The organism is Allobosea sp. 10L417, assembly GCF_056395485.1.
The window spans coordinates 556338-668752 of the sequence record NZ_JBFTJP010000001.1; the positions used below are offsets into that span (position 1 = coordinate 556338).

At 65.3% G+C, this 112415-nt stretch carries 108 protein-coding genes and 1 tRNA gene (2 of these 109 cut by a window edge); 49 read left to right on the forward strand and 60 right to left on the reverse strand.

Going from position 1 to position 112415, the window contains the following annotated elements; translation table 11 throughout:
- The 4 genes from AC1DE3_RS02865 to AC1DE3_RS02880 all read right to left on the reverse strand — a co-directional run.
- Positions 1-152: the 5' end (the start) of a neurotransmitter-gated ion-channel ligand-binding protein gene (locus AC1DE3_RS02865; RefSeq protein WP_476852052.1), read on the reverse strand. The gene continues 808 nt to the left of window position 1, outside the view; only the first 152 of its 960 coding nucleotides appear in the window; it begins with the start codon at positions 150-152; the stop codon falls past the left edge of the window.
- 105 nt (positions 153-257) lie between these two features.
- Positions 258-1223, reverse strand: a complete 966-nt coding sequence (locus tag AC1DE3_RS02870) for a cache domain-containing protein (RefSeq protein ID WP_476852053.1) — start codon at positions 1221-1223, stop codon at positions 258-260.
- Positions 1224-1240: 17 nt separating this feature from the next.
- Positions 1241-4318: a S8 family serine peptidase gene (locus AC1DE3_RS02875; protein WP_476778991.1), complete on the reverse strand. Its 3078-nt coding sequence runs from the start codon at positions 4316-4318 to the stop codon at positions 1241-1243.
- A 149-nt stretch (positions 4319-4467) separates the two neighbouring features.
- A complete protein-coding gene (locus tag AC1DE3_RS02880; protein ID WP_476852265.1) occupies positions 4468-4680 on the reverse strand; it encodes a hypothetical protein in 213 nt (70 codons plus the stop codon).
- Here AC1DE3_RS02880 and AC1DE3_RS02885 point away from each other — a divergent pair.
- Entirely contained in the window at positions 4612-5535 is a 924-nt protein-coding gene (locus tag AC1DE3_RS02885) for an AraC-like ligand-binding domain-containing protein (protein WP_476852258.1), read from the forward strand. The genes AC1DE3_RS02880 and AC1DE3_RS02885 overlap by 69 nt on opposite strands.
- A gap of 849 nt (positions 5536-6384) precedes the next feature.
- On the opposite strand, the gene AC1DE3_RS02890 is transcribed toward AC1DE3_RS02885, so the two are convergent.
- The 6 genes from AC1DE3_RS02890 to AC1DE3_RS02915 form a co-directional block, all read right to left on the reverse strand.
- Positions 6385-6460: transfer RNA gene (locus AC1DE3_RS02890), tRNA-Ile, on the reverse strand.
- 113 nt (positions 6461-6573) lie between these two features.
- Positions 6574-8982, reverse strand: a complete 2409-nt coding sequence (locus AC1DE3_RS02895) for a methyl-accepting chemotaxis protein (protein WP_476778989.1) — start codon at positions 8980-8982, stop codon at positions 6574-6576.
- Positions 8983-9295: 313 nt separating this feature from the next.
- Complete coding sequence (locus AC1DE3_RS02900; protein ID WP_441512146.1) at positions 9296-9706, reverse strand: acyl-CoA thioesterase; 411 nt, start codon at positions 9704-9706, stop codon at positions 9296-9298.
- 321 nt (positions 9707-10027) lie between these two features.
- Positions 10028-11263 (reverse strand): class I SAM-dependent methyltransferase, encoded by a 1236-nt coding sequence (locus tag AC1DE3_RS02905; RefSeq protein WP_476778988.1) that lies wholly within the window; start codon positions 11261-11263, stop codon positions 10028-10030.
- Positions 11260-12063, reverse strand: coding sequence for a DUF1365 domain-containing protein (locus tag AC1DE3_RS02910; protein ID WP_476852054.1), 804 nt, complete (start codon positions 12061-12063; stop codon positions 11260-11262). The genes AC1DE3_RS02905 and AC1DE3_RS02910 overlap by 4 nt, the downstream gene beginning before the upstream one ends.
- Positions 12060-13373 carry an NAD(P)/FAD-dependent oxidoreductase gene (locus tag AC1DE3_RS02915; protein ID WP_476778986.1) on the reverse strand — a complete coding sequence of 438 codons (1314 nt, stop codon included), beginning with the start codon at positions 13371-13373 and terminating at the stop codon, positions 12060-12062. Before AC1DE3_RS02915 ends, AC1DE3_RS02910 begins: the two co-directional genes overlap by 4 nt.
- 181 nt (positions 13374-13554) lie before the next feature.
- On the opposite strand from AC1DE3_RS02915, the gene AC1DE3_RS02920 reads away from it, so the two are divergent.
- The 6 genes from AC1DE3_RS02920 (at position 13555) to AC1DE3_RS02945 (ending at position 17676) form a co-directional block, all read left to right on the forward strand.
- The gene (locus tag AC1DE3_RS02920; RefSeq protein ID WP_476852055.1) at positions 13555-14148 is read left to right on the forward strand and encodes a hypothetical protein; all 594 of its coding nucleotides are present in this window, start codon (positions 13555-13557) and stop codon (positions 14146-14148) included.
- 29 nt (positions 14149-14177) lie between these two features.
- Complete coding sequence (locus AC1DE3_RS02925; protein WP_441512141.1) at positions 14178-14546, forward strand: DUF2147 domain-containing protein; 369 nt, start codon at positions 14178-14180, stop codon at positions 14544-14546.
- A 145-nt stretch (positions 14547-14691) separates the two neighbouring features.
- The gene (locus AC1DE3_RS02930) at positions 14692-15234 is read left to right on the forward strand and encodes a sigma-70 family RNA polymerase sigma factor (protein WP_476852056.1); all 543 of its coding nucleotides are present in this window, start codon (positions 14692-14694) and stop codon (positions 15232-15234) included.
- On the forward strand, positions 15231-15857 hold the full coding sequence (locus tag AC1DE3_RS02935; RefSeq protein WP_476778983.1) for a ChrR family anti-sigma-E factor: 627 nt from the start codon (positions 15231-15233) through the stop codon (positions 15855-15857). The genes AC1DE3_RS02930 and AC1DE3_RS02935 overlap by 4 nt, the downstream gene beginning before the upstream one ends.
- Positions 15854-16654, forward strand: a complete 801-nt coding sequence (locus AC1DE3_RS02940; RefSeq protein ID WP_476778982.1) for a DUF1295 domain-containing protein — start codon at positions 15854-15856, stop codon at positions 16652-16654. The genes AC1DE3_RS02935 and AC1DE3_RS02940 overlap by 4 nt, the downstream gene beginning before the upstream one ends.
- A complete protein-coding gene (locus tag AC1DE3_RS02945; protein ID WP_476778981.1) occupies positions 16654-17676 on the forward strand; it encodes an SAM-dependent methyltransferase in 1023 nt (340 codons plus the stop codon). The genes AC1DE3_RS02940 and AC1DE3_RS02945 overlap by 1 nt, the downstream gene beginning before the upstream one ends.
- 23 nt (positions 17677-17699) lie before the next feature.
- Here the strand turns inward: AC1DE3_RS02945 and AC1DE3_RS02950 are convergent, their stop codons facing one another.
- Positions 17700-18113, reverse strand: coding sequence for a DUF2177 family protein (locus AC1DE3_RS02950; RefSeq protein WP_441512136.1), 414 nt, complete (start codon positions 18111-18113; stop codon positions 17700-17702).
- A gap of 144 nt (positions 18114-18257) precedes the next feature.
- Here AC1DE3_RS02950 and AC1DE3_RS02955 point away from each other — a divergent pair, with 144 nt between their 5' ends.
- The gene (locus tag AC1DE3_RS02955; RefSeq protein WP_476852057.1) at positions 18258-19103 is read left to right on the forward strand and encodes an alpha/beta hydrolase; all 846 of its coding nucleotides are present in this window, start codon (positions 18258-18260) and stop codon (positions 19101-19103) included.
- 142 nt (positions 19104-19245) lie between these two features.
- On the opposite strand, the gene AC1DE3_RS02960 is transcribed toward AC1DE3_RS02955, so the two are convergent.
- Positions 19246-20493, reverse strand: coding sequence for an MFS transporter (locus tag AC1DE3_RS02960; RefSeq protein ID WP_476778979.1), 1248 nt, complete (start codon positions 20491-20493; stop codon positions 19246-19248).
- A 180-nt stretch (positions 20494-20673) separates the two neighbouring features.
- Between AC1DE3_RS02960 and AC1DE3_RS02965 the strand changes: the two genes are divergently transcribed.
- Positions 20674-21693, forward strand: coding sequence for a 2-dehydropantoate 2-reductase (locus tag AC1DE3_RS02965; protein ID WP_476778978.1), 1020 nt, complete (start codon positions 20674-20676; stop codon positions 21691-21693).
- Between the two features lie 38 nt (positions 21694-21731).
- Here AC1DE3_RS02965 and AC1DE3_RS02970 read toward each other — a convergent pair whose 3' ends face one another.
- On the reverse strand, positions 21732-22019 hold the full coding sequence (locus AC1DE3_RS02970; protein ID WP_441512132.1) for an HlyU family transcriptional regulator: 288 nt from the start codon (positions 22017-22019) through the stop codon (positions 21732-21734).
- Positions 22020-22224: 205 nt separating this feature from the next.
- Between AC1DE3_RS02970 and AC1DE3_RS02975 the strand changes: the two genes are divergently transcribed.
- Both AC1DE3_RS02975 and AC1DE3_RS02980 read left to right on the forward strand, forming a co-directional pair.
- A complete protein-coding gene (locus AC1DE3_RS02975) occupies positions 22225-22542 on the forward strand; it encodes a hypothetical protein (RefSeq protein ID WP_441512131.1) in 318 nt (105 codons plus the stop codon).
- 150 nt (positions 22543-22692) lie between these two features.
- A complete protein-coding gene (locus AC1DE3_RS02980) occupies positions 22693-22944 on the forward strand; it encodes a DUF2798 domain-containing protein (RefSeq protein WP_441512130.1) in 252 nt (83 codons plus the stop codon).
- Positions 22945-22950: 6 nt separating this feature from the next.
- Here the strand turns inward: AC1DE3_RS02980 and AC1DE3_RS02985 are convergent, their stop codons facing one another.
- The 4 genes from AC1DE3_RS02985 to AC1DE3_RS03000 all read right to left on the reverse strand — a co-directional run bounded on the left by AC1DE3_RS02985 (position 22951) and on the right by AC1DE3_RS03000 (position 25716).
- Positions 22951-23376, reverse strand: a complete 426-nt coding sequence (locus AC1DE3_RS02985) for a secondary thiamine-phosphate synthase enzyme YjbQ (RefSeq protein WP_476778977.1) — start codon at positions 23374-23376, stop codon at positions 22951-22953.
- Between the two features lie 7 nt (positions 23377-23383).
- A complete protein-coding gene (locus tag AC1DE3_RS02990) occupies positions 23384-23995 on the reverse strand; it encodes a LysE family translocator (RefSeq protein WP_476778976.1) in 612 nt (203 codons plus the stop codon).
- Positions 23996-24095: 100 nt separating this feature from the next.
- Complete coding sequence (locus AC1DE3_RS02995) at positions 24096-24623, reverse strand: T6SS effector amidase Tae4 family protein (RefSeq protein ID WP_441512127.1); 528 nt, start codon at positions 24621-24623, stop codon at positions 24096-24098.
- Positions 24624-25257: 634 nt separating this feature from the next.
- A complete protein-coding gene (locus AC1DE3_RS03000; RefSeq protein WP_476852058.1) occupies positions 25258-25716 on the reverse strand; it encodes a DUF6602 domain-containing protein in 459 nt (152 codons plus the stop codon).
- A gap of 1043 nt (positions 25717-26759) precedes the next feature.
- Here AC1DE3_RS03000 and AC1DE3_RS03005 point away from each other — a divergent pair.
- The 6 genes from AC1DE3_RS03005 (at position 26760) to AC1DE3_RS03030 (ending at position 37246) form a co-directional block, all read left to right on the forward strand.
- On the forward strand, positions 26760-29528 hold the full coding sequence (locus tag AC1DE3_RS03005; RefSeq protein ID WP_476852059.1) for a DNA-directed RNA polymerase: 2769 nt from the start codon (positions 26760-26762) through the stop codon (positions 29526-29528).
- A gap of 112 nt (positions 29529-29640) precedes the next feature.
- Complete coding sequence (locus tag AC1DE3_RS03010) at positions 29641-33273, forward strand: hypothetical protein (RefSeq protein ID WP_476852060.1); 3633 nt, start codon at positions 29641-29643, stop codon at positions 33271-33273.
- Positions 33274-33998: 725 nt separating this feature from the next.
- Complete coding sequence (locus AC1DE3_RS03015; RefSeq protein WP_476852061.1) at positions 33999-34700, forward strand: recombinase family protein; 702 nt, start codon at positions 33999-34001, stop codon at positions 34698-34700.
- A 367-nt stretch (positions 34701-35067) separates the two neighbouring features.
- The gene (locus AC1DE3_RS03020) at positions 35068-35703 is read left to right on the forward strand and encodes a hypothetical protein (protein WP_476852062.1); all 636 of its coding nucleotides are present in this window, start codon (positions 35068-35070) and stop codon (positions 35701-35703) included.
- A gap of 350 nt (positions 35704-36053) precedes the next feature.
- Entirely contained in the window at positions 36054-37076 is a 1023-nt protein-coding gene (locus tag AC1DE3_RS03025) for a tyrosine-type recombinase/integrase (protein WP_476852063.1), read from the forward strand.
- Positions 37073-37246, forward strand: a complete 174-nt coding sequence (locus AC1DE3_RS03030) for a hypothetical protein (protein WP_476852064.1) — start codon at positions 37073-37075, stop codon at positions 37244-37246. Before AC1DE3_RS03025 ends, AC1DE3_RS03030 begins: the two co-directional genes overlap by 4 nt.
- Positions 37247-37568: 322 nt before the next feature.
- On the opposite strand, the gene AC1DE3_RS03035 is transcribed toward AC1DE3_RS03030, so the two are convergent.
- The 5 genes from AC1DE3_RS03035 to AC1DE3_RS03055 all read right to left on the reverse strand — a co-directional run bounded on the left by AC1DE3_RS03035 (position 37569) and on the right by AC1DE3_RS03055 (position 44375).
- Positions 37569-37781 (reverse strand): hypothetical protein, encoded by a 213-nt coding sequence (locus AC1DE3_RS03035; protein ID WP_476778973.1) that lies wholly within the window; start codon positions 37779-37781, stop codon positions 37569-37571.
- A 4-nt stretch (positions 37782-37785) separates the two neighbouring features.
- Positions 37786-39483, reverse strand: a complete 1698-nt coding sequence (locus tag AC1DE3_RS03040) for a DUF6538 domain-containing protein (RefSeq protein ID WP_476852065.1) — start codon at positions 39481-39483, stop codon at positions 37786-37788.
- Between the two features lie 110 nt (positions 39484-39593).
- Positions 39594-41606 carry an RNA polymerase sigma factor RpoD gene (gene rpoD / locus AC1DE3_RS03045; protein ID WP_441512126.1) on the reverse strand — a complete coding sequence of 671 codons (2013 nt, stop codon included), beginning with the start codon at positions 41604-41606 and terminating at the stop codon, positions 39594-39596.
- Between the two features lie 198 nt (positions 41607-41804).
- Positions 41805-43694 carry a DNA primase gene (dnaG, locus tag AC1DE3_RS03050; RefSeq protein WP_476778970.1) on the reverse strand — a complete coding sequence of 630 codons (1890 nt, stop codon included), beginning with the start codon at positions 43692-43694 and terminating at the stop codon, positions 41805-41807.
- 219 nt (positions 43695-43913) lie between these two features.
- The gene (locus tag AC1DE3_RS03055) at positions 43914-44375 is read right to left on the reverse strand and encodes a GatB/YqeY domain-containing protein (RefSeq protein WP_476778969.1); all 462 of its coding nucleotides are present in this window, start codon (positions 44373-44375) and stop codon (positions 43914-43916) included.
- Between the two features lie 155 nt (positions 44376-44530).
- On the opposite strand from AC1DE3_RS03055, the gene carA reads away from it, so the two are divergent.
- The 4 genes from carA (at position 44531) to AC1DE3_RS03075 (ending at position 47562) form a co-directional block, all read left to right on the forward strand.
- On the forward strand, positions 44531-45739 hold the full coding sequence (carA, locus tag AC1DE3_RS03060) for a glutamine-hydrolyzing carbamoyl-phosphate synthase small subunit (RefSeq protein ID WP_476778968.1): 1209 nt from the start codon (positions 44531-44533) through the stop codon (positions 45737-45739).
- A gap of 27 nt (positions 45740-45766) precedes the next feature.
- On the forward strand, positions 45767-46096 hold the full coding sequence (locus AC1DE3_RS03065) for an NIPSNAP family protein (protein WP_476852066.1): 330 nt from the start codon (positions 45767-45769) through the stop codon (positions 46094-46096).
- 171 nt (positions 46097-46267) lie between these two features.
- The gene (locus tag AC1DE3_RS03070; RefSeq protein WP_476778966.1) at positions 46268-47086 is read left to right on the forward strand and encodes a prephenate dehydrogenase/arogenate dehydrogenase family protein; all 819 of its coding nucleotides are present in this window, start codon (positions 46268-46270) and stop codon (positions 47084-47086) included.
- A gap of 50 nt (positions 47087-47136) precedes the next feature.
- A complete protein-coding gene (locus AC1DE3_RS03075; RefSeq protein ID WP_476778965.1) occupies positions 47137-47562 on the forward strand; it encodes a group III truncated hemoglobin in 426 nt (141 codons plus the stop codon).
- A gap of 105 nt (positions 47563-47667) precedes the next feature.
- Here AC1DE3_RS03075 and AC1DE3_RS03080 read toward each other — a convergent pair whose 3' ends face one another.
- Positions 47668-48600, reverse strand: coding sequence for a LysR family transcriptional regulator (locus AC1DE3_RS03080; RefSeq protein WP_476852067.1), 933 nt, complete (start codon positions 48598-48600; stop codon positions 47668-47670).
- A gap of 91 nt (positions 48601-48691) precedes the next feature.
- Here AC1DE3_RS03080 and AC1DE3_RS03085 point away from each other — a divergent pair, with 91 nt between their 5' ends.
- Complete coding sequence (locus tag AC1DE3_RS03085; protein WP_441512118.1) at positions 48692-49600, forward strand: DMT family transporter; 909 nt, start codon at positions 48692-48694, stop codon at positions 49598-49600.
- A gap of 1 nt (position 49601) precedes the next feature.
- Here AC1DE3_RS03085 and AC1DE3_RS03090 read toward each other — a convergent pair whose 3' ends face one another.
- Positions 49602-50861 carry a class I SAM-dependent methyltransferase gene (locus AC1DE3_RS03090; RefSeq protein ID WP_476852068.1) on the reverse strand — a complete coding sequence of 420 codons (1260 nt, stop codon included), beginning with the start codon at positions 50859-50861 and terminating at the stop codon, positions 49602-49604.
- A 150-nt stretch (positions 50862-51011) separates the two neighbouring features.
- Between AC1DE3_RS03090 and AC1DE3_RS03095 the strand changes: the two genes are divergently transcribed.
- The 4 genes from AC1DE3_RS03095 (at position 51012) to AC1DE3_RS03110 (ending at position 54075) form a co-directional block, all read left to right on the forward strand.
- Positions 51012-51704, forward strand: a complete 693-nt coding sequence (locus AC1DE3_RS03095) for a class I SAM-dependent methyltransferase (protein ID WP_476778963.1) — start codon at positions 51012-51014, stop codon at positions 51702-51704.
- A 136-nt stretch (positions 51705-51840) separates the two neighbouring features.
- Positions 51841-52635 (forward strand): hypothetical protein, encoded by a 795-nt coding sequence (locus tag AC1DE3_RS03100; protein ID WP_476778962.1) that lies wholly within the window; start codon positions 51841-51843, stop codon positions 52633-52635.
- Between the two features lie 4 nt (positions 52636-52639).
- Entirely contained in the window at positions 52640-53110 is a 471-nt protein-coding gene (locus AC1DE3_RS03105) for a hypothetical protein (protein WP_476778961.1), read from the forward strand.
- 128 nt (positions 53111-53238) lie between these two features.
- On the forward strand, positions 53239-54075 hold the full coding sequence (locus tag AC1DE3_RS03110) for a peptidoglycan-binding domain-containing protein (protein ID WP_476778960.1): 837 nt from the start codon (positions 53239-53241) through the stop codon (positions 54073-54075).
- A gap of 31 nt (positions 54076-54106) precedes the next feature.
- Here the strand turns inward: AC1DE3_RS03110 and AC1DE3_RS03115 are convergent, their stop codons facing one another.
- From AC1DE3_RS03115 to AC1DE3_RS03130, 4 genes are all read right to left on the reverse strand, one after another.
- A complete protein-coding gene (locus tag AC1DE3_RS03115; protein ID WP_476778959.1) occupies positions 54107-54511 on the reverse strand; it encodes a GtrA family protein in 405 nt (134 codons plus the stop codon).
- A gap of 124 nt (positions 54512-54635) precedes the next feature.
- Positions 54636-55970: a hypothetical protein gene (locus AC1DE3_RS03120; protein ID WP_476778958.1), complete on the reverse strand. Its 1335-nt coding sequence runs from the start codon at positions 55968-55970 to the stop codon at positions 54636-54638.
- Between the two features lie 130 nt (positions 55971-56100).
- Complete coding sequence (locus AC1DE3_RS03125; RefSeq protein WP_441512110.1) at positions 56101-57162, reverse strand: class I SAM-dependent methyltransferase; 1062 nt, start codon at positions 57160-57162, stop codon at positions 56101-56103.
- A gap of 97 nt (positions 57163-57259) precedes the next feature.
- Positions 57260-57649 carry an ArsR/SmtB family transcription factor gene (locus AC1DE3_RS03130; protein WP_441512109.1) on the reverse strand — a complete coding sequence of 130 codons (390 nt, stop codon included), beginning with the start codon at positions 57647-57649 and terminating at the stop codon, positions 57260-57262.
- A 151-nt stretch (positions 57650-57800) separates the two neighbouring features.
- Here AC1DE3_RS03130 and AC1DE3_RS03135 point away from each other — a divergent pair, with 151 nt between their 5' ends.
- The 3 genes from AC1DE3_RS03135 (at position 57801) to greA (ending at position 63094) form a co-directional block, all read left to right on the forward strand.
- Entirely contained in the window at positions 57801-59027 is a 1227-nt protein-coding gene (locus AC1DE3_RS03135) for an MFS transporter (RefSeq protein ID WP_476778957.1), read from the forward strand.
- A 141-nt stretch (positions 59028-59168) separates the two neighbouring features.
- Positions 59169-62516, forward strand: coding sequence for a carbamoyl-phosphate synthase large subunit (gene carB / locus AC1DE3_RS03140; protein WP_476852069.1), 3348 nt, complete (start codon positions 59169-59171; stop codon positions 62514-62516).
- A 104-nt stretch (positions 62517-62620) separates the two neighbouring features.
- Complete coding sequence (greA, locus tag AC1DE3_RS03145; RefSeq protein WP_441512106.1) at positions 62621-63094, forward strand: transcription elongation factor GreA; 474 nt, start codon at positions 62621-62623, stop codon at positions 63092-63094.
- 120 nt (positions 63095-63214) lie between these two features.
- On the opposite strand, the gene AC1DE3_RS03150 is transcribed toward greA, so the two are convergent.
- Positions 63215-63826 carry a MarC family protein gene (locus AC1DE3_RS03150; protein ID WP_476778955.1) on the reverse strand — a complete coding sequence of 204 codons (612 nt, stop codon included), beginning with the start codon at positions 63824-63826 and terminating at the stop codon, positions 63215-63217.
- A gap of 178 nt (positions 63827-64004) precedes the next feature.
- Here AC1DE3_RS03150 and AC1DE3_RS03155 point away from each other — a divergent pair, with 178 nt between their 5' ends.
- Positions 64005-64502: a hypothetical protein gene (locus AC1DE3_RS03155; protein ID WP_476778954.1), complete on the forward strand. Its 498-nt coding sequence runs from the start codon at positions 64005-64007 to the stop codon at positions 64500-64502.
- Positions 64503-64763: 261 nt separating this feature from the next.
- Here the strand turns inward: AC1DE3_RS03155 and AC1DE3_RS03160 are convergent, their stop codons facing one another.
- Positions 64764-65228: an Lrp/AsnC family transcriptional regulator gene (locus AC1DE3_RS03160; RefSeq protein ID WP_476778953.1), complete on the reverse strand. Its 465-nt coding sequence runs from the start codon at positions 65226-65228 to the stop codon at positions 64764-64766.
- A 98-nt stretch (positions 65229-65326) separates the two neighbouring features.
- On the opposite strand from AC1DE3_RS03160, the gene AC1DE3_RS03165 reads away from it, so the two are divergent.
- The 3 genes from AC1DE3_RS03165 (at position 65327) to AC1DE3_RS03175 (ending at position 68533) form a co-directional block, all read left to right on the forward strand.
- Positions 65327-66316: a mitochondrial fission ELM1 family protein gene (locus AC1DE3_RS03165; RefSeq protein WP_476778952.1), complete on the forward strand. Its 990-nt coding sequence runs from the start codon at positions 65327-65329 to the stop codon at positions 66314-66316.
- 225 nt (positions 66317-66541) lie between these two features.
- Complete coding sequence (gene trxB, locus AC1DE3_RS03170) at positions 66542-67546, forward strand: thioredoxin-disulfide reductase (RefSeq protein ID WP_476852070.1); 1005 nt, start codon at positions 66542-66544, stop codon at positions 67544-67546.
- 477 nt (positions 67547-68023) lie between these two features.
- Positions 68024-68533 (forward strand): L,D-transpeptidase, encoded by a 510-nt coding sequence (locus AC1DE3_RS03175; protein ID WP_441512100.1) that lies wholly within the window; start codon positions 68024-68026, stop codon positions 68531-68533.
- 30 nt (positions 68534-68563) lie between these two features.
- Here AC1DE3_RS03175 and AC1DE3_RS03180 read toward each other — a convergent pair whose 3' ends face one another.
- From AC1DE3_RS03180 to AC1DE3_RS03205, 6 genes are all read right to left on the reverse strand, one after another.
- Complete coding sequence (locus tag AC1DE3_RS03180; RefSeq protein WP_476778950.1) at positions 68564-69244, reverse strand: hypothetical protein; 681 nt, start codon at positions 69242-69244, stop codon at positions 68564-68566.
- Positions 69245-69364: 120 nt separating this feature from the next.
- Positions 69365-69490 carry an ABC transporter gene (locus tag AC1DE3_RS03185; protein WP_441473303.1) on the reverse strand — a complete coding sequence of 42 codons (126 nt, stop codon included), beginning with the start codon at positions 69488-69490 and terminating at the stop codon, positions 69365-69367.
- A gap of 238 nt (positions 69491-69728) precedes the next feature.
- Positions 69729-70331 carry a protein-S-isoprenylcysteine O-methyltransferase gene (locus AC1DE3_RS03190; RefSeq protein WP_476778949.1) on the reverse strand — a complete coding sequence of 201 codons (603 nt, stop codon included), beginning with the start codon at positions 70329-70331 and terminating at the stop codon, positions 69729-69731.
- A complete protein-coding gene (locus AC1DE3_RS03195; protein ID WP_476778948.1) occupies positions 70328-71650 on the reverse strand; it encodes a hypothetical protein in 1323 nt (440 codons plus the stop codon). Before AC1DE3_RS03195 ends, AC1DE3_RS03190 begins: the two co-directional genes overlap by 4 nt.
- 125 nt (positions 71651-71775) lie before the next feature.
- Positions 71776-72540 (reverse strand): IclR family transcriptional regulator, encoded by a 765-nt coding sequence (locus AC1DE3_RS03200; protein WP_476778947.1) that lies wholly within the window; start codon positions 72538-72540, stop codon positions 71776-71778.
- A 408-nt stretch (positions 72541-72948) separates the two neighbouring features.
- A complete protein-coding gene (locus AC1DE3_RS03205) occupies positions 72949-73914 on the reverse strand; it encodes a helix-turn-helix domain-containing protein (protein ID WP_441512095.1) in 966 nt (321 codons plus the stop codon).
- 612 nt (positions 73915-74526) lie between these two features.
- On the opposite strand from AC1DE3_RS03205, the gene AC1DE3_RS03210 reads away from it, so the two are divergent.
- Positions 74527-75528, forward strand: a complete 1002-nt coding sequence (locus tag AC1DE3_RS03210) for an HAD family hydrolase (protein ID WP_476852071.1) — start codon at positions 74527-74529, stop codon at positions 75526-75528.
- An 88-nt stretch (positions 75529-75616) separates the two neighbouring features.
- Here AC1DE3_RS03210 and AC1DE3_RS03215 read toward each other — a convergent pair whose 3' ends face one another.
- The 6 genes from AC1DE3_RS03215 to AC1DE3_RS03240 all read right to left on the reverse strand — a co-directional run bounded on the left by AC1DE3_RS03215 (position 75617) and on the right by AC1DE3_RS03240 (position 81437).
- A complete protein-coding gene (locus AC1DE3_RS03215) occupies positions 75617-76636 on the reverse strand; it encodes an amidohydrolase family protein (RefSeq protein ID WP_476778946.1) in 1020 nt (339 codons plus the stop codon).
- Entirely contained in the window at positions 76633-77475 is an 843-nt protein-coding gene (locus AC1DE3_RS03220; RefSeq protein WP_476778945.1) for a citryl-CoA lyase, read from the reverse strand. Before AC1DE3_RS03220 ends, AC1DE3_RS03215 begins: the two co-directional genes overlap by 4 nt.
- On the reverse strand, positions 77472-78698 hold the full coding sequence (locus AC1DE3_RS03225; protein WP_476778944.1) for a CaiB/BaiF CoA transferase family protein: 1227 nt from the start codon (positions 78696-78698) through the stop codon (positions 77472-77474). The genes AC1DE3_RS03220 and AC1DE3_RS03225 overlap by 4 nt, the downstream gene beginning before the upstream one ends.
- Positions 78699-78721: 23 nt before the next feature.
- Positions 78722-79750 (reverse strand): ABC transporter substrate-binding protein, encoded by a 1029-nt coding sequence (locus AC1DE3_RS03230; protein ID WP_476778943.1) that lies wholly within the window; start codon positions 79748-79750, stop codon positions 78722-78724.
- Between the two features lie 42 nt (positions 79751-79792).
- Positions 79793-80557, reverse strand: coding sequence for an ABC transporter permease (locus AC1DE3_RS03235; protein ID WP_476779348.1), 765 nt, complete (start codon positions 80555-80557; stop codon positions 79793-79795).
- Positions 80558-80651: 94 nt separating this feature from the next.
- Complete coding sequence (locus tag AC1DE3_RS03240) at positions 80652-81437, reverse strand: ABC transporter ATP-binding protein (protein ID WP_441512089.1); 786 nt, start codon at positions 81435-81437, stop codon at positions 80652-80654.
- 173 nt (positions 81438-81610) lie between these two features.
- Here AC1DE3_RS03240 and AC1DE3_RS03245 point away from each other — a divergent pair, with 173 nt between their 5' ends.
- Together AC1DE3_RS03245 and AC1DE3_RS03250 are read left to right on the forward strand one after the other, a co-directional pair.
- Positions 81611-82309, forward strand: a complete 699-nt coding sequence (locus AC1DE3_RS03245; protein WP_476778942.1) for an IclR family transcriptional regulator — start codon at positions 81611-81613, stop codon at positions 82307-82309.
- Between the two features lie 332 nt (positions 82310-82641).
- Positions 82642-83532, forward strand: coding sequence for a LysR family transcriptional regulator (locus AC1DE3_RS03250; RefSeq protein ID WP_149133170.1), 891 nt, complete (start codon positions 82642-82644; stop codon positions 83530-83532).
- A 546-nt stretch (positions 83533-84078) separates the two neighbouring features.
- Here the strand turns inward: AC1DE3_RS03250 and AC1DE3_RS03255 are convergent.
- The 6 genes from AC1DE3_RS03255 to AC1DE3_RS03280 all read right to left on the reverse strand — a co-directional run bounded on the left by AC1DE3_RS03255 (position 84079) and on the right by AC1DE3_RS03280 (position 89429).
- Positions 84079-84630, reverse strand: coding sequence for an NADPH-dependent FMN reductase (locus AC1DE3_RS03255; protein ID WP_476778941.1), 552 nt, complete (start codon positions 84628-84630; stop codon positions 84079-84081).
- 135 nt (positions 84631-84765) lie between these two features.
- The gene (locus AC1DE3_RS03260) at positions 84766-85341 is read right to left on the reverse strand and encodes a methylated-DNA--[protein]-cysteine S-methyltransferase (protein ID WP_476778940.1); all 576 of its coding nucleotides are present in this window, start codon (positions 85339-85341) and stop codon (positions 84766-84768) included.
- Between the two features lie 82 nt (positions 85342-85423).
- Complete coding sequence (gene msrP, locus AC1DE3_RS03265; protein ID WP_441512085.1) at positions 85424-86380, reverse strand: protein-methionine-sulfoxide reductase catalytic subunit MsrP; 957 nt, start codon at positions 86378-86380, stop codon at positions 85424-85426.
- Positions 86381-86561: 181 nt separating this feature from the next.
- Complete coding sequence (gene leuB / locus AC1DE3_RS03270) at positions 86562-87671, reverse strand: 3-isopropylmalate dehydrogenase (RefSeq protein ID WP_476778939.1); 1110 nt, start codon at positions 87669-87671, stop codon at positions 86562-86564.
- Positions 87672-87781: 110 nt separating this feature from the next.
- Positions 87782-88171 (reverse strand): RidA family protein, encoded by a 390-nt coding sequence (locus tag AC1DE3_RS03275; RefSeq protein WP_476778938.1) that lies wholly within the window; start codon positions 88169-88171, stop codon positions 87782-87784.
- A gap of 73 nt (positions 88172-88244) precedes the next feature.
- Entirely contained in the window at positions 88245-89429 is a 1185-nt protein-coding gene (locus AC1DE3_RS03280) for a lytic murein transglycosylase (protein ID WP_476778937.1), read from the reverse strand.
- Between the two features lie 135 nt (positions 89430-89564).
- Here AC1DE3_RS03280 and AC1DE3_RS03285 point away from each other — a divergent pair, with 135 nt between their 5' ends.
- The 3 genes from AC1DE3_RS03285 to AC1DE3_RS03295 all read left to right on the forward strand — a co-directional run bounded on the left by AC1DE3_RS03285 (position 89565) and on the right by AC1DE3_RS03295 (position 90610).
- The gene (locus AC1DE3_RS03285; RefSeq protein ID WP_441512081.1) at positions 89565-89825 is read left to right on the forward strand and encodes a SemiSWEET family sugar transporter; all 261 of its coding nucleotides are present in this window, start codon (positions 89565-89567) and stop codon (positions 89823-89825) included.
- 73 nt (positions 89826-89898) lie between these two features.
- A complete protein-coding gene (locus AC1DE3_RS03290) occupies positions 89899-90255 on the forward strand; it encodes a DMT family protein (protein WP_476778936.1) in 357 nt (118 codons plus the stop codon).
- Positions 90256-90313: 58 nt separating this feature from the next.
- The gene (locus AC1DE3_RS03295) at positions 90314-90610 is read left to right on the forward strand and encodes a hypothetical protein (protein WP_441512079.1); all 297 of its coding nucleotides are present in this window, start codon (positions 90314-90316) and stop codon (positions 90608-90610) included.
- 21 nt (positions 90611-90631) lie between these two features.
- Here the strand turns inward: AC1DE3_RS03295 and AC1DE3_RS03300 are convergent, their stop codons facing one another.
- The 3 genes from AC1DE3_RS03300 to AC1DE3_RS03310 form a co-directional block, all read right to left on the reverse strand.
- Positions 90632-91765 (reverse strand): PQQ-dependent sugar dehydrogenase, encoded by a 1134-nt coding sequence (locus AC1DE3_RS03300; RefSeq protein ID WP_476852072.1) that lies wholly within the window; start codon positions 91763-91765, stop codon positions 90632-90634.
- A gap of 56 nt (positions 91766-91821) precedes the next feature.
- Complete coding sequence (locus tag AC1DE3_RS03305; protein ID WP_476852073.1) at positions 91822-93126, reverse strand: NAD(P)H-dependent oxidoreductase; 1305 nt, start codon at positions 93124-93126, stop codon at positions 91822-91824.
- Positions 93127-93236: 110 nt separating this feature from the next.
- A complete protein-coding gene (locus AC1DE3_RS03310) occupies positions 93237-94211 on the reverse strand; it encodes a Bug family tripartite tricarboxylate transporter substrate binding protein (RefSeq protein WP_476778934.1) in 975 nt (324 codons plus the stop codon).
- A 326-nt stretch (positions 94212-94537) separates the two neighbouring features.
- Here AC1DE3_RS03310 and AC1DE3_RS03315 point away from each other — a divergent pair, with 326 nt between their 5' ends.
- Complete coding sequence (locus AC1DE3_RS03315; protein WP_476778933.1) at positions 94538-95215, forward strand: hypothetical protein; 678 nt, start codon at positions 94538-94540, stop codon at positions 95213-95215.
- A 34-nt stretch (positions 95216-95249) separates the two neighbouring features.
- Here the strand turns inward: AC1DE3_RS03315 and AC1DE3_RS03320 are convergent, their stop codons facing one another.
- Positions 95250-95735, reverse strand: a complete 486-nt coding sequence (locus tag AC1DE3_RS03320) for a YaiI/YqxD family protein (protein ID WP_476778932.1) — start codon at positions 95733-95735, stop codon at positions 95250-95252.
- Between the two features lie 163 nt (positions 95736-95898).
- Here AC1DE3_RS03320 and AC1DE3_RS03325 point away from each other — a divergent pair, with 163 nt between their 5' ends.
- Together AC1DE3_RS03325 and AC1DE3_RS03330 are read left to right on the forward strand one after the other, a co-directional pair.
- Positions 95899-97101, forward strand: coding sequence for a pyridoxal phosphate-dependent aminotransferase (locus AC1DE3_RS03325; RefSeq protein WP_441469799.1), 1203 nt, complete (start codon positions 95899-95901; stop codon positions 97099-97101).
- 5 nt (positions 97102-97106) lie between these two features.
- Positions 97107-97529, forward strand: a complete 423-nt coding sequence (locus AC1DE3_RS03330) for a rhodanese-like domain-containing protein (RefSeq protein ID WP_476778931.1) — start codon at positions 97107-97109, stop codon at positions 97527-97529.
- A gap of 114 nt (positions 97530-97643) precedes the next feature.
- On the opposite strand, the gene trmD is transcribed toward AC1DE3_RS03330, so the two are convergent.
- From trmD to ffh, 5 genes are all read right to left on the reverse strand, one after another.
- Positions 97644-98339 carry a tRNA (guanosine(37)-N1)-methyltransferase TrmD gene (gene trmD, locus AC1DE3_RS03335; RefSeq protein WP_476778930.1) on the reverse strand — a complete coding sequence of 232 codons (696 nt, stop codon included), beginning with the start codon at positions 98337-98339 and terminating at the stop codon, positions 97644-97646.
- Positions 98340-98343: 4 nt separating this feature from the next.
- A complete protein-coding gene (locus AC1DE3_RS03340) occupies positions 98344-99015 on the reverse strand; it encodes an HAD family hydrolase (protein WP_476778929.1) in 672 nt (223 codons plus the stop codon).
- Entirely contained in the window at positions 99002-99523 is a 522-nt protein-coding gene (gene rimM / locus AC1DE3_RS03345) for a ribosome maturation factor RimM (protein ID WP_476778928.1), read from the reverse strand. The genes AC1DE3_RS03340 and rimM overlap by 14 nt, the downstream gene beginning before the upstream one ends.
- A gap of 99 nt (positions 99524-99622) precedes the next feature.
- Positions 99623-99991, reverse strand: coding sequence for a 30S ribosomal protein S16 (rpsP, locus tag AC1DE3_RS03350; RefSeq protein WP_441512070.1), 369 nt, complete (start codon positions 99989-99991; stop codon positions 99623-99625).
- Between the two features lie 49 nt (positions 99992-100040).
- The gene (gene ffh, locus AC1DE3_RS03355; RefSeq protein ID WP_476778927.1) at positions 100041-101615 is read right to left on the reverse strand and encodes a signal recognition particle protein; all 1575 of its coding nucleotides are present in this window, start codon (positions 101613-101615) and stop codon (positions 100041-100043) included.
- A gap of 378 nt (positions 101616-101993) precedes the next feature.
- Here ffh and AC1DE3_RS03360 point away from each other — a divergent pair, with 378 nt between their 5' ends.
- From AC1DE3_RS03360 to AC1DE3_RS03375, 4 genes are read left to right on the forward strand one after another with little or no spacing between them, the layout of a single operon-like run.
- Positions 101994-102575, forward strand: coding sequence for a CAP domain-containing protein (locus AC1DE3_RS03360; protein WP_476778926.1), 582 nt, complete (start codon positions 101994-101996; stop codon positions 102573-102575).
- A gap of 57 nt (positions 102576-102632) precedes the next feature.
- Positions 102633-103259, forward strand: coding sequence for a LysE family translocator (locus AC1DE3_RS03365; protein WP_441469808.1), 627 nt, complete (start codon positions 102633-102635; stop codon positions 103257-103259).
- Between the two features lie 8 nt (positions 103260-103267).
- Entirely contained in the window at positions 103268-103876 is a 609-nt protein-coding gene (locus AC1DE3_RS03370; RefSeq protein WP_476852074.1) for a class I SAM-dependent methyltransferase, read from the forward strand.
- Between the two features lie 33 nt (positions 103877-103909).
- The gene (locus AC1DE3_RS03375; RefSeq protein WP_476778925.1) at positions 103910-104968 is read left to right on the forward strand and encodes an MBL fold metallo-hydrolase; all 1059 of its coding nucleotides are present in this window, start codon (positions 103910-103912) and stop codon (positions 104966-104968) included.
- Between the two features lie 63 nt (positions 104969-105031).
- On the opposite strand, the gene AC1DE3_RS03380 is transcribed toward AC1DE3_RS03375, so the two are convergent.
- Positions 105032-105913, reverse strand: a complete 882-nt coding sequence (locus AC1DE3_RS03380) for a GyrI-like domain-containing protein (protein WP_476778924.1) — start codon at positions 105911-105913, stop codon at positions 105032-105034.
- Positions 105914-106053: 140 nt separating this feature from the next.
- Between AC1DE3_RS03380 and dapF the strand changes: the two genes are divergently transcribed.
- Together dapF and mtaB are read left to right on the forward strand one after the other, a co-directional pair.
- Entirely contained in the window at positions 106054-106938 is an 885-nt protein-coding gene (gene dapF / locus AC1DE3_RS03385) for a diaminopimelate epimerase (protein ID WP_476778923.1), read from the forward strand.
- A gap of 48 nt (positions 106939-106986) precedes the next feature.
- The gene (mtaB, locus tag AC1DE3_RS03390; RefSeq protein WP_476852075.1) at positions 106987-108309 is read left to right on the forward strand and encodes a tRNA (N(6)-L-threonylcarbamoyladenosine(37)-C(2))-methylthiotransferase MtaB; all 1323 of its coding nucleotides are present in this window, start codon (positions 106987-106989) and stop codon (positions 108307-108309) included.
- 262 nt (positions 108310-108571) lie between these two features.
- Here the strand turns inward: mtaB and AC1DE3_RS03395 are convergent, their stop codons facing one another.
- A complete protein-coding gene (locus AC1DE3_RS03395; RefSeq protein WP_476778921.1) occupies positions 108572-109681 on the reverse strand; it encodes a sulfite oxidase in 1110 nt (369 codons plus the stop codon).
- 103 nt (positions 109682-109784) lie between these two features.
- The gene (locus AC1DE3_RS03400; RefSeq protein ID WP_476778920.1) at positions 109785-111500 is read right to left on the reverse strand and encodes an AMP-binding protein; all 1716 of its coding nucleotides are present in this window, start codon (positions 111498-111500) and stop codon (positions 109785-109787) included.
- 404 nt (positions 111501-111904) lie between these two features.
- Here AC1DE3_RS03400 and AC1DE3_RS03405 point away from each other — a divergent pair, with 404 nt between their 5' ends.
- Positions 111905-112415: the 5' portion of a hypothetical protein gene (locus AC1DE3_RS03405; RefSeq protein WP_476778919.1), read on the forward strand. It continues 26 nt past the right edge of the window; the window shows 511 of its 537 coding nt (coding positions 1-511); it begins with the start codon at positions 111905-111907; its stop codon lies off the right edge, out of view.

Here is a 112415-nt window from a genome sequence, read left to right on the forward strand (position 1 = left end):
TCCCGGGCAAGGCCGCGCGCGACCGCATCGAAGGCCAGGCGCGGGTCCTGCCAGCGCTGGGTCAACTCGAGATGCAATCGCCCCTGCCCTGAGACTTCCTTGATCTCCAGGACGTTGAGCACGCGCAGCGCGATATGGACGCGTACCGGCAAGCCGAAGGCCTCCGGCAGCGTGGCCCTGCCGTTGCCCGTCCTTTCCTCGCCCCCCATGCGCCTTGAGCGAGGCCGAGGAGCATCAGGGGGAGGAGAGGCGGCCGATCATGAAACGGCCCGCCGCGGGCGCGACAATACGAGAAAGCCGACAAAGGCGAGTATCCCGCCGCAGAGGGCGATGACCCATAGTTCGGTGCTCAGGCGGCGCCAGTCGGACCGGGTTTCTTCCTTGAGCATCAGGACGGTTCCGACCAGCTTGCCGGAGAAGTCGACCAGTGGCTGGCTCATGAAGGCGTAGCTGCGCTCGCCTATCTGCCTGCGGCCGAACTCGATATCCCGTTGCGGCTGCGCTCCCCGGGAACGCAGCAGGTTCAGGAAAAGCTGATCGTCGGTCGATGCCATGACGCTGAGACCGCCGACCGAAGGCAGCTTCGGGTCGAGTGCGACGCCGGTGAGAGAGGCAGCAGCGACAACCCCAATCTCGCTGTTGGTCGCCGTCTTGACGAGCTCGATCAATGGCCGAAGGTCCAGCCCGACCTCCATCGTCCCGAAGAACTCCGAACCGCGCTGGACCAGTGCGACACCGCGGATGCCGATACCGGCGATGCCGATCTCGATTCCGGTCTGGGCGCGCCGCAACCGGTTTGCTGCGACGATCATGGCCCGGAAGGCGGATATGTCATCGCCATGCTGATCAGGGCGATGCATGCGCAGCAGGTAACGCAGCTCCTTGTCGTGATAGCCGAAGATCTGCACGTTCGCCTGCCGGCTGAGATACTGGTAGGTGTCCTCCGACAGGGCCCGCAACCGAGCGCGATCTTCGGCCGCGAGCGCGTCGCGAATCTCGGCATTGCGCGCGAAGGATTCGGCGAGCGAGAGCGAGAACCTGGCTGCTTGATCGAAGCTCGAGCCGAGCAAGGTGCCGACAAGCCGCATTTGTTCCTCGCGGTTGCGGGAGGCGACCTGTTCGACGCTGCGATGCTGGTGCCACAGCATCGCCCCGAGAATGCAGGCGAGGAGGAAGGCGGGCAGGCCGGCGCCCAGCAGGCGTCGTCCGAAGGGGGGCAGCATAGGCATCTCCGGTCGGCCTACCAGCGGGTCATCGCCTGGAAGGAGAAGCGATGGGTCGTGGCTCCCAGCCGCAGGTCGCCGTCATAGGAGCCGGCCACCTCGATCCGCGGGGTGACGAAGCCCGACAGGCTTGCGCCGATCACCGCTCCGTCGCGGGCTGCCTCCGGGCTTCGCGTCACGACACTCGCACCCAGCAGGCTCGCTTGCAGGACCGCGACGTTGTCAGCGAACTCATGAGACCAGTAGGCCTTGAGGTCGAGGCGCAGCTTCGCGTCGCCGGCCAGGGGCGTCGACAGCCGGGCGCCCGCCAGGGAACGCACGGAAGTCTGGCCTTGACCACGCAGGCTCAGCGCGAAAGCCCCGGCCTGCGTCTCGGTCAGGCCATCCTGTCGGGAATGAAGCAGGCTGATCCCGGTTTCAGGCGACAGATCGAGGCCCGCTACGGAGGCGAGGCGATATCCGGCGACGGCATTGCCGAAGAAGCCGTAGCTATCGCCCTCGCCATGTGCGGCCCGCTGGGCATTGCCGAGCTGGATCGTCCTGCGAACGTCTGTCTTGCCATAGTTGGCGCCGATCGAGCCGCGCAGGGTCAGGGCACCGAAATCGGCGCGGCCATAGGTCGCCAGGCTGTAGCTGTCGAGCGCGACGCGGCCGGCCGCATCGGCCTTCGGGTCTGCGCTCGAACGCGTGTATCCCAGGGCGGCGCCGATCGTTCCGGCCGGGAAGGCGGCGGTTTCCGCACCGATCATGGCGCCGGCGAGGCCGAAGCGCGAGCCCGTCCCGTTGACGTCTCCTCCCGTCCGCCCGAAACCGTAGAGGGCCTGCCCCCAGATCACGCCGTCCCTCGCCGGCTGCACTCGCCCGGGCTCGACCGAAGCGCTGCCAAGGCTGGCATAGCCCGCCGCTCCCAGCCCGGTGAGCTGGTCATATCGGGAGGACCAGCCGGCCGTCAGGCGCTGATCGAGAGCCGCGCTGACCGTGCGCTGGGCGTTCATCATCGCCATGCGGGCATCGGCGTAGCTCTGCCCTGACAGCGAGCTCAGCGCACCAGGCAGCGTGCCCGATGCGGCCGAGTAGAGCGCGTCGAATACCTCCTGCCGCGCGGCATCGGGGCGCGTCCCGGCGGCTGGCCGCACGGAATCGAGCGCCCTTGCGACGGAGAAGCCATTGCCGTTCAGGCCTGCGAGCGCGGCATAGGAGCCGGGTGTCACGACCAGCGACAGCCCGGTGGCGCCGTAGAGGGCGTCGAAGCGGGCATTGGCAGGCAAGCCATTGGCCGGCTGGTCCAGCCCGGTGAAGCTGCCGCTCAGGCCTCCCTCGGCCACCAGCACCCGGAAAGCGGTTCCGGACACGGGCGTAAAGCCGTTGCTCGCATCGCCGGCGATGCCGCGCAGCACGGGGGCGATCCGCCCATCCACGGTGACATGTCCCGAAACGGTCTGTGCGACGAGACGCGAATAGTTGCCTGCCCCGTTGCCCGTGCCGGTCCCGTCGATGTCGAGCACGAAGCGGTTGGTGACGCCGAAGCTCACCGGGCCCTTGACGAACAGCGTGCCGGGGGAGTTGCCCGGCATGACCGTGCCGGCGCTGAACAGGCCAGCCTCGATCGAGCCGGTGCCGCGCAAGGTGCCTTGCTGGCCGACGGTGACTGCGGAGGTAACGGAGCCATTCAGCGCCAGCGTTCCGGAGATGACAGCGGTGCCGCCGGCGTAGGTGTTGCGGCCGCTCAGTTCGAGCCGGCCTTCGCCCCGCTTGACCAGCCCGCCCGCGCCGGTGATGTCGTTGCCGAAAGTCGCCGAATAGCCCTTGGTGTCGACGTCGAAGGTCTGCACGAACTGGCCGGGGCCGCGCACCGCCTTGCCGACATTGAGCAGGCCCCAGCCATAGATCTCGGGCGAGCCTAGATCGGTCGCCGTGGTGAGGATGGACTGGACCACCTGCGGCGCGGTCATGAATGGAAACGCTTCGCGGACGAGGGCTGCTGCCCCTGCCACATGCGGAGCAGCCATCGAGGTTCCGCTGGATAGATTGTACGGCTCGGTCGGCGAGCTGCCATTGGCCGGGGTTACGGTCGAGACGATGTTGACGCCGGGCGCCGCAAGGCACCAGGCGGCGGCGATGCCGCAATAGTTGCTGAACGACGCTATCTTGCGATCGCGGTCCACCGCGACGACGGCGATCGTATAGGGCTGGAGATCCGAATAATTGAGGCTGCTCGAACTGATCTGGTCGCCATTGCCGTCGAGGAAGACATAGAGATTCTTGCCGGCATTCTCCGGCCGGATCGCGGGGTAGAAGGCCGCACCCGTCGGATTGCGCGCGATCACCGGCTGGTCCTCGCGCTCGTTGCCCGCGGCGAAGACCATGACCATGTCCGATGCGCCGGCCTGTCGAATGGCTGAGACTTCGGCAGAGGTGCCGTCGATATGGTAGGGCTGGATCGGGAAGACGACGTAGTCGGGGTTGGGGCTGCCGTCCGGCAGGGTCGGCGAGGGATAAGAAGGGCCGTAGCTGCCGTTCAGGACCTTGGCGCCGTGCTCGCTCGCATAGCGGATGGCGGCAGCGATATCCCCGCCGCCCGGAACGATCGCGCGCAAGGCCAGGATCTCCGCGTTATAGGCGACGCCCTGCATGCCGTTGCCGTCTCTCGCGGCGGCGATCGTGCCGGCCACGTGGGTTCCGTGTGAGAACCTATCCCGATCGAGGATATCGGCCGGGTCGGGCCGATCGAACCCGAAATTGCGGGATAGCGGCGAGAGTCTGCCGTCGAATTCGGGATGCGTGAGATCGATGCCGCTGTCGACCACCGCCACCAGCACGCCTTTTCCGCTGAGTCCAAGCGCATAGGCGTCGGCGGCGTTGATCTGCGCCAGGCCGTAATTGGCGTTGTATTCTGGCGTCGCGAAATACGCGGGCGCAGGGGTCATTGCGGCACGCGGGAGATTGCGGACGGGGCGGCCGAAAAAAGCGTCCGGCAGCGCAGGCAGATCCGATGCCGAAGCCGCCATCGGCATGAGAGCGGCGAGAAGCGACGCCGCGGTCGCGCAGAGGAAGGCGGAGCGAAGGACGGCGCGGTGCGCGGCGATGATCGGCATAGGCAAGGCTCGTCAACGTGGTCCAGCAGGCGTGGACCGGTCGTTCGGCGCGTAACATGGAACGAAAACCGGGGAGACGGTGGAGAGGCGACGCTGCGTCCCAATCATCCGGGGCGGCGTATCAGCGCTCTCTCGTCGGCCTCTTTACATTATCGCAGCTCTCTTTCGTCTAGAAAAACGTCGCGGATGCCTGGTAATGGGCGGTGCGGCGATGGGGGGCAGGCCGGGCGATGGGCAAGGAAGGCGATCACGCGCGCCAGCTTTTCGGGAGCTGGCGTGAGACCATTGCGCCGATCTTCGATGTCCGGCCGCTCGCGGGCGATTGGGATGCCGGTTTCCACGCCGAGCTCGATCGGCACCATCTGAGCACCGCGCTGGTCGGGCAGGTGGCGACGAGCGCCCAGCATTATGAACGCTCGGAAAGCCTGATCGGCGCGGTCGGCGTCGATCACCTGCTGATCCAGCGGTACGAGGCCGGTCATACGACGCTCGACCTGGATGGGGAGGAAATTCATGCCGGCCCGGGCGACGTCCTGGTTTTCGACCTGTCCCGTCCGGTCCGGTCTCATGCCACCGACATGCGGGCGGTCAGCCTCGTCCTGCCGCGCGGCCTGCTAGCACTCGACGCCGGCAGTCTGGACCGCGTGCATGGCACCGTTCTGTCCGGGACAAGCGCTCTCGGTTCGCTGGCGGGGGACCATCTGCGCAGCCTGCTGAAAGGGGCGCCCACACTGGAACCGACAGCAGCCCCGGACATCGCCAAGGCAAGCGCGCAACTGCTTTCGGCCTGCCTATCGCCTGTACTGAGGCGCGACAGAGATGCCCCTGCAACGCTGACGGCAAGCGTGGCGATGATCTGCCGCTTCATCGATCGCCGGATCGGCGATCCCGCTCTGGATGCCAGAATGCTCTGCAGTGCATTCGGCCTGTCGCGCTCGGCGCTTTACCGCCTCTTCGCCCCAATCGGCGGGGTCTCTAACTATATCCGCCAGCGCCGGCTGGCGCGAGCCCGTCTGGCGCTTAATGCTTCGACGCGCGGAAGGGGCGGCATCGGGAAAATCGCGCGCCAGTTCGGCTTTTCGAGCGACGATGCCTTCTCGCGCGCCTTCAAGGCTCAGTTCGGCATCGCGCCGCGCGACGTCGTGCATCTGCGCCTGTCGCCATCGCTCGAAGCGGGCGATGGCAGCCTGGCGAACTGGCTCCGGCACCTGGTCTGACTGTCGGGGTTCAGCTGCGCGCCCAATGTCCGGTTGTGGCGCAACGCACGAGCGGCGGATGCGGTACGGTTGGTCCCGGATGTGGCATCCCGATGGAGGATGCGTCATGCTCTTCAAAGCTCAGGAGACTCATCAGAATCCAGCCTGGAATACGGGGCGCATTATCGGCCCGAAGCCGCCACTAAAGCCGCGTCACATCCGGGCTATCAGGACACGGCTGCAGCACGAACGCCGTATGCGAGATTTGGCAATGTTCAATCTCGCGATCGACAGGAAGCTGCGCGGCTGCGGTCTTGTCCGGCTTCACGTGGCTATGTGGTGCTCGGCGCAACCGCGAGGCTGAGGACGTCGATCATCCAGCAGAAGACCGGCCGGCCGGTGCCATTCGAGTTGACGGCTCCGACCCGAGAGGCGCTGACAGCTCAGCTCAGGAGGCGACCAGCAGCAACTGGCGATTGGCTGTTTCCGAGCCGCGGCCGACCCGGCGATCACGTAACGACCCGGCAATACGGTCGCACGCTCGACGGCTGGGTCGCCTCGATCGGCCTCGATCCCGCGCTCTATGGAACGCACAGCTTTCGGCGAACGCAGCCTGACATCGCTAAGAACGGACGGTTCCACCTCATGGAAAACGGATCTGACCGTGTGGGCCAATGTCGGTCGCGGTACCCGCCGGCGCAGAATGGCCGCTTCCTGGCAGGGACCGAATGTCTGATTGTGGCGCTCATCGATGCAACCGACGGGCGCTACACCGCATCGTCAGCCTCCGCATGTTGCTATCGCCAGACCGCCCTGAGTTGCAGAAGCCACGCCGCTGGGCACGGTCCGGTTCGCAATTCTGATCGGAAATGGTGGGCCGGGCCGGACTCGAACCGGCACCGGCGCTGTTATGAGCAGCGAGCTCTAACCATTGAGCTACCGGCCCGTCACTCGCCTAGCACCGTGCGAGGCCGGCAAGCAAGGCGATAGCGGCCACATCGAAAAGGAAAAGGCCCTGCGCAGCTGCGCAGGGCCTTCGTCTTCTCGGCGTGCCGTTGTTCAGGCCGCGGTCGCCATGGCCGGCTTGTCGTGATGCCCGGCGGCATGGCCTTCGCGGAAGGTGAAGCGGGCGATGTGCTCGGTCAGCGCGCGCGTCTGCTCGTCCGTCAGCGCCAGTGCCGCGTTGGTCTCTTCGACGAGGGCCGCGTTCTGATGCGCCATCGTGCCGATGCCGTCGATCTCGGTGTTGATGGCCGAGACGTCGTTGGCCTGGTTGCGCGCAGTCTGCGAGATGCCGTTCATCAGCCCGGTCAACTCGTTCACCGACGAGACGATCGCACCGAACATGGCGGATGTCTCCTCGACGAGGCCGACGCCGACCTTGACGTCCCCATGCGCGGCCTCGACCAGCTTCTTGACGTCGTTCGAGGCATCAGCCGAGCGCTTGGCGAGGCTGCGCACCTCGGTCGCGACCACCGCGAAGCCCTTGCCGGCATCGCCGGCGCGCGCCGCCTCGACCGCCGCGTTGAGCGCGAGCAGGTTGGTCTGGAAGGCGATCTCGTCGATCATCGCGATGACCTCGGAGATCTTGCTCGAGGACTGGCGGATGCGCTGCATCGCTTCGAGCGCGGAGGCGACGACCTTCTCGCCCTGCTGGGCGCGCTGCTCAGCGCCCTCGGCCATGCCCGTGGCCTGGGCCGCCTCGCTCGCGGTCTTCTTGACGGTGCCCGCGAAGGCGCCGAGCTGGTTGGTGGCCATCGAGACGGCGTTGCTCTCCTCGCTGGTGCGCTCGGCGAGGTCGGTGACGCCGTCGAGGATCTCGCTGGTGGCGCTGCGCACGGCCGAAACCGTCTCGGCCAGCCGCGCCAGCGTGCTCTCGAACTCGTCGGCCAGCGCATTAGTGCCGTCCTTGAGCTCGGCAAAGGCACCCTGATAGAGCCCCTCGATACGGGCCGAGAGATGACCGGCCGAGAGTTCCGCCAGGACGTCGCAGGTCTCGGACAAGCCGGCCTGCACCGTCTCAAGCAGCGTGTTGACCGAGCCGGCGAGCGCATTGAGCTCGGCATCGGCGAACTGGGCCGCGACACGCTGGCTGAAGTCGCCGGCGGCGGCGGCGGCCACCACCACGCCGAAGGCCTCGCCCAACTCCTGCATCATCTGCCGGCGCTGCTCCTGCGCCCGGACCTGATCCTCGATCTTGGCGGCTTCGGCGGCGCGCAATGCCACCGCATTGTCGCGGAAGAGTAGCACGCTCTTCGCGATGTCGGAGATCTCATCGTTGCCCTTGGTGTCGACGGCGGTCTCGAGCGCGCCGTCGGCGATCGCCTTCGTGGCGGCCCAGAGGCGGTTGAGGCGCCCCACGATCATCGGCCGGACATAGAACAGCGACAGCGCCAGCGCGATCAGCAGCGAGCCGAGCCCGATACCGCCGAGCCAGAGCTTGCTCTGGTCGATCAGCGCCCCGCTGGCCTCGCCCGAGGCCACGGCTTCGCTGCGCGCCGTGCTGACCAGCTCGCCGACCTGGGAGCGAACCGCTTCGGCGGCGACATGGGTCTGCTTGAGGCCGGCCTGGATCGCCGTGCTGGTGTTCAGGTCGCGCTCGCGGATCGCAATTAGTCCGCTCTGCCCTTCGCCGAGGTCGATCACGGCGTTGACGGCCTGGGCGCGCGCCGGATTGGCCTGGATCTTGTCCGCCGCGGCGAGGAAGCCGCGAACCTGGCCCAGGATCGCCTTGAAGCGCGCCTTCGCGTTCTCCAGCTTCTCGGGGCTCTCGATCTGGGAAATCTCGCGCAGCAGCCCGACCAGCTCGCTGACCTGGAGCTGCAGCGCCTGTGCCGTCTGCAGCGCCGCCAGATCCTTGTCGATGATGTTGGACAGCGCTTCCTCGACTTCCTTGCCGGTGAGCTGGGTGGCGCTGGCGATGTTCATCTTGACGTTGAACTGGGCATCGCCGGTCTCGAAATCGGCGAGCGCGGTGAAGCCTTCACGGGCCTTCGAGAGCTTGCCCAGCGCTTCGCCCTGCTCCGAGGCGTTGCGCAGCCGGTCGCCGGTCAGGTCGTTGATGTCGTTTATCTGGCGCCACAGCGCGTCGATCGCTCCCTGTGTCTTCGCCTTGTCGACCTGACCCTGATCGGCAATACGGCGCAGCAGGTCCATCTGCCGGACTTCGACCTTGTCGAGCTCGCCCGTCAGGGCGGAGCGCTGCTGGACCGACTCGATCTCGCTGAAGCGCGCCGCCAGCGCGGTCGACTGCGTCGCCGCCTGCGACAGCTCGAGCGCGAGTTCCACGACCGGCATCTTCTTGCCGACGAGATCGTCCACCGTCTGGTCGACGCGATTATAGGAGAACCATGCGACCGAGGAGGAGACGAGGGTCAGAGCCGTCATCATACCGAGCGCGGCATAGATGCGTGCTGCGATGCCGATCCGCAACGGCTTGCCCTCACGCGCGGGCTTGGCTTTCGTCATGAAGTCGTACTCCGGATATCACGCAACGCTGAACGACGAACTTAAGGGAAACGAGGTGCCGGCCGGGCCGCAGCCGGGAGGCGGCTGTTCGACGGCGCCGCGGCCACGGGAATCCCCTCCCTCCCCTGGCGGCGGCCAGGCGGCTGGACCCGCATGCGGCATCGAACGGACATGAATTCCCCCGGCCGGGTCTTCCCCGGTCTGTCGGAGCAAAGCATCGTCCGGGCGCGCTTAAAGAACGGTTTAAAAATGGATTCTTTTGAATCACATTGCCGGAGGGCGACTTCATCCCCCGTTAGGAATTGAGGCGCGGTCAGTCCTTGGCCGGCTTCGGCACCGGGCGCGGACGGCCCTCCTCGTCGATCGCGACGAAGGTGAAAGTCGCGTCGGTCACCTTCTCATGCAGCGTGGTCCGGAAGCGCTTCGCCCAGGCCTCGACATGGATCTTCATCGACGTCCGGCCGATCGACTCGATCTCCGTATAGACGCTCAGCACGTCGCCGACCTTCACAGGGTGGATGAAGGTCATCGCATCGACAGCAACGGTGACCACGCGCCCTTGCGCCTGATCCACGCCAGCGATGCCGCCGGCCTGGTCCATCCGCGACATCACCCAGCCGCCGAAGATGTCGCCATTGGCGTTGGTATCGCCGGGCATGGCGATTGTCCGCACCGTCAGCGTGCCGCGCGGCTCGTGTTCGTGGCGGTGGTCGGCTTTGGTCATGGGAGTCCTGCGAGTCTCGGCGGGGTATTCGCCGGCGATGATGGCGAGGCGGCCGGCGACAGGCAAGCGCGCCGCTGCCCACTGTGCCTCGCGCAACGCCCAGAGCACGGGCCGGCAGGCGGCGCCCGATAGAGCTCATCGGCCACGCCGTCGCCGCGCCGCCGGGGCTGGACAACCTGCCCTTGGCCACCGACACGCCCTTCGCGATCACCGTGGGGCCGGCATCGGCTGCTCCGGCCGGACTCGTTGTCGCCAAAGGGCTGATGATGCGTCGCCTCTGACCGCGAGGGGCCGCAGAGTGAGTGCGGAACGCTGCGGCCGTCAGCGGCCCCGCAGGCTGATGAGGTTGACGTCGATCGTCCGCGCCCGGAAACCGGCTTCGCAATAGCAGAGATAGAACTCCCACAGGCGGCGAAACGGCTCGTCGAAGCCGAGCGGCGCGATCTCGTTCCAGCGTTCGAGGAATCGCCGCCGCCAATCCTTCAGGGTCAGGGCGTAGCTGTCACCGAAGTCGAGTTGCTCGACCACGCCGAGGCCGGCCGCCATCGCGCTTCGCTTTAGCGCCGGGACCGATGGCAGGCAGCCGCCGGGGAAGATGTAGCGCTGGATGAAATCGGTGCCCTGCTGATAATCCTCGAACATCGCGTCATCGATCGTGATGGCTTGCAGGACCACGCGGCCCCCGGGCCGAAGCGAGCGGCTGAGCGTGGCGAAGTAGGACGGCCAATAGGCCCGGCCCACGGCCTCGATCATCTCGATCGAGACGATGCGGTCGAACTCGCCCGAGACGTCTCGGTAGTCCTGAAGCAGGACGCTGGCGCGCTCGGCAAGGCCAGCTTCCGCGATGCGCCGTTGCGCCGCTTCGAGCTGGGCGGGAGACAGCGTGATTGCGGTCACGCGGCAGCCTTCGCGGGCGAGCCGCTCCGCGAGCGCGCCCCAGCCGCAGCCGATTTCAAGGACACGCTCCCCCCCGGAGAGGCCGAGCATGGCGACGAGCCTGTCGAGCCGCCGCTGTTGCGCTGCCTCGAGCGTTTCCGTCGGATCCGCATAGAGCGCCGAGGAGTACATCATGCTGGCGTCGAGCCAATGGCCATAGAACTCATTGCCGAGATCGTAATGCGCCGCGATGTTGCGGCGGCTGCCGCTGCGCGTATTGGCGTTGAGCCGATGCCGCACGCGGTTGAGCAGGCGCGCAGGCCAGGCGCCGGAGACGAGCTTGCGCAGCGTCGCGTCGTTGCGCGCGCCGAGTTCGATCAGCGCCGTGAGATCCGGCGTGTACAGGTCGCCGTCGCGATAGGCGTCAGCCAGGCCGATATCGCCGTCGAGCAGCAGGCGGCGCATCGCTCGCCAGCTTGTCAGGATCATCGTCGCCTGGGGTCCGGCCACAGCCTGAGCGCTGCAATGGCGCGCACCGTCCGGTGTGAAGACCGTCAGACGGCCGATCTTGATGTGGGACAGCAGCCGACGCAGGAACCAGCGCGACAGGCCGACGCCACCCGGCAACGCGAGCGGCTGCTCGCCCGTCCGGAGATGCTGTTCGGTATCGGGCCGGCTCATGGCTGCATCGGTCCTTTCGCATGCCGGGTCACGGCGCAGCCCACGCTGAAGGGGCGCTCAGGCGCGGCCGGATGAGGCCGCCAGGGAATGCGCTTCGCCAGCAACCTCAGCGCATGCCAGTGGATGGCGGCGGTGACCTTCAGCGTGAGGAGCGGGTGGGTCGCCAGGAGCAGCAGCAGCGCCGCGTCGCTCAGTGCCCGTCTTTTGCCGCCGAGCGTCGTGGCGATGAGGCGCCCCTCGGCATCATGACCGTCGATCGCGACGGAGACGCGCTCGCCGGGTGGCGCGACTGAAAAGGCGTAGCGCATATCCAGGCCCATGAAGGGCGAGACGTGGAAGAGCTTGCAGGCTTCCTGGCGGAGCGTTCGCCCGGCAGCATCGGCGGGCGCGACGTAGCTGTGGGTCTCGCCGAAGGTGTTGTGCACCTCATAGACGGTGGCGCAGAGGCTGCCGTCGCGGCGATAGCAGAAATATGTGCTGAGCGGATTGAACGCGTAGCCGAGGATGCGCGGCATGGTCAGGAGGCGTATCGGGCCGCCGTCATGCGCGATCCCGGCATCACTAAGGGCGGCTTCGATCTGCGGGCGCAGGGGTCGCCCGCTGCGATCTCCGTAATCCGCGTCACGAAAAGCGTAGAGATTGAAGCGGTTGCGCGAGAACAGCGAAAGCCTGGCGGCCAGCTCATCGATCTCGTCGAGATCGATGAGCATCCAGAAGACGCGATAGGCCAGCGCGTGCGGCCGGGGCCGGAACCGATGATGCCGCACCCGGCCGACATAGAGGGCCGATTGCCAGGTCATGCGGCCTGCTCCAGCCGGGGCAGAACGGGAATGCGGCCGGATTCATCGCGAACCCGCCAGGGCCGACGGACGCCGCCGAGCGCCTCGGCAACGGCGAGCCCCGCCTGCAAGCCATCCTCATGGAAGCCCGATCCGAAATAGGCGCCACAGAACCAGCTTCGACGCGCTCCCTGCAGCGCCCAGAGCCGCTGCTGCGCATCGAGCGCCGCCGCATCGAACAAGGGGTGTTCGTAGATTTCCTCATGCAGAACGGCATCGCCGCGCAGCGAATCGGGCGGGTTGAGCGTGACGAAGAGAGGCGGCGCGTCCGCCAAGCCTTGCAGCCGGTTCATCCAGTAGGTGACCGCACAGGCGGCGTCCGGCCTGGCACGGTCGCCGATATGGTTCCAGCTTGCCCAGGCGCGGCGACGCGTCGGCATCAATGCGGCGTCGCCATGCAGCACGGCGCGGTTGCGGCTGTAGCGGAAGGCGCCGAGCGCCTGCACCTCGGCCATATCGGCGTCCGTGAGCATCGCGAGCGCCTGGTTGGCATGGGTGGCGAAGACGACCGCGTCGAAGCACTCGCTCCAGCCCTCGCCCACAAGCACGACCTCGCTCGGACCACGCTTGACCTGCCTCACCGGCGAGGACGTTCTGATTTCGCCCGAGAAGGCCTTTCGCAGCCTGTCGACATAGACGGCGCTGCCGCCTGTCACCGTGCGCCAGGCGGGCCTGTCCGCGAGCTGCAGCAATCCGTGATTGTGATGGAAGCGCAGGAAGGCGGCAGCAGGATAGGACAGGATTTCCGAACACGGGGCCGACCAGATCGCAGCCGCCATCGGCAGGAGATGGTCGTCCCGGAAAGCGGCGCCGTAGCCGCCGGCCGCGAGGTAATCACCGAGCGAAATCTCGGCCGCGCCACCCGCGAGCGCGTCCCTGGACGCGTTCCGGTAGAAGCGGGTGATGTCCTGCAGCATCGCCCAGAAGCGCGGCCGCACCAGATTGCTGCGTTGGGCGAACAGCCCGGCGACGCTGGTACCGCTATATTCGAGCCGGCCTCCGTCGAGCGACACGGCGAAGGACATCTCGGTCGACCGGGTGGCGACGCGAAGATGGTCCATCAGCGCGATAAAGTTCGGATAGGTCGCCTCATTGAAGACGATGAAGCCGGTGTCGACCGCAGTCTCGCTGCCAGCGCCGGCAACGCGAACCGTGTTGGCGTGACCGCCGAGGCGGCGCGACGCCTCGAACAGCACCACCTCATGCGCTTGCCCCAGCAGCCATGCTGCCGCCAGGCCGGAGATGCCGGCGCCGACCACGGCGATCTTCATCGCCTTTCCCCCTGCTCGCTCCATGGTCGCGTCCCCGCTTTTCATGACCGGTATACGCGGCCCGCGCCGGACTGGATTTGCTGTGGCGCGACCAAAAACGCGCGGGCGAGGTGACCCACCCTTGGGTCTCGCTCGTAAGCGAAGAAAGGTCGGAACATTCCGCGAGGGTTCGATAATGCCGATGAGCCGAGTGAAGCGCTTGGTCGCGGCGATCGGCGCCTATTCAGCCGATCCAGATCCGCGGGCTGCGATCGCCAATACAGTCGCGATCGTGGTCGTCTCCAACCAACCCTTCTATCCGTTCTATCTCCACTGGGCGGTCTCGCCCGTCGCCACGCCGTCCTATGTCACCTTCCTGTCGACGCCGTTTTTCGTAGCCGTACCGGTCGCCATGCGGCGCAGCCCTTTGGCCGGGCGGGCGCTGCTTCTCCTCGCCGGCATCGGCAACACATTGCTCTGTCGCGTTGCCTTCGGCCCAGGCTCCGGCGTCGAAGTCTTCCTGTTTCCCTGCCTGATGCTCGCGCTCATGCTGTTTCATCGCTCGGAGCGCGCCTTCGCATTGGGCTTCGCGGCGCTCGCCTTCGTCACCTATCTGCTGCCGACGGCGCTGCTGGGGGCGCCGCTGCACCGCTACCAACCGAGCGAATACGAAGCTCTGCAGCGCCTGAATTTTCTGAGCGCCGCATCCCTGACCGTGCTGATCGGATGGCTCTTCGCCACACGCCTTCACACAATTTCGCGCCCCTATGAAACCGACCGCGACCGTGGAGCGTAGACGAAGTCGTTCGCTGAAAGGACACCGCCATGAGGCGTCTGCTGCTCGCTCTCGCGCTGGTTTCGTCTTCGGCTGCTGGCGCGGCCGCCGCCGATCTCGATGGAACGTGGCTACGCGACGACGGCAATGCGCGCGTGCGCATCGCGCCATGCGGCGACAAGATTTGCGCCACCAACCTCTGGATCGGCGACACCAGCAAGGGCGAGGCGGCTGGCGACAAGCTCATCATGACGCTTGCGCGTCAGCCCGACGGAACGTTCTCGGGAAACGCCTATGACCCCAAGCGCGACTGGAATTATTCGATGACGATCACGGCGACGGCCGGCGCGCTCACCACGCGCGGCTGCATCCTGGGGCGCCTGATCTGCCGTGACGTGAACTGGAAGGCCGTCGAGTGACGGTGGATGATGTCACCGCCGAAGTCGGGCCGGTGATCCGATGCGACGACGCCCACGTATTTCGCATATGGTTCCCGCACTCGCCCTGACTCTCGATGGCATGCGCAAGGCGGGAGCTATCGCGCAAGGAGGTCGGTTCGTCGTCTTGTTCGACCCCAACATATTGATTGCCGGTATTGCGCGCTCGGGCGACCGGGCGGCCTTTGCAGCGCTGTTCGATCATTTCGCGCCGCGGGTGAAGGGATTGCTGATGCGCGGTGGAACCTCGGCCGAGCTCGCCGAGGAGGTCGCGCAGGAAACGCTGCTCGCCGTCTGGCGCAAGGCAGCGCTGTTCGACCCCGAGAAGGCGAGCGCCTCGACCTGGATCGCGACGATCGCGCGCAATCTGCGCATCGATATCGCCCGCCGGGAAACCCGTTCGCGACTGTCGCAAGTGTACGAGATTCTGGATGAAGACTCCCCCGAACAGCCCGATGCGACGCTCTCCGGCGCCGAACGTGACGCGCGCGTACGGGCAGCGATGACGCAGCTCTCGACCGATCAGTACCGCGTGGTCGAACTCGCCTTCCTTGAAGGCTTCAGCCATCAGGATGTTGCCCGCCGCCTCGCCATCCCGCTCGGCACAGTGAAATCGCGGCTACGTCTGGCACTGTCGCATCTGCGCGGCCGGCTGGAGGATCTGCGATGAGCATCATGCATCGCCCATCCGACGAGACGCTCGCCGCATTCGCCGCAGGGCAGCTCGACGAAGGCTTCGCACTGGTCGTCGCCTGTCATATCGAGGCGGATCGGAAGAGCCGGCAACGGCTGCGGGAACTTCAGGCCGTGCAGGGCGCGCTGCTGGATGCCGCGGAGCCCGTCGCGATGGCGTCCGGCCCACGCGATGCGGGCACCGCGGCAGGGGAAATTCCGGTATCGGTTGCGGCCACCCCGACGCCCGAGACCGGGATGCCGCAGGTGCTGCGCCCTTACGGCCTCGGTCCCTGGCGCCCGATCGGCATCCGCATCGCCATGCGGCGCGTCGAGGTTCCCGGCGCCGAGGCCCGTGTCTTCATGCTGCGCGCCGGGCCGGGCATCGCTTTGCCCCATCACAAACATAGCGGCCTCGAATGGACCACGATCCTCTCCGGTGCCTATGAGCACGAATACGGACGCTATGCGTCCGGCGATTTCGACGAAGCGGATTCCGAGCATGACCACACCCCGCGCGTCGATCCCGTCGAAGGCTGCACCTGCATCGTCGCCATGACCGGCAACGTGCTGTTCCAGGGCTGGCTCGGGCGCTTGCTGCAGCCGCTGGTGCGGCTGTGACGATCGCCTCCTTCGCCGGAGCTGCGGTGTTCACGGCCCTGGCGATGTCCGCCTTCATGTCGCTGGCCGCGTCGATCGAGCGCCGGACCGGCAATTCCGGCTGGATCGACGTGGTCTGGACTTTTGGGCTGGGCACCACGGGCATCGTTGCCGCGCTGCTGCCTTTCGGAACAGGCCCGATGTCGCGGAGATTGCTGGTGGCCGGCCTCGCTCTCGCTTGGGCGCTGCGCCTCGGCATGCATATCGCACACCGCACGAGCGGCATCGCCGAAGACCCGCGCTATGCCAAGCTCAAGCGCGATTGGGGCACCGAGGCGGCGCCTCGGATGGTCCGGCTGCTCCAGATGCAGGCGCTGGTCAGCATCCCGCTGGCGCTGGGGATCGTCCTGGCGGCCCATAATCCCGCGCCTTCGCTGGGCTCGCGCGATCTCGCAGGGTTGGCCGTGTTCGTCGCCGGCCTGGCGGGCGGCGCCCTCGCGGACGCGCAGTTGCGCGCTTTCGCTCGTTCGGGAAAGGGCGGGGTCTGCGAGCGTGGCCTGTGGGGCTGGTCGCGGCATCCCAATTATTTCTTCGAATGCCTTCTCTGGTGTTCCTATGCGGTGATCGCTCCCGGAGCCGGCTATCCCTGGGGCTGGCTCGCCTTGCTGGCACCGGCCTGCATCACTGTGCTGCTCACCCGCATCTCCGGCATCCCGCCACTGGAAGAGCACATGCTCGCCAAGCACGGCGACGCCTATCGCGCATACCAGCATCGCACCAGCGCCCTGATCCCGCTGCCGCCGAAAGGAGCGACGTGATGACGATCATGCAAAGGCTCTCGACCTGGGGCGAAGGGCTGCCCGTACCCGATGCCGTCAGCCGCATGGTGATCGCGTCGTTGGTCGGGCGCACCGATCGGTCGCTCGCCGCGCAATCGGCCGACGCCGCGGCCTTCGCCGGCGCGATGGCGGCGTTCCCGATTGCCGTCCATACCGACGCCGCCAACGCCCAGCATTACGAGCTGCCTGCCGCCTTCTTCGATCTGGTCCTGGGCTCTCGGCGCAAATACTCCTGCTGCTACTACGCCGACCCTGGCGACACGCTTGCGGCAGCGGAAGAGACGGCGCTGCAACTCACGGCGGAGCATGCCGATCTCGCCGATGGGCAGGACATCCTCGAGCTTGGCTGTGGCTGGGGCTCTCTGTCCCTGTGGATGGCGGAGCGCTATTCGAAGGCGCGGATCGTCTCGGTCTCCAACTCGGCCTCGCAACGCGCCTATATCGAGGAGCAGGCGCGGCGCCGCCATCTTGGAAATCTGCGCGTCGTCACCGCGGACATGAACGACTTCGCGTCGCAGCAGCGTTTCGATCGCGTCGTCTCGGTCGAGATGTTCGAGCACATGGCGAACTGGCGCGCGCTTCTCGGGCGGATTCGCGGCTGGCTGAAGCCGGACGGCCGGCTGTTCATCCATGTCTTCGCTCACGGGCAGGGTTGCTACCGCTTCGATGCCGCCGACGCGGGCGACTGGATCGCCCAGCATTTCTTCACCGGCGGCCTGATGCCGAGTGCCGCGCTCGCGCACCAGTTCCCAGATCTCTTCGACGTCGAGGACGAGTGGCGCTGGAGCGGCGAACACTACCGGGCGACCGCCGAAGACTGGCTGGCGAATTTCGATCGCAACCTGCCGATGATCGATCCCATCCTGCGACAGGTCTATGGTGCGGAAGCGCCGCTGTGGCGCCGGCGCTGGCGCCTGTTCTTTCTGGCAACGAGCGGCCTGTTCGGCCACGCGAGCGGCAATGTCTGGGGTGTCCATCACTACAGGCTGCGCGCCACCTGAGGGGACTGGCCGGTAGGGGACGGCTAAACCCAGCCCCAGTCGGCCGCACGGCGGACGACGCCATAGGCGATCCATGTACACAGACCGACGACGACCGTGCCATAGACGATGTCCGCGAGCGTGATCGTCAGAGTCCAGGGCCGCAAGGTGGCGTAGTTCGTCAGGTCGTAGGTCGCATAGGCGAGCAAACCGATGAGCGCGCCATTCAGCAAGGCAGTGCTTGCGCTCCCATCCCGCAGCGCGGGCATCAGCGCGAAATAGATCACGCCGAGCGGGAAGCCGAAATAGAACAGAGCAGCCGGCCAGTATCGCACCTGCTCGACGATCAGGTCGCCGAGTGCGGGCCTATAGAGCACAGCGGTCATCGTGCCCAGCCAGATGGCATCGCTGATTCCGAACGCGACGAGGAAGGCGATGTAACCGGCAACGAAGCGCATGATGACCTCCCGGGTTGTATGGAGGATACGCCGGGAATGCCGAAGCGGTTCAGTATCGCATCCGGCCTCTGCGCCATCCGGCGAACAGATCCATCGCGGCACGCGAGGCGTATGATTTCGCATGCTCCTCCGGCCGATGGCGACATGACGACCGAGATTTCCCGCCGCGCTATCATTCCGATACTCGCTGTAGCGCCTCTCCCGGGCTGCGCAGCCCTCCGGCCTGGCGGCTTGGCCGAGGGCAAGCGCGACGTCGCCTATGGCTCGCATCCTCGGCAGCGCATGGACATTTATGTGCCGCGCGGTGCCGGAGCGGCTCCGAGGCCGGTCGCCTTCTTCGTTTACGGCGGTTCGTGGGCCAGCGGAGACAAGGAGACCTATGCCTTCGTCGGAGACGCCCTCTCCTCGCGCGGTTTCGTCACCGTGATTGCTGATTATCGCCTGGTACCGGAGGTCCGCTTTCCGGCCTTCATCGAGGACGGCGCGCTGGCGCTGCGCTTTGTGCGCGACAATATCGCCAGCTTCGGCGGTGCGTCCCAGGCGATACATCTGATTGGGCATTCCGCCGGCGCGTATAACGCGATGATGCTGACCTTGGACAAGCGCTACCTTGCCGCCGCCGGGCTTCATGCGAGCGCGATCCGTTCCACCGTCGGCCTCTCGGGCCCCTATGACTTTCTCCCGCTCGACATCGACGTCACGAAGCAGGCGTTCGGCAACGCCCACGACCTGGCCCAGACACAGCCGGTGAACTTTGCCCGGCGCGACGCCCCGCCGATCCTTCTGGCGACGGGCTCTGAAGATACGACGGTCCTGCCGCGCAACAGCGAGCGCCTCGCACGGGCGCTCAGAAGAGCCGGCGCCAAATCGGTGTCGCTCAAGATCTATCCGGGGCTCGGCCACGCGGGAACGGCGACATCCATCGCTCGGTTGTTGCAATGGCAGGCGCCGGTTCTCGACGATATCGTCGCCTTTCTCAACGCGACGTGACGCATTCTGGCCCCCGCGAGCCGTTCCCACTTTCGCACTTTGGCATTTTGCCGGCAGCGGATGCGCCACCAGCTTGAGCGCGCCCCGTCGCAATACCCTTCATCTGCAAGGACCCGGAAGGCCACGTCTGGTGCTTGGGCACCTACCGCCCCGCCTCGCCGACCAGTTGAGCCGGCGGCGCAGGGCGCCGCGACCGCAGCATCAGCCAGCAGACCACGCTTAGATTGACGAGGTTCCAGGCAAGGCCGTTGAGGAAGGCCATCCGGTAGGAGCTGAAATAGTCGAAGATCACGCCCGACAGATAGCCGCCGACCGCCATGCCGAGCACCGTCGCCGACATCACGAGGCCGATCCGCACGCCGGCCTGCTTGGCCGGCAGGTATTCGCGAATGACGACCGCGTACATCGGCACGATGCCGCCCTGGAACAGCCCGAAGATGCCGCTGACGACATAGAGCGAGGTCAGCCCGTCGAACCAGAGATAGAGGAAGAGCGCGACGCCCTGCATCAAAGATCCCAGCGCCAGCGTCGCCACCCCGCCGATCCTGTCGGCGACGAAGCCCGAGCCGACGCGGCTGATGATGCCGAGCAGCATCATCAGCGACAGCATCTCGGCGCCGCGGGCGACGCCGTAGCCGAGGTCGCCGCAATAGGCGACGATATGCACCTGCGGCATCGCCATCGCCACGCAGCAGGCGAAGCCGGCGACGCAGAGCAGGAGCTGGAGCTGGTTGGCGCTGAGGCCAAGATCGCCGCGCGCCCCGGCGCTATGCGCCTCAGCGGCGGCCAGCGTCGCGGCCGTGGGCTGGCGGCGGAAGAACGGGGCCAGCGGCAGCATCACCACCAGCGCCACGACGGCGATGCCGAAATGGGTGGCGCGCCAGCCATGATGGGCCAGCCCCCAGGTGATGACCTGCGGCCAGACCACGCCGGCGAGATAGCTGCCCGAGGCACCGCAGACCACGGCAAGCCCGCGATGGCGGCGGAACCAGTGCGACAGGTCGGAGATCAGCGGCGAGAAGCCTGCCGCGCTGCCCATCCCGATCAGCAGCCCATGCGCCAGCGCGAACTGCCAGAGCGAATGCGACAGCCCCGCCGCGGTGTAGCCGGCGGCCAGCAGCAGAGCCCCGGCGATGATCGGCACCGTGATGCCATAGCGGTCCGCGACCCGGCCCATGACGATGTTGCCGGCGCCGAAGCCGAGCATGGCGAAGGTATAGGGCAGCGAGGCGCCCGCGCGCAGCGTCTCGAACTCGCCCTGCATCGCCGGCAGGACCACCACGACCGACCAGGAGCCGACGCAGGCGACGGTGCCGATCACCAGCGCAACGGCAAGGCGCAGCCAGGCATAGGGAGAATCGGGCTGATAACGGTCGGCAGGCTGGGACATGTTTCCTCGGCGGCCACCTGTTTGGAGATGGCTCTTCTCCCGGCAGCTTTAGCGACTGGGACGTCCCGGACAAGCGCACCGGGGGCAGGGCCGCCGCGCGACCGCAGCAGGATCGCCTTGCCGAGCGCGCTTGACGCCTCTCCGCTTTGACGGGACACCGGAACGGCTGGAGCGCGCGACATGACGAGGATCTGCATCTACGGCGCCGGGCTGATCGGCTGCTATATCGGCGGGCGCCTCCTCGCCACGGGCAGCGATGTCCGCTTCGTCGGGCGCCCCGTCATGGGCGAGGTGCTGGCGCGCGAGGGCCTGAGCATCTCGCATTACGACGGCCGCGCCTGGCATGTACCGCCCGCTTCGATCGTCTTCGGCTCGGATGCCGCGATGGCTTCGGGCGCCGATCTCGTTCTCGTCACCGTCAAATCGGGCGGCACGGCCGTGGCCGCTCGCGATCTGGCGGAGGTGCTGCCTCCTGCGGCCGCCATCGTCAGCTTCCAGAACGGCCTAGGCAACGGCGCCCTGTTGCGCGACCTCCTGGATGATCGCACCGTTCTCGACGGCATGGTGCCGTTCAATGTCGTCTCCAAGGGACCTGGCAGGTTCCACCAGGCCTCGGAAGGAAACCTCTATGTGCAGGCCGGCGGCGACGCCGATAAACGCCTCGCGATCTTCGACCGGGCCCGGCTGGCGCTCACGCGGCCGGTCGACATGCGCTCCGTCCAGTGGGCCAAGCTGCTCCTCAACCTCAACAACGCCGTCAATGCGCTCGCAAACCTCCCGTTGAAGCAGGAACTGTCGCAACGCGGCTATCGACGCTGCCTGGCCAAGGCGCAGCGCGAGGCGCTGTCTCTTCTCGGCAAGGCGGGCATCGCGCCGGCGCGGCTCACTCCATTGCCCGCGCGGTGGATCCCGGCCCTGCTCGAATTGCCGAATTTCGTCTTCGGCGTGCTGGCGCGGCGCATGCTCGCCATCGATCCGAGCGCGCGCTCCTCGATGGCCGAAGACCTCGCGGCCGGCCGCCCGACCGAGATCGACTGGATCAATGGCGAGGTGGTCCGGCTCGCGGCAAGCCTCCGACGCGCCGCCCCCGTCAATGCCCGGCTTTGCGAACTCGTCCATGACGCCGAAGCCCAGAGCCTGCGGACCTCATGGACCGCAGACCAGCTTTTGGGAGCGCTGCGGCGGCTCCCCGGCAAATAGCGCGCTCTGGGCGGCGTCGACGGCACCCGCGCCGATGCTCAGCGGAAGATGCGCTCGCCTTCCATGTCGACGATCTGCTGGCCCTTCACCAGGGTGAAGTCTGCGGCTTCGGCCTGTCCCGGGAAGCGGTCGGCGCGGATGAAGCGGTGGCTCTTCGTCTCGCCGTCGATCACCTTCTCGATGACGCCGCAAAGCTGGTACTGGCCGCCCTCCTGATAGGGCGTCGCATGAATGGTGAAACCGTTGTGCTCGATGCTCTTGACCGGGCCGGCCGGCTTCTCCTCCGCGGGCTTGCGACCGCCGAACAGTGTTTTGAAGAAAGACATGGCACCTCCGGATTGCTTGCCGCTGATATAGGACAGGAGCCGCGCCAAGGGGAGCACTGTTTCGGCATGCCGAAAGCGGCGCGTCTCGCTGCTTCAAGCGCTTGAACGACCGTACGGAACTTCCCACATCCAATCTGTTCTGGGCGGTCGCAAGACTTGCCGTCGTCGTGCCGCCCGGGCGGCCGCTTCCGGACAGGAGGTGGCCATGACGTTGATCAAGGTCCTGATGATCGCTGGATTGGCGGGGGTGGCGTTTTCGCCCAGCGCCCTCGCCCAGAAAGCTGCGCCGCACGAGACGCCCTGTGCCGAACGCGCCCATGTTGCCGAAAAACTCCGCGAGACTTTCGGCGAGCGCATGGTCGGGAGTGGCCTGACCGATAGCGGCGTCCTGTTCGAGCTCTATGTCGGCCCCGCCAGCACCTGGACCTTGCTCGCCACCACGCCCGCCGGCGTCAGTTGCCTCGTCGGCGCCGGCGAAGCCTGGGAGCCCCTGCCCAGCCCAGACATATTCGTGGCGCGGTAGACGGCTTGGCACGATCTCGGCAATCGACTATGGAGCCATCATCGGGCTCCGTCCCCGTTCGTAAGCGTCTCACGTCAGGCAACGCGTCCAGCCGGCCCATGGCCGCATCGGATGCATCCGAACAGCCTGCCACTTGCGAAAGCCTGACCTATGCCTCGCCCTGTCTTCCGCCGCCTGCCCGCCCGCTACGCCGGGGTGGCTATGCCGTTCTTCCTGTCCGTGCTGATGACCTTCGTCGTCTCCGGCATCTCGACGCTGAAGGCGCTGGGCCCGACGGCCGAATTCCTGCAGACCTGGCCCGGCTCCTGGGCGTTGTCCTGGATCGTCGCCTTCCCGACCCTGCTGCTGGTGTTGCCCGTGGTCCGGCGCCTCGTCGCGCTGGTCGTCGCCCCGCCGGCTTGAGCGCTGCTAGGCGCCGAGGTGCAGCGCGACCTCGCGCCGATGCGGCCTCGCCCGGTGCTCGAAGAGATAGATCCCCTGCCAGGTTCCGAGCGCGAGGCGCCCGCCCATCACCGGAACCGAGAGGGAGACCGGGGTCAGCGCCGCCTTGATATGGGCGGGCATGTCGTCGGGCCCCTCCGCGCGATGGACGAGATAATCCATCGCCGGATCATCCGCGGATGGCACCAGCCGGCGAAAAAACGCGTCGAGATCCCGCTGCACATCGGGATCGGCATTTTCCTGTATCAGCAAGGAGCAGGAGGTGTGCCGCACGAACAGCGTCAGCAAGCCGCTGGTCTCCCCGCCCGCACGCACGAAGGCGACGGCGCGGTCGGTGAACTCGTAAAGCCCCGGTCCGCGCGTATCGATCGTCAGGATTGCCTGGCGCGACATCGCCGTTTCATCGCTCGGTGAGAGCAAGCTTGGCGCCGAGCGCGACGAAGGCGGCCGCGAAGCTGCGGCGCAGCCACGCCATCACCGCCGGGCGGCCGATGACCTTGTCGCGCATCGCAGCCGCGAAGAGCCCGTAGAGCGCGAAGACGATGAAGGTCATCGCCATGAACACGCCCGAGAGTTCCAGCATCCGCGCCATCGGACTGGCTTCATCCGCCGCGATAAACTGCGGCAGGAAGGCGACGAAGAAGATCGAGAGCTTGGGGTTGAGCAGGTTGATCGCCAGCCCGTCGCGCAGCACGAGCCAGGCCGAGCGCGCATCCGCCTCGGTCTCGACCTTGAGCGTCCCATGCTCCTTCAGCGTCTGCCAGGCCATGTAGAGCAGATAGCCGACGCCGGCATATTTCACGATGGCGAAGGCGAGCGCGCTGGCATGCAGCAGCGCCGCGATGCCCATCATCGCCGCGATCAGGTGCGGCACGATCCCGATCGTGCAAGCGAAGGCGGCGAGCACGCTCGCTTGGCTGCCGCGCGTGAGGCCGGCGGCGATAGTATAGAGCGCGCCCGTTCCCGGCGAAGCGACGATGATCAGTGAGGTGAGGAGGAATTCTGGGGACATGAGGCCTCCGGGCAGTTGGCTCCAAGAAGCCTCTTCCAACCGGCGAGATCAAGTGCCCGGCAACGCTGGGTCGCCAACGCGGTGTCCGATGCACTTTGCTTCAGCGCGCCATCCAGAAATAGAGCTGGCCGTCATGGCTGTTGCCGCTGAGCAGATACTCCTCGGCGACCATGTTGATGCCGTTGAACAGATCCCAATGATCGCCATTCACGCGCTGGAAGAACAGGAAGGACGTGCTCTTGTCGCCTTCCGTCTGGTAGCAATCCTCCAGATAAAGCACGCCCTTCTTGCCGAGCACCGAACGCCATACCTTGTTCGAGGCGCCCTTGACGTCCGGCTCACCATAGACCCGCCGGACTCGCGGCTCCAGTTCCGCTGCCCGGATGAAGAAATTGGCGCTGAGCGTGCCCATCGGGCGCGCTCCACCCACGGGTCCGGCATCGCCATTCACCCGGCTCGCAATCTTCGCCAGATGCTCGATCGTCGCATCGTCCTCCGAGGGCGTCAGCCGCAGCGTATAGCCCATGCAGATCGCACAACGATTGGTGGCATCGCCGACCGTCTTCTTCGCCCAGGGTCGGACCGTCGCGAACCGTTCGGCAAGCGCAGCATAGGTAAATGGCAGCATCGTGCGGTTTCGAGCCTCTACGATCGAGTGGCGTAGCAGCGTACCCTGCTTCGCCCGCTCTCAAGCCGCATCCTGCGTTCGTGGGACATCCTCCGACAGGCTGTCGGAGGGCACATATGAAAAAGGCCGGCGTTGCGGCCGGCCTTCTTTGGATCAGTTGTCCAGGAAGCTCCTGCGCCCCTACGCTTGAAACTAAAGGGAAATTATCGTCAGTCAAGGCCGCTTGTTACACGGCTGAGAGTCACGGAAGTGCTTCGCTTATCTGAACAGCCCTCGGAACTGATGCCTTCCTAGATAAGCTGCCATGTTCGGCCACTGCGCAGAGACGTTAAACGCCGCTTCCGTCAAGAGCAGGAACAGCCAAAGTAAATTTCCATCAGCCTCTTCAATAATGAGGCGCTTTGCCAGAGGCTGCGCTATTCTCTGCGCATCTTCAACTAGAGAAATAGGTGAATTATCAAATATAATTGACCCAAGCCCAAGGCATATACAAGCATCTATTCCGCCGCCGACCACCGAGAGCCGTGGGGACGGAGCGGGAGGCATTCCTGGGTGCTGCTCACGGGGCGGTGGCAAGGGCGCTTGGTTTATTCCAAGATCGCGGTCAGAGCGCTCAACCCAACCATGAACGGTCTCAATCCGAGCCGGACCTGCATAAGAAACCAGAAACGAAATGATCCCAGGCGGAACCCATCCGGTGCTGAAGGAATAAGTTTCGTGTCAGACGCTTCGCGGCGGCCGCATTGCGATTGGCTGTCGCCAACTCAGCCTCGGTCAAAAGCGACTTAACCTCAATGGTCGCAACGACCGACTCCGCTAAAAACGCGCTAATTCCTCCTCCTAGATCAATACGCGGGCTATCTGATTTGTAGATGACGATATCAAACTGGTTTCTCGGCTCACGGGGCGCTGAATTTGCATCGATAATTTCTCCAGTCCCGACCGCAAGTTTTGAACTCAAATGACCCTGTAAAAATTCGCGAATAAACGCCTCTCGCGGAGTCCCTCGATGCAGCATGTGCCCGGCGTTGGCTGGGATTTGTGAAATGGCAAGTAGATGCCGCTCCACTGCATCGAGATGGGATTTTAGCATGATACGCTTCCGTTCCGGCGCTATGGAGCCGCTCAGCGGGAAAGGGCTCAGTATTTGCCGGGTAGAGCCGAAACTTAAGCCGAACGGCGCTGAGCACGTTGCTTACCCACAAGGAAAAAATGGGCAGCGCACTAGACCCCCTCACCCTCAACCGGCCGCCGTCTCGCCCCCTCAGAGAACCGACCGCGAAGGAAGCCGCGAGACGCCGCAGCGTCGGCATCGAGCGACATCGTGCCCAAGTCCTGGAGCAGCATGCGGATGGCCTCTCGGGGGTCACCGCTGGCCTCATGGAGCTTTGCGCAACCCGTGACGGCCAGCAAGGTCTACCAAGGGTCAACTCGCTAGCGGCGGCCCGTGTTCTTGGTCTTGGGTGCCGGTGTCTGTGCGCCTACCTGTTCATCTGCAACCTCAGGTGCCCCGCGTCGGGTAAGCTCAAGGTCCAGGGCATGGCGGATTAAGTCTAGGCGGGTCTCGCCTTCCTGCCTCACCGCATCAATTCGGGCAGTCGTGCCGGCCGCAAGTGGCAATTCGGTCCTCTCGGGATAACGCAGTTTCCGGCCCATCTCGTGCTCATGCCTCCGCAAAACCAATTTCGTCCAGACGTTATTGACAGCTAATTACGTACAGACGATAAACGGCAGCATCCTCGGAATGACGAGAGGCCGCACCAACATGACATCCCACCTAACGTCCGGCATCAAGCCGGCGACGATTGTTACGTCACCTCCACCGGCAAACGAATAACCCTCTCTGCGGGCGCCTTTATCAACCGCAGAGCCTTGGGCGTTTAGGCCTCCCCTTAGACCCTAATAACTCGCCGTAACCGTCTGTAATCACGGGCGGAAACCACATTGCGGCAATTCTGTGATGAATTAGGCCACCCTTTAGATGGACCTAGGCGGCATTTTGGCTGCCGTCTGCCTGGGCAAAACTCGCTCTACGAGGCCCCGCTGAGAAGCGCCGGAGGAGCCCCTTGAAGGGCGCCATGTGCCGCGACCGACCTTGAAGCGCTGCCTTCCTCAATCCCACAAGGCAAACATACCATGACCGCCACCGCCCTTTTTGACTGCCGGCCCATCGTGCCGGAAGACCCCTTCGCCCTCCCAGCCACCCCGGCCTTTGATCCTGCCGACCCTTCCACTGCCCAGCACCACCCCATGTGGCCCGACCAGATCGACCTTGAGAAGGGCATGAGGGACGAAGGCGCGGAGGCATACGTCGCCACGGTCGATAAGGCTCGCCGCAAAGGCCACATGGCCCGGCTAGAACCCGTTCGCCACCTGTTGCTTGACTGGGTGCCGAAGGTCTCGGAGTTTATTTGCGCTTGGCGTCGTGCCTACTCCCAAGGCCGTGGCCCGAAACCCACCGCTCTGCCGCTCATCCAGGGAGTGGACCCCGACCTCCTCGCGACCATAACCCTCCGCACCGTCCTCAACCGCATCACGGCCCGCGCCACCAACATCACGCCGCTGTGCATCGAGATAGGCCGCTTCGTGGAGCATGAGCTTCGCATGCGTGCCTGGGAGCGTCACGACAGGCTGGACGAGAAGGCCCGCCGCAAGTTGGCCAAGGAGCTGGCTGCCGAGGGCCTTGAAGTCCCGGAGGACCTCCTCCGCAAGGGCTCCTGGCGCAGCCTCCAAGACAAGCTCACCCGCGAGTTCTCCTCCGCCACGCACCGCCGCATCGTCAACGCCATCATGTTCAACACCGTGGCTGCCGAAGGCGGCATGGAAGGCGTGGACTGGACAGCGTGGTCCGTGGAGCAGCACTTCCGCGTGGGCTCGACCCTGCTAGAGGCTCTGTGCTGCGGCACCAACTGGTTCACCCTGGAGAACGACCCCAACTACGTGTGGAAGCCCGGCTCGAAGAAAGGCCCGGCGCTCGCCCTCCTGCCCCGCCCCGAGATGCTCCAGTGGCTCTCCGAGGCGCTCGACCGTGAGCAAATCTCCCAGCCCGTCTTCAAGCCCACCCTGATGCCCCCCAAGCGCTGGGAGAGCACCAAGGGCGGCGGCTACTGGACGCCCTACGCCCGCACTCCCCGCCTCATCCGCTTCAAGGCCTCCCAGGCAGAGCAGCGTGAAGGGGCGGCCGATGAGTACGAAGCGCTCGACATGCCCGAGGTCTACTCGGCGCTGGCCTTCGTGCAGGAGACCGGCTGGGCAGTGAACACGGGGGTCTTCCACGTCGCGCAAGTCTGCTACGACCGAGGCATCAAGGTGAACGGGATGGTCTCCACGGCGGAGATATCCGACATCATCGAGCCCGAAGACATCGCGGAGAACGCGGACGCTCGGAAGATTTGGCGCAAGGCCCAGGCCTCCGTCTACAGGGCACGCCACGAGCAGGCCACCAAGATGTGGGCCTTGGAGCAGACCATCTCCCTGGCCGACGAGTTCGCCTCCACGACCTGCTTCTACTTCCCCCATATGCTGGACTTCCGGGGCCGCATGTATCCCATCCCGAGCGGCATGCAGCCTCAGGGCAACGACCTCGCGCGGGGCCTCCTGCGCTTCAACGAGGGCCTGCCCGTCACGGAGGAGAATGGTGGCGCCGGATGGATTGCCGTTCAGTTGGCGTCCATGTGGGGCAACGACAAGTGGGACTTCGACAAGCGCATTGCCTGGGTCGAGAAGCACAACGACCTCTGGCAGAAGATAGCCTCAGACCCCATCGGCTACCGCGAGGATGGCCCTGACGGTATGGGCGAAGGCCACGGCTGGGTGAACTGCGACAAGCCCTTCCAGGCCCTCGCGGCCATCCTCGACTGGGCCGGCTTCCTGCGGGAGGGCTACGGCTACTGCTCCTTCCAGCCCATCCAGGTTGACGGCACCTGCAACGGCATCCAGCACCTCGCGGCGATGACCCGCGACGAGGTGGCAGGAAAGCATGTCAACCTCGTGCCCGGCACTGAGCCCCGCGACATCTACCGCTTCGTGGCGGAAGCTCTCCAGGCCAAGCTCGAAGCCCAGGGTGGAGAGCGGACTGACAAGGGGTCTATCGCCCGGTGGTGGATCGAGACGTTCCGAGGCGTGGTCCCGAGGTCTGCCACCAAGCGGCAGGTCATGGTGCTGCCCTACGGCGGAACGCTCGAAGCCTTCCGCAAGTACGTGGCTGTGTGGCTTAAGGAGTACGGCCCGGAGCGCTACAAGGTGGAGTACACCCAGCTCCGCTTCGCCCGTGTCTCCTATCTGGCCAACCTCCTGTGGGAGACCGTGGGCGAGAACGTCAAGGGCGCCGTCCAGGTGATGAACTGGCTCAAGGAGTGCGCGAAAGCCACCTGCGTAGAGGACCAGCCGATCCACTGGGTTACACCTTCGGGCTTCGTCGTTCGGCAGTTCTACGGGAAGGTTGAGCCCAAGCGCATCGACACCAAGCTCAACGGGGAAAACTACCGCCTCAACCTTGCTGTCACCACCGACAAGCTCAGTGTTGACGAGCAAATCCAGGGCATCGCGCCCAACTTCGTGCACTCCCTCGACGCTGCCGCCCTCACCATCTGCGCCAACAAGTGCAAGGCTGCGGGTATCTCCCACTTCACGGCGGTGCACGATGCTTACGGCACTCACGCGGCCAACATGACGGCCATGGGCGTCCTCCTCCGCGAGGCCTTCGTGGAGGTGCATAGGGTCGATAACCTGGAGAACTTCCGGGATGCGTGCGCACGCACCCTTGCGGGCGTGTATCTGGCTCAGGATGCCTCCATGGGTTTCCCCGAGGCGTACGCGAAGGCCTTGGCCAAGATGCCGGCCCCGCTCGGCATGGGGACGCTCGACCTGGAGGGCGTGATGGAAAGCCCCTACTTCTTCGCCTAGCTCCCGGCACCCAGCCCCCCAAGCCAACCCTGAGGCCCTCGTCGCGGAACCCCGTGGCGGGGGCCTTTCCCGTTTTGCTCCACGCCCCATCCCAACAAGGAGCCCACCGCCCATGACCCCGGAACAGCTACGAGTCCTCACCGACATGGTGGATGCACAGAGCGCCACCGATCAGGCCCCCACCTCCGGCATGACCCCGGATGAACTACGCAAGCTCACCGACAGCGTAGACGCAGGCCTCTCCCCCGCTCCCGCCGCCCCAGTGGCCCAGTCCCAAGCCCCTGCCGCATCTCCCCCAGGCGGTGGAGGCTTCTGGTCCGGCATGCTGGAGGAGGCCCAGCGCTACGCCCCGCAGCCCTACAGTCCCACCCCCGAAGACATGGCGGCGCTGGAGAACAGCACGGCCGGGCAGCTTATCACCTCCGTGGGCATGGGCGCGGCGAAGGCCATCTGGGAGACCAAGGACTTCTTCGCGGGTGAGCCCGAGGAGAGCGACAAGTCCACCTTCCGCAAGCAGGGCGAGGCGCAGGCCAAGAAGCTGGCAGAGGCCTCCGGCTGGAACTCCCTCGCCATGGGGGTCTCCCAGTTTGCAGTAGGCATCCTCGGGGCGGGCAAGGTGACCAAGGCCTTGGGCGCCGGCAAGTGGGTGGGCTCCCTGGGCAAGAGCGTGCTGGATGGTGCCCTCGCGGGTGCCGTCGCGTTCGATCCCCATGAGGAGCGCTTCTCGGACCTCGTGGACCGCTTCGCGCCCAACATCGTGACGGGATACCTCAAGTCCAACCCGAACGATGCCGCTTGGGAGGGCCGCCTCAAGAACTCCCTCGAAAGCATCGGGCTCGATGCGGCGATGGTGGGCGTGCTCGCGGTGGCCGGCAAGGTGCTCCGCGCGAGGAAGGCCGGCGATGCGCTGGCGGCGGGGAAGGCGGAAGGGGAGCTTGAGGTTGCCACCCGGAAGCTGGAGGAGACGCAGAGTGCAGGACCGGCCAAGGCAGCGCCGGAAGTCCCCGCACAGGCAGCCGACACAGGCGCCCCGAAAGCCTCCCCGGACGATGCGGTCCACCTCGAAGTCGTAGACAGCCCCACGCAGGCCGGAGCGCCCCGACGCGATGCCGGCAGCCCCATGGTCACCGTGGAGGATGCCGACCTCGGGAAGATCGCTCGCGGTGCCGACAAGGACTTCAAGGCCCTCGCGGCTCACGGCTCATGGGAGAACGCCATCGCGGCCGGCCACACGTTCGGCAAGGGGGGTTCCATCCCGTGGCAGACCCTCTCGAAGGGCGCCGAGCCGAGCACTGCGGTGGACGCCGTGATTGCCCGTGTGGCCGAGACCCTCAAGCCCCAGCTCGATGCAGCCAAGGGCGGCAAGGTGCTCTCGGACGCCACCGTGGAGAAGCAGGTCCGCGAGGTTGCGAGCTTCTGGGGTGAAGACCCTGGGGCGCTGCTCGGGGCCATGCGTGTGGCCGGCGAAGGTGCCCAGCAGAGCGTCGCCATGATGCGGGCCGCCTACATGGTCTCCCAGAGCACCATGCAGGATGCCTTCACGATGGCGGCCCGCATTCGAGGTGGCTACCTCGGGGAGTTCGGCGGGGACCGTGGCGCTGCCATCGAGCTTCTCCGCAAGCAGGTGGAGGTGATGGCCACGACGATGGGCGCTGCCAATAGCATCCGCGCCAATGCCGGCCGAGCCCTGCGCCAGAACCGCGCGGAGTTCCGCCTCAAGCCCGAGGAGTTGGCCAGCCTCAAGGGGCTGGACGAAGACACCCTCGTGTCGGTCCTCGCGGCCACCGGGGGCGACCCCCGCTCCCTCAAGCGTCTGGCCACGCCGAGCATCTGGCAGCGGCTCATGGATAAGACGCAGTTCCTCTACGTGAACAACCTGCTGTGGTCCCCGAAGACGCACGCGGTGAACTTCGCCACCAACGCCTTCATGATCGCCGCCCGCCCGGCTCAGCGCTTCATGGGGTCTTTCGCGGTAGGCGGCAAGGCTGGCAGCGCCATCCGCATGGAGGCCGTGAAGCAGTACCAGTATATGGCCTCATCCTTGATTGATGGGCTTGAGGCGACCGCTGGAGCGTGGCGGACGGCCGACAGCGTGCTCTCCCCTCGGAGCGCGGAGGTGGCCACCATAGGCCTTTCCACGGGGCAGGAAGTGGCGGCGCTCCCCTTCAAGTCTTGGGATAGCCTCTCCAACGTCCTCTACAACGCCATGACCTTCGGCGTGAAGGCGGCCGGCTTCCCTACCCGAGGCCTCGGCACGGTGGACGAACTCACCAAGCAGTTGGTCTATCGCTCCAAGGTCCAGGCCTCCGCCTTCGTGGAGGGCACGGAGAACGGGCTCAAGGGTGCCGACCTTGACGCCTTCATTCGGAACAGGCTCGATGGGGCCTTTGACGAGGTGGGCCGGGGCGTGGACGGCGTTGCGTTGCAGGAAGCGCGGGTCGCGACCTTCTCACAGGACCTTCTCCCTGAAACCATGGGGAAGTCCACTCAAGCCTTCGTCGCCCACCACCCCATCCTGCGGTTTGTGCTGCCCTTCGTTAAGACCCCCACCAACGTCTTCCGTGAGGGTATTAAGCTCACCCCTGGGCTCAACTTGGTGCAGTCTGAGTACCGGGCAATGCTGAGCGGCAACTTTGGGCCGGAGCGGCAGGCCCAGGCCGTAGGGCAGATGGCGATGGGCTCCCTCCTCATGGGGGTGGCCGGCCTCATGGCTGCCAACGGCTTCGTCACCGGGGGCGGGCCGACCGACCGCACCCAGAAGCGGACCTTGGAGTCAGCCGGGTGGCGTTCCTACTCCTGGGTCTTCCCGAACGCGGACGGAGGCAAGACCTATATCCCCTTCAACCGCATTGACCCGGTGGCCATGCCCTTCGGGGTGGTGGCCGACCTCGTGGACGCCATGAACGTGGTCGATGAGGACGACCCGCTCTACAGCAAGGTCTGGGACGGGGCGATGGCTGGGATGCTCTCCTTGGTGAAGCAGATGAGCGATAAGACCTACCTCATGTCGGTCAACCAGGTGGTCCAGGTCATCGCGGAGGGGGACGAGAAGAAGGCCACCGCATGGCTCGGCACCATGGCGGGCAACATGGTCCCCGGCGCGGCAGGCATGAGGCTGGCCAACCAGGACCCCTACATGCGGGATGCGCGAGGCTTCGTCGACAAGATCATGGCCACCATCCCCGGCCTCTCGGAGAAGGTCCCCGCACGCTACGACATGTGGGGCGAGCCGCGAGGGGTCAACAAGGGCCTCTGGCAGAACACCCCTGCCGATGCCGTTGACGACGAGATGCGGCGGATGATCCTTGAGGGCGATGTGGGTCTAGCGGCCCCGAGCCCCTACGTCTCGGGCATCGACCTCCGGGACGTTCAGACCACCGAGGGCAAGAACGCCTTCGAGGAGTACCAGAAGCTGGCCGGCAGGATCGACCCCAAGGCACCCAGCCTCAAGGACCTCGCCGCGAAGATCATTGCCACCGAGGGCTACCAGAAGGCCCCAGATGGTGACAGCCGCGTGAAGGGCACGAAGCAGGCCATGCTTGCCGATGTCATGGCGGACTACCGACACAAGGCCCTGGACTACCTCAAGGGCCGTGACAGCAATGTGCGCGAAGCCATGCTCAAGGAACAGCGCCGTGTGGCCGCTGCCTGGGCAAGCAAGAACGGCGAGGACGCCAAGGGGCCTAAGGCTCCGGGTATCGTCGGCAGCTTCCTTGAGGGGCTGGGGCTCGGAGCGAGCAACTGAGTAGACCCATCGCCGCCGTATAGATGCTGCCGCAATCACTTAAGTCACTGAGATTGCAGGATAGAGATTGCGGCGGCATTGTGATTAATAACCCACCGTATATACCATGCAGCTGGTCCCTATAGGACCTAAGGCAAGATACACAATGCCCGTACAGCTTCGGGAGAAGGATGGTTCGCTATCCCTCCCATCACCATCCTCCTGCTTTAGTCTGTGCTCGCAGTATCCAACCTGCAAGCTTCAACCATGAGGACCACCGTGGGGGAGAGGGAGGGATAGCGAACCCCACCCCCTCATGCACGACCACCAAGCCACCCCGACGCCGATCACCCCATGGACCCCGCCCATAGCTGCTACCCGCAGCACCAAGGAGGAGCCCATGGACGGCCACATGCTCATCCACCATGCCCGCATTGCCCTCGACTACCTCTTATGGCTTTGCATGAGGTTGGCTCGCTGCCCGGCCTGAGGCAGAACCCTCCAGGTCCCGAACTACCCAAGGGGTCCGCCATGTAAGCGGCCTCCTCTACGCGGGGGCTGACGACTTTCCCCCCGTGCCCCTCCTCGCTTTCGGCAAAAGGCTGGGCCGCCTGGAGACCACCGGCCCGCGATGCCTGTCGCATGCGCCACCGCCCACCCGACTCCGCCACCTTGCTTGACCGCGACTCCTCTCGCATTTACATTCGTGTCAACGACCGTAGACAGAGATGTAATGGGAGGCGAGCGTGGCAGAGGGCGACTTCGTGGCTTACTATCGGGTCTCAACCGCACGGCAGGGAGCTTCCGGTCTCGGGCTTGAGGCACAGCGTGCAGCCGTCGAAACCTACCTAAACGGTGGCGCATGGCGCATCCTTGCCGAGTTCACGGAGGTTGAAAGCGGCAGGAATGCGGAGCGGCCGGAGCTTCTCAAGGCCCTGCACAAGGCCCGGCTCCATCGGGTGCCGCTCATCGTCGCCAAGGTAGACCGCCTAGCTCGCTCCAAGGGCTTTCTAGAACGCATCCTGGAGAGCGGCGTGGACGTTCGCTTCTGCGATCTCCCCAAGATCGAAGGGGCAACAGGCCGCTTCCTCCTCCAACAGATGGCGGCAGTGGCGGAGCTTGAGGCCGGCCTCATCTCGACACGCACTACGGCCGCCCTGGCAGCCGCCAAGCAGCGAGGCAGGAAGCTCGGGGGCAATCGGGGCGTTAAGCTGACGCAGGCCGCACAGGAGGCAGGCAGAGCCGTCCAGACAGCACGCGCCGCCGCTCGCAACCAAGACCTCGCGCCGGCCATTGAGGAGTTACGCGAGGCCGGCATCACCACGCTGGCAGGCATTGCCGAGGCCCTAACGAACCGGGGCATTCCTACCTCACGCGGTAAGGCCCAGTGGGCTCCGGTGCAGGTCGCGCGGGTACTTGCGCGGCTTGCGGCACAAAGCGAAGGCTGAGCAACACGGCGGCATGGGCGGTCTGGCGGGCAGCTGCCTCCAATTGCGCTGAGTGCTGCCCGGCCCGCCAAAGCCACCACGACCATACCCCAGGACGAGTACATTGGTGGTCTTCAAGTCGGACGACCGCCCGGCAGACCAACGCGCTTCCACCCCCGAGCTTGGGAGGTGACTGGGCGCCACTGCCTTTAGCCGCTGCCCGATAGCGGCCCAAGCCCTCTCGGCCCCCCTCCACGCATCCCGCCTTTAAGCCCCCGCTTGAAGGAGCCCCTCGTTGCCATCCGCAGCGCAGGGAGGCGGAGCCGTACCTCCATCGAGCCGCTCCCCGACACTCCACCACCGCAAGCAATCCCACAGGACCACCAACATGAAGCCACCCAAGTACCTCAGCCCGGCCGGGTATGAGGCCGTCGCGACCTACATCCGGCAGGCCCTAGACCCCGAGACCCTCCCCGAGCCGGACGCGATGCTGCTGCTCATCGAGCCGCTCCACGGGCCGATCACCCATGTTGAGCTTCCCACCATTGAGGCACGGCTCCAGGTCGCAGTCTCCTTCCACGGCCGCAACCTCCGCTACTTCGACCCCTTGGACTTCTGCGCCATCACGCTGGCCCTCGCGTTCGGGATGGGTCTTAGCTGCAATGACACCGGCAAGGGGATGACATACCCGAGGTTCCGCGTGGTGGAGCCCAAGGGCCAAGCCATCCACGTCCTGCGCATCCTCACCGACGCCCAGCCGTTGGAGGTGGCCAAGCAGCACCCCGCCCAGGGTCCCCGCCCCGACTACCACCACCTGTCTCGCGGGGGTCTATCGAAGCAGTCGGTGGAACGAGTGTGGGAGGAAGGCAAGCGCTCACGGCCACCGGGTGTCGGGCGCAAGGAGTTCTACGAGGCCATCGAGTGGTATTGGCAGTGTGACCACCTCAAGGCCCGCATCCCGGTCTCGCTGGCCGACCACCTCAACCTGATCCGGGGCGCCCTGGAGGCCGGAGACTCAGCCTGAGGCCAACCTCTGTGGCAGGCGATGGAGGAAGCCGACCCGTGCACCTACAGTCCCTGGGGAAGGCCACGGGGCACACCATGAACACCACAAGGTGAGATACCATGACAGGCACACACACTACGGCACGAACCCTGCGCATCAACCATATACGCAGTAGACGCCATGCTAACCCGCACAGAGCACACACTTAGCAACCCAGTCACACCGAGACCTATATATGGCCACACATCAATTGATGAGATAACCAACTCCACCGACATATCCCTAAGCTGTCTGATTTCTTGACTCTCGACGCCGACTCACCTTAATCGGCCTGCTCCCCTCGCCCTTGAGTAGGAGAGCCGGAGCGCGTGCCGAGACCCCGCCAGCCGCATCTTCACAAGGAGACCACCCGCCACGGCAAAATCCTGTGGTACGTCCGCTTTGGCAAAGGTCCGCGCACTCGCATTGAGGGCGCCTACGGCTCCGCTGAGTTCAATGAGGCCTACGACGCCGCGATTGCCGGAAGGCCCAGGCCCGTGGCAGGCAAGGCAGCGGCTGGGTCTCTACGGTGGCTGGTGAAGCGCTACATGGAGAGCAGCGACTGGGCGAGGCTTGCGAGCGCCACTCGCAAACAGCGAGGCTGCATCTTCCTGGGCGTGCTGAAAACGGTGGCAGATGCGCCCTACGCCGATATTACCCGGAGGCACATCATAGCAGGGCGGGAGCGGAGGAGGGCCACGCCCTACCAAGCCCGGCACTTTGTCGACACGATGCGTGGACTATTCCGATGGGCAGTGGAGGCCGAGCACCTCACAGATGACCCCACTCTTGGGGTGAAGTCCCCCAGTCCGAAGACGGAAGGCCACCACACCTGGACCCCCGAGGAGTGCGCTGCCTTCGAGGAGAAGCATGCGGTGGGCACCCGCGAGAGGCTGGCCTACGATGTGCTGCTCTACACGGGACTGCGCCGGGGTGACGCCGCCAGACTAGGCCGCCAGCACGTCCGCAACGGCGTCATCACCATCAAGACCGAGAAGACCGGAGAGGTGGTCGTCATCCCGATCTTGCCGCCCCTCGCAGCATCCCTCGAAGCCACCAAGTCGGAAGCAGCCACCTTCATCACGGGCGGCAGTGGCAAGCCTTTCTCGAAGGAGGGCTTCGGGAACTGGTTCGGTGGGGTCTGCGATGATGCGGGCGTTCCGGGAACGGCCCACGGGCTGCGCAAGGCCGGTGCCACGAGGGCCGCAGAGAACGGCGCCACGGAGAGCGAACTTGAGGCCATCTTCGGGTGGAGAGGCGGGCGGATGGCGTCCAAATACACGCGCCAAGCCAACCGCATGAAGCTCGCCAAGCAGGCCGCCATGAAGCTTCTCAGGATGGAGACCCCATGAGCCGCACCCCAGCCCGTGCCACCCAGGCGGATATCGCCAGAGCCGTCCGCGCCGTCTTGCAGTGCGGAGCGTCGGGCACCATCGAGATAGCCAAGGACGGCACAATCCGGGTCATCATCGGGCAGGCCACGGAGAAGCCCGCCAAGCGGGAGCGGGAGATCATTTTTTAAGCGGCCTCATCGCCGCGACCTCCTCCACCGATCAAAGCCCCATACGCCCACCACCAACGCCAGCCCAGCGAAGGCCCACGGCGAGTTGATGTGTGGCGTAGTGGTCAACAGGTCCAACAATCCAATTGTGCGGCCCATAAGCCAGCCCTCCGCTCGAAACTCGATGCCGAGCATGAGGCTGGCGCAAGGTGGTCAACCGTGCACCGCACATGCCTCTGACAACGTCAGCTTCGAGTCTCGAGGCAGATGGTTATGTCGAAAAACTGGCATCAGGCACGCCCCGTATGTGGGGCGGGTGAGCGGCCCGCGCCGGTCAACCGTCTCACTCCAGCCCCGACCCGCTGCCCAACATCTGGATGAAGTCGTGCAGGTTGAGCAGCACGTAGCCGGCCCCTAGGAACCACAGGTACTTTTGCCAGACCGGGGTGGTGGAAGCCAAGGCGACCTGGGAGGCAGCCCCAAGAACACATACCGCCGCCCCTCCGAGCAATGGCATGACGACCAGCGCCGCGAGGAAATTCAAAAGGCTTTCCATCGGGTCAGTCCTCCAGCTTTACGCGGGGGAACTTCGCCATGGCCGCCGCCTGTATCTTGACGGTGGCCCTGCTGCCGTATTGGTCTCCCACCCGCTGCGGTGCGTGCCCTTGGATCGCATCGAGCACCCGGCCCTCAATGCCGGCCTCAAGCCCAACCTCCTTAAAGCGATGCCGCATCCCATGGTAGGGCGCCACGTTGAGGTCCTTGACGTGCTTGCGAGCAAACTGCGCCAGCCGGTTGCGGAGCCCGGTGATTTTCATGGTGACATCGCCATCGCGGCCGGGCGTGAGGAAGAGATGCCCTGGAGGCGAGGCGTCTACGAAGGCCACGAAGCCGACTTCCACGAGGTGCTCATGCACCACCACGTCCCTCGCCTCGTTGGTCTTCACCGTGCCGGCCTCGGGGGTGATGCGGATGACCCAGTTCTCCCCTTCTCTGCGGAGGTCCTGCTTGCGAAGCTGCGCCATCTCGCCAATGCGGGCGCCGGTATAGGCACAGAGCCACGGCACCCACCGCGAGGCCGCGACCGTATGCCGCGCCTTGGTAGTGCTTTCGTAGGTCAATGCCGCAGCGAGCAACGCCGCCGTCTCATCGTCCCGCTGGCTCTTCCCGCGAAGCTGGACTTTCTTGCTCACCTTGAGGGTTAGACCCTCCGCCGCATTGATCGGCAGCTTCCTGTTGGCCTTGGCCCACCCCAGCACCGTCTTGAGCGCCGCGAAGTCGGTATCCTTGACGGTCTTGGGCGAGATCGGCTTGCCCGTCTTCGGGTAGACGCTGGCGAGGCGGTGGTCTTTGTACCGGAGCACGTCATCCGGCCCCACCTTCGCGGCGTCATCGTGCTCCAAGAAGCCCGCGAACTTGAGCAACACGTTGCGGTAGTTCACGTAGGTGACGCGCTTGGTCCCGGTCTTCTCGGCCTCTTTCCACCAATCCTCCACGAGACCCTTGAGCGAGACCGTGGCGGCAGGCGCCGGGGCTGGCACTGCCTGAGGCTTTTCCTGAGGCGGCACCCATTCCGGGAAGCGCTGCGACTTCGGGTCCGGCGAATAGTCGCCCTCTGCGTTCCGAGCGCGGTTCTCTAAGGCATCGCGCAAGGCCTGCACGAAGGCGGCTAGGAGTAGGAGCCGTGAGGGGTGGTCCACCGCTGCGATGCCGCGAGCCAGCAAAAGGCGGTCCACGATTGGGCCGACCACGGGCTCCATCTGGGCTGGCTCGGGCTCTTGGGTGTCGAGCAGTGCGTTGAGCTTAATTACTTGGGAAAGGGCGCCCCCCGCCTCCTCTACGGGGGAGGCTCCATGCTCAAGCACCCAGTCGTCCCGGCCAAGCTCTCTACCTCTCCGACCCGGCTTGAGGGTGATGCCCATGGTCCCGGTGTTTGGCCACTCCGATGCCCAAGCCCGGTAAAGCTCGCTAGCCAGCGCATGCGCCTGCTTGTTGGTGAGGCTGATAGGCTTGGTGGCACGAAGGCCCCGCCAGACATCCTCAAGGTGGGCCAGCGCATGGGCCTGCCGGCTCTTGGCCACGTTGGGGTCTCGGGTCCTCAGGGAGAACCGGATGGCCTGTGCTTTTGGCGAGATGGTGATGTGATGAAACTCCCCATCGCCCAGAGGGATGGAGAGCTTCAAGTTGGCGGCTCTCGGCAGCACATCGTCAGGGATGCGCTTGACGAACTGCACGAGGGAAGAGTCGGAACGCTTCACCGAACGAACAAGCCTATACAGCATTGGTTACCCGCCTCCGTTACACGGTTCGACGGGCGCAAGTGCTTGATATAGCTCAAGTCGTTGAAAGCGCTAGGCTCCCGACGCTTTTAGTTATCAAGGAAGCTCCGGAGCTTCCGGCTCCGGCTCGGATGCTTCAGCTTCCGGAGCGCCTTCGCCTCGATCTGGCGGATGCGCTCGCGGGTGACGCTGAACTGCTGGCCGACCTCTTCCAGCGTGTGGTCGGTGTTCATGCCGATGCCGAAGCGCATGCGCAGCACGCGCTCCTCGCGCGGGGTGAGCGAGGCGAGCACGCGCGTCGTCGTCTCGCGCAGATTGCTCTGGATCGCCGCGTCGATCGGCAGGATCGCGTTCTTGTCCTCGATGAAGTCGCCGAGATGCGAATCCTCCTCGTCGCCGATCGGCGTCTCCAGGGAAATCGGCTCCTTGGCGATCTTCAGGACCTTGCGCACCTTTTCCAGCGGCATGGCCAGCTTCTCGGCCAGCTCCTCCGGCGTCGGCTCGCGGCCGATCTCGTGCAGCATCTGGCGCGAGGTCCGCACGATCTTGTTGATCGTCTCGATCATGTGGACGGGGATGCGGATCGTGCGGGCCTGGTCGGCGATCGAGCGGGTGATCGCCTGCCGGATCCACCACGTCGCATAGGTCGAGAACTTGTAGCCGCGACGGTACTCGAACTTGTCGACCGCCTTCATCAGGCCGATATTGCCTTCCTGGATCAGGTCGAGGAACTGCAGGCCGCGGTTCGTGTACTTTTTGGCGATCGAGATCACGAGACGCAGATTCGCCTCGATCATCTCCTTCTTCGCCTGCCGGGCCTCGCGCTCGCCCTTCTGGACCATCAGCACGATCTTGCGGAATTCCTGGATTTCCAGGCCGGTCTCGGAGGCGAGCGTGTGCACCTCCTCGCGCAGTTGCTTGATCCGCTCCAACTCCGACCCGACGAATTCCTTCCAGCCGCGCGAGCCCAGCTTGGAAACGCGCAGCACCCATTTCGGGTCGAGCTCGCCGCCGACATGCTGCTTGAGGAAGTCCTCGCGGCCGACGCCATAGCTCTCGGCGAGGCGCAGCAGGCGCGTCTCATGGCCGATCAGGCGCTTGTTGATGTCGTAGAGCTGCTCGACCAGCGCCTCGATGCGGTTGTTGTTGAGCGAGAGCGACTTCACCGCGGTGATGATGTCGTCCTTGAGCTTCTTGTATTTGCGGTCCTGCGACGGCGAGAGCTTGGTGTTCTCCAGCCGGTTGGCGATGTCCTGGTCCTGCAGGCGGCGCAGCTTCTTGTAGTCGTCGGCGATGGCGTTGAACGTCTCGAGCACGCGCGGCTTGATCTCGGCTTCCATGGCCGAAAGCGACACGTTGTTCTCGATGTCGTCGTCGTCCATTTCGGGCGGAGCTTCGCCCTCGGCGGCCTCGGCCTGCTCGCCTTCCTCGCCCTCCTCCTCGCCGGAGACGGCCGGGTTCTTGCCGTCCGGGCCGGCATAGGTCGCTTCGAGATCGATGATGTCGCGCAGCAGCACCTTGCCGTCGACGAGCTCGTCGCGCCAGATGATGATGGCCTGGAAGGTCAGCGGGCTCTCGCAGAGCCCGGCGATCATCGCCTCGCGGCCGGCCTCGATGCGCTTGGCGATGGCGATCTCGCCCTCGCGGGAGAGAAGCTCCACCGAGCCCATCTCGCGCAGATACATGCGCACCGGATCGTCGGTGCGCTCGGTCGGCTCGAGATTGCGCTTGGTTTCGGCCGGAAGCGCCGGGCGCGAGGCATCGACCAGATCGCCGCCCTCGGCCTCGTCGTCGTCGCTGCCGGCGGCATCCTTGCGGTTGGCGCGTTCCTCGCCGGCCGCTTCCGGATCCTCGTTGTCGACGACGTTGATGCCCTGCTCGCTGAGCTGGCCGAGCACGTCCTCGATCTGCTCGGAAGAGAACTCCTCCGAGGGCAGCACTTCGTTCAGTTCGTCATAGGTGACATAGCCGCGCTTCTTCGCGAGCTTGATCATGCGCCTTACGGCCTGATCGGTCAGATCGAGCAACGGGCCGTCGGTAGTCGGGGGGGCGTCGGGCGCGACCTGATCGGTCTTTTCCCGTTCGCTCGCTTTCGTCGCCATCAATCAGCGCTCCGCATTCGCGCGCCGGCGATGACAAAAGCTGTCATGTACCGACGCATAAAAGGGCGGCGCGACCGCAGGCCCGGCGCGCTCACCCACCCAAATCCATTCGCAGATGGCACCAGACGTCGTTGACGAATCGTGAACCACCCCGCAGCCCCGCGCGCATCGAACCTGCGTCCACCATTCGCTGGGCTATCAATCTCCGGACATGGCCTCGGTGCCTTCGATTGTCTCGAGGCGGGCCTTCACGTCCTTGATCCAGGCGAAATTGGCTTCGGTCGCGTCGTCAGCCAATGCGCGCTCGGCTGCTCTCAACTCGCTATTTAGCGTTCGCGCGCGATGATGCAAGACGATGGCCTGATGAATCGAGTCAAAAACCGATTCAGGATCAGCATCTTGTGCCAGTTTGCGCCTCTCTGCGGGGCCGGTGACAGCCATGAGTTGATTGCGGGCCTCCCGCACACGCGGCTGTACCAGCCGATTCGCCAGGATCTCCAGGTCGAGCTTGTCGTCCACCGCATCGAGCAGCGCCTGACGGAAGCGTTCGGCGGCCGGACCGTCGAGCGACAGCTCGGCAATTTCGTCGGCGCAGCGCAGGATGAGATCGGGATGGCTCGCCAGCGCGAGCAGGATGAAGGCCTCGCGCTGGTCCTCGCCGCGCAGCTTCGCCATCATCCGCGACTGGGTCACCGCGCTCGAGGCCTTGAGCGGACCGGCAAGCCAAGGCGGCACCTGCCGGCCGAAGCCGCCGCGCCCTGCGCCCTTACCGCGTTGAAAATTTGCCCCACCGCCGCGTTCCGGCCGGGCCGGGGCGGCGCTGGCGAAGAGCTGCGCCAGCCGCTCATCCATCTCGCGGCGATAATGCTTGCGCGTGGTCTCGTCGCGAATCTGCCCCAGCGGCTCCTTCAGCCGGCGCTCGAATGCGGCTCGGCGCTCCGGCGTGTCGAGCGGCCCGGCCTCGACCTCGCGTTGCCAGAGCATGTCGACCAGCGGACGCGCCGCCGCAACCACCTCCGCAATCGCCTGCCGCCCGCCCGAGCGGGCGAGATCATCGGGGTCCTGCCCGTCCGGCAGCAGCGCGAAGGAGAGCGACTTGCCCGGTTCGAGCATCGGCAACGCCAGATCGATGGCGCGGCTCGCCGCCTTGCGCCCGGCCTTGTCACCGTCGAGGCAGATCACCGGCTCGTCGGCCATGCGCCAGAGCAACCCGAGTTGGTCCTCGGTCAGCGCCGTGCCGAGCGGCGCCACCGTCTGCGGGAACCCCGAAAGCGACATGGCGATGACGTCGACATAGCCCTCGACCACGATCACCTGCCCGGTGTCGTGGGCGGCCTTGCGGGCATTGTGGTGGTTGAACAGGAGATGGCCCTTGTGGAAGAGCGGCGTCTCCGGCGAGTTCAGATATTTCGCCGCAACCTCCGAACTCATCGCCCGGCCGCCGAAGGCGACGACGCGCCCGCGCACATCGTGGATCGGAAACATCACACGGTCGCGGAAGCGGTCATAGGGCACGGCGATCTCCTCGCCATGCACGAGCAGCCCCGCCTCCATCATCAGCTCGGCCGGCACGCCCTTGCCGGCAAGATGGTCCCGCAGTGCGAAGCGGTCGACCGGGCCGTAGCCGAGGCGAAAGCGCGTACGCGCCTCGCCGTCGAGGCCGCGCGTCGCGAGATAGCGCCGAGCCGAGCCGCCGCGATCGCCCATGAGCTCGGCCTCGAAGAACTGCGCCGCGAGCTCCACGACCTCGTGCAGCCCCTTGCGCTTCTCTTCCTGGACCTGCGCCTCGTGCGTGATCTTTGGCAGGATGACGCCGGCTTCCGCGGCGAGCTTCTCGACGGCTTCCGGGAAGGAGAGCCCCTCGGTCTCCATCACGAACTTGAAGATGTCGCCGTTCTTGCCGGAGGAGAAATCGAAGAACGACGCCTTCTGGTCGTTGACGAAGAAGGATGGCGTCTTCTCGGCATTGAAGGGGGAAAGCCCCTTCCATTCGCGCCCGGCCTTCTGGAGGCGCACGCGTTTGCCCACGACCGCCGAAACCGGCAGCCGCGCCTTGATCTCCTCAAGGACGGAGGGCGGGAATTTCATGGTTCCTGATGTGGCCTCTGCGTGGCGGAAAGCCAACCTCGAACATGGCTTCGACCGAGCTTGTCGGGAATATCCACAAGGGGGGGCGTCCAAGCAGGCTCGTCATTCTCGGGCGAAGCACAGCTTCGACCCGAGAATCTCATCACCAGAGGGCGCTAGTTTCCGAGATGCTCGGGTCAAGCCCGAGCATGACGGCCTGAGCTTTTCGGCCGCGCCGGCTCAGCCGCCGAGCGCAGCCTTCACCATCGGGCTGACCTTGCCGAAATCCATCTGGCCGGCATAGGCCGCGCGCAAGGCGGCGATGACCTTGCCCATGTCCTTGACGGCGGTCGCGGAGGTCTCGGCGATGGCCTTGTCGATCGCGGCCTTCACCTCCTCGTCCGACATCTGCTTGGGCAGATAGGAGGTGATCACGGCGACCTCGGCGCGCTCGCCATCGGCCAGCTCGGGGCGGTTGTTGGCGTCGTAGATCGCGATCGATTCCTGGCGCTGCTTGATCATCTTCTGGAGGACGCCGAGGATTTCGTCGGCCGTGGCCTCGCCCTTGCCGGCGCCGCGCGCCTCGATGTCCTTTTCCTTCAGCGCCGCCTGGATCAGACGGATCGCGCCGACCCTGCCCTTCTCGCCGGCCTTCATCGCTTCCTTGAGGTCGCCGGTGAAGCGCTCGCGCAAGCTCGTCATCTCGTTGTTCCTTTTTCTCTTGTGCGGCCTGCGCCCGCCTTGATTGACGGGCAGCGCCCGGCTCTTTATGGCTCGCGTTCCAGATCGGCGGAGCGGATTTCTGCAGCCCCGCCTCCGCATTCTGCCGCTGGCGCGGCCTGGACCGAGACATAGACATGACCGCCTCCGAAGGAAACCCCGCCGATAGCGGCTGGATCGAACCGCGCACGACCGCGCTCCTCGTGCTCGCCGACGGCACGGTGCTGGAAGGCTTCGGCCTCGGCGCCGTGGGCGAGGCGCCGGGCGAGGTCTGCTTCAACACGGCGATGACCGGCTATCAGGAAATCCTGACCGACCCGTCCTATGCCGGACAGATCATCACCTTCACCTTCCCGCATGTCGGCAATGTCGGCGTGAACGAGGAGGATACCGAGACGGTGAACGCCGCCGCCTCTTCCGGTGTGCGCGGCTGCGTGCTGCACGCAGCCATCACCGAACCATCGAGCTGGCGCGCTAACCGCCATTTCGACGCCTGGCTCAAGGCCCGCAACATCGTCGGCATCTGCGGTATCGACACCCGCGCCCTCACCGCGCTGATCCGCGACAACGGCATGCCCAACGCCATCCTCGCCCACAGCCCGGATGGCGTCTTCGACATCGACCGGCTGAAGAAGCAGGCGGCGGAGCTGCCCTCCATGGCCGGCCTCGACCTCGTCCCGCTCGTCACCGCCGCCCAGCGCTATGACTGGGACGAGACGCCCTGGGTCTGGCCGGCCGGCTATGGCAAGCGCGAAACCAGCGACTTCAAGGTCGTCGCCATCGACTACGGCGTGAAGCGCAACATCCTGCGCCTGCTCGCGAAGGCTGGCTGCGACGTCACCGTGGTGCCCTCGACCGCGACGGCCGAGGACATCCTGGCGCTGAATCCCGATGGCATCTTCCTCTCGAACGGCCCTGGCGACCCGGCTGCGACCGGCGAATACGCCGTGCCGGTGATCAGGCAGCTGCTCGACCGGAAGATCCCGACCTTCGGCATCTGCCTCGGCCACCAGATGATGGCGCTCGCCATCGGCGGCCAGACGATGAAGATGAAGCAGGGCCATCACGGCGCCAACCACCCGGTGCAGGACAAGACCACCGGCAAGGTCGAGATCGTCTCGATGAACCATGGCTTCGCCGTCGATCCGGCGAGCCTGCCGGCCAATGCGGTCGAGACCCATGTTTCTCTCTTCGACGGCTCGAACAGCGGCATCGCGCTGACCGACCGCCCGGCCTTCAGCGTCCAGCACCACCCGGAGGCCTCGCCGGGCCCCCAGGACAGCCACTATCTCTTCAACCGTTTCGTGGAATTGATGGTGGCGGAAAAGGGCAAGAAGGCGGCCTGACGGCAGCCACGACGAGAGGAGGCAGGCATGATCCACCAGTTGCGCATCTACGAGATCTTCGAGCGCAACAAGGCGGCTTTCCATGCCCGCTTCCGCGACCATGCCGCTCGCATCATGGCGCGCCACGGCTTCAGGATCGTGGCGATGTGGGAGACGGCGAGCGCCGGGCGCACCGAGTTCGCCTATATCCTCGCCTGGCCGGACGCAGAGACGAAGGCGAAGGCCTGGGCGAGCTTCATGGCCGATCCGGAATGGAGCGAGATCAAGCGCACCACCAAGATCGAGCATGGCGACATGGTCGGCGCGATCGAGGACCGCACGCTGACGCCGACCGCCTATTCGCCTGCGCTCGATTGACAGCGCCGCCGCCCCGCGCTTTAAGCGGCTCATGATCAGCCTGCTCGCCTTCCTTCACGGCTATTACGCCCCGTCCTCATAGAGGCGGTGGCATTCCCATGTTCAACCGCCGCGCTGGCGGTTGAATTCAGGCAGATCACCCGGCATCGCGGCTCCCACCGGACCAGAGCGATGTCTTCCAAAATCAGAACCATCTCCACCATCGGCATCATGGGCTTCGGCGCCTTCGGCCGGCTGATGGCCCGCGATCTCCAGCCGCATTTCGCGCTATGTGTATGCGACCCCGCGCAACCGCCCGAACCGGACCTATCAGGCAAGGGGCTCCTGCCGGCCAGCCCCGCTGAGGTAGCCGCTTGCGACCTCGTGATCCTGGCCGTGCCAGTCCCGGCGATCCCAGAAGCGCTCTCGGTGCTGCGCCCCCATCTCAAGGCCGGCGCCGTCGTGCTCGATGTCGGCTCGGTCAAGATCGGCCCGGCCAGCGCCATGCAGGCGGCGCTGCCCGATGATGTCGAGATCATCGGGACGCATCCGCTTTTCGGCCCGCAGAGCGCCCGCAATGGGCTCGCCGGGCTCAGGATCGCGCTCTGTCCTATCAGGGGCGGCAGCGCGCCGCGCATCGCCGCCTTCCTGCGCCGCGTCCTCAAGCTCAAAGTCATCATGACGACCGCCGATGCCCATGATCGCGAGGTTGCGATGGTGCAGGGCCTCACCCATCTGATCGCCAAGATCCTGGTCCGCATGGAACCGCTGCCCCGGACGATGACGACGGCGAGCTTCGACCTCCTGATGCAGGCGACCGAGATGGTCCGCTACGACGCACCCAACGTCTTCATGGCGATCGAGCGCGCAAACCCACATGCCAAGGCGGTGCGGGACCGCTTCTTCGCGCTCGCCGAGGAGATGCGGCTGTTCCTGGAGGATGGCCATGCCGAAGCAGCACAGCCGGCCGCCGACCTGCCTCACAAGGTCGCAGAGGTCGCGCAGGCCTAGCCTTTGCGATCCTTCCCTACGAGAATACCGGAAACACGAACGTTCCTGCGATGACCGACAATCCCCTGACCCACCCGGGCGCTGCCCATCCCGACCTGCGCGAGCCGATGATCGCGGAGCTCGTCCGCACCTTCTATGCGAGGGCGCGACAGGACAAGCTGATCGGCCCCGTCTTCGCAGCGGCCGTCGAGGACTGGGACGAGCATATCGCCAAGATCACTGATTTCTGGAGCGGCGTGATGCTGCGCAGCGGCCGCTACAACGGCCGCCCGATGCGCCCGCACCTGATCCTGCCGCTGAAAGGCGAGCATTTCGACCGCTGGCTCGACCTGTTCGAGATCACCGCGCACGAGGTCTGTCCGCCCGAGATCGCGCAGGCCTTCATCGTCCGGGCGCGGCGCATCGCCGACAGCTTCGAGATGGCGCGCGCCAGCCAGCGGGGCGAATTCGCGGCTCCGCGTCATAGCTTGCGCTGAATGCAGTCCGTCATTCTCGGGCTTGTCCCGAGAATCTCAGGCCGAAAGGGATTTCGGCACCTGCTAGTCACGACATGTTCGGGTCGAGCATGACGCAGATACGGCTCAGGCCGCCCGCGCCTCGCGATTCAGGAACGCCTCGCTCTCGGCTGGCGCGGCACCTGCCTCGCGCGCGATCCGCTCAGCCAGCGCCGCAGCCGATGGGCGAAGCGCTCCCAGCGGCCGGTCGAGCCAATAGGAAACCGGGTTCAGTGCCTCGCGCGCATCGACCCTGACGATCCGTCCCACCGCCAGTTGCTCGCGCGCCAAAGGCGGCCGCGCCAGCGCGATGCCGAGGCCATGCGCGGCGGCATCGAGGACCAGATTGTAGTCCTCGAAGCGCCGATCCTGCGGGCGCGGACGGTAGTCCAGCCCCTGCGCCGCGAACCAGGCCTTCCAGCCGGCGGCGTCGGAATCATGGATCAGCGGCTGCGCCAGCAGGCGCTCCGGCGCCCCCTCCCCGATTGCGGCGGCGATCTTCGGCGAGGCGATCGGGAAGCACCATTCCTCGAACAGCTTCAGTGAGAGCCGGTCCGGCGCGCCGCCGCGCCCGCAACGAATGCCGAGATCGACGCCCCCCTCCTCGAAATCCACCTTGCGATGCTCGACCTGCAGCACGATCCGCAATGAGGGCGTCCCCGCCTCCAGCACAGCCAGCCTCGGCATCAGCCAGAGTGCACAGACCGAGGGCGGCGCGCTGACCCGCACCACCGAAGCACCTCGCGCCTCGCGCCAGCGTTCCGACGTATCGGCAATCAACGCGAAGGCCTCCTGCGTCCGCTGGAGCAGGCGCTGGCCCTCCGGCGTCAGCGAAACCCCGCGCGCCTGCCGCAGGAAGACGCGCAGGCCCAGCCAATGCTCGAGCTTCGCGATCTGCCGGCTGACAGCGCCATGCGTCAGGTTCAGGGCCTCGGCGGCGGCCGAGAAGCTGCCGGTGCGCGCCGCGGCCTCAAAGGCACGGAGGGTATCGAGCGGCGGCAGGTTTGAGCTGTGATCCATCCTCACAGCTCATGCGCGAATTGATCGTTTGTCAATCAGCTCGCCGAGGCGTCTATCGGGAACAACCTTTCGTCACCGATGGATTGACGCCATGTCCTCCTCAAGCTGCGCCACTCCCGCGCTGACCTCTTCGGGTTCCCAGCGCCTCGACCCCACGCTGCTCTTCACCGTCACCTTCACGGTGATGGCCTGGGCCTCCTCCTTCCCGGCGATCCGCGCCGGGCTCGCCGGCTTCGGCCCTGCAGAGATGGCAGCGCTACGCTTCGCGCTTGCCGGCGTTCCCGCCGCGCTTTTCCTCGTCGCGACCCGGGCGAAGCTGCCTGAACGCGCCGACATCTGGCGCTTCCTCGTCGGCGGCGTGATCTTCATCGCGGGCTATGCCCTGCTGCTCAATTTCGGCCAGCGCGTCGTGCCGGCAGGTCCCGCCGCCTTCATCATCAACACCAACCCCATCATGACGGCCGTGCTCGCCATGATGATCCTCAGCGAGCGCTTCAGCCTGACCGCCTGGCTCGGCACGGCACTCTCCTTCGCCGGCATAGGCGTCATCGCGCTCGGCAAGGGGCTCGATGTCGAGATCGGCATGAGCGTGCTCTTGATCCTCGGCGCCGCCTTCTGCAACGCCATCACCACGGTCGTGCAGAAACCGCTCTTCGCCCGCTACAAGCCGCTCCATGTCGCGGCCTGGAACATGGCGATCGGCGGCTTCGTGCTGCTGCCCTTCCTGCCTTCCGCAATCGCACAGGCGCAGGTCGCCCCGGCCGTCTCCTTTTGGTCGGTGGTCTATCTCGCCGCCGTGCCGAGCCTGATCGCCTACGGCACCTGGGCGATCACGCTCTCGCGCCTGCCGGCCGCTCGCGCCGCGAACTTCCAATACGCAGTCCCGCCGGTGGCGATGCTGATCGGCTTCCTCTGGCTCGGCGAGGTGCCGACGCTCTTCGGCCTGATCGGCGGCGCCATGGCGCTGGCCGGCGTGGTGGTGGTCAACCTGAAGCGCTGACCTAGAAGCCTTTCGCCGCGAGCGCCTTCTCGTCATCCGCAATGTAGTCGCGGATGATCGGGACGGCGCTCTTGTGCGGTCCGAGCAGCAGCTGGAACACCATGTCGCCGCCGATGTCGAAGGAGATCGAGCAGGCGCAGAGATAGAACTCCCACATCCGGGCGAAGCGCTCGCCCATCATGCCGACCACCTCCTCGCGCCTGGCCATGAAGCGCTCGCGCCAGGCTTCGAGCGTCCAGTGATAGTGGCGGCGCCAGAACTCGCAATCGGAGGACCAGAGCCCCGTCTGCTCGACGGCGGCGAACACCTCCGACAGTGCCGGCGCATAGCCACCGGGGAAGATGTATTTCTCGAAGAACGGCCCGGTGAAGCCGGGCGGCCCGGCGCGGCCTATGCAGTGGACGAGAGCGATCCCGTCCGGCGTCAGCAAATCCCGGATGCGCTCGAAATACTCGCCGTAATGCGCGACGCCGACATGCTCCATCATGCCGACCGAGACGATGCGGTCGAACGTTCCGGTGAGCTCGCGATAATCCTTGTTGATGAAGGTCACGGCATCGCCGACGCCGGCGGCGTCGGCGCGTTGCTGCGCCGCCGCCATCTGGTCGGGCGAGACGTTGAGGCCGGTCACCTTGGCGCCGCAGGCCTTGGCCAGATAGATCGCCAGTTCGCCCCAACCCGAGCCGATATCGAGCACGCGCATGCCCGGCTCGATCTTGAGCTTGGCGGCGATATGCCGGAGCTTGGCCTTCTGCGCGTTCTCCAGCCCCACCTCGGGACTGTGCCAATACGCGCAGGAATAGGTCATCGTTTCGTCGAGCCAGAGCCGGTAGAAATCGGTCGGGATGTCGTAGTGGTGCTTGACCTTCTTGCCGGCGAGGCCGAGCGGGTTGTGCATGCGCCAGCGCCGGATGCGGAAGCGCACCTGCCGGATCGCCTTCTGCAGCGGATGCTTCCGCAATTCCTTGCGCTGCAGCCAGAACAGCGTCAGCAGGTCGTGGATCGTGCCTTCCTCGAAGTCGATCCGGCCATCCATGTAGCCTTCGGCCAGGGCGAGCTCGGGATTGAGGAAGAGTTCCCGCTCGATGCGGTCGTCATGGAAGCGAACCGTGACGGACGGCGCCATCTTGCGCACGCCGGCGAACAACATCTCGGCCGGACCGGGCCCGAAGGCATGGCGCTTCCCGTCCGGAGTGATGACAGTCAGGCGTCCCTGCCGGACGAACCCCTTGAGCAATCGCGGCAGCAGCAGCATCGGCATCCCCCTCCCGCGCGTCCCCGACTCGCGGACGCATTCACGACTTAAGCGGAAACGGACGCGTCCCGGAACCCCGGCTGTTGCGGAGCCACGCCGCTTGCGTCTAGTCATCGGATGACGGCCGCGAGCGGCCACCGAGGATCGACACTGCCCATGTCCTGGCGCGATTTCTGGAACGGCGAACATTCCATCTACGTCTCGCCGCGCCACAAGGCGCTGCATTACCGCGCCATCGCAAGCGACTTGATCGCGCATGTTCCCGCGCGTGACGCCGTCGTGCTCGACCATGGCTGCGGCGAGGCGCTCGACGCCGCGCGCGTCGCCTCCGCTTGCGGCCGACTCTACCTCTGCGAAGCTGCGTCCAGTGTGCGCGACAAACTGCGCGCCAAGTTCGGCCGCAAGGACAACATCGCGGTCGTCTCGCCCGAGGAGGTCGAGGCCCTGCCGGAGGCATCGCTCGACCTCGTCGTCGCGAATTCGCTGGTCCAGTATCTCTCCCGCGACGAGCTGAAGGCACTGCTCGAAACCTGGCGCGGCAAGCTCAAGCCCGGCGGAAAGCTGGTGATCGCCGATGTGATCCCGCCGAACGTCAGCCCGCTCACCGACGCATCGCAGCTCCTCGCCTTCGCCTGGCGCGGCGGCTTCCTGACGGCGGCGCTCGGTGGCCTCATCCGCACCGCCTTTTCAGACTACCGCAAGCTGCGCGCCCAATACGGGCTGTCGACCTATACGCCCGAGGCCATCTCGGCACTGATCGGCGAGGCCGGCTTCGTCGACCTGCAGCGGCCCGCGAATTTCGGCCACAATCCGCACCGGATGACGTTCAAGGCGATGAAGCCGGCCTGATCCGCAACACGGCGCATCCAACGGCTCGCCATGGCGACTAATACTAAAGTTCCGTAACTGTAATGCATCAGGCATCTTGATTTAACGACGCAAACATGGCTCTGAGCGCGGCTTGCCCCAAAGGCGTGAGAGCTCCGTGCAGGACCAGTTCAACTGTCCCTATTGCGATGCCACGCTCAATGCGGGGGTGCTGTCCTGCCGTTGCTGCGGACGTGACCTGACGCCCGTGCTTCCCTTGCTGCGCCGTCTCGGTGCGCTCGAAGAGCGGCTCGCCACCTTCGAGAAACGTGCAGAGGAGGACCGCGCCGCGCTGGCTGCAAGACCCGTTGCAGCCCTCGACCCCGCAGCATCGGAGCCGGCAGACGCGCCAGGGCCTGCAGCGCCGGTCGCCCACCCCGCCGCACGCCGCCGCTACTGGGTGCTGCCCTTCGGCCTGACTTTGCTGCTGCTGGCCTATTGCGCCGTCGTCCTTTGGCTCGACCTGCCGCTCTGGGCGCTGCGCCTCGCCTCGATCGGGATCCCCTTCTTGACCGGCATGCTCTATTTCGGGCTTCGCCCGCGGCTGCTCGCTTTCGATATCGGCATCGCCATAGGTTTCGCGATTTTTTCCGTCGCGACCATGAACGCGTTGCTGGGTTGGCACGACAATATACCACTCCTTCCGCAAGGGCTGGCAGCCTGGCGCGAGACTTCGTTCTACGCGCTGAGCATCGGCGCCTCGATGTTCTCGGGGATGTTGATGCGCGTGACGCAGGCTGCGCTTGCCGCGCGGGGTCTCGTCTCGTTGCCGGAACTGCGAAAGGGGCTGCTGGCCGTGCATGGCAAGGTGCCGATGGAAACGCTGAAGACCATCGAAACCACCATCCTGATGGCCGGTACCATCATTTCTGCCATCGCCGGCCTCATCGCCGGAATTCTGGGAGTGAAATAGGACGATGATGAAGACTGTGCTCATCCCGCACATTCTGCGTGTTGTTCTCGCCACCGCTGCGATGTCGACGGCGTCGCACGCCGCCGAGCCGGTTCAGCTCATCACACGCGAGGAAGCGGGCTTGCCGACCACGGCCAAGGCGCCGGCCAGCACGCGCAACCTCACCCGCGGCCCCGGCATCGACACCTTGCCGACACCCGACAAGGGTGTCGATGGCAAGCCCTTCCGCCTGGCCGTTCGCTTCATGCCGAGCAATGGCGTACCCATCGATCCTGCGACCGTGCGCGTCTTCTATCGCCGCCAGCCCCCGGTCGACATCACCGAGCGGATCAAGCCCTTCATCACCCCGGCCGGGATCGACGCGCCTTCGGTCCTTGTCCCCAGCGGAAGCCACATCATCGAGATCGAGGCGACCGACAAGGAAGGCCGCATCGGCCGCCGCCAGCTCACGCTGACCGTCGCCCCGCAGCAGTAAGGCGGCGCGTAGGGGCCGGAATACACCGTGTGAGTCATCCAAATGGGTGACGCCACATGCAGCCCACGCGCCTTCAATCGACGATGCTGGGGAAGCGCCGTCGCGCCTCCGTCGCCGGCGGGGCTGCCATGTCGTCGAAGATTCTGAGGCCTGGCCAGTTGCTGTCGGCTGGCAGCCAAGGGCCTGAAGTCAAGCAGGTTCAGCGCCTTCTGAACCTGTTCCCTCCGACCAAGCTGGCAGCTCTCAAGCTCGACGGCATCTTCGGGGAGAAGACGCGCCGGCGCGTGCTCGAATTCCAGCAATCGGTAGATTTGCGGCCGGACGGGATCGTCGGCGCAGCCTCGGTCAATGCCCTCTGCGTGACGTTTCCGGAGTTCGAGGCACTCGGAGCCCACTACGGCACGGTGATTCAGGGGCCCCGTCGTATCGCCTATCAGCGCCAGCTCCACGCCACGGTCAACGGATTTCGCCCGGTCGCCGCCGTCCCGGGCGTCGTCGTGGTGGTCGGGCTCGTCATCGCGATCATCATCGTCTTCTACATCGCGATGCTGAACCTTCTGCCCGCGCATCAGAAGGCGCATCGCGAATTCGCGAAGTTCATCGAAAAGAAGATCGACGAGCTGCGCGAGGCGATGAACCTGCCGGGCCCCGTGCAGGTGATGGAACGCGCCATCGAGAACATCCGCGAGACGACCAAGGAGTTCATCGAGCGGCTGAAGCAGAGCCGGCTGAACTGTGACCAGTCGCCCGAGGCCCTGACGCGATGTGCCAAGCAGAGCATGGCGGTCGCCGTTGCCACGCAGAACCTGCTTCACAAGCTCGGCGAGCTCACCTTCATCGGCACGCGAGGTTTCAAGCTCGACGATCTGGTCGCCGGCATCCTGGCCTCCTGCGCAGCGCTGGTGAAAGCCTATTCCGAGCTCGGCAAATGCCTGAACTGCAAGGACATCTCATTCCTGGACTGAGTTCGGGCTGCGTCAGGACGCCCCCTCGTCGCTAGCTGGCCCGATCGGCGAAGCTGAAGAATTTGTGGCCGAGGAACGAGAACACCATCACCACGCCGGTGGTGACGATCTGCATCGGCAGATAGGGCAAGCCGGCCCGCGTCACGAAGACATGCATCAGGATGCCAGTCAGCACGAAGCCGCCGGCCGCGATCAGGGCGAAGCGCCAACCCGCCTGCGCATGGCTGCGCGTGGCGTCGAAGGTCATCCAGCGGTTCAGCGTGTAGGACACCAGCGCTCCGACGACGAAGCCGGCGAGCGTCGCGGGAACGGGGTCTATGCGGCCGAGTTCGACAAGCCCGATCAGCACGCCGTAATGCGCGACCGCCGTCAGCCCTCCGGCGACGACATAGGCCATGAGCTGTCGGAACTGGCGCGGATAGCGGCGAAACGGCATCCGCGCTTCCTAGAGCATTTTCGCGCGAAGTGGACACCGGTTCGCGTGAAGAAAATGCGATGAGGTCAAAGCCGGAGGACGGACGCGCCGGGCGAATGGCTTTTCACCCGGCGCGTCCGGTCCGTCAGCCCGCTTCGCTGCCGGCGAGATTGGCCGGCATGCCGCCGACCGGCATGTCGAGCCCCTGCTTCAGCGTGTCGAGATGGTATTCCCGGATGCGCCCACCGGTCGGATCGCTGACGAAGGCGCTGCCGCCGACCACGGCGAGGCCGGGCGTCGGAGTCTTCGCGCCAAAGGCGCAGTCGAAAGCCGGGACGGCATCGAAGGAGGCCAGTTCCTTCCAGGCCGGCGCAACCTCATAGACCCTCAGCTTGCCGTCGGCTGTGAGGTTCGCAAGCCGGGTGCCGGTGCTGCTTAGCTCGAACTGGCAGACGGCCTGTCCGCCCGGCACCGACAGCACGTCCTCGGCGGAGAGCGCCTTGGCATGCGGATCGATGCGCAGCAGCGCATCATAGGGCGCCTTCAGTCCGTAATTGCCGACGACATAGCGTCCGCCCTCGCGGGATTTGAGAGCGCTGGTGCGGCGCTCGTCGGGATAGGCGAGCTTTCGCGCGCTCCAGCCCGCCGTCTCGCCCTTGCCCGCTTTGGAAAGCACGAGGACGCCGCCTCCCTCGCCCTCGGCGCAACCGAAGAGATGCCGTCCGCCGCGCGCCGGCGCATAGCCGTGATAGAGCTTGCAGGAAGCATCGGGCCGCGCCGGATCGTTGAAGTTTGCGATCCGCCTCCAACCGTCTCCCGTCGCGGACGACTTGGCCCGCTCAAGGATTTCGAAGCCGTTGGGCCGCGGCGAGGCCCCGCGGTCGTCGCCCCCGGCATAGGCGGGGTTGGGCACCGAGATCAGCCATTGCTTCGCGCCCAGCGGCACGGCGATGCCATGCTGCGGCGCCGGGCTTGGCCAGATCGTCATATCGGGCTTCGGCTTGGCAAGGCCGTCGATGGCAAGCATCACCACCTTGGGCTCGCTCTTGCCCTCCCAGGGTCGCAAGCCGTCATAGAACAGCCCGAGCTGGCCCTGCCCCGAGATGACATGGGCGGGCCGATCACCCGTCGTCATGAACTCGAGCAGCTTTGGCTCGGCCTTGGCGAGGTCGACATGGTCGCCATGCGATTCGGCCATCAACCCGGTGTCGAGGATGCGCAACGTGCCGGCCTCGTCGCCGGTCTTGACCACGACGTAGCGCCCCCCGGATACGCCTGCGAAACCCGGATTCGCCTTCGGAACGTCGAAGCTGTGCGTCACCTCGCCGCTGTCTAGGTCGAGGATGCGGATGACCGGCTTTTCGTGGTCGGCGAAGACGAGGCGCCCGCGCAGCACCGCATGATCATGCGCAGGGGCCGCGGAAGCGAGGAAGCAGCCGGCGAGGCAGAAGCCGGCTGCGACGAAGCGAGACGAAGACAAAGGGGAGCTCCAATCAGATATGCAATGATATAACATTGCACATTTGCGATCGCAGCTTCAACCCGCTACGACCGCGAGCGCTGGAGAGCCGTCCGCGACGCTTCGGACAGCGCCTCGCCGGATTCAGGCCTCAGGCCCGCACCTCGAACACCATGTTGAACGGCGTCTCGGTCGCACGACGGAAATGCGAGAAACCCGCATCCATCGCGACCTTGCGCAGCCGCATCTCGCCGGCCTGCGCGCCGAGGCAAAGCCCGACCTCCTGCGACTGCGAGGCCGGCGTGCAGATCATCGTCGATGCCCCGTAGAAGATCCGCCCGACGGGGTTGAGATTGTCCTTGAGATGGTCATGCGCGAAGGGCTCGACGATCATCCAGCTGCCGTCCCTCTCCAGCGACTCGCGCACATGCTTGCCCGCGCCGACCGGATCGCCCATGTCGTGCAGGCAGTCGAACATCGTCACGAGGTCGTATTTCCGCTCGGGGAAGTCCTTGGCGGAAGCGCGCTCGAAGACGATGCGGTCCGCGACCCCGGCTTTCTCGGCAGCCTCTCGCGCCCGCTCGATCGACGGTCCGTGATAGTCGAAGCCGTAGAAGCGCGATTGCGGATAGGCCTGCGCCATGAGGATGGTCGAGGAGCCGTGCCCGCAGCCGACATCGGCGACGGTCGCGCCCTGCATCAGCTTGGCCTGGACGCCCTCCAGCGCCGGAATCCACTCCGCCGTCAGATGCGCGTTGTAGCCCGGCCGGAAGAAGCGCTCGGTGCCCCGGAACAGGCATTGGCTGTGTTCATGCCAGCCGAGACCCGCCCCCTTGCGGAACGCCTCCTCGACCTTCGGCTCATCGACCCACATCGACTGGACGATCTCGAAGGCGCCGGCGAAGAAGGCAGGACTGTCTTCCTCGGCGAAGGCCATGGCCTGTTCGGGCGACAGGCTGAAGCTGTCGCTGCCTTCGTCGTAGTCGACATATCCGGCCGAGGCCTGGCCCGCGAGCCATTCGCGCACATAGCGCTCCTTGAGGCCGGTCTTCTCCGCCAGTTGCAGGGAGGTGACGGGCTCGCCATCGCCCATCGCCTTGTAGAGGCCGAGCTGGTCGCCCAGCACGATCAGGGCGCCCGTGACGGAGGCTCCGACGTCACCGACGAGACGTCCTACCAGCGCATCGAGTTTCTGAGGGTCGGCTGCACGCATGGCCATGCTCCTCGTGTTCGGGCGTGGCCGGTGCCGCGTCGCGATCCGGCTCGACGCCATCGCGGAAGAGAGGACGCTAAACCCGGATGGACCGCTGTCAACGGGGCGAAGTGGAACCCTGCGCCTCATCGCCGCCTGAAAGCCATTCGGGGCCGAGCCGCGGCAGGTCAGGATCGCGCCGCGCGGTCTCGATCACGCTGTCGATCAGCCCAGGAAAGCGCTGGTTCAGCTCGTCGCGCCGGATGCTGAGATAGCGTGACGTCCCCTCCACCCGCATGCGAGTGATGCCGGCCTCGCGCAGCTTGGCGAAGTGATAGGACAGCAGCGAAGGCGAGGCGAAGGCGGTGAAATGGCTACAGCGCGCCTTGTCGACCTCGCTGACATCGGCGAGCGCGACGAGGATGCCGAGCCGGATCGGATCGGCCAGCGCAGCGAACACGTCGGCGGGCGCGACATCCTCGATATCGGGATGAAAAACCGGCTTCATGACCGACGAGATAGGCGATCCCCGCGCTCCTGACAATATTCAACATTCATTGAAATTACCCTTGCGGCAATTGTCGGGCCGGATTAATTCAACGATCCTTGAATTTCGAAGCCTGACTCCGAAACAGCGATCATCCGCAAGGATCATTCCCATGGATACGCGCCTTCTTTCGCTTGCCGGCGGCGCCTTCGCCATCGGCACGGGCAGCCTGATCGTCACCGGCATTCTGCCCCATCTCGCCAACGGCCTGAGCGTCTCGGTCGACACCGCCGGCCTGCTTATCTCGATCTTTGCGCTCGCCTATGCGATCGGCTCGCCCATCCTCTCCACCGTTCTCGGCGACGTCGACCGCAAGGCCGTTCTGGTCGGAGCGATGGCGGTGTTCGGCCTTGCCAATCTCGGCGCCGCCTTCGCCAGCGACTTCTGGGTGGTGATGGGCGCCCGCATCGTGATGGCGCTTTCGGCCGGCGTCTTCATGCCGGCGGCGAACGCCGTCGCGGTGGCGGTGTCCGCTCCGGAGCGGCGCGGCCGCGCCATCGCGCTGGTCACCGGAGGTATGACGGTCTCGCTGATTCTCGGCATCCCGATCGGCACCGCCGTCGTCGGCTTCGGCGGCTGGCACCTCGCCTTCCTGATCGTGACACTGTTCAGCGCGCTTTCGCTGGCGGGCCTGCTCGTCAAGCTGCCGCGGGGCCTGCCGCGCGGCACCAACACGCTGCGCGAGCGCCTCCAGGTCGCAGGCCGCGGCGACGTGCTGCTGGCGTTGGCCACGACCATGCTGTGGACCACCGGCGCCTTCGTCCTCTACACCTATATCGCCCCCTTCCTGACCAACCACGCTGGGATCGTCGGCCCCTGGCTCGCTGCAACACTCGTCGTTTCCGGCATCGGCTCGGCCATCGGCAACCAGCTCGGCGGCATAGCCAGCGACCGCTTCGGCCCCGAGCGCACGCTCACCGTGGTGCTGACTGTGCTGGCTGCGGCGCTGCTCGCGGCTTCGCTGATCGCCTTCAGCCTGCCCCCTGAACTGGCGATCTGGCCGATTCCCTTCGTGCTGCTGATCTGGAGTGCGGCGGGCTGGGCCGGCCATCCCTCGCAGATGTCGCGGCTCGCGGCGATGGCGCCAGACGCAGCCGTGGTCGCGCTCTCGCTCAACGCCTCGGCACTGTATTTCGGCATCGCGGCCGGCGCCGCGCTCGGCCAGCAAGTGATGCGCCATGCCGGCACCTGGCCGCTCGGCTTCGTCGGTGCCGCCTGGGAGATCGCGGCGCTCGCCGTGCTCTTCATCGCCATGCGGCGCAAGCGCCGGTTGGAGCGTCGCTCGCCGCGCCCGCTGGAGATCGATCTCGCCCTTCCGGCACCGCGGCCTGTGCGTTGAGCAAGGACCGAAGCGCTTTTAGCTTCCTTCCGCCGCCTTGCCCGTCTATAGCGAGCGCCTAGCATTCATTCAGACGCTCGCCAGGCCTCCGCTCGCCCGATCGGACCGGCCTTGCGCGCGCCCGCAAGACCGGTCGAGATCATGCCCAAGCGCACAGACATCAAGTCCATCCTGATCATCGGCGCCGGCCCCATCATCATCGGACAGGCCTGCGAGTTCGACTATTCCGGCACCCAGGCCTGCAAGACGCTGAAGGCCGAGGGCTACCGCATCATCCTGGTCAATTCGAACCCGGCGACGATCATGACCGATCCGGACCTGGCCGATGCGACCTATGTCGAGCCGATCACGCCCGAGATCGTCGCCAAGATCATCGAGAAGGAGCGCCCCGACGCGCTCTTGCCCACCATGGGCGGCCAGACCGCGCTGAACTGCGCGCTCTCGCTCAACAAGAAGTCGATCGTCCAGCCCGATGGCAGCAAGATCAGCGTGCTCGAGAAGTTCGGTGTCGAGATGATCGGCGCCACCGCCGAGGCCATCGACAAGGCCGAGGACCGCGAGCTCTTCCGCGAAGCCATGACCAAGATCGGCCTGGACACCCCGCGCTCGCACCACATCAAGACGCTCGGCCAGGCGCTCGACGCGCTCGAGGACATCGGCCTTCCCGCCATCATCCGCCCGTCCTTCACCATGGGCGGCACAGGCGGCGGCATCGCCTACAACAAGGGCGAGTTCATCGACATCGTCGAGCGCGGCATCGACGCCTCCCCCACCAGCGAGGTCCTCATCGAGGAGAGCGTGCTGGGCTGGAAGGAATACGAGATGGAGGTCGTCCGCGATAAGAAGGACAACTGCATCATCGTCTGCTCGATCGAGAACTTCGATCCGATGGGCGTCCATACCGGCGATTCGATCACCGTCGCGCCGGCGCTGACGCTGACCGACAAGGAATACCAGATCATGCGCGACGCCTCGCTGGCGGTGCTGCGCGAGATCGGTGTCGAGACGGGCGGCAGCAATGTCCAATTCGCGATCGATCCTGCCACGGGGCGCATGATCGTCATCGAAATGAACCCGCGCGTCTCGCGCTCGTCCGCTCTCGCTTCCAAGGCGACCGGCTTCCCGATCGCCAAGGTCGCGGCGCGGCTGGCCGTCGGCTACACGCTCGACGAGATCGAGAACGACATCACCGGCGGAGCCACCCCGGCCTCCTTCGAGCCGACGATCGACTACGTCGTTACCAAGATCCCACGCTTCGCCTTCGAGAAGTTCCCGGGCTCCGAGCCGACGCTGACCACGGCGATGAAGTCGGTCGGCGAGGCCATGGCGATCGGCCGGACCTTCCAGGAATCGCTGCAGAAGGCGCTGCGCTCGCTGGAAACGGGCCTCGACGGGCTCGATGAGATCGAGATCGAGGGCTTCGGCCATGGCGACGACCGCAACGCCATCAAGGCGGCGATCTCGATTCCGACGCCGGACCGCATCCTCCACGTCGCCCAGGCCATGCGCTTCGGCTTCAGCGACGAGGAGATCCACGAGAGCTGCAAGATCGACCCCTGGTTCCTCGCCCAGATGCGCGAGATCGTCGAGACCGAGGAGAAGATCCGCAAGTTCGGCCTGCCGCAGACACCCGGCTCCTTCCGCCAGATCAAGGCGATGGGCTTCTCGGACAAGCGCCTCGCCGCGGTTGCAGGCAAGACCGAGGCCGAGGTCAGGGCGCTGCGCAAATCGCTCGACGTCCGCCCCGTCTACAAGCGCATCGACACCTGCGCGGCGGAGTTCGCCTCGCCGACCGCCTACATGTATTCGAGCTATGCCATGCCTTTCGCCGGCAAGGCGGCGGATGAGGCCAATCCTTCCGATCGCAAGAAGGTCGTCATCCTTGGCGGCGGGCCGAACCGCATCGGCCAGGGCATCGAGTTCGACTATTGCTGCTGCCATGCCTGCTACGCTCTGCGCGACGCCGGCTACGAGACCATCATGGTCAACTGCAACCCGGAGACGGTCTCGACCGACTACGACACCTCCGACCGGCTCTATTTCGAGCCGCTCACCGCCGAGGATGTGCTCGAGATCCTCGAGACCGAGAAGCAGAACGGCACGCTGCACGGCGTCATCGTCCAGTTCGGCGGCCAGACCCCACTGAAGCTCGCGAATGCGCTGGAAGAGGCGGGCATCCCGATCCTCGGAACTTCGCCTGACGCGATCGACCTCGCCGAGGACCGTGACCGCTTCAAGCGCCTGCTCGACAAGCTGCATCTCAAGCAGCCGAAGAACGGCATCGCCTATTCGGTCGAGCAGTCCCGCATCATTGCCGGCGAACTGGGCCTGCCTTTCGTCGTCCGCCCCTCCTACGTGCTCGGCGGGCGCGCCATGGCGATCATCCGCGACGAGGTGATGTTCGAGGACTATCTGCTCGGCACCCTGCCCTCGCTGATCCCCTCCGAGGTCAAGGCGAAGTATCCCAACGACAAGACCGGCCAGATCAACACAGTCCTCGGCAAGAACCCGCTGCTGTTCGACCGCTACCTATCGGACGCCATCGAGGTCGATGTCGACTGTCTCGCGGACGGCAAGGACGCCTTCATCGCCGGCATCATGGAGCATATCGAGGAAGCCGGCATCCATTCCGGCGACTCGGCCTGCTCGCTTCCGCCGCGCTCGCTCTCGGCCGAGACCATCGCCGAGCTCGAGCGCCAGACCAAGGCGATGGCGCTCGCGCTCGATGTCGGCGGGCTGATGAACGTGCAATACGCCATCAAGGACGGCGATATCTACGTCCTCGAAGTGAACCCGCGCGCCTCGCGCACCGTGCCCTTCGTCGCCAAGGTCATCGGCCAGCCGATCGCCAAGATCGCCGCCCGCATCATGGCCGGCGAGCCGCTGGCGGGCTTCGACCTGAAGCCGGCCAGCCTCGACCATGTCGGCGTCAAGGAAGCCGTCTTCCCCTTCGCGCGCTTCCCGGGCGTCGACGTGCTGCTCGGGCCCGAGATGCGTTCGACGGGCGAGGTCATCGGCCTCGACCGCTCCTTCGACACGGCCTTCGCCAAGAGCCAGCTCGGCGCCGGCTCCAAGGTTCCGGTCAAGGGCACGGTCTTCGTATCGGTGCGGGATGATGACAAGCCGCGCATCGTCCCGGCCGTCCGCATCCTGGCCGATCTCGGCTTCCGGATCGTCGCGACCGGCGGCACGCTACGCCTGCTGCAGGAACAGGGCATCGATGCCGCGCGGATCAACAAGGTTCTGGAAGGCCGGCCGCATGTCGTCGACGCGATCAAGAACGGCGAGATCCAGCTGATCTTCAACACCACCGAGGGTCCACAGGCGCTTGCGGATTCCCGTTCGCTCCGTCGAACAGCCCTCTTGCACAAGGTGCCCTATTATACCACCTTGGCCGGAGCGATCGCTGCGGCGGAGGGCATCAAGGCCTATTGCAGCGGCGATCTCGAAGTACGATCGTTGCAGTCATACTTCGAACGCGCTGCCTGAGACAGGCTGTTCGTGGCGAACGAGGATTGAGCGGAAGCGCGGAAACGCCGGCGGCTGATTTGCCGCCGGCGAACTGCGCTTTCGGAGCTTATGGAACGGAAAGAATGGAAAAGGTTCCGATGACCGCGAGCGGCTTCGCTGCTTTGGAGGTGGAGCTGAAGCAGCGCCAGCAGGTCGAGCGTCAGCGTATCATCACCGCGATCTCCGAGGCGCGCGCCCTCGGCGACCTGTCGGAGAACGCCGAATATCACGCGGCGAAAGAAGCACAGTCGCTGAACGAGGGCCGGATCCTGGAACTCGAATCGCTGATCGGCCGCGCCGACATCATCGATGTCAGCAAGCTCGGCGGTGATACGATCAAGTTTGGCGCCACCGTCAAGCTGATCGATGACGATACCGAGGAAGAGAAGAGCTACCAGATCGTCGGCGAGCCGGAATCGGACGTCAGGTCCGGTAAGGTCTCCATCGGCTCGCCGATCGCGCGCGCGCTGATCGGCAAGAAAGTCGGCGATTCCGTCCAGGTCAACACGCCCGGCGGCGGCAAATCCTACGAGGTCGTCAGCATCGCCTTCCGCTGAGCTCAGCCTCCCCGCAGAACGCACCATGCTCGCCCTCGTGGCGAGCATTTGTGTTTCGGGCCCAGCCTGCGATGGCGACTCAAGCGCTCGGAATGAATCCGGGCACGACGCACACGGTCGTCATCCCGTCACGACGATCCTTACCGCCTTGATGATGCCGTCCACCGCGACGCTCGCCAGGATCAGGCCCATTACGCGGCTGATGACGCTGGCACCGGCATTGCCGATCACCGCGATGATGCGCGAGGCGCAGAACAACAGCCCGACCAGGACGACAAAGATAATCGTGATCTGAAGCACGGTCTCGGCCTGCTCGGCGATGCTGAATCGCGAATTGTCGGTGACGGTCATCACCGTCAGCATCGCGCCGGGGCTGGCGATGCTCGGGATCGCGAGCGGATAGACCGCTTTCTCGAGATCCGAGGAGCTCAGCAGCTTCTGATCCTCATCGAGCTTCGATTCGCCGAAGATCATCGTCAGAGCGAACAGGAACAGCACGATGTTCCCGGCGATCTGGAAGGAGCTCAGCTCGATATCCATCGCCGTCAGCAGGATTTGGCCCAGCACGACGAAGAACAGCAGCACGATGAAGGCGACGAGCGATCCCTGAAGGGCGATGCGACGCGCCGCCGCAGCGCCGAGCCCTGCGGTGACGGCCAGGAATACCGGTAGGGTCCCGATCGGATCGATCACCACCCAGAGCTTCACGAATTCCGTCAGCCAGCGTTCCATCGAATCCCCCAGCGATTCTGACGCCCATAGAGCATGCCGAGACGATGGCGACTATGCTGCCTACCCGCGACACGCCTTGGAAACCAAGATCGAGTGAAGATGGCGCGCGGGCCCGCAGCCATGGAATATCGCAGCCGCGCGCCTACATTGATGTGACAAGCCTTCGGAGACCCCGGCCATGATGACGCGTCGACTTTTTCTGGCTTCCTCGCTCGGTGCCGCGGCGTTGACTCTCGTGCCCCGCAAAGCCTCGGCGCAGGCCGTGCCGATCGGCTCGATCAAGATCCAGTTCTCGCCAACCGTGACTCACGCCTGGGGCGCGAACGTTGCCATCGTCAAGAGCGAGCTCGAGCGCACGCTCATCGACTTGCTCGGACCGTCGTTGCAGCGCGGCGCCGGCACATCCCTCGTCGTCAATGTCAGCAGTATCTGGCTGGCGAGCTTCGCCGGCGGCGGCGGCGGCGGCAAGCCATCCGATGGCGGGGGTTCCAACGACTATCTGGAAAGCATCGCGACGCTCTACGATCGCAACGGCCGCGAGCTCGCCAGCTATCCGATCATGTCGACGGAACTGTCCGGCGGGGCCGGCGCCTGGTATCGGCCGGACATCGATCAACTCCGTCTGAAGGCGCTCGCCCGCAACAACGCCTACTGGATCAAGCGCTACATCGGCTGAGCGCTCAGAGCCCGTTTCGAAACTCGCTGYGGCCAGTCAGATGGCGGTGTTTTCGAGAACCGGAGCGCAGCGGACATTAGATCAACCTGCCATTGGGCAGAATCGCCCAATGGCAGAAAAGTTGATCGATTCTAATACCTTAAGCATGATGTTCTCGAAAAAGTGGAAACCACTTTTCGGCAGCGTGCTCTGGTCCGCGGGCACCGGACGCGCAGCCAACGCCGTCAGATGGCCGCTGCAGCAGAGTTTCGAGACGGGCTCTCAGCCGAAAGGCACGATCGGCTCGTCCTTGACCCGGTCGAGGGCGAGCGCAGTGCGGACGTTGCGGACATTCGGCATGGCCGTCAGTTCGCCGACGAAATCCTGGAAGGCCTTCAGATCCGGCGCCACGCATTTCAGCGCGAAATCGATGTCCCCTGACAGCGTCCAGCATTCGCGCACCGCAGCCCATTCGCGGATGCGGCTCTGGAATGCCGCGAGATCGGCCTCGGCCTGGCTCGCCAGATGCACGAAGGCGAAGCAGACCACCTCATAGCCCAGCTTTCGCTCGTCGAGATCGGCATGGTAGCCGCGGATCAGCCCGGCTTCCTCCAACGCCCGGACACGGCGCAGGCAAGGCGGCGGCGAGATGCCGACGCGGCTGGCGAGCTCGACATTGGTCATGCGCCCATCGGCCTGGAGCTCGCGCAGGATGCGCAGGTCGATATCGTCGAGTTTCGGACGCACGAAGATCCCCGAAGGCAAAGTATCCTCAAAGAAAAGCCGGGCTGGTGTAGACGGCAGCGACGGGCGATACAAGGCGCATGCCGCGGACGCAGACAGCCATGCACGAAAATCCGACGCCGACCGTCTGGGTCCTGAGCGACGGCAAGGCCGGCGACGAGTTGCAATGCCTCGGCGTGGCCGAGCGCCTGGGTGCCGCCCCGGAGATTCGCCGGGTGAAGCCGCGCAAGCCATGGGCCTGGCTGATGCCGCGCGGCCCGATCGACCCGCGCGAGGCGCCGGATCGGCCGGGGAGCCCGCTCAGCCCGCCCTTTCCGGAGATCGCGATCGCCTCGGGGCGGCGCGCCGTCGCTTATCTGCGCGCCCTCAAGAAGGTCTCGAACGGCGCGACCTATACCGTCTTCCTCAAGGACCCGCGCACCGGCCCGGGCACCGCCGACCTGATCTGGGTTGCCGGGCATGACCGGCTGCGCGGCGACAATGTCCTCGTCACCACCACCTCCCCTCACCGCCTGACGCCGCAGAAACTCGCGGCTGCGCGCGCTGCTCCGCCCCCCGCGATCGCCGGACTGCCGCATCCGCGCGTCGCCGTACTGGTCGGTGGCGACAGCCGCCATCACCGCTTCACGCCTGCCGACATCGAGCACTTCACCGGGCAACTCGACGCGCTGGCCCGCTCGGGCGCGTCCCTGATGGGCTCGCCTTCCCGGCGCACCTCCCCCGCATTGGCCACCGCCGTCGCGGCCGTCTTCGCCCGTCACGGCGGCTGGTGGTGGGACGGCTCGGGCGCGAACCCCTATCTCGCGCTGCTCGCCAATGCCGACGCCGTCGTGGCCACCGCCGATTCAACCAACATGATCGGCGAGGCAACCGCGACGGGCGCACCGATCCTGGTTTTCGAGCCGCAAGGCGGCCATCCGAAGATCGCGGCGCTGATCCAGGCGCTGGAGCGCGAGGGCGCTGTGCATCGCTTCTGTGGACGCCTTGAAGGCGAGGGCTATCAGCCGATAGACTCCACACCCGTCATCGCCGATGCGATACGGCGGGGCTGGCAACGCCACAGGGCCGCTTTGGGGCTCGGAGCGGCATGAGTCCGAAGGGTCTTGTTTCTGCGCCGCGCCGCCGTATCTGACGGATCGAGGCTGCGGCCCGGCCGCAGGAGAGGAACTGAGACGATGGCCTCATACCCACGCCCGCGTCATGGCCATCGGCTCCGGCCCGGCCGCCCGATCGCCCGCATCGCAGGCAGTCGCGGCAATCCGACGTATGCTCTCAAGGCCGCCTGATTCCAGCAGCTACCTTTACGGGTTTCATTGATGTCGAAGACTCATCACACCAAGACGCTCATCATCGGCGCAGGTCCTGCCGGCTACACCGCGGCGATTTACGCAGCGCGAGCCAGCCTCAAGCCGATGCTGGTGACGGGCATGACACCGGGTGGCCAGCTCACGATCACAACAGACGTGGAAAACTACCCTGGCTTTGCACACGCCGTGCAGGGGCCTGATCTGATGGAGCAGATGCGCCAGCAGGCGGAGAATGTAGGAACGCAGCTCGTCTACGATCTGATCGTCTCGGTCGACCTCGCGGCCAATCCAAAGAAGGCGATCGGCGACTCCGGCGATATCTATCTCGCGGATACCGTGATCATCGCAACCGGAGCCCAGGCGCGCTGGCTAGGCCTCGAATCGGAAAAAGCCTTTGGCGGCCATGGCGTGTCCGCCTGCGCGACCTGCGACGGCTTCTTCTACCTGGGCAAGGAAGTCGTGGTCGTCGGCGGCGGTAACACGGCCGTCGAAGAAGCGCTCTATCTGACCAACCATGCCAGCAAGGTCACCGTCGTCCACCGGCGCGACAGCTTTCGGGCCGAGAAGATCCTCCAGCAGCGTCTTTTCGCAAATCCTAAGGTCGAGGTGATCTGGGACCACGCGGTCGACGAGATCCTCGGCACCACCGACCCGCTGAAATCGGTCACCGGCGCAAGGTTGCGACATGTGAAGACCGGAGAGCTCAGGGAAATCGCGACTGACGGCGTTTTCGTCGCAATCGGCCACGATCCTGCCACCAGCTTGTTCCGGGGCCAGATCGATATGGACGAGACCGGTTATATCAAGATCGCACCATGGTCGACCAAGACCAGCCAGAAGGGCGTGCTCGCGGCGGGAGACGTGGCCGACCCCACCTATCGCCAGGCCGTCCTTGCGGCCGGCATGGGTTGCATGGCGGCTCTGGAAGCCGAGAAATACCTGGCCGAGCACAGCTCGAATCCCGAGGTGGCCGCCGAAGAGAAGCAGCATTCCGAGATGATCGAAGCCTGGTGAGTTGAACTTCCCTGACCGCGCCCCGCAATGCCGGCGTGGTCGCCACAAGATCCAACGTGGATCGCGACGATCGCGCCCGGGCCTTCGCGCCTAGGCGAGATCGCTTTGGCGGATTGCGCTCGTTTCCACGGCAAAGCTTCCCGATGGTCCGGATGCGGCTTCAAGCCCTCGCGATCGGGGCCTCGCGGCCGATGGCGGCGTCGCGCTCGATTGCCGGTTGCATCAGTCCGGCCGCATCCGAGAAGAAGATCGGCTTATCCTGGCCGCCTGTCCCCGAAGCCGCCAGCAGGCCGCTCCATCAAGCCGGAAGACAAAAGCGGTCGCAGGTGAGTTGCGCCATGCATCATTTCGTAAATGCACTGCAGCATATGTTTCTGAACGCTCTGTCTCTCACTTGAGATGAGCGCGGTTCTAAGCGAAGTTAGATAGGCAGCGCTACCGAGCCGCGTGAGAGCCTGACTGTGCAGGGTGAGTGACATGCGAATTGGCTGGACGACAGTGTTGGCACTCTCTTTAGCCGCGCCGCTGGCGCCTTCGCCCGCAAGTGGCAGAGAAGTCGTCAGCTATAATGGCACGGAAGGGCCTGGCTCTATCGTCATCCGGACAAAAGACCGACGGCTATACCTTATTCTGGAAGATGGAACGGCCATCCGATATCGCGTAGCGGTAGGGAAATCAGCGAAGCAATGGCAAGGAACCGTTCGGATTGAAGGCAAATATGTCGAGCCAGCCTGGTCTCCGCCGGACGAAATTAAGCGCGACAACCCAAATATACCCGATGTCATAGCGGGAGGTTCTCCGCGAAACCCCATGGGTGCCCGTGCAATGACGCTTTCCGGCGGCGGGCAATACGCGATACACGGAACGAACAGGCCCGACTCCATCGGGACTTTTGCGTCTTATGGATGCATCCGCATGCTGAATGACGACATTATCGACCTGTTCGGTCGTGTCCCGGTTGGAACCCCGGTCATAGTGGCTAGATAACACGAGAAACACCTCGTGTTTCGAACGGATCTATTGACCGCTATGCGATGAGAATTGCGGCTCCGACATTTTACGGCTGTTGAGATCGCGAAGACTGGAGATATAATCCGCCGGGTACAGCAGCGTATTATCCGGCGCTCTCATTCCCATGAAAGTAGCGACCTCGCCAACCCAGCGATTGCAGTTATAAAGCACGGCATGCCACATCGTGGCAGTCCTTTGCTTTTGCTTGATATAAGCTAGCACCCGCCGGTACTGAGCCTCATCGAGCAATACGCGAAATCGGTTGGAAATGTACTGATCTTCCGTGTCGCCGTCGCTGGCTCCGGTTTCTGCCGGGACCGGTATGACGTGCCCGGCCGACCAGAGCTGAGGCCCCTCTCCCGCGGGGTGGAGGCCAGCGACTTGATCCGCAGTGACCGGGCCGACCTCACCTCTCGCGTTGAGGCGTCCATGAACCAGGAATGTGTGCCCATAGCTCAAGGCGTAGCGGGAGCGAAACTCGACGAAATATTGCGCTCTCTCGCGCGGTGCGTATGGCGATCTCGGCGCCGACACCGTTCGCGTCGTCGATGCAGTAGCCTGGCTCCTGCTCTCGCCCGATTCATGATCGCGCGCGGCCGCTACACCGCTACCAAATACGAGCAGAATGCTCGTTAGGCCACAAGCGAAGATCCAGGAGCGTATTGGAGGGTTTTTGGCGAACCGCATCGCAAGCCTCCGATCAAGCTTCAACGTGCCAGCGACTGCGCCTCAGTAATCCGAACGCCGCACGCGCCGCACCAAAGGAGAAAGCGGCCGAGTACTCGACCGCTTTCCTTATAGATAATGCTAACCCTTGGTTACGATGGGGGCAGCAGCGGGAGGCGGAGCCTTCCCCTTACCCTTACCGATGGAAGCACACCCGCCAACGCTAATGAGTGCAACAGATACGGCCAACACTACGATCTTTTTCATCGGTTCGCCCTCGGTTAAACAAGCCCACTTTGAGGTCAGCGCAATCATTAGCCTAGTGCAACTGCGCAACATCGTGCCGAAAAATACAAGTCGTCGTGTGGCACCTGCCCATCATCTCAGATGCCATAAGCAATTTCAATTGACAAAAATCCATTAGCTGCGGGACGACGATTTATGGTTGCCAAACAACATGAAGACGGCCGCCCTGGCCGAAGAATCCGCGCTCCATGGCAACTCGTCAGTGGGGAGGATGAGCGCTATTCAGACGTGGCACAACCCGGCCGGTACGATTGATGTAATCCTGGTACTGCTTGCCGAACGCCCCGCTCATGAGCCTTTCCTCCTCCCCGACACGAAAGAAATACAGCGTCCCGAAGCCAATGAGTCCAGCCGGACCCGAAATCCAATTAGGTAAAAGCAGCGCCTGCGCTATGGCCCATAACCAAAAGGCGCTATACATCGGGTGACGAACGTAAGTATACACTCCGCTGGTTACTAACTTGTGGCTCTCTCGAAGATCGAGGGAGACAGACCAGTTGCGCCCCAAAGCGCGGTGAGTCAGGTAAAACAACAGCAATGACGCGGCTGCGAGAAACGCCCCTGCCCAGGCCAAGGTGGGCTGGAACGCGTATTTCGCAAACCGCGGAAACCCGAATGCGACATAGGCAAAAGGCAGGATCCCCAAACCCGTAAAAGAGATGCTCAGCAGGATGCGTTCCTTGATTCCGCGCGCTGACCGGGAAACAGGCGTCCGACGAGAACGCCGCTCGTGCGGAATGCGGATGATGTACCAACCAATTGCGAGAACCAGATAGATCGCCTTGGCAACGGAAAGGGTCATAGCTTCACGACCCCGGCGGCATCGAGATCGCCTGAAAGCTCAACTGATTCGATCAGTTGACCGTCTGCGTCGAATAAATCCATCACACCTCGCTCCGATCGCGCGCTCTGCTCCGCGGAGATCGGGCCGCAGATCGACATGAAGTAATCATAAGGGGCCCGCCGATCGTTGGCCCTCACAAATTGACAGTGCATTTTGTACCAGTTCCTGCGGATTCTCGGATAACGCTCCGGGGCGATCATCCGTCGGATGCTGACATTGCGAACCATTGGAGAGCCGGTGGCAGGCAGCTTCAAATCTCGCAGCAGGTCCGCGCCATAGAAGTTCATCACATCGGAACGAGCGCGGTAATCCGCCCACACAACGTCCGGATTCGAGCTGACACGCCCGACCGCCTCGCGAAATCCGCTTGCAGCGCGGTGGAGGCCAATTTTGAGAATGGAAGCCCCGACCGAAAAAAAGGCCAGCTTCCGGCTTACCCGGCGCTCGAGTTGAAGCTTCGTGGCGCGATCAATGAGATCGACAGCGAGCACGGCGCCCAGACTGTGCCCGACAATAAGAACCTCATCCACCGCCTCGCTTTGAGCGTTGGCGGCGATATCCGCGGCGACCCGCTGCAGGCGGCCGTCCAAAATTTCATTGCCAAATCGGATATAGTGACGCGAAAAAATCCAATCATCCAGCAATAACCCAAGATATAACAAGCGATCAGACATGTATAGCAATAAACAAACAACCAAAAATAAGACAGCCAAACCAAAAAATACACTACCGACAATCTTCGACACCAAATAAAATGAACCGATAGCGAGCGCGATAATCGACATCAATATCACGAACGGATAAATGAAAAACATCGCGTAACGCCAGCTTGATCGAAGATATCCTACGAACGCTCCTGCACTCAAAAAATCGAAAAAGGCCGCCGCCCCCGGTATCAAGCGTCCCCATGTCGGCCCTGCGACCGATTCAGCTATCAGATCATCCCACCGAACCAGACGAACTTCGGTTTCGGTGCGCCAGTTGGGGCCCGCTGCAGACACCTGCCATGTCGCGAGATCTGGCTCCGCTGTCAGCTCAGAGATCGTCGTGCGCACATTCCAGGCGCGTTCGAAGCGCTTCAATTCCTTGGCGAAACGTTCGAACACGGCCGATGGCGGGGCCGGGTCATAGCCACCAACATGGTACACGCGACGCTTGAGAACCCGAGTCTCACTCGCTCCAGGCTGATTTTGGCCGCGTTGTTCCGCTCCATGATCCTGAAGATCGGTCCTATGTGGAGCAGGCGTCATCTCTTGGAACCCGAAGTCAAGACTCATTCCACTGCAAACGCGGCGAGGTCACCCGTAGGATTGCACCGGTTGAGATCATCACCATCTCGCCCCGGCGTAAAACACGAACGATTCATAGCTCGCTCGGCCTTTTAAATACGGCGACAGCGCCTTTACCCCTTATAGGTCGTTGCAGCTCGTAAACATTGCAGCTCACGCGAAATCCTGTCGGCGGCCTCCAGAATGTGTTCTGCCATCGCCGGAATGACTTCGTCGGTCAATCGGCTCGACGAACCCGATATGCCGACTGCTGCGTGGATTGCCCCGTCGGCGCATCTGATCGGCGCCGCCATCTCGCATCTCGCGCTGTCGCCGCCGGTCCAGTGAGCAGCATATCCTTGCGAGCGGATCGCCTCGAACTCGCGTCGAAATGCGCCGGGATCACCCTGTGTTGGAGCGGCGGCAAGCGCGCTTTTCTCTAGTTCACCAATCACATCGAGGGATTGGAAAGCGAGAATGGCCTTCCCTGCCGCGCAAGCGAGGGCCGGCACTTTTGTTCCAACCTCGAACTCCGCCCCCATTGGCCCAGGCACGTTAAATCCGGCCGCGACGACAATCTCCGTATCCGCAATGATTGCCATACACGCCGACTCGCCGGTGCTCATGACAAGCTCGGAAAGATGATGATCCGCAACACGTGTTAGATCGGCCGTGGCCTTCGAGCAGAATCCCAGGCTCCATAATTTTGGCGACAACGTTACGATTTCGGAAGCCTGAGATATCGAGATATAGCGTGTCGTTTCGAGTATCCTGAGCGTCTCTTGAACTATTGCCTGATCGAATCGCGTCTGAGAGCTGATTTGATCGATGGTCTTGGGATGCTTACTTCCAGCTAGAGCTTCAAGGACGGCCATTCCGGCTTCAAATGATACGTTCATGATCAACCTCATGACATTAAGATGGTTGAGAGCCTATGTCCGCTTTCTCAAAGCCACGATACCGGCGCTTGCGCGAACACGGCATCCGGCAACTCAACGTCTACGCACGGATACGCGAGGTGGTCAGGTGCGATGAATACTGATCCGATCGCCAGCCCAAGGCCAGCGCAGATCAAGCTGTTCCCCCAATTTTTTGCCGCAGCGCTGTCCGTGAACTCGCCGATCCGCTGTGGCGCTATCGGAGGCAAGGGACGGCACCCATCCGACCGTCGACGATTGCAGCCTTTTCAACCGCACGCAGTGCGCGCGGGTCGCTACCCGTTCAACGGGGATGCGCTTTTCGTTGGGCCGAACCGCGGGCAAGCCGTGTCCGCACAATTGGGAACGAAAGATCAGCCGCTTCCGGCACTAGCCAAACTGCATGGATGGCACGCAAGATCGAACACCGGCGTTGAGCCCCGCGAGCGTGGCTGATGGCGCTTCACCGAACAATCGTCGGTAGTACGCAGCGAATTTCCCAAGTTCCGAGAAGCCACATTGAGTGGCCGCTTCGGTGACGCTTTCTCGTCTACTGACAAGACGGCGACGCGATTCGTTCAGTCGATAATTTCGAACGAACTTTGCCGGTGGCATGCCCGTTAGACTGACGAAAGCCCTATGGAGCGTTCGCCTCGGAATGGCGAGTTCGGCACAGATGCTGTCTATCCCGCTGCCCCGTTCGATGCTCGACCGCGTGAACTCGATAACGTCGTTGACGATCTTCCGATCTCTTGTCGGGTCTCTTCTGGAATCCGACGTTTCCGGATCGAGTCTGGAGAGATATGCACCTAGAAACCGGTCGCGCACTTCAGCTGCGAAATTTGGGCAGGAGAAGCGCTCCGGGCTGTGCTGCAAGAAGTTCGAAAGAATGCGGCCGACCCAGAAGGCGCGCTTTCCGTCGGCAATGATGCCCTCGGACTGCAACTGTTTGCGGCCCAGCCGGAATTCGTTCTGATCCGCGAACGCGGCCAATCGATCTTCAGACAAGGCTAAGGTCAGATACTCGGCCGAGCCCTGATAGAGTGCCGTCTGCGGGCTTCCAGCCGGGAAGAAGCCAAGATCGCCGGATTCCACCTCGCTTGCCCAATGCGTCACGGGCCGCATGCACGACAGCAGAACACCTAAAACGACGCGGTCCGGCGACAGCGGGCCCTCCAGGTAGAAATCCCCCGCGACCCTGCCGAACGAGAGAACGGCTCCGTCCAAATCTGCGACGAGGAGCGAACCATGAATGCCCGCGGCAGAAAGTTGCGTCGCGCGGACCTCGGCGCCAGCGATCGGGCGCTGGAGCGCTTCGATGTTGTCGAGAACAGACTGGTGAACCGCATCCACCATCGGCGTCCTCCATTGGCAGAAATGGCATAGCCAACTTTCCGCAACAGATTATGGTCGCGATACGGCCGGATGTCGACGGCATTCAATATTGGACGATAGTTTCAGCAATATCTTCGAAGTAATTGCGGTCAGCATGCTGATGGCTGGGTGCGGAGAACTGATCGTCTCGCAAGCTCACGAAACGGAGATCAAAAGGAATTTCCGATGCGCTCGTCGGCGTTAGGCATGTGCCTTGCTGCGCTTTTTCGCTGTGGCTCCTCGCCGCTGCCGCACTTGTCTGCGCAATCGACAGGCGCAGATAGGCTCGCCAGGCAGCTCGCAAATCCGGTCCCGGACCTGATCATGTCATGGCCGGCAGTTGGACGGCGAAAGCGCACGGGAGCGACGCGATAGCCGTCCGCGGGACTGCCGCGTACAATACGAAAGCGGGCGAGGTGTCGGTCTCCGCGCGGGTCAAGATCTACAGGCAGTTCGATGCCTGCATTTGGCAGGAAGGAGCCGAGGACTTTCCGACCTGCCGTTGCCGCTCGGCGCGGAGCAGCCGAGCACCGCCAAGACGATCGACGACCGGAAGGCCCCGCTCTCTGTGCTTTATGTGCGTTGGAGGGTTTCATGAAGGGTATCACGAAACTCATTGCGGTTTTGACGCTGGCCACTGCGGCCCTCACGACGAGTTGGGCATCGGCGCAGCCGGACCCGCTGCCTGGGTGGAATGACGGCAAGTCCAAGGCCGCAATTCTGGCGTTCGTTCGCAAGGTTACTCTGGAGGGCGGACCCGATTTTGTGCCGCCAGCCGAACGAATCGCGACCTTCGATAATGACGGGACGCTTTGGGCCGAGAAACCGATCTACTTCCAGGCGCAGTTTGCCCTTGACGAGATCAGGAGCCAAGCCGCGGCGACACCCGCGCTGAAATCCAAGGAGCCGTTCCGGACCGTTCTCGCGGGCGATCTGAAGGCGCTGATGGCCGATGGCAACAGGGGCCTCGGCCTGGTTCTCGCGCGTACCCATTCCGGCATGACGACAGAGGCCTTTTCCCGCTCGGTCGCCGAGTGGTGGGAGACCGCGCGTCATCCGCAAACCAAGCGCCGCTATACGGAAATGGTCTATCAGCCACAGCTCGAATTGCTGGCCTATCTGCGCGCAAACGGCTTCAAGACGTTCATCGTTTCGGGCGGCGGGGTCGAGTTCATGAGGGTGTTCGCGGACAAGGCCTACGGGATCCCGCCCGAACAGGTCGTCGGCTCGTCCGGCGTCGTCAAGTTTCGTCTGGGCAAAGACGGGAAGCCTGAACTGATCAAGGAGGCCAAGGTCGAGTTCGTCGACGACGGCCCGGGCAAGCCCGTCGGCATCAATCGCTTCATCGGCCGTCGTCCGATATTCGCATTCGGCAATTCCGACGGCGATCTCCAGATGCTGCAATACACTGTCGGCGGCAGCGGCCCGAGGATGGCGTTGATCGTCCACCACACCGATGCCGAGCGCGAATGGGCCTATGATCGCAAGTCCGAAGTCGGGAAGCTCGACAAGGCGCTTGACGAGGCCGCGGCGAGGGGCTGGACGATCGTGGACATGAAGAACGACTGGAAGACCGTTTTCCCGCCGCCCCCGTGACGTCGGCCGCCGACATCGAGCCGGGCGCTCTCCGCCCCCGGCTGGCTTGCTGCGGCTGGAGCCCCGCTGTTCGCTTCTGCGCCGCCCGTCAGAGGCGATAGATGCGACTGGCCGTGTCCCAAAACAGTGCCGACCTGTCGTCGGCCGAGTAGTCGGCAGTCAGGCGCTTGAAGGCGTTCCACCCTGCCGCGCAGGCATAGGAGCCCCGGTCCACCGGTGCATTGCTTTCCAGCATGCAGCGCCTCGGTTCGAAGGCCTCGATAGCGGTCTCCACATAAGGCCGCCATGCCTCGGCAAGCGCGCGTGAATCGGGTGGCCGCATCCCCTGCTCGAAGCCGAACCCGTTGATCCGCATGCCAAGGCCGCCGATCTTGACGACCACGTTCGGGCAGCGGGCGAGATCGCGGATCGCGCGCTTCCAGTCACGGAACAACTCGTCGCGTCGCCCCTGATAGGCGCCGGCGCCGAGAATGCCGCCGAGATGGTCGAGCACGATCGTCGTCTCGGGAAAGGCTTGCGCCAGCGCCGTCAACTCGTCGAGTTGCGGCTGGAACAGCCAAGCGTCGAAACTCAGCCCGAGCGGCGCGAGCCGGGCGAAACCCTCCCGGAAGCAGGCATCGCCGAGCAGACCGGGCGGACCGGCGCTCCGCGGGTTCATCAGGCTGGAATCGGCATCCCACACCGTGATGTGACGGATGCCACGGAACCGGCCGCGCCCTTTCTCGATATGCGCGAGGAGAACCGCCTCGACCCCAGCGCCCAGGCGCAGATCGGCATGGCCGACGATGCCGGCGCAGAAAGCGGGCCCGTCCGGGCCGAGCCGCTCGGCTTTGGCCGCGACATAGGCGGTCTCGCCGACCGGGCGCAGATGTGGCGGCTGCGTCGGGTCGTAGGCGGTCTGGCATTGCATGAAGACGGAGGCGATGATGCAGTGGCCGCTCGCGGCAAGCTCCGTCTTGTAATCGTCGATCAGAAATCGCCAGCCCGGCCGGTCCCAGAGATGGTGATGGGCGTCGACGATCGGCAATTCTGGTTCGAGCGCGGCCTCGGACGCCAGCGTCAGCCAGTCCGGGCGCACTGGCAGATAGTTGGCGGGCGGCGCGCTCATGGCTCGCGGTTGGGCACGGGCCGTCGCGATGGCCCGTCATAGCGATAGGCGAAGCTGCGTGGGATCGGCCCCTTGTTCCGTTCGCCGCGTCCGCTCTGCTCCCAGGCATGGGCGAGGATGCCGACTGCCCGCGACAGACAAAATACACCGCGCGCGAGCGGTGCGGCGAAGCCGAGCTCGCCATAGATCACCGCGGTGGCACCGTCGATGTTCATCGGGATCAGCCGCCCCTTGCGCCGCTCGAGGCAGCTCTCGACCGCCCGCGCGGCCGCTGCGTAGCGGCCGGTGATGCCGCCCTTGCCGACCGTAGCGTCGACAAGCGCCAGCAGGCGGCCGGAACGAGGGTCGACCGGGTGGAAGCGGTGGCCGAAGCCGGGCAGGTATTTCCCGCGCGTCGCGATAAAGGCATCGCTCGCGGCTGCCGCCGCCTCGTCCATGCCACAGCCCGCCGCACATCGCGCCAGCAGGTCGTCATAGAGTTCGAGCGCCTGCTCACCCGCGCCGCCATGCACATCGTCGAGGGTGTTGAGCGCTGAGGCCAGCGCTCCGTTGAGCGGCAGCCCGCAGGATACCGCCATGCGCGAGATGGCGATGGAGGGCGCATGCGGGCCGTGGTCGACCGAGGCGACGAGCGCGGCCTGAAGCAGTTGCTCCTGCTCCGGGCTCGGCAGATCGCCGCGCAGCATCAGCCAGATCATCGCCGGAAAGGAGACGGCGCCGATCAGTTCCTCGATCGGATAGCCGCGAAAGGCGATGCGACCGGGTGCGATATCCGCGATCGCGGTCGACCAGTACTCGGCGATCCTCTCGCGATCGGAGGGTGAAGCTTCGTCGTTCATGCTGCGCTCTTTTGCCGTTCGCAGCCGACGATTCGGCGCGCGATCAGGCTCTCGATCTCGTCTTCGCCATAGCCGAGGCGCCGCAGCCAGGCGGCGGTATCCGCCCCCAGCGCGGGCGGATGGGCCGGTGGCGCGAAGGGCTCGTCAAGCAGGAAGCCCGGCCGGGTCACGCGCAGCGAGCGGCCGCCGCGGCCCTTGGCATCGACGGGCTCAACGAAACCGCGCTGTGTCACCTGTGGCTCCGCCATCACCTCGGGCAGGGTGAGGACGCAGCCGGCCGGCACGCCGGCAGCGTTCATCAGGCGCTCCCATTCGCGTGCCGGGCGCGTGGCCAGCGCCTGTTCCAGCGCTGCGGTCAGTGCCCGGCGATTGTCCTTGCGGGCCTGGCGGGACGCGAAGCGCGGATCGTCGATCAGTTCGGGCCGTTCGATCAGTCCGCACAGCGCCTCGTATTGCTTCTGCTCGTTGGCAGCGATGTTGAGCGGCCCGTTCCCAGTCCGGAACGTCCCGGACGGGGCGGCGGTGAAGTTTTCGTTGCCGATCGGCTGCGGGTCGACATCGGCATTGAGATGGTTCGACACCACCCAGCCCATCGCGGCGAGCGTCGATTCGAGCAGGGACACGTCGATGAAGCGTCCCCGCCCGCTCTGCTTCTGATCGACGAGCGCCGCCGAGATCGCGAACGCCGCCGTCAGCCCGGAGATGGTGTCGGAGATTGGAAAGCCGGTCCGCAGTGGCGCGCTTTCCTCATCGCCGGTCACGCTCATGACGCCGGAGAGACCCTGCACGATCTGGTCATAGGCCGGGCGCCCGGCCCAGGGCCCCGTCTGGCCGAAGCCGGAAATCGCGCAATAGACCAGGCGCGGATTGATCTGCGACAGGTCCTCATAAGCGAGACCCAGCCTCTTCATGACGCCGGGGCGGAAGTTCTCGAGGACCACGTCGGCTGTCCCGACGAGCCGCAGGAAGACTTCGCGCCCCTCCGGCGCCTTGAGGTCGAGCGCAATCGACTGCTTGTCGGCATTGACGGCGACGAAGGACAGGCCGGAGAGGCGCGCTGCCATCTCGGGATCGGCGCCGAGCTTGCGGGCGAGATCGCCGCCATCCGGTTTCTCGACCTTGATTACCTCGGCGCCGAGGCGGGCGAGGTTGTACCCGCAGAACGGGCCGGCGAGCACGTTCGAGAGGTCGAGAACGCGCACGCCCGCAAGTGGCATAGTCATTTTCTGTCTCCGACTGCGCGGGATTATTTGCCGATCCGCCTTGCGGCTTCCTCGGCGAACTTGTTCGTGTAGGTCTTGGACAGGTCGATGCCAGCCGCGGCAATCGCGGGATCATAGGCGGTGAGCACCGAGAGCGGCGTCTTCAGGGTGTCAGGCGAGAACCGGCCGTCCTTGGAGAACAGACCCGTCGAGGCACGCATGATCTCGATGTTGAGCACGCGGTCGTCGAGCTTGTAGGCCGACGGGATCGCATCGACGACAGCCTCCGGGCTGTTGGAATGAATCCAGCGCACGGTCCGCAACATGGCGTTGGCGAGGCGCTGCACGGTTTCCGGATTCTTGTCGATATAGCTCTGGTTGAGATAGAGGCAGGCGGTCGGATAGACGCCACCGAAAGCTTTCTTCGACCCTTCCTCGGTGCGGCCGTCGAACAGGATCTTCACGGCGTTCTTGCGCGTCAGGATGGTCGCGGTCGGATCGTAGAAGCCGAGCACGTCGACCGCCTTGCTTTCGAGCGCCTTCATACCAGGGGCACCGCTGCCGACGCCGATGAACTCGACGTCGCGTGGCCCAAGCCCGTTCACCTTGGCGTAGTAGCGAGCGATCATGTCGGTCGAGGAACCCGGCGTGGTGATGCCGACCCTCATGCCCTTCAGGTCGGCGCCGCTCTTCACCTTGTCCGCGAGATCGGCACGGACGCCGAACACGATGCCGGGGACGTCGTTGAGCAGAAAGACGCAGGAGATGTCCTTCTTCTTCGCCTGCATCTGGATGGTGTGGTCGTAGAAGCCGACCACGCCGTCGACCGAACCGCCGACCAATGCCTGGAGCGCCTTGGCGCCACCGGCCTGGAAGTTCTGAATGGTGACGTCGAGGCCTTCCTTCTTGAAGTTCCCGAGGGAATCGGCCAGCGCCAGCGGCATGTAGTTGAGAATGGCGGAGCCGACGGCGATGGTGACCGCCTTGTGCTCGGGTTCGGCGGCGCGCGCAGCGCCCGCCGGAAGCAGCAGCGCGATGGCGAGGGCCGCAGCCCGACTTGCGAACGATGTCATCTGTTTCCTCCTGCTCGGTTATGTTTGTGGTTGCGATGCGGGTCAGGCGTCATCATGCGAGGGGGCCGGACGCCAGACGAGGAGCCGCTTCTCGAGGCGGTCGACCACGAGATCGAGCAGCACCACGAAGACGGAGAGCACGACGATGCCGGCGAAGACGCCGGTGGCGTCCATCACGCCCTCGGCCTGCGCGATGATATGGCCGAGCCCCATCGAGGACCCCAGATATTCGGCCACGACCGCACCCATCACCGCCATGCCGACCGAGACGCGCAGCGACGACAGGATCCAGCTCATCGCCGACGGGATATAGACATGGCGCAGCAGCGAGAGCTTGCTGGCACGCAGCAGGCGGGCATTGGCCAGGACCACCGGATTGACCTCGCGCACGCCCTGATAGGTGTTGAAGAAGGCGATGAAGATCACGATCGTCATGCCGAGCGCGACCTTGGAGGCGAGCCCGAGGCCGAACCAGATCACGAAGATCGGGGCCAGCAGCACGCGCGGGATGGCGTTGAAGACCTTGATGATCGGCTGGATGACGTCGGCGGCGAAGCGCGAGAGGCCGAGCCAGATGCCGAGCGCGGTACCGCCGGTCACACCGAGCACGAAGGACAGCACGGTCTCGAGCAGGGTGATGCCGAGGTCGCCCCAGATGTCGCCCTCGGCGAACCATTGCGCGATGCGCCCGACGATGGCCGAAGGGGCCGGAAAGAAGAACGGGTCGATCAGGCCGGATCTGGCGCCGGTTTCCCAGGCGGCGAAGAAGCCGCCGATCAGCACCAGCCGGGTCAGCCTGACCTTCATGCGATAGGCGGAAGCGGCGCTGCGCCGGCGCGCCTCGACGGCATCCTCGGAGGAGGCGGCACCCGCTGGCGGCGCAAAGGCGAGCGTCTGCGACTTACTGGACGACATAGCTCTTCTCCACTTCGGCGCCGAGGAGATTCCAGATCTCCCGGTAGAGGCTGACGAAAGCGTCGGTGGTCGCCAGCGCCGAGACGTCGCGCGGCCGGGGCAAGGTGATGTCGACCTCCCCGACCACACGGCTGGCGGGACCTGCGGACATGACCACGACCCGGTCGGCCAGGGTGATCGCCTCATCGAGATCGTGAGTGATGAAGACGAGCGAGCGGCGGTCGGCCTGCCAGAGATCGAGCAGGATCCGGTGCATCAGGCGGCGGGTATGCACATCGAGCGCCGAGAACGGCTCGTCCATGAGGACGATGCGCGGTTCCATGATGAGCGTCTGCGCCATGGCGACGCGCTTGCGCTGCCCACCCGAGAGCTGGTGGGGATAGCGCTTCTCGAAGCCCTTCAATCCAACCTTGGCGAGCCAGGCCCGCGCCTTGGCTCGCGCTTCTTCCTTGGCCATGCCGCGAAAGATCAGGCCCAGCGCGACATTATCCTCGGCGGTCTTCCAGGGAAGGATCGCTTCCTGCTGGAGCATGTAGCCGCTGTCGCCGTTCAGGCCCTCGAGCGGCTTGCCGAAGATGGCGACCTCGCCGGCGGCCGGGCGAAGCAATCCGGTGACGACGTTGAGAATGGTCGACTTGCCGCAGCCGGTCGGCCCGACCACAGCCACGAACTCGGTGTCTCCCACAGTGAGATTCATGTTGCCGACGGCGGTGAAGGCGCCAAAGCGCACAGCGACGTCGTGCAGCCGAACGGCTGCTGTTCCCTCGGTCATCGTTCCTCCTGACAGAATAGCATTCTATTTTGCTGCGCTTCTAGCAGGACACAGGTGGCCGGTCAACATCCGTTCCGTTAAGCGGAACATAAAATCAGCGTGATAACGGCCTCCTTGCACAATGCAGAAAGTTACGTTCTATTAGACAGAACGATTTTGATGACGAGGTAGACATGTCCGAACCCGGCACGAAGCGGGAGGGAGTCGACGCGGTGGAGCGGGCTCTGGCCATTCTCACGGCGTTCAGTGAGCAGGCCCAGGAGCTGAGCCTTGCCGAATTGGCCCGGCGGACGGGGCTCTACAAAAGCACGATCCTCCGGCTGGCCGCCTCGCTCGAGCACACGCGCTTCCTGACGCGCGGAAGCGACGGCGCCTTTCGCCTGGGACCGGAGCTCTGGCGGCTGGGCTCGCTCTATCGCCGCAGCTTCGATCTCGGCGAATATGTCCGCCCGACGCTGCGTGCCCTGGTCGAGGCGACGCAGGAGACGGCTTCCTTCTACATCCGCGACGGCGATCAGCGCATCTGCCTGTATCGGCTCAACTCGCCGCGCTCGGCCCGCCATCACCTTGATGAGGGCGTGCGCCTCCCGCTCGGCCGCGGCGCCGCCGGGCGCGTGCTGCTCGCCTTCACCGAACGTGACGATCCTTCGTTGCAAGCAATCCGGGACGCTGGCCTGGTGATTTCGCGCGGAGAGCGTGATCCCGAAGTGGCGGCGGTATCCGCCCCGGTCATCGACAGCGCCGGCCATTTGCGCGGCGCGCTCTCGCTCTCAACACTCATCAGCCGCTTCGACGAGGAGGCCCAGCGCAAGCTGGTGGCAGCGATCGTGCCGGCAGCGACGAATCTCGCAGCGCGGCTGCCGGCTGAATAAGCGCGTTTTCGGGATATCGCCGCGCAGCCCGACAGTGCAGCCGGGGCCGCCGGACCTTCGCCCGAGCCCCCTGGCCAATGCAGATCCTTGGGCGAGCCATATTCGACTTTTGGCCGGTCACACTGATCGGCCACAACAGGCGGCAGCAAGCCGCCATTGCGCGCCCATCAGGGGAAGCTGCCGAGCAGCCGCCCTTTACGTACTCATCACCGAAGCTGATGGGTTTAGTCACCAGATTAAGTACGGATAATGGGCGACATTTGTCACACGGACATTGACGCACAGCAGCTTTATCCCCCATCATGCAAAAAACGCATAGCGGGGGAAGCGCGGTGGATTGGGACCGCATTAGAATCTTTTATACGGTCGCGGAGTCAGGCAGCTTCACCAAAGCTGGCGATGTTCTCGGCTTGAGTCAATCGGCCGTCAGCCGGCAGATCGGGGCGCTTGAGCGAGAGCTGCGCGCGCCGCTGTTCCATCGGCATACGCGGGGTCTCATCCTGACCGAACAGGGCGAGTTGCTCTGGCGGGCGGCGCGCGAGATGACGCAGCGCCTGGAACGGACCCGCTCGCAGCTTTCGGAGACGCGCGAGCATCCTTCCGGCGAGCTCAAGGTTACCGCCACGCGCGGCCTGGGCGGCCATTGGCTGACCCCGCGCCTCGCCGAGTTCATGGATCTCTATCCGGACATCCGGGTCGAGCTCATCCTCACGGATGAGGAGCTCGACCTGTCGATGCGCGAAGCCGACATCGCGATCCGCCTGCGCCAGCCGCAGCAGCCGGACCTGATCCAGCGCAAGCTCTTCACGGTGCACTTCCACGTCTACGCTTCGCCTGCCTATGTGAAGCGCTTCGGCGAGCCGAAGACCTATGACGATCTGGACAACCACCGCATCCTGTCCTTCGGGGGCACCTCGCCCTCCTATCTGACAGCGGTGCACTGGCTGGGCACGATGGGACGCGACCAGCGCAACCCGCGGCCGATCCATCTGACGGTGAACAACATCACCGCCATGAAGCGCGCGGTGGATTCGGGTGCCGGCATCGCCGTGCTGCCCGACTATCTGATCGAGACCGGGTCCCCGCTCGTGCAATTGATGCGCGAGACCGAGATGCCGCAGCTCGAAAGCTATCTGGTCTATCCGGAAGAAATGAAGTCGGTCGCCCGCGTCCAGGTCTTCCGTGACTTCCTGATCCAAAAGGCCCAGCGCTGGACCTACTGACAGCAAGCCGCCCTCTTCTTCGATAGGCCGTTGAATCGGGCGCCTACGGCGCCCGTTTTCAATTCTGACAGTTTTGTGACCAGAGCAGCATAATCCTCGCGCAAATCCGCACGCCGGGAACGCAGGAAAGCCGCCAAAAGAGCGAAAATACCCCGCTAATCGACCTAAAATTGTACCGCCACGCCAGAAGCGTGTGCAACGAATGCATATTTCTCAATCATTTAGGATCAAATTCGTACCATTTGCCACTATCTCATGCAGATAACGCATAGCGGCCCCAAACTATGCTGCATTGCAAAAAGGCAGATCATGCCCGATATTGTGCTCACGGTTGTTCGGAACGGGCTCCGCAATCTCCTCCCGGCGTTGAGTTCGTTTCAGCCGTTCCCCTCTGAGATGTTTGGCGTTTCGCCAGATGTTTCAAACTTTCAAAGCCGGCTCCCCTCGGGGACGCCGGCTCTTTTTTTGCCTGGCCACCGGTTAGCAAAAAAGCGCCGCCCCGAAAGGCGGCGCCTGCGATGGAAGCTTGCGAAGGGCGCCGGCCTGTCAGGCCGCGAGCTTGATCGCAATTCCGGCGAACTGATCGAGGAAACCCTGCAGGAAGGCCCGCGTCCCTTCATTGGTGATGTTGTGCTCCGCGTCGATCAGGCCATCCTTGAAGGTGATGAAGACCTGCCCGCCGACCACGACGCCGACAAGGTTGGTCAGGATCATGCGCAGTTGCTGCTGCGACACGGCGGTGCCGACCGCGCCGCTGCTGGTGCCAGTCACAGCCACGGTCTTGTTCGCCCAGGAGCTCTGGCCATAGGGCCGCGAGGCCCAGTCGATGGCGTTCTTGAGCACCGCAGGGATCGAGCGGTTGTGTTCCGGCGTCACGATCAGGATCGCGTCAGCCGCCTCGATCTCTCGCTTCAGCCTCAGCGTCGGCTCCGGCCGCTGTGGCTCAAGATCCGGGTTGAACATCGGCAGGTCGTCGATCTGGACGAAGGACGCGTCGAAGGCGTTCGCCCCCAGCTTCACCAGCGCCTGGGCCAGCTTGCGATTGATCGAATCGCGACGATTGCTGCCCACGATGACGGCGAGCTTGAGTTTGGCCATGATACCTCTCGAAGAAGCGTTGAAAGGCCCGAACAGTAGCGGCCCCTGCGCGCGCCTCGCAAGCAACCTCGCTGCAAACGCGTATTGCGCGATTTCAAGGAAAACAGGTGTACGAAAAATGGGTGATTGCGCGACTCAGCGTCGGGCAGGCCGTGCCGCAAGCGGCAGCTCCCCGAACAGGCCAGGCTCGGCGCTCGTGCGCGCCTTCTCGATGGTCAGGATTCTGAGCTTGGTCTCGATGCCGCCATCGGCTGAGAAGCCGCCTGTCTTGCCGCCTGCCGCCAGCACGCGGTGGCAGGGCACGATGATCGGCCAGGGATTCTGGCCGAGAGCGACGCCGACGGCCCGCGCCGCGCCGGGCTCGCCGATGCGCTGCGCCACCTCGCCATAGGTCAATGTCTCGCCCGGCGGAATGGAGAGCGCGACCTCATAGACCTTGCGGTTGAAGTCGGAGACCGTCTCCAGCGCGACCGGCAGATGGGCCAGCTCACGCTTCTCGCCATCGAACAGCGCCCGGATGCCGGCTACCGCCTCGGCGACGATGCCGGTCGCCCCTGCCTCGTCAGCCTGCGGATAGCGCCGCGCCAGTCGCCTGCGCGCCGTATTCTCGTCACGTTCGGGCAATTGCGCGCCGACGAAGCGCTCACCTTCCCAGATCAGCGCACAGGTGCCGATCGCGGTGTCGAAGAGATGGAAATGCTGGATAGCCATGGGCGACTCGTGCCGTTCCAACTACATGGTGGCTGCACGCTACCATGGCCCCGCTCGGCTTGGGCACCCGAAACCTGCTCCCTCACATGAACAGGCGCTCGTTCTCCAACCCCTTGTAGAGGCCGGCAACCTGCTCGCCGTATCCATTATAGATCAGCGTCGGGCGCCGGTCCCGCGAGCCCAGCACCTGCTCGCTCGCCTGGCTCCAGCGCGGATGCGGCACGGCCGGGTTCACATTGGCCCAGAAGCCATATTCAGAAGCCTGTAGCCCTTCCCAGAAGGTCTTCGGCCGTTCGGCGACGAAGCTGATCTTGCGGATCGATTTCACCGATTTGAAACCGTATTTCCACGGCGTGATCAGCCGGATCGGGGCGCCGTGTTGCGTCGGCAAGGGCTTGCCGTAGATGCCGGTGACGAGCAGCGGCAATTCGTTCGTGGCCTCCGCGATGGTCAGCCCCTCCGTATAGGGCCACGGATACCAGCGCTGGCCCTGGCCGGGCGCGACACGCGGGTTCAGGAAGGTCTCGAAGCGGATGTATTTCGCGCCCGAGAGCGGCTTGGCCAGCGCCACGAACGACTTGAGCGGAATTCCGGTCCAGGGCACGGCCATCGCCCAGGCCTCGACGCAACGGAAGCGGTAGAGCCTCTCCTCCAGCGGCAGCTTACGCACGAGATCGTCGAAGCCGATCTCGAACGGCTTTTCGACCATGCCGTCGACCTGAACGGACCAGGGCCGTGTCGCCAGACGCTGCGAGGCATCGACGATGTCCTTCGACATCCCGAATTCGTAGAAATTATTGTAGTTCGCCGCATCCTCCGCCTTGGTCAGCGGCACGTCGAGCTTGTAGGCGTCGTTGCGCTTGGCGGGGTAGAGGTCGAGCGTCGGATCGGGTGCCTCCGCTCCGGCACGGCCCGGCCACGCTGCCGCTGCGATCAGCCCCGCTCCGGCACTCATCAACTGGCGGCGGTTGAGGAACGCGCTCTCGGGCGTGGCCTCGCTTTCCGGCATTTCCCAGCCGGCACGGCGCTTGATCAGCATGACGGACACACTCCGCTTTCGATGGCGCTGTTAGGCCATGAAAGCGGAGGCACCGCAATTCACGAGGGGGAGAGGTTTTCTCCAGCCGTCATGGTCGGGCTTGACCCGACCATCTAGTAAACCAGCCAGATTCTGCCGGAGATGGTCGGGTCAAGCCCGACCACGACGCGGCGGGATCAGCTCACCCACGCGCTTCCAGCGCCTTGATGATCGCGGCGCCCATCTCGCTGGTCGAGACGGCGTTGGCGCCATCAGCGGCGATGTCCTTGGTGCGGGTGCCCTGGCCAAGCACGTCGGAAATCGCGCCCTCGAGCCGGTCGGCCGCCTCGCCCGCGCCAAAGGAATAGCGCAGCGCCATGGCGAAGGAGCCGATCATCGCGATCGGGTTGGCGAGGCCCCTGCCGGCGATATCCGGCGCCGAGCCATGAACGGGCTCATAGAGCGCCTTGCGCTTGCCTGTGGCCTTGTCCTCGGCGCCGAGCGAGGCCGAGGGCAGCATGCCGAGCGAGCCGGTCAGCATCGCCGCGACGTCGGAGAGGATGTCGCCGAACAGGTTGTCGGTGACGATGACGTCGTATTGCTTCGGCCAACGCACCAGCTGCATGGCGCAGTTGTCGGCGAGCACATGTTCAAGCTCGACATCCCCGTATTCGGCCGCGTGCAGCGCGGTGACCGTCTGCTTCCAGAGCACGCCGGTCTTCATGACGTTGTGCTTCTCGGCCGAGGAGACCTTGTTGCGGCGGGTGCGCGCCAGCTCGAAGGCGACGCGCGAGATGCGCTCGATTTCCGGCGTGGTGTAGAGCTGGGTGTCGACGCCGCGCTTGGAGCCGTCCTCCAGCGTGACGATCTCCTTCGGCTCGCCGAAATAGACGCCGCCGGTGAGCTCGCGCACGATCAGGATGTCGAGCCCCTCGACGACCTCAGGCTTCAGCGACGAGGCCGAGGCCAGCGCCGGGTAGCAGATCGCCGGGCGCAGATTGGCGAACAGGCCGAGATCCTTGCGCAGGCGCAGCAGGCCGGCTTCCGGGCGGTGCTGATAGGGCACATCGGCCCATTTCGGGCCGCCCACCGCGCCGAACAGCACCGCGTCGGCGTCCTGCGCCAGCTTCATGTCGCCTTCGGAGATCGCCGCTTTGTGCGCGTCATAGGCGGCGCCGCCGACGAGCCCCTTCTCGATCTCGAAGGAGGCCAGGCCCTGCTTGCCGAACCATGACACGATCTGCTCGACCTGGCCCATCACCTCGGGGCCGATGCCGTCGCCGGGGAGCAGCAGGAGCTTGTGGGTCGCCATGATCGTCGCCTCGCCTTGTCGCGTGTTTGCGTTGGCGGGGTGATTACGAGCGCAGCGCCCGGCGCGCAAGCATGCGAATGCAGGCCCGTCCTGTTCACGCCGTGGCGCGGTCAGCCCTTCGGCAGGCGCGCCGTCACCTCGATCTCGATCTTCATCTCCGGCCTGAGCAGCCCGGCGACGACATAGATGCCGGCCGCGGGCCTGATCTCGCGAAAAAACTCGCCGCAGACGGCCAGAACCGGTTCGCAATAGCTGCGATCGGTGACGAAGTACTGCGCCCGCACGGCCTGTGACAGCGAAGACCCCGCCTCCTCCAGCACGGAGCCGATGGTGCGGAAGATGTTGCGCGCCTGCTCGGCCGGGTCCTCCGGCAGCGTCATCGTGGCGTAGTCGTAGCCCGTCGTGCCGGAAACAAAGACGAGATCCCCGTCGATGACGGCGCGCGAATAGCCGAAGGAGCGCTCGAAGGGCGATCCGGTGGAAATCAGGCGGCGTGTCATGCAGGCGTCTCCAGAGGAAGTGGAAGAAACGCTTCCCCGAAATGCGTTCCCGACGCCACCCGATTTCTGGACCTCAAACTCGCCCGCCTTTCAGCGCGCGCAACACTTTCTCGCCAGGCCGCCCGGTCTGCGGCATGCCGAGCTTGCCCTCGATCTCCTTAATCGCCGTCCGGGTCAGCGACCCCACCGCGCCGTCCGGCTCGCCGACATTGTAGCCGCGGGATATCAGCAGGCGCTGGAGCTCACGCCGTTGCTCGCGCGACAGCGGCAGATCGTCGGTCGGCCACTCGCCCTGCACGCCCGACTTGCCGCGCAGCCGGTCGGAGAGCAGCGAGATGGCGAGAGCATAAGAGTCCGCACCGTTGTAGCTGTAGGCTGCATCGTAATTCTTGAAGACGAGGAAAGCCGGGCCATTACGCCCCGCTGGCATCAGCAGGCCGGCATTGCCGGTGCCGTTGAGCGGCGAGCCGTCATATTTCACGATGCCGCGCCCCGCCCATGTCGAGACCGGCTGCTTGGGGTTGCGTCCGGTCGGGCCGGAATAGCCATCGGGGACGCGCACCTCGTAGCCCCAGGTCGCGCCGGTCACCCAGCCTGCCTTGGCCATGAAATTCGCGGTCGAATGCAGCGCATCGGGAACGGAATCCACCAGATCACGCCGTCCGTCACCATCGCCGTCGACGGCGAGCCGCAGATAGGTCGAGGGAATGAATTGGGTGTGGCCAAAGGCACCCGCCCAGGAGCCGAACAGCCGCTCGGGCCGCACGTCGCCGCGCTGGATGATCTGCAGCGTCGCGATCAGCTCGCCCTTGAAGAAGGCGTTGCGGCGCGGCGCGAGGCAAGCGCCGGTCGAGAGCGCCTGCACGAGCGGCATCTTGCCGCGCGCCTTGCCGAAATCGCTCTCGACGCCCCAGACGGCGGCAATGGTGTAGCGGTCGACGCCGAAGCGCTGCTCGGCCGCCGCAAGGGTCGAAGCATGCTGTCGCATCATCGAGCGTCCTTCCGCGACCTTCTCGTCGTCGACCAGCGTGCCGAGATAATCCCAGATCGGCGTCTTGAACTCCGGCTGGTTGTTCATCGCCTCGATGACCTTCATGTCCGGCTCGACACCGGCCATGGCCCGGTCGAAGGTCGCGCCCGACACGCCCTTGGCCGCCGCCTCCGAGCGCAGGCCCGCAAGGCAGGACTGGAAGCTGCCTTGAGCCGAAGCTGTGGAAGCAAGCAGGATGAGTGGCAAGGCCAGTTGATAGACGCGCATGGTCTCCACCGATTCGGACAGATTCTCGGACAGGCTAGGTCGCTGTGGTTAACGGAGATTAACCGTCGAGAATGGCGGCACGAAGGAACGAATTCCGTTATGGGGAGGCAACTCTTCTTCCTGCGATTCGCCGCCATGTCGCCAGCCGCCATCGAGCTTCTCGGCTTCGCCGCAGCCGCGCTGACCAGCCTGTGCTGGCTGCCGCAGGCCTGGCGGACGATCCGCACCCGCGACACCCGCGCGATCTCGCTATGGACGCAGGGGCTCTTTGCCGCAGGCACCGCGCTGTGGCTGAGCTACGGCATCCAGATCCTGTCCTGGCCGGTCATCGCCGCCAATGCGCTCACGCTCCTGCTCGTCCTCGTCATCATCACCATGAAGCTCCGCTTCGGCTGACGGCGGGAACCGCCCTCCGAAGAGCCGACAATCTGTCGTCATCGATCAGGCCGTCGCGAAGAAAGCCCCCGGCATGCCCTCCCTGACCGCAGCTCATATCCTGCCGATCGCGATGCTGTTCGCCTCGAACATCTTCATGACCTTCGCCTGGTACGGGCACCTCAGCTACAAGAGCACCGCGATCTGGCTCGCCATCCTCGCGAGCTGGATGATCGCCCTGCCGGAATACATGTTGGCGGTGCCGGGCAACCGCATCGGCTCGGGCGTCTATTCGGCCGCCGAACTCAAGACGATGCAGGAAGTCATCACCCTCATCGTCTTCGCCGGCTTCTCCGTGCTCTGGCTCAAGGAGGCCTTGACCTGGAGCCATGCTGTCGGCTTTGCCCTGATCACAGCGGGCGCCTTCTTCATTTTCCACGCCAAGGGCTGAGACACGCCCCACCAGCGCCTTTCCCCAAACTCTCTCGATAGGATTTCCTGCCTTGAAAATGACGGCACTGATTGCCTGCGCCCTCCTGCTCGCTCCTGCGGCAGCCTTGGCCGGCCCTACCTGCAGCCCCAGCGATGAAAGCGCCCGCATCCTCTCGGCCGCCTCGCCGAGCGCCGTCCACCGCGCCTGGCAGGGCGGCAAGCAGGTCAGCTATGGCTGGTCACTCCAGGTCGAGCGCAGCACTCGTGACGCGGCGGGCACCGAGTATTATGTCGGCGATCTCTTCGACGCCAACGGCCACCTCGCCACACGCAAGGTCTTCGTCATGGAGCGCGAATGGGATTGCGGCCCCTGATCCAAAACACATGTGCGGCCATCATTTGGCCGGCCGCACCCGCAGGATCTTGCCGTTGTCCTCGTCCGTGAGCAGGTAGAGGAAGCCGTCCGGCCCCTGGACGACGTCGCGGATACGCTCGCCGATCGTGGTGAGCAGCCGCTCCTCGCCCGTCACCGTCTCGCCCTGAGTCGAGAGCCGGACCAGCATCTGGCCGGCAAGCGCCCCGACGAAGAGCGAGTTCTTCCAGGCCGGCCAGACCGGGCCGGTATAGAAGGCGGCGCCCGAAGGTGCGATCGACGGATCCCAGTAGAACAGCGGCTGCTCCATCCCCGGCTTCGCGGTGCCTTCGCCGATCTTAGCGCCGGAATAATCGACGCCGTAGGTGATGACCGGCCAGCCATAATTCAGCCCGGCCTTGGGCGTGTTGATCTCGTCGCCGCCGCGCGCGCCGTGCTCGGCCGTCCAGAGCTGGCCCCTGTCGGGGTGCAGCGCCGCGCCCTGGACGTTGCGATGACCGATCGACCAGACCTCGGGCGCCCAGCCCTGCTTCTTTGGGTTGTCGGTCGGCACGCCGCCGTCTGGGCGGATACGGATGGTCTTGCCGAGATGATTGGCCGGGTTCTGCGCCTGGTCGCGCTGGCTGTAGCGCTCCCCGACCGTGACGAAGAGCGCCCCCGTCCTGTCGAAGACGAGGCGGGAGCCGAAATGCATGTTGGAGCTGATCGTGGGCATCTGCCGGAAGATCACCTCGACATTGGTCAGCGCCGTGCCCTGCTCGTTGAGGCGCCCGCGCCCGACGCTGGTGCCGTTGCCGCCCGAACGCGGCTCCGCGAACGAGAAGTAGACGAGCCGGTTCTGCGCGAAGGCCGGATCGAGCGCCAGGCCGAGCAAACCTCCCTGCCCTCGCGCCATCACGCTGGGGACGCCGGTGATCGGGCGGGACAGCTTGCCATCCGCATCGACGATCCTCAGCCGCCCGGGGCGCTCGCTGACGAGCATGCGCCCATCCGGTAGGAAGGCGAGACCCCAGGGATGCTCCAGCCCGGTGGCGACAGTCTCGACCGCGAGTTCGCCCGCGCTGGAGGGGAAACGCTGCTGGGCATCAGCAACGTCCGTAATGAGTGCCGCCAGCATTGCTGCTGCGAACACTCTTCCCACCAATACGAGCCGCATCGCCATCTCCCTTTCCATCTTCCGAGCCTGTCAGAAATAGAAGGGAACGCCGCCGATCACCAAGCCGTTGCGACGAGCTCACGGCGAAGTGAGACGATCGGCTGGCTGTCGTCGAGCGTGACATCCGCCTCCGTCACCGCCTGGCCGGCTGCGACATCCCGCTTGAGCTTGACGCCATGGGCGAGGCCGATCGGCAGCGCCTCGCAAGCGCGGCTCGCGGCCGCCGGCATCAGCCGTCCATAGACGGTGTAGCCGCCCTCGCCGTCCAGCATCTCGCCAGCCTTGAGCGCCCTCTTGGCGACAGCGACCGCATCGCCGCGCCAGCCGCGAGTCGTACCGGTCGGTTCGGCCCTGAGTGCCGCATTCAGCACCGAGATCGGCAATTCCAGGCCGATGAGGTGAAAGGGCTTGTACATCGCCGCATAGCGGCCGGTCGCGTCTGTCGGCAGGCCATACTGCTTGAAGCAGGCAGCGGCATAATCGTTCGGCGCCTTCAGCACGACATAGACGCCCCAGCGCAGGTCGCGGAAGACCGGCCGCCCGTCGCGCTCCAGCGAAGAGACGACCTCGACCATGCCGTCGCGTTCGAGCTGCCCGCCGACGCCGCGCGGGCGCAGCACATGGGCGAGGTCGTCGACGCCGCAGGGCGGAAAGGCAAGGCCCGCCTCCGGCACGTCGAGATCGCAAGCATTGGCGATCGCCGCCATCTCGATGGCCGACTTGGTGCCGTCGAGGAAGGAATTGAACATCTGCGGGTTCATGCCGCCGGCCTTCGCCGCCTCCGGCGTCAGCCCGTAATGCGTCCAGACATCGTCGGGCGTGACGTTGTGATAGGCCGGCAGGTATTTGGTGCCCTTGCCGGCAGCCGCGACGGTGAAGCCGGTCGCCCGCGCCCAGTCGACCATCTCGCAGACCAGCGCCGGCTGGTCGCCATAGGCGATGGAACAGACGACGCCAGCCTCCTGGGCGCGTTTGGCCAGCACGGGCCCGACCAGCACGTCGGCCTCGACATTGACCATGACGACATGGCGCCCGGCCTCGATCGCGGCCAGGGCGTGCCGGGCACCGGCCGCCGGATGCCCGGTCGCTTCCAGCACCACCTCGACGCCATCGGCGCGGGCAGCCTGAACGCCGTCATCGACGAAGCGCGTCCGCGCGATCCGCGCCTCATCCCAACCGACATTGCGGCAGGCCACCTTGGCGCGTTCGGGGTCTAGGTCGGCAATGACCGCGACTTCGAGCCCTTCGATATGCGGCACCTGCGACAGGAACATCGAGCCGAACTTGCCGGCGCCTATCAGCGCCGCGCGCACGGGCTTCCCTGCCTCGCGGCGGGCGGCGAGCTTGGGCATCAGATTCATGATTTCACTCCGTCCGGAGCGCCGTCATGCTCGGGCTCGACCCGAGCATCTCTCCAACGAGATTCTCGGGTCTGCGCTCCGCTCCGCCCGGGAATGACGCTTCAGGCAGGTTATTCCGGCTTCACGCCGGCATCGGCGATGATCTGCTTCCAGGTCGCGATCTCCTGGGCATGGTAGGGCTTGAACGCGGCGGGATCGCGCACTTTGAGCGTGAAGCCGAGCTTCAGGATGGCCTCGCGCGTCTCGGGCTTGTTCAGCGAGGCGAGCACTGCCTTGGAGAGCGTGCCGAGCACCGCGTCCGGCGTGTTCACGGGGGCGAAGAACGCCGCCCAGGAATCGGCGTCGGCATTGGTCACGCCCTGCTCGCGCAGCGTCGGGATGTCCTTGGCGCGCGGATTGCGCTCCGGGCTGGCGAGCGCGAGCGCGCGCAGGGCGCCGCCATTGATCTGCTCGAGCACGCTCGGCAGCGTCGAGTTGGCGATGTCGATGCGGCCGGCGACGATCTCCTGCACCAGCGGCGCGGCACCCCGGAAGGGCACATGCGTCATCTTGATGCCGGTGCGCTGCATGAACAGCTCCATGGCGAGATGTGAGCCGGAGCCGACGCCGGTCGAGCCGTAATTCAGCTTGCCCGGATCGGCCTTGGCGAGCGCGATCAGCTCCTGGATGTTCTTGGCCGGCAGGTCGTTGCGAACGACGAAGGCATGCTCGAAGGCGCCGACGCCGGCGAGCGGCGCGAAGTCCTTCACCGCGTCGTAGCCGGGCTCCTTCAGCAGGAACATGTTGTTGCCATGCGTCTGGTTGTTGCCGAAGACGATGGTGTAGCCGTCGGGGGCAGCATGGGCGACGGCGCGGGTGCCGACCGCGCCGGAGGCGCCGGCCCGGTTGTCGACGATGACGTTTTGGCCGAAGGCGGTCGACAGATCCTGTGCGACGAAGCGCGCGATGGCGTCGGTCGGCCCACCCGCCGGATAGGGCACGACCAGGGTGACCACTTTGCTGGGGAAGCTCTGGGCCTGGACGATCGACGGAGCGAAGACGGCGCCGGCCATCAGGCCGAGCGTGGAACGGCGGGTCAACGACATGAGCTTCCTCCGGAGCGCCCGGTTTGGATACGGGCCTTGGTTGCGGCGAGAATTAGGGTGAAACCCCGCCGAGGTCCAGCGCGGCAGGGAATACCGGGATGACATCCCGCCCTGCGCTCGGCGCGCTGTAGCGCGGCTGGCCCCTCGGGTAAGCGTAACGCGGCGGCCGATTCGGGCCGCAGGCGTGGGGGCGTTTTCTGTCTATGGCTAAATCGTTGTTGAGGATGGCCGCGAAGCTTGTCGCGGCCATTTGTGTTTTACCCGGCGTTGCCGCCGCACAGGATGCGGAAGAGCTCTCGAAGAGGCTCCAAAATCCGGTTTCACCCATGATCAGCCTGCCCTTGCAGGGCAATTTCGAGTTCCGCGGAGGGGCCAAGAACGATGGTTTTTCCTCGACGACGAATATCCAGCCCGTCGTCCCGGTTCATCTGAACCAGGACTGGAACCTGATCATCCGGACGATCCTGCCGGTCATCCAGCGCGAGCGCTATGGCGCGGCCGACGCGGTCGGGGTCGGCGACATCACCCAGAGCTTCTTCCTCACGCCGACCTCACCCAAGAACGGCGTGATATGGGCGCTGGGCCCGGTCTTTCTCTGGCCCAGCGCCTCGAGCGACAAGCTGGGCTCCGGCAAATGGGGCGCAGGGCCCACCGCGCTCCTGCTGGTGCAGGAAGGGGCGTGGACCGTTGGCGGCCTGGCAAACCACATCTGGTCCTATGCCGGGCCGGATGGTCGCAGCGACGTCAGCACGACCTTGCTGCAGCCATTCCTGTCTTACAGCTTCGGGCAAGGGTTCAGCGTCGGTCTCAACACCGAGACGAACTATGATTGGGTCAACCGCAAATGGACCGTCCCGATCAATGTCAGCGCCTCGCAGGTCTTCAATGTCGGCAAACAGGCGATGAGCGCCAGCATCGGCCTTAAATACTATGCCGTCAGGCCCGATGACGCCCCGCGCTGGGGAGTGCGTGCCGTGCTGACGTTCCTGTTCCCGGAGCGCTGAGACGGGCGCAGGTCAAGGCCTGCGGTCCACATGTCTATCGACTGGCCTGGAAGCCGGCACGCCTGAGGCGCTGGATCGCGAGGTCGAGCGCCTGCAGGAAGGCAGAGCGGTCCTTCGGCGAAAACGGCTTCGGCCCGCCGGTGGCTGCGCCCATCGCGCGCAGATCCTCCATCATGTCGCGCGTCGCCAGCGCCATGCCGATCGAGGCTTCGGTGAAGGGCTTGCCGGTCGGTCCGATCACGTCGGCGCCGGCCTTTATGCAGCGATCCGCCAGTGGAATGTCGGCCGTGACGACGATCGCGCCGCGCCCGACGCGCTCTGCGATCCAGTCATCGGCGGCGTCGAAGCCTCCGGAGACCGTGACGCGCTCGAGCCAGGGCTCGCGCGGCACGTTGATGAAGCTGTTGGCGACGACGAAGACCTTGACGCGATGGCGCTCGGCGACGCGATAGATCTCCGGCTTCACCGGGCAGGCGTCGGCATCGACATAGATCGCAATGGTTGCGGCAGCGCTCGTCATGCCCCGCCTTCGCATGCGGTGACCGCAAGGGCAAACCGCCTCGAATTCATGACGCTTCTGCAAAACATCAAGCAGTTGCGCTTGCGATCATTGCCGCCGAGTCATACACCACGCGCGCGCCTGCTCCGGCGCTCAACCTCCCGCTCCCTCGGAGATCAGTCCCATGGCCTTTCTTGCCGATGCCCTGAAGCGCGTGAAGCCCTCAGCGACCATCACGATCACGCAGAAGGCCCGTGACCTGAAAGCCCAGGGCAAGGACGTGATCTCGCTCTCGGTCGGCGAGCCCGATTTCGACACGCCGGATAATATCAAGGAAGCCGCCATCGCCGCGATCCGGCGCGGCGAAACCAAGTACACCCCGGTCTCCGGCATCCCGCAGCTGCGCGAAGCCGTCGCCCGCAAGTTCAAGCGCGAGAACGGCCTCGACTACAAGGCGAGCCAGACCATCGTCTCGACCGGCGGCAAGCACGTCATCTACAATGCGCTGCTCGCCACGCTGAACCCCGGCGACGAGGTCATCTGCGTCTCGCCCTACTGGGTCAGCTACCCCGAGATGGTCGCGCTCTGCGGCGGCACGGCGACCTTCGCCGAGACCTATCTCAAGAACGACTTCAAGCTGCAGCCTGAAGACCTCGAGAAGGCCATCACCCCCAAGACCAAGTGGGTGATCCTGAACTCGCCGTCGAACCCGTCGGGCGCGGCCTACAGCCATGCCGAGATGAAGAAGCTCACGGATGTGCTGATGCGCCATCCGCATGTCTGGATCCTGACCGACGACATGTACGAGCACCTCGTCTATGGCGACTTCCAGTTCGTCACCCCGGCGCAGGTCGAGCCCGCCCTCTACGAGCGCACGCTGACCATGAACGGCGTCTCGAAGTCCTATGCCATGACCGGCTGGCGCATCGGCTACGCCGCCGGCCCGCAGCATCTGATCAACGCCATGGACCTGGTCCAGGGCCAGCAGACCTCCGGCACCTCGGCGATCTCGCAATGGGCCGCGGTCGAGGCGCTCGACGGCACGCAGGAGCACATCCCGGTCTTCAAGAAGGCCTTCGAACGCCGGCGCGATCTCGTCGTCTCCATGCTGAACCAGACCCGCGGCCTGAAATGCCCGGTGCCGGAAGGCGCGTTCTACGTCTACCCCGACTGCTCGGCCCTGATCGGCAAGACCCTGCCGAACGGCAAGAAGATCGAGACCGACGAAGACCTCGTCATGGGCCTGCTCGAGACGGAAGCCGTCGCGGCCGTGCACGGCTCGTCCTTCGGCCTCGGCCCGAACTTCCGCATCTCCTACGCCACCTCGGACGAGAAGCTGGAAGAGGCCTGCCGCCGCATCCAGCGCTTCTGCGCCGAGCTGCGCTGAGCGTCATGCGCAAGGGCGCCGCGACGCGCCGAATTTTTCTGGCCGGGAGCCTCGTGCTCCCGGCCTCTTTCGTTTTCGGTCAGGACGCGAACACGCTCTCTTCGCGCGAAGCCTTTGAAGCCGCTCAGGCAAAACGGATCCTGCTGATCGATATCCGCAGCGCGGAGGAGTGGGCCGATACCGGCCTGCCGCAGGGCGCGCGGCCATTCGATGCCGATGCGCCGGCCTTCGAGGTCCGTCTCGCCGGGCTTCGCCTCGACAATCCCGGTAAGCGCATCGTGCTGATCGACCGCACCGGCGCACAGGCCGTGGCCATTGCGCAGAAGCTGGCCGGACGCGGCTGGCGCGATCTCGCGGCGGTGCGTGGGGGGGTGCTCGGACCGGGCGGCTGGCTGGCCGAAAAGCTGCCGGTGGCGGCGTTTCCATAACAGGCAGCCGTCATGCTCGGGCTTGACCCGAGCATTTCATGCCGAAAAAGGCGTCCCTTCCGAAAGGGATTCTCGGGTCTGCGCTGCGCTTCGCCCGGGAATGACGGCAAGAGCTTAGCCCTCGCCATGCCTCTTCATCAGATCGGGCCGACGCTCCCGCGTGATCTTTTCCGCCTGCTCGCGTCGCCATTTCGCGATGCGGGCATGGTCGCCCGAGAGAAGCGCATCGGGCAGGCCCCTGCCCTCCCATTCGCGCGGCCGCGTATAATGCGGATATTCGAGCAACCCGTTCTCGAAGCTCTCATCCTCGCCGGAGGCCACCTTGCCCATCACGCCGGGGATCAGGCGGACGCAGGCGTCGAGCAAGGTCAGCGCCGCCATCTCGCCGCCGGAGAGGATGTAGTCGCCGATCGAGACCTCGATCAGGTTGCGCCCCTCGATCACGCGCTCGTCGACGCCTTCGAAGCGCCCGCAGACGATGACGAGTCCCGGTCCTTCCGCCCAGTCGCGCACCCGGCGCTGCTGGAGCGGTCGGCCCCGCGGCGACATCAGCAGGCGCGGGCGCGCGTCATCCGCCGACACCGCCGCATCGATCGCTGCCGCCAGCACGTCGCAGCGCAACACCATGCCGGCGCCGCCGCCGGCCGGGTTGTCGTCGACATTGCGATGGCGGCCGATGCCGTGGTCGCGGATCTGGTGCGTGTCGAGCGACCACAGCCCCTTGCGCAGCCCTTCGCCTGCCAGCGAAATGCCGAGCGGCCCGGGGAACATCTCCGGATAGAGCGTCAGGATCGAGGCGCGGAAGGGCATGCCTTCAAGCAAAGCGCAGCGCCGGGAGCCCGTCCAGCGCCGTGAAATCGCGCGCCGATGCGATCAGATTGTCATAAGCGGCAAAGCCACTCGCATCCAGCATCGTCAAGAGCGCAACGGCCCGCATGCCGGCGCGCCGCGCCGCCTCGACACCGAGCGGCGCATCCTCGAAGACGATGCAGTCGGCCGGCGCGACCTTCATCCGCTCCGCGGCGGCCAGGAACATGTCCGGATGCGGCTTGCCGCGGAAACCCTGGCTCGGCGAAACGATGGTGGCGAAGCGCTGGCGCAGGCCGAGCGTATCGAGCACGACCTCGATGTTCGCCGGCGGAGCGGCTGTCGCCACCGCCATCGGGATGCCCGCTGCTTCGGCCCGCATGATCAATTCGAGGAAGCCGGCATTCGCCGCGACATGCGGCAGATAGGCTTCCCGATAAAGGGCTTCCTTGGCATCGCTCATGGCATCGAGCTCGGCCACGGCCGCCTGCGGGAAATAGGAGGAAATGATCTCATTGCCGGCCATGCCGGCAGTCCGCGCCGCAAAGGTATTGCGGTCGAACGGCAATTGGTTGCTGACGTGCCAGCTTTCCCAGGCGTCGTCATGGAAGCGCATATTGTCGACGATGGTGCCATCCATGTCGAAGATCAGCGCGCGGGCGGGCCTATTGTTTGTCATCGTCGGGCTCGAACAATCCCAGCGGCGGCTCGGCATCGATCCGGCGCGCGGCGATGTCGATGCGTGGCGCGAAGGCCTTGGTGAAGGGCATCAGGACGGAGCGTCCATCCGGCGTCTCGATGTCGAGCAGATCGCCCGCACCAAAGTTCTCAACCGAGGTGATGGTGCCGAGCAGGATGCTGTCCGGCCCGACCACGCTGCAACCGATCAGATCGGCCTGCAGGAACTCGTCCTCGTCCTCGCCTGCCGACAGCTTGTCGCGCGCAACGAACAGCTCGACGCCGTTCAGATCCTCGGCCGCCTCGCGCGTCGCAACGCCCTTCAGGCGAGCGACGACCACTTCCTTGGCGGGGCGGATATCGGTGATCTCGAAGCTGCGGCCCTTGCCGTCGGAGAGCGGGCCGTACTCGGCGATCGCGAGCGGATCGCCGGTAAAGGTCTTGATTCTGACCTCGCCGCGCACGCCATGCGGCGCGCCGACGATTCCGAGCAGGATAAGCTCGGCCATATCAGCACGCCACGCCCGGGCAGCGCCCGAGCGTCCCTCGCGAGAGGTCCCCGGGCCGAAGCTGCGCTTCGCCCGAGACCGACGTGCCGACGGTCAAGCTCACGCCTCGGCTGCTGCTTCGGCAGCCGGAGCAGCGGCCTTCTCGGCCTTCTTCTCGGCGCGCTCCTTGGCCTTCTCGCCCGGAACGGCCTTGTTCGGGTTGTTGCGGGCGGGGCGCTTGACGAGGCCGGCAGCGTCGAGGAAGCGCAGCACGCGATCGGTCGGCTGGGCGCCCTTGGCGAGCCAGGACTGGACCTTCTCGGTGTCGAGCACGACGCGCTCGGCGGAGTCCTTCGGCTTCATCGGGTCATAGGAGCCGACCTTGTCGATGAAGCGGCCATCCCGCGGCGAGCGGGCGTCGGCGACGACGATGCGGTAGTAGGGGCGCTTCTTGGCGCCGCCGCGGGTCAGGCGGATCTTGAGGGACATGGTCTTCTTCCTTTGGTTTGAAGTTTGAAGTCGTGTGTAACGTTGAAAGCTACTTCTTCTTGCCGAACGGGTTGCCGCCCAGCCCTGGCAGGCCGCCGCCGCCGAGGCCCGTCAGTTTCGGCATCATGCCCGCCGGCGGGGTGACGCCCTTCGGCAATCCGGGGAAACCGCCCGGCGGCATCGACGGCAGGCCGCCGCCCGCGCCGAGCTGCTTCTGCAATTCGGCGAGCTGGGCCGGGTCCATCTTGGAGGGATCGGGCATGCCGGCGGGCAATCCGCCGCCGAGCCCGAACATGCTGCCGAGCTTACCGAGCATGCCGCCCTTCTGCTTGCTCATCGCCTTCATGGCGTCGGCCATGCCGCGATGCATCTTGAGCAGCTTGTTGATCGACTCCGCCGAAGTGCCGGAACCGGCCGCGATGCGTTTCTTGCGGCTGTTCTTGAGCAGATCGGGATTCTTGCGTTCGGCCGGCGTCATCGAATCGATCGCGGCGATCATGCGCTTGAACATCTTGTCGCCGACGCCGGCGTTGGCGAGCTGGGACTGAGCCTGCTTCATACCGGGCAGCATGCCCATCACGCCGCCGATGCCGCCCATCTTCTCCATCTGCTGGAGCTGGGCGCGCATGTCGGAGAGGTCGAACTGACCCTTCGCCATGCGCTGCGCGGTCGCCTGCGCCTGTTCGGCATCGATGGTCTCGGCCGCGCGCTCGACGAGGCTGACGATGTCGCCCATGCCGAGGATGCGGTTGGCGACGCGCGAGGGATGGAAGTCCTCGAGTTCGCTGACCTTCTCGCCGGTGCCGACGAGCTTGATCGGCTTGCCGGTGACGGCGCGCATCGAGAGCGCCGCGCCGCCGCGCGAATCGCCGTCCATACGGGTCAGGACGATGCCGGTGAGACCGACGCGAGCGTCAAAGGCGCGCGCCGTGTTGACCGCATCCTGACCTGTCAGCGCGTCGGCGACGAGCAGAACCTCATGCGGGCTGGTCGCGGCCTTAACCTGTGCGACCTCTTCCATCAGCGTATCGTCGAGCGTGACGCGGCCGGCCGTGTCGAGCATGACGACGTCGTAGCCACCAAGACGAGCCGCCTCGATCGCGCGCCGGGCGATCTGCACGGCCGACTGGCCGGCGACGATCGGCAGCGTCTGCACGCCGACCTGCTGGCCGAGCACGGCGAGCTGTTCCATGGCGGCCGGGCGTCGCGTGTCGAGCGACGCCATCAAGACCTTCTTCTTGTTGCGCTCGGTCAGGCGCTTGGCGATCTTCGCCGTCGAGGTGGTCTTGCCCGAACCCTGCAGACCGACCATCAGGATCGGCACCGGCGGCACGGCATCGAGGGTGATGACCGCGCCCTCGCCGCCCAGCGTATCGATCAGAACGTCGTTGACGATCTTGATGACCTGCTGGCCGGGCGTGACCGACTTCAGCACCTCGGCGCCGACTGCGCGCTCGCGCACCTTGTCCGTGAAGCTGCGAACGACCTCGAGCGCGACGTCGGCCTCGAGCAGCGCGCGGCGAACCTCGCGCAGCGCGGCGTTGACGTCCTCTTCGGTCAGCGCGCCCCGGCGGGTCAGCCCCGAAAGGATGCCTGAGAGTCTGTCGCTGAGCGTGCCGAACATGCGGACCTGCCTGCTTGCCTCAAGGAACCGCCAGCACCAGAACCTTCCGCCAAACGGTTTCGCGCCCGAGGGCGCAATCGCGCTGTCGGACGTTGACCTCCGGGCTCATGAAAGCGCTTGGCGCGGCCCGGTCGGCGGATGTGGTTTCGGCGATGTCGGCGAAACGAATGCGGTCTTAAAGCGGAAGAATGCGGCGAAAGTCAAGGTTGGGATTGGTTTTGCCTCGGATACGCGTGTCTTTGTGGCGCTGGCCTCCATCGCCGCAGGAAGCAGGTCTGCCAGCTTTTTGCCCGGGAGTGCAGGGAATCGCGAGCCTCGGCCGCAGAATGGCCCTGATCTGGCCGCATCGCTGCCGCCCCTGATTCGACAGCGATGCCCATGAAGATTGCGACCGCCCTGCCTTTGCTGGCCCTCACCCTCTTCCTTGCCGCCTGTGCCGGCGACCCGCGGCGCGAGGGTCCGCTCGATTCCCGCATGGTCGAGAAGCTCAGTGCCGTTTCGCTCGATCCGGCGCAGGCCGGACGCATCCTCAACGCGTATCGCGCCAGCAACGGCCTCGGCCCGGTCCGGCCTGATCCGCGGCTGATGGCGATGGCACAGCGCCAGGCCGATGCGATGGTTGCCGCCAACGCGCTCTCGCACGACGCGGGCGGCAACTTCACCGCCCGCATCCATGCTGCGGGCATCGATAGCGCGCGGGCGGCGGAAAACCTCGGCGGCGGCTATTTCTCGGTCGAGGAGGCTTTCGACGGCTGGCGCAAGTCCCCCGGCCACGATGCCAATCTGCGGATGAAGGAAGCGACCCGCTACGGCATCGCGCTGTCCAAGGACCCGCGTACGAGCTACCGGGCCTGGTGGGTGCTGGTCGTCGCGGCCGACCCGGAGGTTCGCCGCGAGATCGGCGCCGCAGGAACGGGACAGACGGTCTGGTTCGGCAACAATCCCCAGCCGATCCGCTGACCCCTTTACAAACACCCGCTTCTGGTGATGGCTCTGGTTTTTAGCGGAGCCATTACCATGACCTTCGAAGCCTGGGCCGCCTTCGCCGCCGCCACCGCCGTCCTCCTGGTCATCCCCGGACCGACGATCCTCCTCGTCATCTCCTATGCGCTCGGCCAGGGCTGGCGCACGGCCTTCCCGATCGCCGTCGGCGTCGCGCTCGGCGATTTCACGGCGATGACGCTCTCCATGCTCGGTGTCGGCGCCCTGCTCGCCACCTCCGCCATGGTCTTCACCGCGCTGAAATGGATCGGCGCCGCCTATCTCGTCTGGCTCGGCATCAAGCTCTTCCGCGCCGGCGGCTCGCTCGACGCCAAGCCGCGAGAGGATGCCGCCCCCGCCTGGAAGATGCTCGGCCATGCCTGGCTGGTGACCGCGCTGAACCCGAAGAGCATCACCTTCTTCGTCGCCTTCCTGCCGCAGTTCCTCGACACCAAGGGCGATTTCTGGACGCAGATGCTGATCTTCGAGGCGACCTTCATCAGCCTCGCCTTCGCCAATGCCATGGGCTACGCGCTGATCGCTTCGCGCGCCCGGGCCGTGGTCAGCAATCCCCGCGCGATCGGGCTGTTCAACAAGGCCGGCGGCACGCTGCTGATCGGCGCAGGCGTCGCGACGGTCGCGATCCGCTCCGGGAGCAACTGACACCGGCCATGTCGAGCAAGGACGACCAGACCCTCGGCTTCTATGCCGAGGAAGCCGGCGCCTATGCGGGGCGTGACCGGCCGGCAGAGCACCACCGCATCGACATCTTCGCAGCGGAGCTTGCGCCCGGCGCGCGGATTCTCGAACTGGGTTGCGGCGGCGGTCAGGACAGCGCGGAGATGCTGCGGCGCGGCTTCGATCTGGTCCCGACGGACGGTTCTCCGGAGCTGGCCCGGCAGGCCGCAGAGCGGCTCGGCCGCAAGGTTCGTGTCCTGCTGTTCGAGGATCTGGACGAGGTCGCGGCCTATGACGGCGTCTGGGCTCATGCTTGCCTGCTGCATGCTCCCCGCGCCGCCCTGCCGGGCATCATCGACCGGATTCATACCGCGCTGCGGCCGGGCGGGATCTTCTATGCCAGCTTCAAGGCGGGAGAGGCCGAGGGACGCGACAGCTTTGGCCGCTATTTCAACTACCTCTCGGCCGCCGAGCTGCGCGACGCCTACCGTGCCGACGAGCGCTGGCAGGACCTGAAAATCGAGGAAGAGATGGGCTCCGGCTACGACCGCATGGCCACACGCTGGGTTCACGCGCTGGCGATCAAGGCGCCGGAGGCTTGACGCTGCGTTGCGGCGGCCTACCTCTTCTGGACCATGACCCGCCGCAAACTTCTCTCTTTCGTCGGTCTCGGTGCGCTGCTGGCCTCGACCGGAGCCGCCTGGGCCACCATCTCCCGCTCACGCAATCCCTACTACCAGGGCCCCGTCAGCGACCATTTCGATGGCGTCGTCTTCAGCGATGGCCGGTCGGTCAGCAAGGGGCTGTTCGACGTCCTGCGCTGGCAGACCGGCAAACGCGAGCGCGAGGCCTTCCCACCGCAATACGCCGCGCCGCCGCAGGACAAGCCGCCGGAGCGCGTCGACGGCGTCCGCATCGTCCATCTCGGCCACGCCTCGTTTCTCTATCAGCTCGGCGGCCTCAACCTGCTTGTCGACCCGGTCTATTCGGAGCGCGCCAGCCCCTTCTCCTTCGTCGGCCCGAAGCGGGTGAACGAACCCGGCGTCGCCTTCGACGAGCTGCCGCGGATCGATGCGGTCCTGATCACGCACAACCATTACGACCATCTCGACATCGAGACGTTGGCGCGTCTGCACGACCGCGACCAGCCACGCATGATCATGCCGCTCGGCAACGACGCCATCGTCAGGGCCCGCATCCCGGACGCCCGCGCCGAGGCGCATGACTGGAACGACCGACTTCAGCTGTCCGATGCGGTCGCGATCACGCTATTGCCGAGCTATCACTGGTCGGCGCGCGGCGCGTTCGACCGGCGCATGGCGCTGTGGTGCTCCTATGTCCTCGAAGCCGCCGGCACCAAGGTCTTCCATATCGGCGACACCGGCTATCACGACGGCTCGCTCTACGAGCGGCTCGGCCGCGAGCACGGGCCGTTCCGCCTCGCCGTGCTGCCGATCGGCGCCTATGAGCCGCGCTGGTTCATGTCGGACAACCACATGAATCCGGAGGAGGCGGTCAAGGTCATGCTGGCTCTGCGCGCCGAGCAGGCGATCGGCCACCACTGGGGCACCTTCCAGCTCACCGACGAGGGCGTAGAGCGCCCGCCGGAAGCGTTGAAAGTGGCGCTTGCCACGGCTGGCCTGCCGGAAGAGCGCTTCAGGCCGATGCGGCCCGGCTTGAGCTGGAGTGCTTGAGGGCCCGCGTCATAGGGAGGAGAGATGCTCGGGTCAGGCCCGAGTACGACGCGTTGGAAGGCCCTATTTCGGCTGGACGTAGACGTTGATCTCGAGATTCGGGTCGCCGGGATCGTTGAGCTCGCTGACATACTCCTCGAGGAAGGCATCCTTCACGACGATGCTCTTCGCTTCGAGATAGGCGGTGATTGTCTCATAGGTCGAGTCGATGTCGTCATAAGGCGCCTGATGCAGGAAGCGGAACGCCGGCCCGGCGGGCGACGTCCCCATCCTGAAATCCGGGCCCAGCGACGGCGCCTGCCCACCGGGCGGGATCGCCACCGGCAGCATCGCCTCGAAGCGGAATCCGTCATCGGTGGTCTCGACGAAGAGCGAGAGCGGACGGCCGGCCACGGCCAGCCCAGCCCTTTGGGCCTCGGCTCGCAGAGCCCTGATGCTGTTGGACAGCTTCTGGAAGCCCTGATCCCAGGTCGCCTGCCCCGACTGCATCAGGACAGGCTTCGGCGCGAGCACGACCTCGCCGACATCGCTGGAATCGGAGCCTTTTCCGGCCAGCGTTGAATTGGGATCGGGCACGCCGGTCTGCTGCTGCGATGGCGCGGGCGGCAGCGGCTGTCCCGGGGCAGGCAGCGTCGGCGGCGGCTGGACCGGCTGCGGCTCGATCGGCATCGACGGCGTAGGCGCAGGCTGGACAGGCTGCGGCGTCACCGGCCCTTGCAACGCCGGAGGCGGCTGCACCGGCTGCGGGCTCGCGGGTTGCTCGGGCCCCGGTTGCGCCTGCGCCGGAGCGACAGGGACCTGGGGGGGAGCCGCGCCGGGCGGCGGCGCGAGCGGCGCGGACTCGACCGGGCTCGGCGAAGCCACCCGCCCCTGCGCGAAGACCGTTCCGCTGAACACGCTCGCCACACCGGCGAGCGCCAGAACACAAATCCGGGAATACCGCATCGTCACGGTCCTGAGTTTCACGCGATTCGCGCCCTTGCACCGCAACATAGAATGTCCACCTTTCCTCAGGAACCGGGATGAGGGTGGCTTTTTCACGTCGCCTCGGCCATAGACCCACTATTCATGGGACGTGTGACCAAATGAACGCTCTGGCCAATCGCCGGTTCCTGAAGATGAACGGGCTCGGCAACCAGATCACGGTGCTCGACCTGCGCGGCACGAAGCATATCGTCAGCGAGGCCGAGGCCCGCGCCATCGCCGCCGAACCCCGCGCCCGTTTCGACCAGCTCATGGTCCTGCACGATGCCGTGGCGCCCGGCACCGATGCCTTCGTGCGCATCTATAACACCGATGGTTCCGAGGCCGGCGCCTGCGGCAACGGCACGCGCTGCGTCGCCTGGGCGATGGTCGCCGATCCGCAGATGGGCGATGGCGGCAAGACCCGCCTCGCCCTCCAGACCAAGGCCGGGCTGCTGCCGACAGTGCGCGAGGGCGAAGCCCTGTTCACCGTCGATATGGGTGCGCCACGCCTCGCCTGGGATGAAATCCCGCTGGCCGAACCCTTCGAGGATACCAGCCGCTTCGAGCTGCAGATCGGGCCGATCGACAATCCGATCCTGCACACGCCCTGCGCTGTCAACATGGGCAACCCCCATGCGGTCTTCTTCGTCGAGGACCCCTACGCCTACAATCTCGAACAGATCGGCCCGTTGCTCGAAAACCACCCGATCTTCCCCGACCGGGCCAATATCGAGCTCGCTGCGGTGAAGGCGCCCGATCATATCGTGCTTCGCGTATGGGAGCGCGGCGCCGGCATCACCCAAGCCTGCGGCTCCGGCGCCTGCGCGGCGCTGGTCGCGGGCGTGCGCCGCGAGCTGACCGCCCGCAAGGCCACGGTCAGCCTGCCCGGCGGCGACCTCGCCATCGAATGGCGCGAGAGCGACGGACATGTGCTGATGACCGGCCCGGTCGAGTTCGAATGGGAAGGCACGCTCGGCCCGGCGTTATTCACGAGCGCGGCCTGATGGCCCGGAGCATTTTCAAGCGAAGTGCTGCCGGTTCGCGTGAAGAAAATGCGACCAAACAGTAACCCGGAGCATTTTCGCGGTTCGGAGAAACGCGGAAATGCTCTGGAGGTCGTCACCTTCGGCTGCCGCCTCAACATCGTCGAAAGCGAGGCGCTGAGGCTCCAGGCAGAGGCCGCCGGGCTGAAGGACGCCGCCATCGTCAACTCCTGCGCCGTCACCGCCGAGGCGACGCGCCAGGCGCGGCAAGCGGTGCGCCGCCTCAAGCGCGAGCAGCCGGACCGCCCGGTCATCGTCACCGGCTGCGCCGCGCAGATCGAGCCTGCCCGCTTCGCGGCGATGCCGGAAGCGGACCGGGTTCTCGGCAACGACGAAAAGCTACGTCCCGAAAGTTGGGCCGCGCTCGCGCGGTCGAACAGTCTCGGCAGCGCGGACGTAACGGCCGCGGACAAGCTCGCGGTCGGCGACATCATGGCCCGCACGACGTTGCGCGCGCCGGTCACCGGCCGTTTCACCGGCCATACACGCGGCTTCGTCCAGGTGCAGAACGGTTGCGACCATCGCTGCACCTTCTGCGTCATCCCCTTCGGCCGCGGCAATTCGCGCTCGCTCTCGATCGGCGATGTGCTGGAGCAATGCCGCAAGCTGGTCGAGGCCGGCGCCCGCGAGATCGTGCTGACCGGCGTCGACCTGACCAGCTATGGGCGCGATCTGTCGGAGCAGCCGTCACTCGGCGCTCTCGCGGAGGCAATTCTTCGGGCGCTGCCCGAGTTGCCACGCCTGCGCCTGTCCTCGATCGATGCGGTCGAAGTCGACGACACGTTGCGCGACCTGCTCGCGACAGAGGCGCGGCTGATGCCGCATCTGCATCTGTCGCTGCAGGCCGGCGACGACCTCATCCTGAAGCGCATGAAGCGCCGCCACAACCGAGCCGACGCCATCCGCTTTTGCGCCGAGATCCGGGCCTCGCGCCCCAACATCGTCTTCGGCGCCGATCTCATCGCCGGCTTCCCGACAGAGGACGAGGCGATGTTCACGCGCTCGCTCGAACTGGTCGAGGAATGCGGGCTGAGCTTCGTGCATGTCTTCCCCTATTCCGCCCGCCCCGACACGCCGGCCGCGCGCATGCCGCAACTGCCCGGCGAAGTCGTCGCGGAGCGTGCGGCGCGGCTGCGGGCAGCGGCGGGCGCCGCGCATGAACGGCATCTCGCCGCGCGCGTCGGCCGGCTGCTCAGCGTCCTGACTGAGCGCGGCAACACCGGCCGGGCCGAAGACTTCACGCTGGTGCGTTTCGACCGCGATATCGCCGCCGGCCAGATCGTCAGGACGACCGGCCATGCGGCCGATGGCAAGGCCCTTCTCGCCGCCTGACCTCGGCGCGTCAGTTTCGGGCGAGCCGAAGCGCAGACTCGAGTATCTCGGCTCTCAAGAAGCGCAGGAGCCTCATCTTGCAGGAGATGCTCGGGTCAAGCCCGAGCACGACGAGCTTGCACGGGCCAGGATGCGCGCGATCAGGGAAGAATAGCCGCCCCGGTCGCCGATGGGAGGAGGAGGAGAGACCGGGGCGGCGGAGCCTTGCCGGTGCGGCGGGCCCGAACATTAGACGCGGCGAGGGCCGCAAAGGTTCAAAGCTTCAGGCGACGACCGAGCCACGCAGGCGCTGCACCTGATTGTTGCAATAGCCACGCGGGTTCCAGGCAACCTCCAGCGGCTGGCTGTTGCCGGCGACATCCCGCGCCCGCGCCATGATGACCAGCGGTCCGACCCGATCGGCGGATATCTCAGCCTCGAAGCGCCGCCAGGCGAAATGCCCCTCGCCCGGCAGCAACGGCACGTCCTGCCAATTCTGGCCGTCATCGCAGCAGAGTTCGACCGACGCGAGCGGGATGGCGCCGCTCCAGGCGAAGCCGCCGACCGTCAGCCGCTCGCCCTCTTTCATCATGAAGCCGTCGACCGGCGTGGTGATCAGCGATTTCACCGGCATGTCGGTGATAACAGCGAAATTGGCCGCATCGAGCGTCTCGCCCGGCCTCATCGGCCGGAGCGGCATCCGATAGTCGGTGCCGCGCATCCTCTCGCCGTCATGCTCGACCGGGCGCAGGCTGATCCCGTCGAGCCATTTCTGCCAGGCAGAACCGGGATAGCCGGGCGCGACGATCCGCAGAGGGCCGCCATGGAGGCGAGGCAGCGGCTCGTCATTCATCCCGAACGCGATCAGGGTTTCCGGCGCCAGCGCCTTGGCCATCGGCAGGCCGCGCGAAAGGGCCGCCTTCTCCGGCTTGCCGATCTGCCGGTCGGGCGCATGATGCCCGGTATAGACGGCGCTCGGCTTCGGGCCGGCATGTTCGAGCACATCCGCCAGCCGCACTCCGGTCCAGCGCGCGCAGCCGACGGCGCCGAGCCGCCATTGCAGCCCGTCCGTGGCCGGCGAGAACTGCGAACGCCCATTGCCGGCGCATTCCAGGACAGCGGTGACGGTGACAGTCTCGAAACGCTGCCGCAGGCCCGCAATGGTCCAGACCGTCGGGCGCTCGACCTCGCCGTCGATCGTCAGCGTCCAGTCATGTTCGTCACCAATCTCCGGCAGGTCGCCATTGTTGCGGATGAAGAAGGCATCGATCGGCGTGATCGTCTGGTCGAGCAGCCCGATGGCCGGCTCGGCGTTCAGCGCCTCCTCTTCGTAGACATGGAGCCCAGGCTTCAGCCGGCGCAGCAGCGGAAATTCGACGAGACGGCGAGGCAAATGACGATCTACTCCGTGACGGTCCGCGGCGGCGATTCCCGCCCGCGAACCCGCACAGAAGACACGTTGCTGCCCGGGCTGTCGACCGCGCGGCTGCGTTCCGTCAGCTCCTGGCGACGACCTCCTCGCGCAGCGCGCGGCGTAACACCTTGCCAACATTCGTTTTTGGCAGGGTTTCCCGAAAGAAGATCTGCTTGGGCACCTTGTAGCCGGTCAGGTTCTCCTTGCAGTAGGCGCGCAATTCCTCAGCGGTCAGTGTCGGGTCCTTGCGGACGACAAAGGCGGTCACCGCCTCGCCTGAATGCTCGTCCGGCAGGCCGATCACGGCCGACTCCAGCACGCCGGGATGCGCGGCCAGAACGTCCTCGACCTCGTTCGGATAGACGTTGAAGCCTGAGACCAGCACCATGTCCTTCATGCGGTCGACGATCTTGACCTGCCCGTCCGGCAGCATCACGCCGATATCGCCGCTGCGAAAGAAGCCATCCGCCGTCATCGCCCTTGCCGTCTCGTCCGGGCGGTTCCAGTAACCCGCCATCACCTGCGGCCCGCGGATGCAGATCTCGCCGGATTCGCCCAGCGGCATGTCGTGGCCCTCGGCATCGCGGATAGCGATCTCGGTCGAGGGGATCGGATAGCCGATGGTGCCGGTGAACTCCTGGATGTCCGGCCGGTTGATCGTCGCGACCGGCGAGGTTTCGGACAGCCCGTAGCCCTCGATGATCGGGCGCCCGGTCACGGCCTTCCACTGCTTGGCGACCGCGGCCTGCGTCGCCATGCCGCCGGCGACGGCGAAGCGCAGTTCGGAGAAATCGACGTTCTTGATATCGGGGTGGTTCGCGAGCGCGTTGTAAAGCGTGTTGACGCCGGAAATCAGCGTGAAGCGGCTTGATTTCAGCGTTCTGACGAAGCCCGGAATGTCGCGCGGGTTGGCGATCAGCAGGCTCTTGGCGCCGATCCGCAGCAGGAACATGCAGCAGCAGGTCAGCGCGAAGATGTGGTAGAGCGGGAGCGCGGTGACCATGACGTGCTGGTAGTCGCTGCGGCCCTGCGGCGATTCCAGCACCCATTCGAGCCACAGCCCCGCCTGCTGGACGTTCGCCGCGACATTGCGATGGGTCAGCGTCGCGCCCTTGGCGACGCCGGTGGTCCCCCCCGTATACTGCAGGAAGGCGACATCCTCGGGCGTCACCGTGACCGGCGTCATCCCTCCGCCGCCGTGCAGTATTCGTTGCAGCGGCACCGAGCCGGGCAGGTTGAACGGCTTGACGACCTTCTTGATCCGGCGCGCGACGAAATTGACGATCCTGCCCTTGAAACCCATCAGGTCGCCGGCCGTCGCGGTCACGATGGCATCGAGCTTCAAGTTCGGCTTCGCCTCCTCGACGACATGCGCGAAATTCTCGATCACCACGAGCACGCGCGCGCCGGCATCGTTGACCTGGTGGGTCAGCTCGCGCGCCGTGTAGAGCGGATTGATGTTCACGACGGCGAAACCGCCGAGGAGCGTGCCGAAGATCGCGGCTGGATAGGAGAGGATGTTCGGCATCATCAGCGCGACACGATCGCCCTTCTTCAGCCCCTTCGCCTGCAGCCACCCGGCGAAGGCCTCCGCCGCACGCAAGGTTTCCGCGAAGGTGATCGTCTTGCCGAAGCTCTCGAAGGCCTGCCTGTCGGCAAAGCGCGCGCAGGACGAGCGGATCAGATCGACCAGCGTCCCGATCTTGGCTTCGTCCAGCTCCGCCGGCACCGCGGGCGGATACTGCGCAAGCCAGGGGCGCGCCTCGTGCCTGGCCTGCGCGGCGTCGATCGCCTTCATCATTCCCTCCCGTGTCGCGCGGTTACCCGTCATCGCAGGGTTCCGCGCCTTGTCGACATCGTTGGACAGTTATCGTCTTAGAGTGCGGAACGGCGAACCAAGGCGCAAGCGCCGGTTGCTCCGTTCAGCATAACGTTCACATATAAACTGTCCGAACACCGTGAAGGCAAGCGAAACCGCAAGCGCGGCCGGATGCGGGGCTCGCAGGGACGGCGAAACCGGGTTCTTACCGCGACGACTTGACGCTCCCGCCAGCCGGAGAAGTCCTGGCGAGGACCGCGGCCCTTCGTCGCAATCAATCGGATGCCTCTCGGAAACATCCCTTCCGAAGGCCGGCGAGCAGGGAACAAGGTCGATTCCAGCCGGTTCGTGCCGAGGGGCTTCCCGTCGAGGGAGGATGCTTCATGTCACGGACAGTCACACGTTCCTACGAGCACCATGCAGATGCCGAGACGGCGGTAACCCGGCTCGAAGTGGCCGGGCTCTCTTCGGAGGATATCAGCATCATCGGCTATCAAACGGCGACCTTCGCGGACGACGCGGCCGTAGGCGCCGAAGTCGGCGGCGCGGTTGGCGGCGGTGCCGGCCTGTTGGCGCGGCTGGCTGCGATGCCGGTTCCCGGAGTGGGCCCGGTCCTGGCGGCCGGCTGGATTTTCGGCACGCTCGCTGTCGGGACGAATTCCGGCGCCACGGCCCGCACTCTGATCGGTGCCATGGCCGGCGCCGGTTTCGGCGATGACGAGGCCCATTATCTGGCAGAGACCATCCGCCGGGGCGGAGCAGTCGTCGTGGTCCGCACCAGCGACAGCCACGCTCCGGCCGTCGAGAAGATCATGCAAGGGGCCGGCCCGATCGATGCCGAGCTGCGCCGCGCCGAATACCGTCGAGAAGGCTGGACCCGCTTCGACGAGCAGA

Coding starts and splice junctions, on each gene's coding strand:
- AC1DE3_RS02870 (WP_476852053.1), bottom strand. CDS start 1,223: ATGCTGCCCCCCTTCGGACGACGCCTGCTGGGCGCCGGCCTGCCCGCC.
- AC1DE3_RS02875 (WP_476778991.1), bottom strand. CDS start 4,318: ATGCCGATCATCGCCGCGCACCGCGCCGTCCTTCGCTCCGCCTTCCTC.
- AC1DE3_RS02880 (WP_476852265.1), bottom strand. CDS start 4,680: ATGGTGCCGATCGAGCTCGGCGTGGAAACCGGCATCCCAATCGCCCGC.
- AC1DE3_RS02895 (WP_476778989.1), bottom strand. CDS start 8,982: ATGACGAAAGCCAAGCCCGCGCGTGAGGGCAAGCCGTTGCGGATCGGC.
- AC1DE3_RS02900 (WP_441512146.1), bottom strand. CDS start 9,706: ATGACCAAAGCCGACCACCGCCACGAACACGAGCCGCGCGGCACGCTG.
- AC1DE3_RS02905 (WP_476778988.1), bottom strand. CDS start 11,263: ATGAGCCGGCCCGATACCGAACAGCATCTCCGGACGGGCGAGCAGCCG.
- AC1DE3_RS02910 (WP_476852054.1), bottom strand. CDS start 12,063: ATGACCTGGCAATCGGCCCTCTATGTCGGCCGGGTGCGGCATCATCGG.
- AC1DE3_RS02915 (WP_476778986.1), bottom strand. CDS start 13,373: ATGAAGATCGCCGTGGTCGGCGCCGGCATCTCCGGCCTGGCGGCAGCA.
- AC1DE3_RS02920 (WP_476852055.1), top strand. CDS start 13,555: ATGAGCCGAGTGAAGCGCTTGGTCGCGGCGATCGGCGCCTATTCAGCC.
- AC1DE3_RS02925 (WP_441512141.1), top strand. CDS start 14,178: ATGAGGCGTCTGCTGCTCGCTCTCGCGCTGGTTTCGTCTTCGGCTGCT.
- AC1DE3_RS02935 (WP_476778983.1), top strand. CDS start 15,231: ATGAGCATCATGCATCGCCCATCCGACGAGACGCTCGCCGCATTCGCC.
- AC1DE3_RS02945 (WP_476778981.1), top strand. CDS start 16,654: ATGACGATCATGCAAAGGCTCTCGACCTGGGGCGAAGGGCTGCCCGTA.
- AC1DE3_RS02950 (WP_441512136.1), bottom strand. CDS start 18,113: ATGCGCTTCGTTGCCGGTTACATCGCCTTCCTCGTCGCGTTCGGAATC.
- AC1DE3_RS02955 (WP_476852057.1), top strand. CDS start 18,258: ATGACGACCGAGATTTCCCGCCGCGCTATCATTCCGATACTCGCTGTA.
- AC1DE3_RS02960 (WP_476778979.1), bottom strand. CDS start 20,493: ATGTCCCAGCCTGCCGACCGTTATCAGCCCGATTCTCCCTATGCCTGG.
- AC1DE3_RS02965 (WP_476778978.1), top strand. CDS start 20,674: ATGACGAGGATCTGCATCTACGGCGCCGGGCTGATCGGCTGCTATATC.
- AC1DE3_RS02970 (WP_441512132.1), bottom strand. CDS start 22,019: ATGTCTTTCTTCAAAACACTGTTCGGCGGTCGCAAGCCCGCGGAGGAG.
- AC1DE3_RS02975 (WP_441512131.1), top strand. CDS start 22,225: ATGACGTTGATCAAGGTCCTGATGATCGCTGGATTGGCGGGGGTGGCG.
- AC1DE3_RS02980 (WP_441512130.1), top strand. CDS start 22,693: ATGCCTCGCCCTGTCTTCCGCCGCCTGCCCGCCCGCTACGCCGGGGTG.
- AC1DE3_RS02985 (WP_476778977.1), bottom strand. CDS start 23,376: ATGTCGCGCCAGGCAATCCTGACGATCGATACGCGCGGACCGGGGCTT.
- AC1DE3_RS02990 (WP_476778976.1), bottom strand. CDS start 23,995: ATGTCCCCAGAATTCCTCCTCACCTCACTGATCATCGTCGCTTCGCCG.
- AC1DE3_RS02995 (WP_441512127.1), bottom strand. CDS start 24,623: ATGCTGCCATTTACCTATGCTGCGCTTGCCGAACGGTTCGCGACGGTC.
- AC1DE3_RS03000 (WP_476852058.1), bottom strand. CDS start 25,716: ATGCTAAAATCCCATCTCGATGCAGTGGAGCGGCATCTACTTGCCATT.
- AC1DE3_RS03005 (WP_476852059.1), top strand. CDS start 26,760: ATGACCGCCACCGCCCTTTTTGACTGCCGGCCCATCGTGCCGGAAGAC.
- AC1DE3_RS03010 (WP_476852060.1), top strand. CDS start 29,641: ATGACCCCGGAACAGCTACGAGTCCTCACCGACATGGTGGATGCACAG.
- AC1DE3_RS03020 (WP_476852062.1), top strand. CDS start 35,068: ATGAAGCCACCCAAGTACCTCAGCCCGGCCGGGTATGAGGCCGTCGCG.
- AC1DE3_RS03030 (WP_476852064.1), top strand. CDS start 37,073: ATGAGCCGCACCCCAGCCCGTGCCACCCAGGCGGATATCGCCAGAGCC.
- AC1DE3_RS03035 (WP_476778973.1), bottom strand. CDS start 37,781: ATGGAAAGCCTTTTGAATTTCCTCGCGGCGCTGGTCGTCATGCCATTG.
- rpoD (WP_441512126.1), bottom strand. CDS start 41,606: ATGGCGACGAAAGCGAGCGAACGGGAAAAGACCGATCAGGTCGCGCCC.
- dnaG (WP_476778970.1), bottom strand. CDS start 43,694: ATGAAATTCCCGCCCTCCGTCCTTGAGGAGATCAAGGCGCGGCTGCCG.
- AC1DE3_RS03055 (WP_476778969.1), bottom strand. CDS start 44,375: ATGACGAGCTTGCGCGAGCGCTTCACCGGCGACCTCAAGGAAGCGATG.
- carA (WP_476778968.1), top strand. CDS start 44,531: ATGACCGCCTCCGAAGGAAACCCCGCCGATAGCGGCTGGATCGAACCG.
- AC1DE3_RS03065 (WP_476852066.1), top strand. CDS start 45,767: ATGATCCACCAGTTGCGCATCTACGAGATCTTCGAGCGCAACAAGGCG.
- AC1DE3_RS03070 (WP_476778966.1), top strand. CDS start 46,268: ATGTCTTCCAAAATCAGAACCATCTCCACCATCGGCATCATGGGCTTC.
- AC1DE3_RS03075 (WP_476778965.1), top strand. CDS start 47,137: ATGACCGACAATCCCCTGACCCACCCGGGCGCTGCCCATCCCGACCTG.
- AC1DE3_RS03080 (WP_476852067.1), bottom strand. CDS start 48,600: ATGGATCACAGCTCAAACCTGCCGCCGCTCGATACCCTCCGTGCCTTT.
- AC1DE3_RS03085 (WP_441512118.1), top strand. CDS start 48,692: ATGTCCTCCTCAAGCTGCGCCACTCCCGCGCTGACCTCTTCGGGTTCC.
- AC1DE3_RS03090 (WP_476852068.1), bottom strand. CDS start 50,861: ATGCCGATGCTGCTGCTGCCGCGATTGCTCAAGGGGTTCGTCCGGCAG.
- AC1DE3_RS03095 (WP_476778963.1), top strand. CDS start 51,012: ATGTCCTGGCGCGATTTCTGGAACGGCGAACATTCCATCTACGTCTCG.
- AC1DE3_RS03105 (WP_476778961.1), top strand. CDS start 52,640: ATGATGAAGACTGTGCTCATCCCGCACATTCTGCGTGTTGTTCTCGCC.
- AC1DE3_RS03110 (WP_476778960.1), top strand. CDS start 53,239: ATGTCGTCGAAGATTCTGAGGCCTGGCCAGTTGCTGTCGGCTGGCAGC.
- AC1DE3_RS03115 (WP_476778959.1), bottom strand. CDS start 54,511: ATGCCGTTTCGCCGCTATCCGCGCCAGTTCCGACAGCTCATGGCCTAT.
- AC1DE3_RS03125 (WP_441512110.1), bottom strand. CDS start 57,162: ATGCGTGCAGCCGACCCTCAGAAACTCGATGCGCTGGTAGGACGTCTC.
- AC1DE3_RS03130 (WP_441512109.1), bottom strand. CDS start 57,649: ATGAAGCCGGTTTTTCATCCCGATATCGAGGATGTCGCGCCCGCCGAC.
- AC1DE3_RS03135 (WP_476778957.1), top strand. CDS start 57,801: ATGGATACGCGCCTTCTTTCGCTTGCCGGCGGCGCCTTCGCCATCGGC.
- carB (WP_476852069.1), top strand. CDS start 59,169: ATGCCCAAGCGCACAGACATCAAGTCCATCCTGATCATCGGCGCCGGC.
- greA (WP_441512106.1), top strand. CDS start 62,621: ATGGAAAAGGTTCCGATGACCGCGAGCGGCTTCGCTGCTTTGGAGGTG.
- AC1DE3_RS03150 (WP_476778955.1), bottom strand. CDS start 63,826: ATGGAACGCTGGCTGACGGAATTCGTGAAGCTCTGGGTGGTGATCGAT.
- AC1DE3_RS03155 (WP_476778954.1), top strand. CDS start 64,005: ATGATGACGCGTCGACTTTTTCTGGCTTCCTCGCTCGGTGCCGCGGCG.
- AC1DE3_RS03165 (WP_476778952.1), top strand. CDS start 65,327: ATGCACGAAAATCCGACGCCGACCGTCTGGGTCCTGAGCGACGGCAAG.
- trxB (WP_476852070.1), top strand. CDS start 66,542: ATGTCGAAGACTCATCACACCAAGACGCTCATCATCGGCGCAGGTCCT.
- AC1DE3_RS03175 (WP_441512100.1), top strand. CDS start 68,024: ATGCGAATTGGCTGGACGACAGTGTTGGCACTCTCTTTAGCCGCGCCG.
- AC1DE3_RS03180 (WP_476778950.1), bottom strand. CDS start 69,244: ATGCGGTTCGCCAAAAACCCTCCAATACGCTCCTGGATCTTCGCTTGT.
- AC1DE3_RS03185 (WP_441473303.1), bottom strand. CDS start 69,490: ATGAAAAAGATCGTAGTGTTGGCCGTATCTGTTGCACTCATTAGCGTT.
- AC1DE3_RS03190 (WP_476778949.1), bottom strand. CDS start 70,331: ATGACCCTTTCCGTTGCCAAGGCGATCTATCTGGTTCTCGCAATTGGT.
- AC1DE3_RS03195 (WP_476778948.1), bottom strand. CDS start 71,650: ATGAGTCTTGACTTCGGGTTCCAAGAGATGACGCCTGCTCCACATAGG.
- AC1DE3_RS03200 (WP_476778947.1), bottom strand. CDS start 72,540: ATGAACGTATCATTTGAAGCCGGAATGGCCGTCCTTGAAGCTCTAGCT.
- AC1DE3_RS03205 (WP_441512095.1), bottom strand. CDS start 73,914: ATGGTGGATGCGGTTCACCAGTCTGTTCTCGACAACATCGAAGCGCTC.
- AC1DE3_RS03210 (WP_476852071.1), top strand. CDS start 74,527: ATGAAGGGTATCACGAAACTCATTGCGGTTTTGACGCTGGCCACTGCG.
- AC1DE3_RS03215 (WP_476778946.1), bottom strand. CDS start 76,636: ATGAGCGCGCCGCCCGCCAACTATCTGCCAGTGCGCCCGGACTGGCTG.
- AC1DE3_RS03220 (WP_476778945.1), bottom strand. CDS start 77,475: ATGAACGACGAAGCTTCACCCTCCGATCGCGAGAGGATCGCCGAGTAC.
- AC1DE3_RS03225 (WP_476778944.1), bottom strand. CDS start 78,698: ATGACTATGCCACTTGCGGGCGTGCGCGTTCTCGACCTCTCGAACGTG.
- AC1DE3_RS03230 (WP_476778943.1), bottom strand. CDS start 79,750: ATGACATCGTTCGCAAGTCGGGCTGCGGCCCTCGCCATCGCGCTGCTG.
- AC1DE3_RS03235 (WP_476779348.1), bottom strand. CDS start 80,557: ATGAAGGTCAGGCTGACCCGGCTGGTGCTGATCGGCGGCTTCTTCGCC.
- AC1DE3_RS03240 (WP_441512089.1), bottom strand. CDS start 81,437: ATGACCGAGGGAACAGCAGCCGTTCGGCTGCACGACGTCGCTGTGCGC.
- AC1DE3_RS03245 (WP_476778942.1), top strand. CDS start 81,611: ATGTCCGAACCCGGCACGAAGCGGGAGGGAGTCGACGCGGTGGAGCGG.
- AC1DE3_RS03255 (WP_476778941.1), bottom strand. CDS start 84,630: ATGGCCAAACTCAAGCTCGCCGTCATCGTGGGCAGCAATCGTCGCGAT.
- AC1DE3_RS03260 (WP_476778940.1), bottom strand. CDS start 85,341: ATGGCTATCCAGCATTTCCATCTCTTCGACACCGCGATCGGCACCTGT.
- msrP (WP_441512085.1), bottom strand. CDS start 86,380: ATGCTGATCAAGCGCCGTGCCGGCTGGGAAATGCCGGAAAGCGAGGCC.
- leuB (WP_476778939.1), bottom strand. CDS start 87,671: ATGGCGACCCACAAGCTCCTGCTGCTCCCCGGCGACGGCATCGGCCCC.
- AC1DE3_RS03275 (WP_476778938.1), bottom strand. CDS start 88,171: ATGACACGCCGCCTGATTTCCACCGGATCGCCCTTCGAGCGCTCCTTC.
- AC1DE3_RS03280 (WP_476778937.1), bottom strand. CDS start 89,429: ATGCGCGTCTATCAACTGGCCTTGCCACTCATCCTGCTTGCTTCCACA.
- AC1DE3_RS03285 (WP_441512081.1), top strand. CDS start 89,565: ATGTCGCCAGCCGCCATCGAGCTTCTCGGCTTCGCCGCAGCCGCGCTG.
- AC1DE3_RS03290 (WP_476778936.1), top strand. CDS start 89,899: ATGCCCTCCCTGACCGCAGCTCATATCCTGCCGATCGCGATGCTGTTC.
- AC1DE3_RS03295 (WP_441512079.1), top strand. CDS start 90,314: ATGACGGCACTGATTGCCTGCGCCCTCCTGCTCGCTCCTGCGGCAGCC.
- AC1DE3_RS03300 (WP_476852072.1), bottom strand. CDS start 91,765: ATGCGGCTCGTATTGGTGGGAAGAGTGTTCGCAGCAGCAATGCTGGCG.
- AC1DE3_RS03305 (WP_476852073.1), bottom strand. CDS start 93,126: ATGAATCTGATGCCCAAGCTCGCCGCCCGCCGCGAGGCAGGGAAGCCC.
- AC1DE3_RS03310 (WP_476778934.1), bottom strand. CDS start 94,211: ATGTCGTTGACCCGCCGTTCCACGCTCGGCCTGATGGCCGGCGCCGTC.
- AC1DE3_RS03315 (WP_476778933.1), top strand. CDS start 94,538: ATGATCAGCCTGCCCTTGCAGGGCAATTTCGAGTTCCGCGGAGGGGCC.
- AC1DE3_RS03320 (WP_476778932.1), bottom strand. CDS start 95,735: ATGACGAGCGCTGCCGCAACCATTGCGATCTATGTCGATGCCGACGCC.
- AC1DE3_RS03325 (WP_441469799.1), top strand. CDS start 95,899: ATGGCCTTTCTTGCCGATGCCCTGAAGCGCGTGAAGCCCTCAGCGACC.
- AC1DE3_RS03330 (WP_476778931.1), top strand. CDS start 97,107: ATGCGCAAGGGCGCCGCGACGCGCCGAATTTTTCTGGCCGGGAGCCTC.
- trmD (WP_476778930.1), bottom strand. CDS start 98,339: ATGCCCTTCCGCGCCTCGATCCTGACGCTCTATCCGGAGATGTTCCCC.
- AC1DE3_RS03340 (WP_476778929.1), bottom strand. CDS start 99,015: ATGACAAACAATAGGCCCGCCCGCGCGCTGATCTTCGACATGGATGGC.
- rimM (WP_476778928.1), bottom strand. CDS start 99,523: ATGGCCGAGCTTATCCTGCTCGGAATCGTCGGCGCGCCGCATGGCGTG.
- rpsP (WP_441512070.1), bottom strand. CDS start 99,991: ATGTCCCTCAAGATCCGCCTGACCCGCGGCGGCGCCAAGAAGCGCCCC.
- ffh (WP_476778927.1), bottom strand. CDS start 101,615: ATGTTCGGCACGCTCAGCGACAGACTCTCAGGCATCCTTTCGGGGCTG.
- AC1DE3_RS03360 (WP_476778926.1), top strand. CDS start 101,994: ATGAAGATTGCGACCGCCCTGCCTTTGCTGGCCCTCACCCTCTTCCTT.
- AC1DE3_RS03365 (WP_441469808.1), top strand. CDS start 102,633: ATGACCTTCGAAGCCTGGGCCGCCTTCGCCGCCGCCACCGCCGTCCTC.
- AC1DE3_RS03370 (WP_476852074.1), top strand. CDS start 103,268: ATGTCGAGCAAGGACGACCAGACCCTCGGCTTCTATGCCGAGGAAGCC.
- AC1DE3_RS03375 (WP_476778925.1), top strand. CDS start 103,910: ATGACCCGCCGCAAACTTCTCTCTTTCGTCGGTCTCGGTGCGCTGCTG.
- AC1DE3_RS03380 (WP_476778924.1), bottom strand. CDS start 105,913: ATGCGGTATTCCCGGATTTGTGTTCTGGCGCTCGCCGGTGTGGCGAGC.
- dapF (WP_476778923.1), top strand. CDS start 106,054: ATGAACGCTCTGGCCAATCGCCGGTTCCTGAAGATGAACGGGCTCGGC.
- mtaB (WP_476852075.1), top strand. CDS start 106,987: ATGCGACCAAACAGTAACCCGGAGCATTTTCGCGGTTCGGAGAAACGC.
- AC1DE3_RS03400 (WP_476778920.1), bottom strand. CDS start 111,500: ATGAAGGCGATCGACGCCGCGCAGGCCAGGCACGAGGCGCGCCCCTGG.